Below are 112576 nucleotides of genomic sequence, written 5' to 3'. Positions count from 1 at the left end.
ACGTCGGGCCGCGTTCCGGCTTCGGCCGCCTCGGGGGCCACGGCGTCGGCGGCGGATTCGGCGTCCTTGACCGACCAGCCCAGGTTGACCAGGCCGGAGACCACCTGCGGCCGCCAGGGGGCCGATCCCGCGGCGGGAGCGGCGTCGGCGACCTCGGGGCCGCCCCCGTGCGGCCGGCCGAGCTTGTCCCGCAGCTCCAGCACGATGCGCTGGGCGCCCTTGGGGCCGATGCCGGGCACCCGGGTGAGCGCGGCGGTGTCCTCGCCGGCGACCGCGGCGCGCAGTGCGTCGGGGGTGTGCACGGCGAGCATCGCCAGTGCCAGGCGCGGGCCGACCCCGCCGGCGGTCTGGAGGCGCTCGAAGACGTCGCGCTCGTCGTCGTCGGCGAAGCCGAACAGGGTCAGCGACTCCTCCCGGACGACCAGCGAGGTGGCGACCGTGGCGGTGTCGCCGACGCGCAGACCGGCCAGGGTCGCGGGGGTGCACTGGACGGTCATGCCGACGCCGCCCACCTCGATCACGGCGGTGCCGCCGCCTCGGGCGGCCACCCGGCCGCTGAGGAACGCGATCACGCCTCGGTCACCTCTTCCTGGGGTCGGTGGTGGCGGTGGCGCGGGCCCGCCGGGCGAGTTCGACCTTGCGGGCGAACTCCTGCTGCGCCGCCGCCACGCGCGCCTGCGCCCCGCCGCGCCAGATGTGGCAGATGGCCAGTGCGACGGCGTCGGCGGCGTCGGCCGGCTTGGGGGCGGCGTCCAGGTGCAGCAGCCGGGCGACCATGGTCTGCACCTGCGCCTTCTCGGCCCGGCCGCTGCCGGTGACGGCCGCCTTGACCTCGCTGGGGGTGTGCAGGGCCACGGGCAGCCCGCGCCGCGCCGCGCAGGTGATGGCGATGGCGCTGGCCTGCGCGGTGCCCATGACGGTGCTGACGTTGTGCTGGGCGAAGACGCGTTCGACCGCGACGGCTTCGGGGGCGTGGCTGTCGAGCCACCCCTCGATCCCGCGTTCGATGCCCAGGAGGCGCGCGGCGAGGTCGCCGTCGGACGGGGTGCGGACGACGCCGGCGGCGACGAACGCCAGCGGCCGCCCGATCGCGCCGTCGACCACCCCGACTCCGCAGCGGGTCAGGCCGGGGTCGATCCCCAGAACTCGCACGCGTCTCCTCCGTCGCACCGGGTCGCGCCGGGCCTCGAACGCCCGTTCGCAGTCCCCGAGCCTACCGGTGCGCGGGGACGGCGGGGCGGGCGACATGCGCGCCGGCGCCGCGTCGCGCCCTGCTGTCAGGCGCCGCTGTTGCGGCGCATCGCGGCGATGTCGTCGGAGGTGCGGACCAGCGCGATGGCCAGCTCCAGGCCGACGCGGCCCAGCAGCAGCGAGATACCGCCGCCCGCCAGCGCGCCGAGCAGGCCCAGCAGCGCGGACACGGGGGCGACCGTGATCGACGAGAAGGCGTTCACCACGCCGGTGAAGGTGACGACGCCGACGAGGACCAGCCACAGCAGGTACAGGGTCTTGGCGAAGCGCGGGGTGACGAACCGGGTGAAGTTCAGGTCGAACAGCACGCCGAAGAAGCCTTCCCCCTGCGGCTGCGGGGGCGGCGGGGTCGCGGGGCCCGCGCCCTGCGGGACGCCGGGGTAGGGGGCGCCGGGCTGGTAGGGCTGCTGGGACTGCTGGGGCCAGTCCTGCGGGTGCCCGGGCTGCTGGCCGTACTGCTCGTAGGGGTTGTCGCCGGGGGTGGTCATAGCGGGCTGCTCCAAGGGGGACTGAAGGGCGGGGTGCCCGGCCCAGGGCCGCGGACGTCGGTCGTCCGGCCCGGCGATCATCCGGGCGGCGCCGGTCGTCCGGCCCGGATGTGGTCCGGGCGGCGGGGCCGGGGCCGCGGAGGCGGCCGAGGCCACCCTATCGAGCCCGCGTGCGGCCCCGCCTTGGGGAAACGCCTCGGGCCCCGCTGGAAGAGCGGGGCCCGAGGCGAACGTGCGTGGCCGCGGCGGGCGGCCGGTCAGCCGATCTTCTGGAGGACGTCCTCGGGGATGTCGGCGTTGGTGAAGACGTTCTGGACGTCGTCGGAGTCCTCCAGCGCGTCGACGACGCGCAGGACCTTCTTGGCGTCGTCCTCGCCCACCGGCACCTCCATGCTCGGCAGGAAGGAGCTCTCGGCGGACTCGTAGTCGATGCCGGACTCCTGGAGCGCGGAGCGGACGGCGACGAGGTCGGTGGCCTCGCACACCACCTCGAACGCCTCGCCCAGGTCGTTGACGTCCTCGGCGCCGGCGTCGAGGACCGCCAGGGTGACGTCGTCCTCGTTGGTGCCCTCCTTGGGCACGATCACGACGCCCTTGCGGTTGAAGAGGTAGGACACCGATCCGGCGTCGGCCATGGACCCGCCGTTGCGGGTGACGGCCACGCGCACCTCGGAGGCGGCGCGGTTGCGGTTGTCGGTCAGGCACTCGACCAGCAGCGCCACCCCGCCGGGGGCGTAGCCCTCGTACATGATGGTCTGCCAGTCGGCCCCGCCGGCCTCTTCCCCGGACCCGCGCTTGCGCGCGCGCTCGATGTTGTCCAGCGGCACGGAGTTCTTGCGGGCCTTCTGGATGGCGTCGTACAGGGTGGGATTGCCGTCAGGGTCACCACCACCCGTACGCGCCGCGACCTCGACGTTCTTGATCAGCTTGGCGAAGAGCTTGCCGCGCTTGGCGTCGATGACCGCTTTCTTGTGCTTGGTGGTGGCCCACTTGGAGTGGCCGCTCATACCTTTCCTTTCACCATGTCCACGAAGAGTCGGTGGATACGCGCGTCCCCGGTGAGTTCGGGATGGAATGAGGTGGCCAGCAGCCCCCCCTGTCGTACCGCGACGATCCTATCGGCCCGGTCCCCGTCGGTGAGTTGTCCGAGGACGTGCACGCCGGGGCCGACGTCCTCGACCCAGGGGGCGCGGATGAAGACGGCGTCGACATCGGGGCCGTCCACCCCGTCGATGGCGACCCGGCCCTCGAAGGACTCGGTCTGGCGGCCGAACGCGTTGCGGCGCACGGTCATGTCGATCCCGCCGATGGTCTGCTGGTCGGCGGTGCCGTCGATGATGCGGTCGGCCAGCAGGATCATGCCCGCGCAGGTGCCGTAGGCGGGCATGCCCTCGCGGATGTGCTTGCGCAGGGGCTCCATCAGCTCGTAGCGGGCCGCGAGCTTGGACATGGTGGTCGACTCGCCGCCCGGGATGACGAGGCCGTCGACCCCGTCGAGTTCGGCGGCCCGGAGGACGGGCACGGCCGTGACACCGAGCCCGTCGAGGACGCGCAGGTGCTCCGCGGTGTCGCCCTGGAGGGCGAGCACCCCGATGGTGGGTGTGGCGGTCAACGAAGCGAACCTCGATCCGGGATCGTGGGAGCGGACGGGCGCGGGGGCGGACGGGCGCACCGGTGGTGCGGGCCGCTGTGCGGCCCGCACGGCGCGCCGTCCCCGGCCGCCGGCCGTGCCCGGCGCGGCGCCGGGCGGGCGGTTACCAGCCGCGGCCGGCGTAGCGCTGGGAGTCGGAGAGGTCGTCGAGGTTGATCCCGACCATGGCCTCGCCGAGCCCGCGGGACACCTTGGCGATGACCTCGGGGTCGTTGTAGTGCAGGGTCGCCTGGACGATGGCGTCGGCGCGCTTGGCGGGGTCGCCGGACTTGAAGATGCCCGAGCCGACGAAGACGCTCTCGGCGCCCAGCTGTCGCATCAGCGCGGCGTCGGCGGGCGTGGCGACGCCGCCGGCGGAGAACAGCGGCACGGGCAGCTTGCCCAGGCGCGCGACCTCCTTGACAACCTCGTAGGGGGCGCGGAACTCCTTGGCGGCGCCGAACAGCTCGGCCTCGTCCAGGGTGCCCAGGCGCTTGATCTCGGAGCGGATGGACCGCATGTGCCGGGTGGCCTCGACGACGTTGCCGGTGCCGGCCTCGCCCTTGGAGCGGATCATGGCCGCGCCCTCGCCGATGCGGCGCAGCGCCTCGCCGATGTTGGTGGCGCCGCACACGAACGGGACGGTGAAGGCCCACTTGTCGATGTGGTACGCCTCGTCGGCGGGGGTGAGGACCTCGGACTCGTCGATGAAGTCGACGCCGAGGGACTCCAGGACCTGCGCCTCGACGAAGTGCCCGATGCGCACCTTGGCCATGACCGGGATGGAGACGGCCTCGACGATGCCGTCGATCATGTCGGGGTCGGACATGCGCGCCACGCCGCCGTCCTTGCGGATGTCGGCGGGCACCCGCTCCAGCGCCATGACCGCGACGGCTCCGGCGTCCTCGGCGATCTTGGCCTGCTCGGGGGTGACCACGTCCATGATCACGCCGTTCTTGAGCTGTTCTGCCATGCCTCGCTTGACGCGGGTGGTGCCGACCGTGCTCGCGGTCGGGGTGTCAGCGGTGTTGGTCACGGTGGCGGACTCCTAGTTCTGAGCGGACATGAGGGAGCACCTCGATGCGCGGAGGACGTTCGTCGGGGGCGGGGCTGCGGCGCGCGGGCGCCGGTCGCCTCTGCGCACCAATGGTAGAACACGCCCTCGCGCCCTTTTCAGGACATATCGGCGTATGCTGGTGACTCATCCTTACACTGTGTCGCGGCCCGCGGACGCACCCGAGCGGGAGGCCCACGGCCGCTGCCACTTCGGACAACGCCGCGCGGGTGCCGATTCTTCCGGCGCCGCGGCACCGAGGGCGGCCCGTATCTCAATCACTCGGCCGCGGCGGCTCGTCGTCCATCTCGAAGAACTCCGGCAGGGGCGCGCGGCCGGCCAGGCGCAGGGCGCGCACCAGGCGGTCGGCGCGCGCGGCGCGCGTGGCGGCCACGGCGTCGTTGTAGAAGCGCCGGGCCAGGTAGACGCGCTTGGCCGCGGCCTCCGCCTCAGCAGGCAGCTCGCCGTCGCAGTCGCCGCCCGCGGCCGCCAGTCCGGCGCCGAACCCGGGCTGCTCCATGACGGCGCGCAGGGCCCGCGAGACCGTGCTCTCGGCCAGCTCGCGTTCGCCGGCGTCCCGGGCCCGCCTCAGGCGGACCGCGGCATCGGCGAGCAGCACCGCCGAGGCGGGCTCCAGCCCCGGTGCGGCGGCCAGCTCCAGGACCGCCGCGGCGCGCCGGGCCAGAGCGGCGTCGAGCGCGGCGGTCGCGGTCTCCACCCGCACGTGCAGCCGGTCCAGGCGGGAGGCCCGCCACTGAATGTAGCCGCTGACCAGCACGATCAGGACGACGGCGGCGGCCGCGATCCACGCCCATCCGGCCCCTGCCCACGGCGTCACAGCGGCGGCCACGATTCACGGCGGCCGGCGACGGGGGCGGCAGCGGGGCCGGCGGGCAGGACGGTCTCGTAGACGCGCACCACGTCGGCCGCGACGGTGGGCCAGTCGTAGGCGCGCACGGCCGCGCGCGCCGCCTGCGAGAGCCTCCGGCGGCGGTCGGGGTCGTCCAGCAGCCGGGCGGCGCCGCGCGCGAGGCCGGCGGGGTCACCGCAGGCGAACAGCTCCCCGGCGGCACCGTTGTCGAGCACCCGGCGGAAGGCGGGGATGTCGCTGGCCAGGATCGCCGCGCCGGCCGACATCGCCTCGGCCAGGACGATGCCGAAGCTCTCCCCGCCCAGATTGGGCGCGCAGAAGACGTCCACCGAGTGGTAGGCGCGCACCTTGTCGGCGTCGTCGACCCGGCCCAGTGCCACGACCCGCTCGCGGATCCCAGCGGGCATCCGGTCGCGCAGGTCGCCGGTCTCCCCTGGGCCGGCGATGAGCAGCCGCAGGCCGGGGCGTTCGGCGGCGAGCCGGGTGAACCCCTCCAGCAGCACGGGCAGGCCCTTGCGGGGTTCGTCCAGCCGGCCCAGGAAGCCGATGGCGCCGCCGTCGCCCGGCCACCCGGGCAGCGGTGCGCCGCGGGTGAAGCGCTGGACCGCGACCCCGTTGGGGATGAGGACGGCGTCGCCGCCCAGGTGTTCGACCAGGGTGGTGCGGGCGGCCTCGGAGACGGCGATGCGCCCGTTGATCCTCTCCAGGGCGGTGCGCAGGGCGGCGGCCGAGACCGCCATCGCGCGCGAGCGGGGGTTGGCGGTGTGGAAGGTGGCGACGATGGGCCCCTCGGCCACCCAGCAGGCGAGCAGCGACAGGCTGGGCGCGGCCGGCTCGTGGACGTGCAGCAGGTCGAAGCCGCCCTCGCGGATCCAGCGGCGCACGCGCGCGGCGGCCCGGAAGCCGAACGCCAGCCGGGCCACCGACCCGTTGTAGGGCACGGGTACCGCGCGCCCCGCGGGGACGATGTGCGCCGGCAGCTCGGTCTCGGTGTCGCAGGGGGTCAGCACCGACACCTCGTGGCCGAGGTCCAGCAGGGCCTCGGCGAGGTCGCCGACGTGCTGCTGCACGCCGCCGGGGACATCCCAGGTGTAGGGGCAGACCAGGCCGATGCGCATCGTCACCGGCTGCGCCGGGCGTCCGGCACCGGAGCGGGCGCCGGCGAGGGTCCGGGGGCGGGGGCGGCGCGCGGGTCGAGGTCGGCGGTGAACACGCGCTGGAGCATGTGCCAGTCCTCGGGGTGCTCGGCGATGGCTCCCTCGAACACCGCCGCCAGCTCCTGGGTCATCTCCCGTACCCGCGCGGCGCGGTCCCCCGCGGCCGGCGGCGGGATCTCCTCGTGCACCCGGATGCACCAGCGGTCGCCCTCGTACCACAGCGACACCGGCATCAGGGCGGCGCCGGTGCCCAGCGCGAGCGCCGCGGGGCCGGCCGGGAGCCGCGCGGGCTCCCCGAAGAAGTCGACCTCCACCCCGTGGTCGGTGAGGTCGCGGTCGGCGAGCAGGCACACGAGCCGCCCCTCGCGCAGCCGCCGGGCCAGCCGCCCGGCGGTCCCGGCGCCGTCGCCGGTCAGCGGCAGCACCTCCATGCCCAGTCCTTCGCGGAAGGCGGTGAAGCGGGTGTAGACGCTCTCGGGGCGGAGGCGCTCGGCGACGGTGGTCAGCGGGGTGCCGCGCAGCGCGATCCAGGCGCCGGCGTGGTCCCAATTGCCCATGTGCGGCAGCGCGGCGACGACCCCGCGGCCGGCGCGGATGTGGCCTTCGAGCACGTCGATGCCCGTCGCGTCGGTGCGGCCGAGGACGGTCTCGCGCGGGGTGTGGGCCAGGCGGAACATCTCGTGGAAGTAGCGGAGGTAGGAGCGCATCCCGGCGCGGGAGAGCGCGCGCAGCTGCGCCTGGGTCGCGCCGGGCCCCGCGACGCGGCGCAGGTTGGCCTCCAGTTGCCGGAGCCCGTCGGTGCGCGAGCGCCAGGCGCGGTCGGCGATGCGGTCGAAGGCGCGCCGCCCGGCGCGTTCGGGGACCGTGCCGAGGACCCGCCAGGCCAGCGCGTAGAGCGCGTCCGCTGATCGTCCGCCCACTCCGATGTCGGTGCCCGCGCCGTCCGCCCCGCGTGCGCTCACTGCTCCTCCGGACCGCCGACGCGGCTGCTCGGATCGGTCAGCCGCGCCCGCGTCTCCACGAGCCGCTGGGCGATGGTCAGCGCACACAGCAGGGCGAGGATCCACAGCCCGCCCGTGAGGACGTAGGGCACGTCCAGCCCGCCCAGGCCGACCGAGACCAGGGTGATCAGCAGCCGCTCGGAGCGCTCGGCGATCCCGACGTCGCAGTTGACGCCCAGTCCTTCGGCACGGGCCTTGATGTAGGAGACCCCGAACCCGCCGACGAGGCAGAACAGGACGACTCCGGCCAGGATCGGGTCGTCTCCGCCGGTGACGAACCACAGCAGCAGGCCGCTGAAGACGGCCGCGTCGGAGAGCCGGTCCAGGGTGGAGTCCAGGAACGCCCCCCAGTCGCTGGCGGAGTCCGAGGCCCGGGCAACGGCGCCGTCGAGCATGTCGAACAGGACGAAGAAGGTGATGATGGCGGAGCCGACGTAGAGGTCACCCCGCGGGTAGAAGTACAGCGCGCTGACGACCACGCCGAGGGTGCCGGTGAGCGTGACCATGGTGGGGGTGATGCCGGCGCGGGCGAGCAGTCGGCCGATGGGCAGCGTCACCCGGGAGATCAGGGGGCGAAGGTTACTCAGCATGATTTCTTCAGATGGTAGGGCGGGCGGCGCGCGGAGGCGGTGCGGCACTCCGCCGCGGGAGCGGCGGAGGAGGATTTCACGTGGGTCCACCGACCCGGCAGGCGGGGGTCCCGCCCGGCATGCGGTGCCGGTGGCGCGCCACCCACCGGTAGACGGCGGCGCCCACGGCGCGGCCGGGGGCGCGGCGCAGCGCCCAGCCCGCGGGCGCCCACGCGGGGCTCTCCAGGAGCAGCACGGCGATCGCGTCGACGCCGCCCCAGACGCGGCGGCCATCGGGGTGCAGCAGGAGCACCTCGCGCTGGGCGCGGTCGCGCTCGGCCGGGGCGAGGTCGCTGAACTGCCAGGGCACCGTGGCGATCCCGGGTGCGACGTGCCGTTGCAGGAACTCCACGCTGCTGCTGCAGAAGGCGCAGTCGCCGTCGAAGACGAGGACGGGGCCGCGGCCCTCGGTGGTGGTCATGCGTTCTCCGTTCGCATCCGTCGGGCCGGCTCAGGGTTCCGGCCAGGACGCGGCGAGCGCCTCACGGGTCTGGCGGAGCAGTTCGGGAAGGACCTTGGTCCGTCCGATGACGGGCATGAAGTTGGTATCGCCGCCCCAGCGGGGCACGATGTGCTGGTGCAGGTGGGCGGCGATCCCGGCGCCCGCGGGCGCGCCCAGGTTCATGCCGACGTTGAACCCCTGGGGTGCCGACGCACGGCGCAGCGCGGTGATCCCGGCCTGGGTGAGCGCGGCCACCTCGGCGGTCTCGGCGTCGTCGAGCTCGGTGTAGTCGGCGACGTGCCGGTAGGGGCACACGAGCAGGTGGCCGCTGTTGTAGGGGTAGAGGTTGAGGACCGCGAAGGCGGCTTTTCCGCGTGCCACGACCAGGCCGTCGGCGTCGTCGAGCCGGGGCGCGCGGCAGAAGGGGCAGCCGTCGCCGGGGCCGGCCCCCGCGGGCTTGTTCTCGCCTTTGATGTAGGCCATGCGGTGCGGGGTCCACAGGCGTTCGTAGCCGTCGGGATCGGCACCGGGGGCCGGGAGGTCACCGCCGGCGCCGGGCGCGTGGTCGTGCTCGTCTCGGTCCGTCATGCCAGCCCCTTCCGACTCCGCGGTCCCAGCATAGAAGTCCGCGCCGCCCCGGGTGACACCAGCCGACACCGACGGCGAGCCACGAGCGGGCGGAGGCGGCCTCTCCGGCCGAAGGCCCCCACGCCGGGCCGTCGGAGCCGGGCGAGGGGGCGGACGTGATCGGCGACGCCCGTGGTCAGGAGGCGGCGGCCCCGGAGTCCTCCGTCCCTTCGGCGCGGTCGGAGTAGCGGCTGCTGAGCTGGACCGGCGGGGACTTCTTGCTGCGGCGCCGGAGCAGGTTGAGGACCTCGACGAACAGGGAGAAGCCCATGGCGGTGTAGATGTAGCCCTTGGGGACGTGGAAGCCGAGGCCGTCGGCCACCAGCGTCATGCCGATGAGGAGCAGGAACGCCAGCGCCAGCATCTTGACGGTGGGGTGGGCGTTGACGAAGTTGCTGAGCGGGGTGGCGGACACGAGCATGACGATGACCGCGATCACCACGGCCGCGACCATGACCCAGATGCCGCCGGGCTGGTCGCCGATCATGCCGACGGCGGTGATCACCGAGTCGAGCGAGAACACCACGTCGAGCGCCACGATCTGCACGACGACGGCGCCGAAGGCGGCCCGCACCTTGGACCCGGCGTGGTCTTCCTCGCCTTCGAGGCTCTCGTGGATCTCGTAGGTGGCCTTGGCGATGAGGAAGAGGCCGCCTACCAGCAGGATGAGCGACTGGCCGCTGAAGTCCTGGCCGAAGACGGTGAACAGGGGCGTGGTCAGCCGCATGATCCAGGTGATGCAGGCGAGCAGCAGCAGCCGGCTGACGAGCGCGAGCGCGATGCCGAGCTTGCGGGCCCGTTCTCGCTGGTGCTCGGGGAGTTTCGCCGCGAGGATCGAGATGAAGACGAGGTTGTCGATTCCGAGCACGATCTCCAGAACGGTGAGCGTGAGGAATCCGACGATGAGGTCCGTGGCCATGGGGGTGCGTACTCCGGGGTGGGTTCGGGGCGCGAGCCCTGGAATCTAGAGATACCTGCGTAAGCCAGGTGTAAAGATCGCGCACCGGGCCCGGGGCGGGGGTGTGCGCCCGGCGGGCGCGGGACCGCCCCGGGGCTGGGGCGTCACCGGTGCCCGGCACCTGTGCCGGTAGGACGCTCGCGGGGCGGTCCGGGTTCCCGCCTCCGCCGCGCCGGTGCGCCTCGGCGCGGCGGGGGCGGCCCCGGGCGCGTCAGCCGGTGCCCAGGCCCAGCAGGGTGCGCAGGTGGCGCGGAGCCGGCGAGCCGTGGGCCAGCAGCGCGTCGTGGATCTCGCCGCGCGGGGCCCCGGGCCGCGCCTCGGCGAGGTCGCGGGCGAGGTCGGCGACCTCGCGGTAGCCGACGTAGTAGGTGGACAGCTGGGCGCTGGTGAGCTGGGCGCGCCGCCATTTGCCCGCGGCCTCGCCCTCTTCCTGGTGGCCGCGTTCGATGAGCAGCTCCATGGCCTCGGCCTCGGTCATCCCGCGGGCGTGCGTGCGCACGTCGAGGATGGCGTTGATGATCATCCGCAGCCGCATCTTGAGCTGCACGAGGCGCAGCCGGAGGTCGTCGTCCCCGCCGGCGGCCGACCAGCCCAGGCCGGCCAGGACCTCCTCGGTGTAGACGGCCCAGCCCTCGATGAAGGTGCCGCTCCACAGTGCCTGGCGGATGCGGGTGCCGCCCTCGTAGCCGGCGGCGTGGGCGAGCTGGAGCGCGTGGCCGGGGATCCCCTCGTGGGCCATGAGGTTGCGCAGCATGACCATGTTGTACTCGCGGTAGAAGGAGGCGCGGCGCTCCTCGGACCAGTCGTCGGGCGGCGGGGCCACGGCGATGAGGGTGGGCTCGCCCGCGGCCGGGGCGAGGGGGCCCGGCGGGTCGCAGTAGGCCACGGCCACGCCGCGGCGCGCCTCGGGCATGTCGATGATGCGGACCGGGTGGTCGGGGACGGTCACGAAGCCCAGGTCGCGCATCCGGTCGAGGAGGTGGTCGAACGCCTCCTGGCAGGCGGGGCGGATGGTGTCGGCGGTGGAGGCGTGGTCGGCGGAGAGCCGGTCCAGCACCTCGCGCACCTGGCCGGGGAAGCGGGGGCGGCCGTCGTAGGCGGCGGCGACCTCGGCGATCTCCTCCTCGGTGGCCAGGAGGTCGCTCTCGGCCCGGGTCAGCAGCGCGTCCTCGGTCAGCTCGGAGTCGAGCGTGTACCAGAGCTGGGCGGCGTAGAAGCGCCCGCCCAGGCGGGGGTCGGCGGTGGCGCGCTCCGCCTCCGACTCCAGCCAGCCGGCGAAGTCGCGCACCGCGCCGACTGCCGCGTCGCGCGCGGTCTCCACCTCGCCGCGCAGGGCGGCCGCCTGCTCCAGCAGGGTGTCGACCCCGTCGCCGAGCATCGCGGCCGTGCCGCGCGCCTGGGCGACGGCGGTCTCGACGTGCACCCGCGGCATGCCGGGGCCGCCGCCCAGGCGCTCGCGCGCGGTGGCGAGGTGGCCGGGCACGGCGCGGCAGCGCGCCGCGAGCGCGCGCAGCCGGTCCTCAAGGGGGAGGGTGCCGCGTTCGATGAGCGCGTAGAGGGCGTCGCCCGGCAGGTGGACGAGCGGGTCCCACGTCTGGGGGCGCAGTTCGGTGAGGCGCCACAGGTCGGCGGAGACGCGGTTGCGCAGCATCTCCAGGTCGACCCGGTCGGCGGCGGGCAGCAGGAGGTCGTCGATCTCGTCGAGGGCCCCGAGGGCGTCGGTGAGCATGGCCGCCCGCCGCGCGTCGCCCTCAGCGGAATGGTCGGAGAGGCGGTCGGCGAACCGCTGGTCGCCGAGTTCGCTCGCCCACTCGGGTGCGGCCTCCAGCAGAGCGTCGAGGATGCGGGTCCCGGCGTCCTGGAACCGGTCGGTCATTGCGTTGGCGCCCGGGTCGGACCCGCCGTCGGGTCCGCCCTGCGGTGGATTCGCAGTCATCGCCTGACATCTTGCCCTGTCACGCCGTGACGCGCACTCCCCCCGGCCGCTGGTCTGTGCGGCGGCCGTATGGTAATCAGGCTCCGAGCCGGATCCCGCATCCCCAGCCCGTCCAGGAGCCGCCGTGCGCGTGACGCGAATCGTCGATCTGAGCCGCCCCGTGGGGCCCGGCACCCAGTCCTACCCCGGCGACCGGACTCCGGCGCTCGAACCGTCGGCGCGGCTGGCCGAGGACGGGTACAACTCCTCCGAGCTGCACATGAGCACGCACAACGGGACACACGCCGACGCCCCGTTCCACTTCCTCGCCGACGGCGCCCGGCTGAGCGACCTGCCGCTGGAGCTGTTCACCGGCCCGGCCGTGGTGGCCGACGTCCGCGGCCGCGGCGACCGCTCCCCCATCACCGCGGCCGACCTTGAGCCCTGGCGGCCGAGCTTCGCGCGGGGGACCGTGGTGCTGCTGCACACCGGGTGGTCGGCGCATTACGGGACGGACCGCTACTTCGACCACCCCTACCTCGCCGGCGACGCCGCGCGGATGCTGGTGGCCGCCGGTGTGCGCACGATCGGTATCGACGCCCCCAGCCCTGACGAAACGCCCTTCGCGGGGCACCCCGGCAGCGGGTGGGACGCCCACCTCGCCGTGCTCGGCGCGAATGGCACGATCATCGAGAACCTGTGCGGTCTGGAGCTGCTGGACTTCCCCGACCCGTGGTTCTCGGCGTTCCCTCTGCGGTTGGACAGCGGCGACGGCGCCCCGGTGCGGGCGGTCGCGATGCGCTGGTCGGCCGGCGGCTAGCGCCCGCCTGCGGGCAGCGCAGGTCGTGCCCCGGTTCAGCGGCGCACGGCCGCGGTCTCCGGAGGCACGACCTAGCGCCAGGTGCTCTGGCTCCCGGTGGAGGTCGGCTGGCCGGCCGCGCCTCCGGGGTCGCCCACCGTGATGGCGTGCTCCACCAGCGTGATCAGGGTCGACTTGGTGGAGGCCCGGTCGCGGGCGTCGACCTGCACGATGGGGATCTCAGGGCTGAGCGTGAGGGCGTCGCGCACCTCGGCCGCGGCGTGCGGGTAGTACCCGTCGAACCCGTTGATCGCGACGACGAAGGGCAGCCGTGCCTCTTCGAAGTAGTCGATCGCGGGGAAGCAGTCGGCGAGGCGGCGGGTGTCGACCAGGACGACGGCCCCGATGGCGCCCTTGACGAGGTCGTCCCACATGAACCAGAAGCGGTGCTGGCCGGGCGTGCCGAACAGGTACAGGATGAGGTCGGAGTCCAGGGACACCCGGCCGAAGTCCATCGCCACCGTGGTGGTCTGCTTGTCCGGCGTCTTGGCGAGGTCGTCGACCCCGACACTCGCGCTGGTCATGACCGCTTCGGTCGTGAGGGGCACGATCTCGGAAACGGAGCCCACGAAGGTCGTTTTACCGACACCGAAGCCTCCGGCGACGACGATCTTGACCGACGTCATCGCACTCGCCACAGCACCGCCTTCGTCGGCCGCGCTAGAGCTTGCGAAGTCCACTGAGCACCCTTTCAAGAAGGTTGGCATTGGGCCGGCTCTCGGTGTTGAGCGAGGACCTGATCTGGATCAGGCCCTGCTCCGACATGTCCGCCACGAGCACTCTCGCGACGCCGAGCGGGATCCGCAGCAGCGCGGAGACCTCGGCGACGGAGCGCCATTCGCGACACAGGTCGCTGATGGCCTGGCACTCCGGGGTGAGGTTTCCGGTCTCGCCGCGTGCGGTCGTCGTCGAGGAGATCAGCGCCTCCAGCGGGAGCTGGGACTTCGGCTTGGTCCGGCCCCGTGTGACAGCGTAGGGCCGGACCAGCGAGCTGGGGGCGTTGTTGGCCGCCGGCCTGGGTTGTTGGTCGACTGGTTGCTGGGTGGGTCGTTGAACGTCCGCGCCGCCCGAACCGTCAGCGAGGACCCTGGGGGCCCCCGGAGGCTGAGCGAACCACGACGCGTTCCCGGCATCTCTGCTGTGAGGTGCCACCACTTCCTCCTGTGGGGTGGGGGTCAGTGGATTCCCGAGGTGCGCGCCGCCGGAGTCAGCGCCCTCCCGGCCCGCTCGACGAGCAGGGTCATCTCATACGCGACGAGTCCCAGGTCGCATTCCGCGGCGGCGAGGACGGCCAGGCAGGAGCCGTCGCCGATGGACATGATGAGCAGTAGCCCACGTTCCATCTCGACGACGGTCTGCGCGACCGCTCCGCCCTCGAAGACGCGCGACGCGCCCTGGGTGAGGCTGGACAGACCCGAGGCGATGGCCGCCAACTGGTCGGCCCGGTCGGCTGGGAAACCGGCGGAGGCCGCCAGCGGCAGGCCGTCCGACGAAACGACGATCGCGTGCGCGACATCCGGTACGCGATTCGCGAAGTCAGTGATCAGCCAGTTGAGCTCATTCACCGGTTGATTCATCTGCGCTCCTGTCCATCCCAGCTTTCGCGTCGGCCGCCCACGCAGGGGGCCGCCAGCCGAGTGTTCTTCTGTAGTGACCTTATGGGGTTGAATGTCGCGAGAAGTGCAGATGATGCTAATTCATGCCTCATCCGTGATCTCCGGCTGCCCCCGCGGCACGGCCCTCGGGCCGCGCCGCGGGGTGCCGGGCCGTGCCCGGACGTACCCGCGCTGAACACTAGTTCTCCTCGGAGGGCTGATCGCCGGTTCGGTTGCGCCCTTCGCGGATCCCCTTCTGGAAGCCCGAGAAGCGATTACGCACGCGATCCGCGGAACGCGCCGGAATCTGCTTGACGTTCTCCGGCTGGGGAGCCGTACCGGGGACAAGGTTTGCCTTAGGAACGCGTTTTGGCAACCCCGAACTCGTCAGGCCGCCGGCGATGGGCTCCGAGGCGCTGCGCGCGGCCTTCCAGCCGCGGTCGGCGTCGGAGTGCCACTCGTCCTCGGTCCTCGGCTGCTCGGGAGCGCTGCTCGGGCGCAGCGGCACCTGCTCCGCACCCGCCGCGGGCGGAGCCGCGGGCGGAGCCGCGGGCGGAGCCGGAGGTGTGGGTGCGGGGCGCGAGTGCGGGCGGGGCCTGCGGTAGACGCCCGCTGTGCGGTCGCGGGCGCCCCCCATTCCGGCCGGCGGGGTGGCGGTGTCGGCCGCGGCGTCCGGGGCGGACGCGGCGCCCGTGGCCGCCGCGGTCCGGCCGCCCGGGCCGCCGCCGTTGGCACCGGCGCCGTTGACGCGCGGGATCGGACCGGTCTCGGGCTCGGAGACGGGCCCGCCGGTGCGCCGGCGGAACCAGTTGGACTCGATGGCGTCGAAGATCGGCAGCGCCTCGGCGGCGTGCTCGGGGGAGGGCGGCACGACCGTGTCGCGGCCCGCCGCGCCCCCGCCGTAGCGCCGGGACAGGTAGGCGGTGGATCCGTAGCCCTCGCGGGCCTCGGGGTCGCCCGGCCGGGGGCCGGAGCGGTCCGCGGCCGACCGGTCGCGTGCCGCCGCCCAGACGCCGCCCGCGGACTCCGGCTCGGCGTGCCAGGAGCGTGTCTCCTCGGCCGGGAGGCGCTCCGCCGGCCGCTCCCCCGCACCGGGCGGGTCCAGGGCGTCGCGTCCGCGCGAGGCGGGGCCGGCGCCGTAGGAGGAGTAGGGCTGCACGGGCTCCACGGGCTCGACCCGGGGCTCCTGGGCGCGGGTCCGCTCGGGGAGCGGGGGCTCGCTGCGCAGGGGCTCGGGTGCGGGCGGGGGTTCCGGGGCCGGGGGCGCGGAGGGCGCGTTCCAGCCGGTGCGCCACAGGTCCTCGCCGCTGGGCGGGTGCTCCTCGCGGCGGCCGCCGCCCGCGGGCCCGGAGTCGTCGCCGGGCCGCGGGGCGACGCCGGGGCTGCGCTTGGGCAGGTCGCCGGCGCCGTTGCCGCGCGACGTCGACCACATGTCGTCGGGCTCCGGCGGCGCGGGGCTGGCGGCGAAGGCCGCGGCGGCGTCGGCGTAGGTGTCGGGGGTTCCGGGGGCCGAGCCCGGCGAGAGCGGCGCGGGCTGCTCCACCGGGGTGATCAGCAGGTCGGGCGGGAAGACCGCGGCCGCGATGATGCCGCCGTTGTGGGCCTCCGACAGCCGCACCTGGATGCCGTGGCGGGCGGCCAGGCGGCTGACCACGAACAGGCCCATGCGCCGGGAGACGCCGACGTCGATGACGGGCGGCTCGGCCAGGCGGGTGTTGGTCGAGACGATCTCATCGGGGGCCATGCCGATGCCGCTGTCTGTGACCTCGACCAGGACGCCGCCGCCGTCGAGGACCTGGGCGGTCACCGAGACCTGGGTGTCCTGCGAGGAGAAGGAGGTGGCGTTCTCGACCAGCTCGGCGACCAGGTGGATGACGTCGTTGACCGGCCGGCCCAGCACCGAGATGTGGGAGGGGGCGCGGACGTTGACGCGGTCGTACTGCTCGACCTCGGAGATGGCGCCGCGCAGCACGTCGACCAGCGGGACGGGCTGCGCCCACTTGCGGGTGTTGTCCTGGCCCGAGAGAACGAGGAGGTTCTCGTTGTTGCGGCGCATGCGGGTGGCCAGGTGGTCGAGCGAGAAGAGGTCGGACAGCCGGTCGGAGTCCTGCTCGCTCTGCTCCAGGCCGTCGATCAGCCGGAGCTGGCGCTCGACCAGGGTCTGGCTGCGGCGGGAGAGGTTGACGAACATCGCGTTGACGTTGCTGCGGAGGGCGGCTTCGTCGGAGGCCAGGCGCAGCGCCACCCGGTGGACTTCGTCGAAGGAGCGCGCGACCTCGCCGATCTCGTCGTGCGAGGACACGGCGATGGGCTTGACCTCGACCTCGTCCGGGGCCGTGTTCAGCTCCTGCATCCGGCTGATGGCGCCGGGCAGGTCCTCCTCGGCGATCCGCAGGGCGCCCTCGCGCAGCGCCCGCAGCGGGCGGACCAGCGACCGCACCACCAGGGAGGTGATGATGCCGACCGCGATGATCACGGAGATGACGATCAGGGAGTCCAGCAGCGACCGCATCAGCGCGGCCCCCTGGAGGTCGGACGCCTGGCCCCGCACGGAGCCGGCCAGGGAGTCCTCGACCTCTTCCATGCGCTCCAGCGAGGTGGTGGCCACCCCCAGGTAGGACTGCGCGTTGTCGTCGTCGCTGATCCCGGTGAGCCGCTGGTCGGTCTCGGCGCGCATCATGACCCGCAGCCGGGTGGTGGCCATCTGGCTCACCTCGACGCCGGTGAACGTGGTGTCGAAGACCTGGCGCTGTTCGGGGGTGGCGCTGTTGCTGAAGTTCTGGATCTCGTTGTCATAGCGCGCGCGGGCGCCGTCGACGGCTTCCTGCACACCGCCCGACATCGTGCCGCGCACCAGGGAGTGCAGCATCAGCGCGGCCTCGTAGGACAGCTGCTCGCGCGCCCGGCCCAGAGCGGTCGTGGTGCGGACGCTCTCGCGGAGCTCGGTGTCCTCGGTGGACTCCGCGATGGTCTGGCTGAAGTCGCTCATCGAGGTGATGACCTGCCGGTACTTCGCGACGGTCGGCAGGACGGTGACGCGGGTGCTCTGGACCTCGTCGCGGATGGAGTCGAGCCCCTCGATGGCGGTCACCATGGACGACAGCCGGTCCGAGGCGAGCTCGGTGCCGGGGTCGCCCAGGGCGAGCACCGCCTGGTCGACCCTCTGCTGGGCCTGGAGGCTCAGCTCGACCTCGTCCTCCAGCGCGCCCCGGAGCCCGTCCGAGCGGAGCGCGTAGTTCGGGTTGTCGGCGATGTAGGCCGCGCTGGCGAGCCGCTCGCGGCCGAGCTGGTTGGCCAGCTCCACGACCGCCTCGTGGAGGGCCGCCGTGTTCTCGATGCGCTCGTGGGTGAGCGTGTTGACGACGCCTTCATAGACCCTCAGCCCGGCCAGGGCCAGGGCCACGACCGTCGGGATGACGATGAGAGCGACGAGACGGGAGCGCACGCGCCAGTCGCGCGGCGCCCACCAGCGCACTTTGCGCGTAGAGGTTCCGGATCGCCCGGCAGGCGGCTCCTCATGACGGGAGTCTGCACCATCTTCTGTCGCTCGTGTCGACACGGACCCTCGCAACCTTTCGTGTCACCGCCTCGGGTGATGGACGTTGGCCCCCCATGAGTTGCCGCAGGCTGCCAGGCGGATCCGTGGTGACTCCGGGGCCGGCCGTTCGGCGTGGCCGTGCACGGCGATCGGCGACGGATGGGGTGGGGATCGTCCGCGCCGGGCGCGCCTCAAGAGGGGGAGAGGCGTCGAGCACCATAAACCATGAATGGTGCACGTGAGGTGGATAGCGTACCAATTAGCACAGAGGTATCCGAGACTCCGACGGCACTCAATCCGGAAGATCTTCGCAACCCAGGCTCCCGTAACCGCACGTTTCCGCCCATGACGCGTTGATCAGGGCAGGAACGGGGCCTCCTCACTCTCCTCACCCATCACATTGATAACTTTTTGAACACACCGGTGACGAAAGGTGATGTCACGACAACGCTGTGTCAACGTGACACGTAGCGACGGACGTGGCGTAAGGGCACGAGGGGGACACCGGTGATAGGCAGCCGAGGCGGTGCGGTCCGGCCGGGCCCCGGCACGGCCGCGCTCCGCGCCGCCCTCGCCGCCGTCCTCCTGGCCGGGCTGGTCGCCGCCGGCCGGCCGGACACCCCCGCCGATCCGCCCGGCGCCGACGACATCGAACGCGCCCGCGCCGCCGAACAGGAGCGCGCCGACACCGTGGGCGAGCTGACCGCCCGGCTGGCCGGCGTCCGGGCCGAGCTCGACGGCCTGCACGCGGAGGCCGACCGCGCGATCCTCGCCTACGGCGACGCCGTCGAGCGCCGCGACGACGCCGAGCGGCGCGCGCGCTCGGCCCGGCGCGCCGCCGATGGCGCCGCCACGGCCGGCGACGGTGCCCGCCGCGATGCCGTCGCCTACGCCGTCGCCGCCTACACGGGGGCCGACCTCTCCCCCGCCGTCGCCTGGACCGCGGCCCGCGGCCCCCAGGAGGTCGTCGACCGCGCTTCTTATCTCCGGCTGCTCAGCGGCCACCGCGGCCAGGTCCTCGACCGCGCCGATGCCGCCGGCACCGCCACCGGGACCCTGGCGCGGCGCGCGGCGGAATCCGCCGCGGCGAGCCGCGCCGCGGCCGGCGACGCCGAAGCCGCCAAGCACAAGGCCCTGGACGCCGTTGCCGAGCAGGAGGGGGCGGTCGCGGACATCCTCGCCGAGCAGACCGAACTGGAACTCGCCCTCGCGGCGGCGCACGACCGCACCGACTCCTTGGAGCGCCGGCGCGAGCAGGCCCTCGACCGGGCCGCGGCCGCGGCCCGCGACGACGACCGCGATGAAAGCCGCGGCGAGGACCCGCCGCCCCCCGCCACGGCGACGGCCGTCGGCCGGGCGCCCGGCTGCACATCGGTGCGCACCGCGGGCTACGCCAACGGGCGCATCCCCGATTCGGCGCTGTGCCCGCTGCCGCAGACCGGCGAGCGGCTCCGCGCCGACGCCGCAGCGGCGTTCATCGAACTGGACGGCGCCTTCCGCTCACGCTTCGGCCGCCCGATGTGCGTGGCCGACTCCTACCGGCCGCTGCACGAGCAGGTGCGGCTGTTCCGCGAGATGGCGGCCGGGATGGCCGCGAGTCCCGGCACCAGCACGCACGGCCTGGGCATCGCCGTGGACCTGTGCGGCGGCGTGAACGTCCACGGCTCAGCGGAGTACGTGTGGATGATGGCCCACGGGCCGCGCCACGACTGGCACAACCCCGCCTGGGCCCAGAACGGGTTCGAGCCCTGGCACTGGGAGTACACCGGCTGACCCGGGCGGCCGGCGGTGCGCCCGCGGAGGCGCCGCGCCCGGCGGCGGGCCCCCTACACCCCGGAGCCCACCCGGATCTCGAAGTCGCCCAGGGCGCCGCCGTCGACGAACAGCTCCTCGCCCGGCTCCAGGAGGCGGGTCTCGGCCGGCAGGTACGCCGCCATGCCGCCGTGCCCGGCCGGCACCCAGCCCAGGCCGCCGCCGATCTCGGCGCGGGCCAGCTCGGTGTCGTCCACCGAGGCGGCCACGCTCAGGTCCGAGCCGTCGAACTCGTCACCGGTGACGACCGCCGGGCCCAGGGTGAGCGACACCGGCACCCGCCCGGGGGTACGCCACAGGCAGGCGGGGGCGTAGCCCACGTGGCGGCCCCCGGCGCCGAAGAGCGCGACCGCGCCCACCGCGGCCGACACCGCCTCGGCACCGGGCGGCAGGCCGGCCCCGTCGTCGGTGCCGCGGACCAGGGCGGGGTCGAGGGTCGTCCAGCCCCCGCCGGTGAAGGCGGGGACCGGCGCGGCGGGGCGCACCGGGGCGCACAGCCGGGTCTCGAACTCCACGATGATCTCCACCGGAGCGGCCAGCGCGCGCTGGAAGGCGTCGCCGAGCGCATCGCCGTTCCCGGCCAGCAGCTCGGGGAGGCTCTGCCCGCCCGGGTAGCCGAACACGCAGCCGTCGTCGATGACCCCTGCCCGCTCGCCGCCCCCGCTCGGCGACAGATAGGTGACCCAGCGCATGACGCATCCCCTCCCCCGGCCGGCTGTATCCGGCCGTCCGGCCGCCACCGCCCTAGTGCACGGTATCCCGGGCCGGGAGCCTATGAGGACGGCGCCCGTTGCGGTGCGGGCGGCGCTCGGGGACCGCGCGGACCGATCCCGGGGTGTGCCCGCGCGGGCGGCCCGGAACGTGGGAGCGTTGCCCCATGCACTACCACGGATATGAGTGGCGCGGATCGGACGAGGAGCGCGCCCGGCACCGGGCGGCGGGCCATATCGACAGCCCCGGCTTCCGGTCGTCGGAGGTCCCGCCGATCAAGATCTGCTGGTGGCTGCGGCGCCCGGCGCACGCGGTCCAGGGGACGTGGGACGCGGCCGCCGACGCCGTCGGCTGGATGGCGGAGCGATACGCCGGGATCGAGGCCGCGCTGGAGGATCCCGCTCCGTTCTGGGCCGCGACCGCGGGCCGCCACGGCGCCGCGGAGCGCGATCTGTCGGCCGGCCGCGACGTGTCGTGGGGCTACCGGCTGCGCGACGGCGGGCGGGCCTTCATCGTGGCCGTGTGCTGCTCCCCCAACGGCTGGGAGGACCTGCGCTGCCCCCTGGCGACCGACGCGGGCTGACCGCGGGCTGGCCGCGGCCCGCCGCCGCGAGCGGCCGCTCAGCCGGCGGCGACGTGGTGGTGCGCCTTCCCCGTCCCGGTGCACATCCGGCACTCCTCCTCGACGCGCTTCCAGGAGATCATGCCGTCGCCGTCCTGGACGGGCATCTCCGGCCGCCAGCGGCCCGATCCCGAGCAGTAATGGCACGCCAGGTCGTCCCGGCTGCACCACGGGCAGTCGGTGAGCGCACAGCACTCGCGTGGTCGCGTGTCCATCGGTCCCCTCCAGGAGCGGGGGACGGCGCCCGGGCGGCGGCCCCTCACCATCGCACCGCGAAAGCGTGCACAGCGTCGCACAGTCGGTCACCGGGCGTCCAGGGTTCGCCGCCGGTCCCGGGGCCCGCGTCACGCCGTCTCGCGCACCACCAGGTGGGGGTCGAGGATGAGCCGGTGGGAGGCGCTGGCGCCGGGGATGACGCTGTCGGCCAGCAGCCGCGCCATCTCCCCGCCCATGCGGGTGGTGGGCTGGTGCACGGTGGTCAGAGGGGGGTCGTTGTGCAGGGCGAAGCTGGAGTCGTCGTAGCCGATGACCGCCACGTCCTCGGGGACGCGGCGGCCCGATGCGCGCAGCACCCGCATGGCCCCCAGCGCCATGGGGTCGGAAGCGGCGAAGACGCCGTCGAGGCCGGGCGTCGTCTCCAGCAGCCGGCGCATGGCCGCCTCGCCGCTCTCGAAACTGAAGTCGCCGAAGGCGGTCAGCTCCCCGGGGGCGGGGCGGCCGGCGTCGGCCAGTGCCGACCGGTAGCCGACCAGCCGGTCCTCCCCCGCGCCCATGTCCTGCGGCCCGGCGACGGTGGCGATGCGCTCGCGCCCGGTCCGGATCAGCCGCTCGGTGGCCATCCGCGCGCCGCCGACGTTGTCGATGTCGACGTAGTGGATGGGGTGGCGGGTCTGCCACTGCGGCCGGCCGCCGATGACGAGGGGCACCCCCGCCTCGGCCAGCCGGTCGGGCAGCGGGTCGTGGCGGTGCAGCGACACCAGCAGCACGCCGTCGACGTGGTGGCCGGTGAGGTAGTCGCCCAGCCGGTCGTGTTCGTCCGCGGAGCGCGCGGTGGTGAGCATGAGTTGAAGCTCACGCTCGTTGAGCACCGCGCTGACCCCGCGGACCACGTCGGCGAAGAAGGGCTGGGCGAACAGCCGCTCGTCGGGCTCGGAGACGACGAGGGCGACGGTGTCGGTGCGCCGGGTGACCAGGGTCCGGGCGGCGTGGTTGGGCACATAGCCCAGCTCGGCGATCGCGGCGCGCACCGCCTCGCGCGTCGCCGGGCTGACCTGGTCGGACCCGTTGATGACGCGTGAGACGGTGCCGCGCCCGACCCCCGCGCGCGCGGCCACCATCTCCAGCGTCGGCCGTCGGCCACCGTTCATGACGCACCCTCCGAGTCCCCCGTGCCGCGTCGGGCGCGGTCCCCTCGCGCGCCCCCTTCCACCATTACACCGCTATCCGGGCAGCTCTCCGGACCGCGCGACCTGCGCATACCACCGTCCGCTGTCCTTGATCCGGCGGCGCTGGGTCTCGTAGTCGACGTGGACCAGCCCGAAGCGCTGGCTGTATCCCCAGGCCCATTCGAAGTTGTCAAGCAGTGACCAGGCGAAATACCCCGCCAGCGGCGCACCGGCCTTCATCGCCTCGCGCACGGCCCGCAGGTGGCCGTCCAGGTAGGCGACGCGGTCGGGGTCGTGGACGGCGTCGTCCTCGTCCACCTGGTCGGGGTAGGCCGCACCGTTCTCGATGATGTAGATGGGCACGCCCTGGGCGTCGCCCGCGAGCCGGGTGAGCACGTCGTAGAGGCCGGAGGGGTCGACCTCCCAGCCGATCCCGGTGCGCGGCAGCCCGTGCCACACGAAGGTGAGGTCCTCGCACCCGACGTAGGCGCTGCTGTCGCCGCCGCTGGCGATGTCGGCCGGGTCGATGCCGCGGTCGGAGGCGGCGATCCAGTGGGGGGTGTAGAAGTTGACCCCCACGAGGTCCAACGGGGCGGAGATGATGGACAGGTCGCCGTCCTTGACGAAGGCGAAGTCGCTCACCGGGGCGAGGTCGTCCAGGACGTCCTGGGGGTAGGCCCCCTGGAACAGCGGACCGTGGAAGATCCGGTTGCGCACGCCGTCGGCCCGCCGCACCGCGGTGATGTCCGCGGGGTCGGTGGAGTTGGGCCGCAGGGTGGTGGGGTTGAGCACGAGGCCGACCCGGCGCGCCTGGCCGGTCCCGCCCTGCCCCTCGCGCAGCGCCGCCGCGGCCAGGCCGTGCCCCAGCATCAGGTGGTGCGCCGCCGCGAGGGCCGCGGCGGGTTCGCGGCGGCCCGGCGCGTGGGCGCCGTCGGCGTAGCCGAGGAACGCGGCGCACCACGGCTCGTTCACCGTGGTCCAGGTGGAGACCCGGTCCCCCAGCGCGTCGCGCATGACCTCGGCGAAGTCGGCGAAGCGGTAGGCGGTGTCGCGGGCCGGCCAGCCCCCGGCGTCCTCCAGCGCCTGGGGCAGGTCCCAGTGGTAGAGGGTGGGCCAGGGGTCGATGCCCGCCTCCAGCAGGGCGTCGACCAGCCGGTCGTAGAAGTCCAGCCCGGCCTGGTTGACCTGGCCGCCGCCCTCGGGCAGGACGCGGGGCCAGGCGATGGAGAACCGGTAGGCGCCGAGCCCGAGTTCGCGCATGATCGCGACGTCCTCGGGATAGCGGTTGTAGTGGTCGCCGCCGGGTTCGCCGGTGTCGCCGTCGAGGACGTTGCCCGGGGTCTCGGCGAAGGTGTCCCAGATGCTGCGCCCGCGGCCGTCGGCGGTGGTGCTGCCCTCGACCTGGAAGGCCGAGGTCGAGGCGCCCCAGAGGAAGCCGGCCGGGAACCGCACCGCGGGGGCGGCCCCGGGGGCCGGGACCTGCTGGACGACGGGGGACGTCGGGAGTCGAGTCACGCTTTGATCGCTCCTTCCATGATGCGGCCGACGAGCTGCCGGCCGAGCACGACGAAAATGATCAGCAGGGGCAGGGTGGCGAACGTCGCACCGGTGAACATCAGGGCGAAGTCGCGGGAGTACGCCGACTCGTTGAGCTGGTTGATCGAGAACTGGACGGTGGGGTTGTCCGGGTTGAGGACCGCCAGCGCCCAGATGAACTCGTTCCAGACCTGCATGAAGGTGAGCAGCCCCAGCACGACCATCGCCGGGCGCAGAGCGGGCAGCACGACGCTCCAGTAGATCCGGAAGGTGGAGCAGCCGTCGATCCGCGCGGCCTCGATCAGCTCGTCGGGCACGGTCTGCTGCACGTACTGGCGCATCATGAACACGCCGAACCCGCTGACCAGGAACGGGACGATGACGGCCTGGAGGTCGCCGCGCCAGCCCAGCCAGTCCATCATGATCAGCAGCGGGATGACCCCGACCTGGACCGGCACGGCCATGGTGATGACCACCGCGACGGTGAAGAAGGTGCGGCCGGCGAACTTCAGCTTGGCCAGGGCGAAGCCGGCCAGGGAGCAGAAGAACACCACGGAGACCGACACGGTGGTCGCGGCGATCAGCGAGTTCGTCAGGCCGAGGGTGAAGTTGGCCGTGGTGTTGGCGAACAGGCGCTCCATGTTGGCCAGGAACTGGCCGCCGGGCACGATGGCCGGCGGGAACTGCGACGCCGCTGCGTTGTCGCGGGTGGCGATGACGAACATCCACCACAGCGGGAAGACCGACGTCAGAACGGTGAGCAGCAGCGCGAGGTAGGTGAGCGGGGTGGCCTCCCGCATCCGGCGCACGCGCCCACTGGGCCGCGGGGTGCGCGGCGAGCGCCCGCCCGCGGGCCGGGAGATGGTCGTGGCGGTCATCATGCCCCCTTGATCCGGCTCGTCAGCACGACGTTGATCAGCCCGAGGAGGACGACCAGCAGGAACAGCACCCACGCGATGGCCGACCCGTAGCCGTAGTTGCCGTAGCGGAACGCCTCCTGGAAGACGAGCATCATCACCGTCTGGAACTGGCCCTGGGTGCCGCCCTGCATGGCACCGCCGGTGTCGAAGATCGCGGGCTCGGTGAACAGCTGCATCTGGCCGATCGTGGAGATGATGACGGTGAAGATGATGGTCGGCCGCAGCATGGGGATGGTGATCTGGAAGAACTGGCGGACCCGGGAGGCGCCGTCGAGCGCGGCCGCCTCGTAGACGTCCTTCGGCACGGCCTGCATGGCGGCCAGGTAGATGAGGGCGTTGTAGCCGGTCCACCGCCAGTCGATCATCACCGCGATGGCGGCCCAGGAGAAGTACTTGTCGCCGCGCCAGTTGATCGGGTCGATGCCGAGGTAGCCCAGTGCCTGGTTGATGAGGCCGAACTCCGATCCGAACAGCTGGCTGAAGACGATCGCCAGTGCCGCGATGGAGGTGATGTAGGGCAGGATCAGCACCATGCGGAACATGGACTGGCCCTTGATGCGCCGGTTGAGGACGTCGGCAAGTGCCAGCGCCAGCAGCAGCTGGGGGACCACCGCGACGATGAAGATGCCGAGGGTGTTGTACAGCGCCATCCAGAACTTGGCGTCGCCGGCCAGGCGGACGTAGTTGTCCAGCCCGATGAAGCCCTCGTTGCCGCCGATCAGGCTCCACTCGTGGAAGGACACGTAGACCGTGTAGAGCAGCGGGAACAGCCCGAACACCCCGAAGAGCAGGAAGAACGGGGCGATGAACAGGTACGGGGACCCTTTGAGGTCGAGCCGGGAGAGCATCCCGCCGCCTTTGCCGCCGCGCGCGCGGCGGGCCGCGGGGGGACGCCGTCCCCCGGTGGTGCCCGCGCTCGTCGGCGCGGGCGGTGGGGCGCCGTGCCGGGTCGAGGTCACGTCGCGCTCCTTTCCGTCGGTGGGCCGTGGGGCGTGTCCGGCCGGCCGTGCCGGGCACTCGCCCGCACGGCCGCTCCCGGGCCCGCCCCGGAGTGGCGGCCCGGTTCCGGGCGCGGTGGGGAGTCCGCTGCCGGAGGGAAGGACCGGGCCGCCGGGTGGGTCGGGGTCAGCCTTCGCCGACGGCGCGCTCGGCCTCGGCGATCGCGGTGTCCCAGCCTTCGTCCGCCGTCGCCTGGCCCTGCTCGACCGATTCCAGGGCCGCGCGGAACGCGTCGTCGATGACCTGGGTGTCGGGGCCGTAGTAGACGGGGGACAGCTGCTCGGCCGTCGCGGAGTAGATCTCACCGACGGGGGCGTCGTTGAAGTAGGGCCGGGTGAAGTCGGTGACGTCGGGGCTCTCCAGCGCCTCGGGCGAGGAGGGCAGGATGTTGGCCTCGTTCCAGGCGCCGAGCTGGCCCTCGGGGCCGGTCAGGAACTTCGCCAGCTCCGCCGCCTCCTCCGGGTACTCGCTCTGCGTGGGCACGGCGAGGAAGGAGCCGCCCCAGTTGCCGCCGCCGCCGGGGACCGCGGCGACGTCCCAGCGGCTGTTGCCGGCCTCGCCCGCGGTGCTCTCGATGTGGCCGAGCATCCAGGCCGGGCAGGGCAGCGTCGCGAAGGCGTTGTTCTGGATTCCCGCGTTCCACTCGTCGGACCAGATCGGCAGGTTCGCCGAGAGGCCGGCGTCGGCCATGGCGGTGACGGTGTCGTAGGAGGCGCGGGTGTCGGCGTTGTCCTCGACCACCAGGTTGCCTTCGGCGTCCTGGAACGGCTCCCCGCCCGCCTGCGCGGTGACGGCGCGGAAGTAGGGCTGGATGGTGGAGACGAAGCTGGCCCCGGTGTCGGCCGCCATGAACTCCTCACCGGTGGAGGTGAAGTCCTCCCAGGTGGGCCACAGCTCGCCGACCTCCTCGCGGTCGGTGGGCAGGCCGGCGTCCTCGAACAGCTGGACGTTGTAGCAGACGCCCATGCTGCCGATGTCGGTGCCGAGGCCGATGAGGCGGCCGTCGGGGCTGTGCCCCTGCTCCCACTTCCACTCCAGGAAGTCGCCCTCCATCTCGGCGCCGCCGTGCTCGTTGAGGTCGACGAAGCGGTCGGCCTGGGCGAGGAACTGGGCGATGTTGGCCTCCTCGATGGCGACCACATCACCGGCGCCGCTGTCGGCGGCGATGTTCTGCTGGAGTTGCGGGGTGTAGTCGGCGAGGTCGGTGATGTTGCGCTCCTCCACCGTGACGCCGGGGTTCGCCTCTTCGAACTGGGTGATCAGCTCGTCGAAGCCCGGCACGCCGAAGGTGTCGATCACCAGGTTGACCTCGCCGTCGGCCCCCTCTCCACCTCCACCGCCGCAGGCGGTGCTCAAGAGCAGCGCTCCGCCGCCCAGCACGGCGGCGACCACCCGGGCACCGCGCACACGCTTAGTCATCATGCGACCCCTAAAGATTCGGAGAAGTGCATCTCGATCGCGTCCCCGTAACCCTTCATGGGAGCGCTCCCACAAGAGAACTGGCTCACAGACACGCAGTCAATCCCCACGCCTACTGCCGAGATTCAACCGTTATCCGGCGGGGCCGCCGCCACACAGGGTCACGAACACGGCGGGGCGCCCGCACCGTCGTGCGGGCGCCCCGTCACAGCTGGGCAGCCGGGCCTCCGCGGCCCCGTACGGGGCGCGGGGCACCGGCGCGATCAGGACTCGGCGTCGAGCGGGATGACGACGCCCTGCCACTGCTCCTCGATGAACGTGCGGACCTCGTCGCTGTGCAGCAGCTCGTTGAGGGTCGCGATGTCCTCGCTGCCGGCGTCGTCGGCGCGCACTACCAGGCCGTTGCCGTAGGGGTTGTCCTCGGTGTCCTCCCACGCCAGCGCGTTGGCCGTCTCGGGCAGGTCCGCCTCCAGGGCGTAGTTGCCGTTGACCACCGCGGCATCGACGTCGGCCAGCGATCGGGGCAGCTGCGCCGCCTCCACCGGGACCAGCTCCAGGTCCTTGGGGTTGTCCTGGACGTCGTTCTCGGTGGCGGCGTCGCCGGCCTCGGGGTCGAGCGTGAGGAGCTCCTCGGACTCCAGCAGCTTGAGCGCGCGGTCGAGGTTGGCGGGGTCGTTGGGCACCCCCACCTGTGCGCCGTCGGGCAGGTCGGCGAGGTCCTCGATGTCCTCCGCGTACAGGCCGAACGCCTCGAGGTGGACGTTGGCCACCCAGCTCAGGTCGGCGTCGGGGTTGGCCGCCGCGTACTCGTCCAGGAACGGCACGTTCTGGAAGTAGTTGGCGTCGATCTCGCCTTCGGTGAGCGCGGCGTTGGGCTGGTTGTAGTCGGTGAACTCGACGATCTCGATGTTCAGCCCGGCGTCGGCGGCCAGCTCGTCCTGCACGAACTGGAGGATCTCGGCGTGGGGCACCGGCGACGCGCCCACGCGCAGGGTCGTGCGGTCGCCGCCGCCCTCGTCGTCCTGCGCCTGCTCGCTCGGGCTGCCGCACGCGGCGACGGCCGTGGTGAGCGCCGCGGCTCCGATGATGGCCCAGATCTTACGCACGTGTATGCTCCTTCGTTTCGGTGTGGCCTCCGCCGGCCGGGTGGTCGGGGTGGTCGGGTCCGGGCGCGGCGCGCTTGTGGCGGCCGCGCCCGCGGAGGGCGGGCGGCCCGCGGGTCACCGCCCGCATCAGCGGTGGGACAGCCGCCGGATCAGCAGGTCGCCGATGCTCTGCGCGGCCTGGACGACGATGACGAGCAGGACGACCGTCGCCCACAGGTAGTACTCGTCGAAGCGCTGGTAGCCCTCGCGGATGGCGATGTCGCCGAGCCCCCCGCCGCCGATGGCCCCGGCCATGGCGGAGTAGGAGATGAGCGCGACGACCGTCATGACCAGGCCCGCGATCAGGCCGGGGAGCGCTTCGGGGAGCAGCACCTTGCCCACGATGGTGATCTTGCGCGCGCCCATGGCGTGGGCGGCCTCGATGACGCCGCGGTCGACCTCGCGGAGCGCGGTCTCCACGAGGCGGGCGAAGAAGGGGATCGCGCCGATGCTCAGCGGCACGATGGCCGCCGTGGGCCCCAGGGTGGTGCCGATGAGCAGCCGGGTCAGCGACAGCACGGCCACCATGAGCACGATGAACGGCAGGGAGCGGCCGACGTTGACGATCGCGCCGAGCACCGCCTTCACCGCCGGGGCCGGCGTGAGGCCCCCGCGGTCGGTCGTGACCAGCAGCACGCCCAGGGGCAGGCCCACGAGGGAGCTGATGACCGTCGACCACAGCACCATGTAGAGGGTGTCCATGGTGCCGATCCACAGCACGGGGCCCATCTCGGGCCACCTCGCGATGAGTTCGGTCAGCCAGCTCATCGGCCCGCCACCTCCACCAGCAGCCCCTTGCCGCTGAGATAGTCCAGTGCGGCGTCCCGGTTGGCGCCGCTGATCTGCACGTTGAGCCGGCCCACGGACACCCCGGAGACCTCTTCCACCGCCCCGCCGAGCACGTTGACGTCGACATCGAAGCGGCGCGTGAGCTCCGACATCAGCGGTTCGTCGTAGGCCCGGGTGTAGGTGAGCGCGACGGTGTCGTCCGGCAGGCCGGTACCGGGCAGCGGGAACAGCGAGCGCGCCAGCAGCGACCCGGGGGTGGCGAGCAGGTCGAGCACCCGGCCCGACTCGGTGAAGGCGCCGGACTCCATGATCGCGGCGGAGTCGCAGATCCGCTTGATCACGTCCATCTCGTGGGTGATCAGCAGGATGGTCAGGCCCAGCTCTCGGTTGAGGTCGCGCAGCAGCTCCAGGATGGAGGCGGTGGTCGCCGGGTCCAGCGCCGAGGTGGCCTCGTCGCTGAGCAGCACCTTGGGCCGCGACGCCAGTGCGCGCGCGATGCCCACACGCTGCTTCTGCCCGCCCGACAGCTGGGCCGGGTAGGCGCCGGCCTTGTCGGCCAGCCCGACCAGGTCCAGCAGTTCGCCGACCCGGCGCCGGCGCTCGGCCCGCGCGATCCCGGCGATCTCCAGCGGGAACGCGACGTTGGCCGCAACGGTGCGCGACGACAGCAGCGCGAAGTGCTGGTGCACCATGCCGATCCCGCGCCGCGCGGCGCGCAGCCGCGCGCCCCCCAGGGCGGTCAGCTCCTCGCCGTCAACGGCCACGCTGCCGGCGGTGGGGCGCTCCAGCAGGTTCACGCAGCGCAGCAGGGTGCTCTTGCCGGCGCCGCTCTGTCCCACGACACCGAAGATCTCGCCTTGGCGGACGTGGAGGTCGACACCGTCGAGGGCGAGGACCTCGCGGCGTTTCACCCGGTAGACCTTGCGCAGGCCCACAGCGTCTATCACTGGCTTCCTCAATGCTCGGCTCAGGGTGGAATCCGCACACGCCGGAGGCCCCGGACTGCGCGGGGGTGGAAACGGTCCGGGCCGCCGCCCATGGCAGAGCGTACGGAGCGGAAGGTTCCGATGCGGGGGGCGACGCGCTGGCGGAGGTGCGGCCGAGCGGGCCCCGGGAGACGGGAAGCGGATCAGGGGCGCGCGGGACAGCCGCCGCCCGCGCCGTCCCCCTGGGGACAGCGCCGGAACCCGCCGCACATCGCGGAGCGGGCGGCGGTGACGTTGCCGTGATCACGAGAGTCCACAAAGCCACCTAATCATACCGAAATGATGGAAATAGCGCTGATGTGCGAGAACAGCGCGTTACGTACACCACATTTTCCCGCATCGCGCCGCCCCGATGCCGCGGCGTGGCGGGCGATCCCGCGATCACCCTCCGCGGTCGGATGTGAACCGATCCACCCCTGTTGCCCGTGTTCCCCCTAAACTCGACACGGCGACCTAGGACGGGCACCGGATGGCACTTCGCATGGCGACCGGCGAACGGGACCACAGCGATCGCCCCGCCCGGCCTGACGCCGGCCCGCGCCGTCCGTGAGCCCGGCCGCGCCCCCGCGCGCCACGGCCGCCGAGCATCCAGACAACGTGTCGCGAAGGTGTGCCCCGCCACGGCGGGGTCCCCTCGCGCCAGCCGAGGAGCGACCTGGTGGAGCCCCAACGACCGAACGGTGAGACGGATTTCGCCGACTTCTGGGCGGCCGATCCGCCGTGCCCGCGCGAGTGGCCGGCCATCGGCCCGGCCGCCCGCCGCACAGGCGCGGCGGCCGCAGCCATCGTGCTGGCGGCCACCGCGGCACTCGTGCCCTCCTCCACCGCATGGGCCGCCGCCGGGCCCACGGCCCCGATGGAGCCCGAGGTGAGCCTCGACACCCTCCTGGAGCAGTCCGAGGGGCTGAGCGACGAGTACCAGCGCGAGCTGTTCGACATGGAAGCCGTGATCGAGGACGCCCAGAACGCCGCCGACCGGGCCGACAAGACCCGCGAGGAGGTGGACGACGCACAGGACCAGGTGCGCCGGCTGGCGATCGCCTCCTACACCAACGGCGGGATCGACCCCTCGCTCACCCTGTTCGTCGAGGACGACCCGCAGGACATCATCGACCAGGCGCAGCTGGTCGAACACCTGTCGACCACCAACCAGGACAAGGTCGACCAGCTCGAAGACGCCATCGCCCGCGACGAGAAGGCCCAGGACAACGCCGACGAGAAGGTCGAGGTCGTCAAGGAGGACCTCGAAGAGCTCGACTCTCGGCGCGCCGAGGTCCAGGGCCGCATCGCCGACTTCCCCGCCCAGGAGATGGGCGGGGAGTACAACATCACCCCGCGTACGGAGCAGATGCGCGACCTCGTCATCGAGGAGTTCGGCGAGAACAAGGAGAACGGCGGGGTCGGCTGCTACCGCCCCGACGGAGGGTTCGTGGTGGGCGAACACCCCAAGGGCCGGGCGTGCGACTTCATGATCAACGGCAACGGGCAGATGCCGACCGCCGAGCAGCGCGCGCAGGGCGACGCGATCGCCGAATGGGCCATCGAGAACGGCGACCGCCTGGGCATCTACTACATCATCTGGAGCCAGCGCATCTACAACATCGACGGCGGCGGCTGGCGCGAGATGTCCGACCGCGGCAGCATCACCGAGAACCACTACGACCACGTCCACATCTCGATGCTCTGAGCGGGCGGTTCCTGAGCGGGCGGCCGCCGCCGTGAAGCGCCCCCGCAGACCGAGCGGGAAACACTCGACGAACTCCAGGGGGAGGGGGTCGGCCGGTTCCGGCCGACCCCCTCCCCCCGCCTATTTCGATAGCGCAACGATCCCCGCTGTCCCGGGGGTGTTCTCCGCTCTCCGTGCACGTCGCAGCCGGTCCCGCGGGCCCGGTCGTTCCGGGCCGCGCCCTGGTGGCGGTGGCCGCGCCGGAACATTCACACCACGAAATGGTGACGATCACCGACGTTTCCCCCCGAACAGGCGGCAGGGAGGACACACTCGGAAGTTAAGATTCAATCCCCGACCCTCGGTCCCTGGGGTCGCGGCGTCGCGCGTCGGCGACGTGGCCTACACGGGGGCGCAGCACCGACATCGGTCGTCCGTCCGCGGAATCCCCGCGGCCGCCCCGACACCCCGGTTCCGCTGCGCGAGGCCATGCGGATACCGGTCCGCGGCAAGGGGCCATTGAGTTGGAACCAGAAACGCGCCACTGCGCGTCTCACGATCGACACGCACGCAGCTGGCGCCCAGGGGAGTCATGAGCGACAACGGACCGTACACGCAGCCACCGCAGTATCCGGATGGCGACAATTCCGGAGGGCAGCCGCCGTACGGGGGCGCCGGCCAGTACCAGAGTGGCCCCTACCAGGCCCCTTATGGCGGTGACCCCAACACCGGCGGTCAGCCGGGCTACCCCCCGGGATACGGGCCCGGCCAGCAGCCGGGGCCCGGCGCCCCGCAGTTCCAGCAGCCGCAGGACCAGCAGATGTTCGCCGGGGGCGGCCAGCCGCCCTACGGCCCCGGACCGGGCATCCCCCCCGGCGGAGGCGGCTACCCCCCGCCCAAGAAGAGCAGCGCCGGCATGTGGATCCTCGTCGGCGGTGCCGCCGTCATCGTGGTCCTGGTGATCGCGGTGGTGGTCGTGCTGGTGCGGTCCCCGGGCGACGGCGGCCCCCCGGAGGCCGTGGCGCCCTCGGCCGAAGCACCCGCCGAGGAGGAGCCGGCCCAGGAAGGGGAGACCGCCGCCCCGGCCGAAGGCCAGAGCGGCCCGCCCTACGCCCTGCCCGAGGACCCCTGCAACGCGATCTCCGAGGCCAAGCGCGACGAATACGGCCTCGACGACGGCAGCAAGAGCCTCACCGACAGCTCGTCCAGCTGCAACTGGTACGTCGAGGGCGAAGGCGACGCCTACGGATCGATCACGCTGGACTACGCCACCCCCTACGCCGGGTCCGACTCCGTCGAAGGCGCCACGGAGGACTTCCAGACGAACGTCGACTACAGCACCGACGAGAGCGGCGACTACACCGAGCGTGAGGTGCACGAGGACCAGGAGGTCGCCCTCGGCGACGAGGCCCGCCTGGTGTTCGCCACCGAGGTGATCCTCGACACCAACGACTCCGTCTCCACGATGCTCATCCGCAAGGAGAACATCAACATCGAGATCCGCTACTCGCTGGCCCCCGGCCTGTCGGCGGACGAGGACACCCCCGCCCCGCTGGAGTTCTCCGACGTCGAGGGCATGATGAACGACCTCGGCCAGGAAGCTCTGGCCCCGCTCGGCGGCTGATCCCCCGGACGAGCGAAAAGGGGGGGTGCGGGCACGGCCCGCACCCCCCTTCCGCGTTCCCGGGTGGGGCGGGGGCGTGCGCCCCCGCCCCACCGGCTCACCCGGCCAGGTCGGCGCGCACCCGGCGCGCCGCCTCGACCATGTTGCGCAGCGCGGGCTCGGCCTGCGCGTAGTCGCGGGTCTTCAGCCCGCAGTCGGGGTTCACCCACAGCCGGTGCGGCTCCACCGCGCTCAGGGCGCTGCGCAGGGCCGCTTCGATCTCCGCCACCGACGGCACGCGCGGCGAGTGGATGTCGTAGACGCCCGGCCCGATCCCCCGCCGGTACCCGGCGCCGGCGAGGTCGCCGACCAGCTCCATGTGCGAACGGGCCGCTTCGACGCTGGTGACGTCGGCGCCCAGCGCTTCGATCGCACCGACGATCCGGCCGAACTCCGAGTAGCACATGTGGGTGTGGACGGTCGTGCTGGCGGCGGCGCCGGAGGTGGCGAGCCGGAACGCGGCGATCGCCCAGTCCAGGTAGGCGGCGTGCCGGTCGCCGCGCAGCGGCAGCAGTTCGCGCAGGGCGGCCTCGTCGACCTGGACGTGCCGGATCCCCGCGCGCTCCAGGTCGGCGATCTCGTCGCGCAGCGCGAGCGCCACCTGGCGCGCGGTGTCGCCCAGCGGCTGGTCGTCGCGGACGAAGGACCACGCGAGCATGGTCACGGGGCCGGTGAGCATGCCTTTGACGGGGCGGTCGGTGCGCGACTGCGCGTAGGTGATCCAATCGACGGTCAAGGGCTCGGGCCGGGACACGTCGCCGTAGAGGATCGGCGGGCGCACGCACCGCGAGCCGTAGGACTGCACCCACCCGCCGCGGGTGGTGGCGAAGCCGCTCAGGCGCTCGGCGAAGTACTGCACCATGTCGTTGCGCTCGGGCTCGCCGTGGACGAGGACGTCCAGCCCGATGTCCTCCTGGAGCGCGATGACCCGGTCGATCTCGGCGCGCATGCGCCGCTCGTACTCCCCGGTGGTGATCCGGCCCGCACGGTGGTCGGCGCGCGCCCGCCGGACGTCGGCGGTCTGCGGGAACGAGCCGATGGTGGTCGTCCGCAGGACCTGTCCGTCGCCGGCGTCCCGCCCCACCCGGGCGGGGGTGTCGCCCAGGGCGTCCAGGCGCGCGCGCACGCGCGGATCGCGGAAGGACGCGGGTGCGGGCGCCGCCGCGCGGGCCCGGTCCAGTTCGGCGGCCAGGGCGTCGCCGCCGCCGGAGAGGGCGCGGCCGAGCAGCACCACCTCGTCCACTTTCTGCCGGGCGAACGCCAGCCGCTCCCGCAGCACGGGGTCGAGGCCGGTCTCACCCGCCAGGTCGATGGGCACGTGCAGCAGGGAGCACGACGTGCTGACGGTCACCCGCCCGGCCAGGCCCAGCAGGGCGCCGAGCGAGGACAGGGCGGCGGCGATGTCGCACCGCCACACGTTGCGTCCGTCCACGACTCCGGCGACCAGGGTCTTGTCGCCCAGGCCCGAGACGGCGGCGATGTCGGCGACGGATTCGGGGCCGCTCACCAGGTCGAGTCCGATGCGCTCGACGGGGGTGCGCTTGAGGGCGTCCAGTGCCCCGGGGCCGATCGCGCCGAAGTAGGTGGACACCAGCAGCTCGGGCCGGTCCGCGAGGCCGCCCAGGGCGCTGTAGGCGCGTTCCAGGGCCGCCACCTCGGCGCGGCCGTCGTCGGTGGCCAGGACGGGTTCGTCGAGCTGCACCACAGCCGCTCCGGCCGCCGACAGCTGGGCCAGCAGCTCCGCGTAGCACGGGATCAGCTCGTCCAGCAGGTCGAGCGGGCGCCAGCCCTCGGGCGCCCCTGCCGCGGGCTTGGCCAGGAGCAGGAAGGTCAGCGGGCCCACCAGGACCGGGTGTGTGGGTATCCCCAGCCCCTTGGCCTGGGTGAACTCCGATAGCGGCTTGGTGCCGGCGAGGCGCGGGCGCGTCGTCGGCGACAGTTCGGGGACCAGGTAGTGGTAGTTGGTGTCGAACCACTTGGTCATCTCCAGGGGCGGGGCGTCCCCCGACCCGCGCGCCATGGCGAAATAGGTCCGCAGTTCGGCCTCGCGGCCCTCGGCTCCGCCGGCCGCGCCGGCGAAGCGCTCGGGAACGGCGCCGAACAGGACCGCGGTGTCGAGCATGTGGTCGTAGTAGGAGAACGTGTTCGACGGGATCTCGTCGATCCCCGCGGCGCTCAGTTCCGTCCAGACGCCGCGGCGCAGCCGCGCGGCGACGGCGTCGAGTTCTCCGGCGGGGATCCGCCCCGCCCAGTACCCCTCGCAGGCCCTCTTCAGCTCGCGGTCGGGGCCGATGCGGGGGTAGCCGTGAACGGTGGTCGTCATCGGGCGCCCCCGCGGGTGGCGACCGTGTGCGGTGCTCGCATGGCCTCGTCTCTCCCTCGTCGATCAGCCTGGGGTCCAGGGCTCCGGGGAGGAAGGAGGGCACGCGGCAGCGGGCTCCACCGCCCTCCCGCGGGGCGCACGGACCACCGCGTCCGCATGGGTGCGGCCGCGGGCGATCGGCAGGTATTCGGACTCGCGGGCGCGGTGCGGCGGGGTTCCGCCGCTCCTCCTACCGGCCGTCGCTTCCCAGGCGCACGCGTGCGCCCAGTGCTGTTGACGGCTTTCGTTCCCACTCACCGCTGCGGGGCAGTCCCGGATTCCCACCGGGTTCCCTCTTGCGACCCCCACGGCCAGGCCGTGGGGCGTACCGATCGCGGTTGCCAGTATAGGGAGAGGCGGCCGGATACGGCCCCCTCCCCTCCCCGCCCTGGACGCGTGCCCCGCTCACGGTGGCCGCGCGGCGTGTCGCGGCGTGAGCACATTGCCCCGTTTATTACGCTCGCGGGTCTCCGCCCCTTTCATTCGGAGTTCCGGTCCCGGCGGACCGAGACGAAACCGATACCTGATCTTCCGAACCCGCAGGACCTTCGGGACCGACAAACGGAACAAACGGGCCCCAAGAAACACGAAGACGCGAGAGAACCCTTTCCTTGACGAACGACCCCGAACCCCCGCTCGCACCCACCCCCTCCCCCCCTGCCGACCGCGGCGGCGCCGCTCGAAGACCGCGTGTGGCGGTGATGTCCGCGGCTGCCGCGGCGGCGGTCGCGCTGGGGGTGGCCGCCTGCACCATCACCGACGCGGCGCAGAGCTCGGACTCCGGGGACGACCGCACACCGGCGAGCGGCCCCGCCGACGAGCTGACCGCCGTCGACCCGGACACCATCCCGGGCCTTGAGGAGGACGGGGCCGAGGACGAGGGCGGAGGCGTTTCGGTGACGCTGTCCTACCCGGTGATCCCCAACGCCGACCCGCTGGCGGAGCGGCTGGCGCAGATCGCCGAGCGCGACGCGGCGGACTTCGCCGGCGCCGTCCCGGGCGCCGAGGGCGTCTCCATCGACTGGCAGATCAGCGCCGCGGGCGACGGCGTCATCGCGGTGCGGCTCACGCAGGAGGAGACGGGTTCCGAGGGCGACCGCACGGGCTACTCCACCTACTGGTACGACACCTCCGACGGCCACACCGCCGCCTCCACCGAGCTGCTGGCGGGCGACGCGGAGCTCGCGGACCTCCACGCCCTGGTGCGCGCCGCCCTGGAGGACACCGACGGCGTCGACACCTCCGCGATCCAGCCGATCGCCCGGGTCTACGACTCGATGGGCTTCAACCCCGACGGCGACCTCGTCGTGGAATTCGACGAGGGGCAGGTCGCCCCGCTCGACGCCGGGCGGATCCGGGCCGTGGTGCCCGGCGCCGACGCCGACCCCTTGCTGTCGGAGTTCGGCGAGCGCGCCCAGGAGGCGGCCGTGGGCGTCACCCCCGAGTTCGCCGTGGACGAGCCGCCGACCGTCCCCAAGGACGACCCCTACCCCCCGGCGCCGGGAACGTCCCCGGGCGCCGCCGGCGACGACGTGGACTGCACCGCGGCCGGTTCCAAGTGCGTGGCGCTGACCTTCGACGACGGGCCCGGCGAGCGCACGGGAGAGGTGCTGGACGCCCTGGCCGAACACGACGCCAAGGCCACCTTCTTCGTTACCGGCGGCCCGGTCGGGCAGCACCCCGGCCTCGTCCGCCGGGCGTTCGCGGACGGGCACGAGATCGGCAACCACACCGTCGGCCACCCCGATCTCGCCGGCCTGGGCGCCGGCGGGATCCGCGCGGAGCTCGATCCGGTCACCGACGTCGTGCGGCGCGAGACCGGCTACACCATGGACCTGATGCGCCCGCCCTACGGCTCCACCAACGGCACGGTGGAGGAGGTCACCCGCGACCTGGGCACAGCGCAGATCCTGTGGAGCGTGGACACCAGGGACTGGAAGGACCGCGACGCCGACAAGGTGGCCGACCGCGCGGTCTCCGGAGCCGCACCGGGCGCGATCATCCTGATGCACGACATCCACGACTCCACCGTCGACGCCGTGCCCGACATCGTGGAGAGGCTGGACGAGAAGGGCTACACCATGGTCACGACCTCGCAGCTGCTCGGCGACACCGAGCCCGGGAACGCCTACCTCGACGCCGTTCCCGAGGCCGACGGCGCGGGCGACGGCGAGGGGTGAGGCGGGTGTGGCGCAGATGACGCCGCCCCTGGTACCGGTGCACCCCCGGACCGAGCGTAGTGTGGTTCGCCGTGGGTACGACGCTTCGGTTCCGCTCCCCCGACCCCGCTGCGGCGGGTCCCGCCGGCCGCGCCCGGCGCGTCCTGCCGCCGGGCCGGGCGGTACCCGGAATACGGCGCCCCAACCACGCGGCGGTGTCCTGAAGTGGCCCGCCGGTCGGGGATTCTCCCGGGAACCCGTCGTCCCAACGGGCACGTTCCCCTGGGTGACACCCACCACAGCATGAGCCAGGAAGTCGGAGGGGAAGGGCCGATGGCCGTCGCGTTCGCCCGTGACTACACATGGTTGCGGGAGACTCAGCCGGATCTCGCCGAAGCGTACTGTCTGTCCTATGTCCGGGGCCTCAGCAAGGCCGAGGCGCTAGGCCGCCTCGGCGTCGAGGAGCGCCGCCTTCGCTGCCTGCCGATCGCCGAGGCCGTCGAGGCGGGGCTGTGCTGCGAAGGGCGGCCGCCGCTGACCGTCCACGCCATGTCGGTGAACGGGTGGGCCGTCATCGTCGAGCCCACGGGCTGCCGCGCCACCCGGCCGGAGTCCTACCGTGCGCTGTCCGCCGAGACCGAGCTGGTGTCGGTCCGGGTGCTGATGGAGCACCGCTACGAGTTCCGCTGGGTGATCGACGGCGTCCTCCAGACGTTCTTCGACGCCCGCACCCCCGGCCTGCGCCGGGGCACCCGCCCCGATGCCCTCGGCGACCAGATGCTCTCGGTGGGGCTGTCGGAGGATACCCCCGCGCCCGACCCGGGCGCCGCCGCGCTGGCCCTGGCCGAACGGGTGACGGGCGTGCGCATCCGCTCCTCGCACCTGGCGGGCCCACTGCTGGGCGCCGAACTGGACGCCCCGGTCACTCTGGCCGCGAGCGCCGCGCACCCCCGGATCTGATCCTGGGGCCGCGCCCGCACGCCCGTCCGGTCGCTGGCGGGCGTGCGGGCGGCCCTTACGGCGGTGTGTGCGGCCCGGACCGGCGGTGCCCTCCGGCATGTGCCGTGTCGCGGGACCGCCGCCGTCAGTCGGCCGTGCCCACCGCGACCGTGCCGCCCGCGTGCGCGTCGGCACCGGGCCGGGCCGCATCGGTGCCCACGGCGTCGGCGATGGACGCGTGGCCCGCCGCGCGCGCGAGCCGCGCGAGTCCGGTGTTGATCCGCCGGGGCCACAGCGGACCGCCGTAGATCAGCCCCGTGTAGCCCTGCACCAGGGTCGCGCCGGCGCGGATGCGGTCCCAGGCGTCCTCTGGGGTCTCGATGCCGCCTACCGCCACGAGCACGAGCCGGTCGCCGACCCGGGCGCGCAGCCTCCGCAGGACGCCGAGCGAGCGCTCCTTGAGCGGCGCCCCCGACAACCCGCCGGCACCGGCGCTCTCGACCTCGGCGGTGCCGCTGGCCAGGCCGTCGCGCGCGATGGTGGTGTTGGTGGCGATGATGCCGTCGAGCCGGAGGTCGAGGGCGAGGACGGCCACGGCGTCGATGTCGTCGTCGACGAGGTCGGGGGCGATCTTCACGAGCAGCGCCACGCCCTCGTGCCCGGCGTCGTCGAGCGCCGTGCGCACGGCCGCCAGCAGCGGGCGCAGCCGCTCCACGGCCTGGAGGTCGCGCAGCCCGGGGGTGTTGGGCGAGCTGACGTTGACCACCATGTAGTCGGCGAACTCGGCGAGCCGCCGGGCGCTCGCGGCGTAGTCGGCGACGGCGCCGTCCTCGGGCACGGCCTTGGTCTTGCCGATGTTGACGCCGATGAGCGGGCGGGGGCGCCCGGTGCGGGCGCGGGCGTCCCACCGGGCGCGCCGGCGGCGCAGGCGGTCGGCGACGGCGATCGAGCCCTCGTTGTTGAACCCCATGCGGTTGACGATGGCGCGGTCGGCGGGCAGCCGGAACAGGCGCGGGCGCGGGTTGCCCGGCTGCGGGTGCGCGGTGACCGTGCCGATCTCGACGAAGCCGAAGCCCAGCGCGCTGAGGGAGTCGGGGCCCTCGGCGTTCTTGTCGAACCCCGCCGCGAGCCCGAGGGGCCCGGGGAATTCGCGGCCGAACGCGGTGACGGACAGCACGGGGTCGCGCGGGCCCAGGACGCGGGCCATGGCCCCGGCGGCGCCGGGCACCGCGCCGAGCCGGCGCAGGGCGCCGAAGCTCAGCCGGTGGACGGATTCGGCGTCGGTGTGCCGCAGGACGGCGTGGAACAGGTACCGGTAGAGCACGAGGACCTCATCAACCTTCCGCGCCGCGCTCGCGGTCGGCGAGGTAGCGTTCGAGTTCCGCGCCGAGCTCCTCGGCCGTGGGCAGGGCGGTTTCGTCGCCGGTGAACAGGGATCCGTCGGCGTCGTCGCGGGAATCCGCGTGCGCCGACATGTAGTCGTCGTATTGCCGCTCCAGATTACCGACGACCCTCTGCACTTCCTCGGAGGCCGCGACCTGCTGTTCGATCTCGGTGTCGGTCTCCTGAGCGGACGCGTGCAGCGCCTCGGCGGGCAGCGCCAGTCCGCTGACCCCGCCCAGGTGGTCGATGGCCGCGATGGCGGCGCGGGGGTACTCCGACTGGGACAGGTAGCTGGGCACGTGAACGGCGTAGCCGACGACGTCGTGCCCGGCCTGGCCGAGCCGGAACTCCAGCAGCGAGGCCGCGCTGGCGGGGACGTTGACCCGGCCGATCCAGGCGGTGTGGCCGGCCACCAGCTCCGGCCGGGTGCCGTGGGCGGTGACCGTGGCGGGCCGGGTGTGCGGCACCGCCATGGGGATGCCGTGCACACCGATGGTCAGGGAGACGGAGAACCGCTCGACCAGCTCGCGCACCGCCTCGGCGAAGCCCTCCCATTCGTGGTCGGGCTCCAGCCCGTACAGGAGGAGGAACGGGGTGTCCTCGGCGTCGCGCATCTGGTACAGGCCGAGTTTCGGGGGCTCGTAGTCGGTGTAGGTGTTCTCGACGAACGTCATCACGGGGCGGCGGGAGCGGTAGTCGAGCAGCCGGTCGATGTCGAAGGCGGCCACTTCCTCGGCGGTGAACTCCGCGAACAGGGCGTCGGCGGTCTGGCTGCCGACCGACCCCGCGTCCACGAACCCGTCGAGTACGACCAGCATGACCCTCGCGGTGACGTCGATACCGGGGCGGAGCTCATAGAGGTCTGCGGGATCACGCACCTGGAACTGTCTCCATTCGCACACGGGGTGGATCGGACGCCGGGGCGCGCCGGGCGAGAGGGGGGCGCGGCACGGTGCCGGATTCGTGGTCCAGGATACCGACCTGGGGCGATGCGCCCGTCCAGTGCCTGCTCACCCGGTTCCGAGTACGCGCAGGGTCCGCAGGCGGTTCAGGGCCGCGGCGACCTCGTGGCGCCGCGGCAGCGCGTAGTCGCCGGCGTAGCCGCGTCCCAGGGCAGCCGCGCCGCCGTCGGCCAGCCGGCGGTCGAGCAGGTCCAGGGCCTCGCTCAGCGGGCGGTCGTCGAGCAGGCCGTCCTCGGCGAGCAGCCGCATGGCCAGCCCCACCCCGATGATCTGGCCGGGGTCGACGAGCTGGGAGAGGGCGCGGACGTCGATGTCGGTCTCGCCGAAGGTGAGGACGTCCATGTCGCGGCGCTTGAGGCGGGCCCGCCCGCGCGCGGTGGGGTCGACCGAGGCGGGGTCGACGATGCGCTGGGCGGGCGGGGCGAACGCGGCGTCGCGGCGTTCGGCGGCGAGCTCGCGGGCGCGGTCGGTGACGTCGTAGGGGCGGTAGCCGTCGAGCATGACGACGTGGTCGGCGACGTCGAAGTAGTCGCCGCTGCCGCCCATGACCAGGACGGTGGAGACGCCGTGGTCGCGGTGGAGCGGCCGGACGAGGTCGATGAAGGGGGTGAGGGGCTCGCGGTCGCCGTGCACCAGCGCCTGCATGCGGGAGTCGCGGATCATCAGGTTGGTGGCGGTGGTGTCCTCGTCGACGAGGAGGGTGCGCGCACCGGCTTCGAACGCCTCGGCGATGTTGGCGGCCTGGGACGTGGATCCGGAGGCGTTCTCGGTGGAGAAGTCGGTGGTGTCGGCGCCGGTGGGCAGGTTGCGGACGAACGCGCTGACGTCGGTCCGCTCGACCCGGCGGCCTTCCTCGGCGCGGATCTTGACGGCGTCGGGGCGGGTGGCGACGAGTTCGCGGCCGTCGCCGGGGATGTGGTCGTAGACGCCGCGTTCGAGGGCGTGCAGGAGGGTGGACTTGCCGTGGAAGCCGCCGCCGACGATCAGCGTGATGCCTTCGGGGACGCCCAGCCCGGTGACCCGGCCCGCGTGCGGGAGGTCGACCGCGACCCGCAGGGAGTCGGGGGCCCGGAACGCCACGGCGGCGCCGTCCATGGGCAGGTCGCTGACGCCGCTGCGGCGCGGCAGCACGGCGCCGTCGGCGACGAAGGCGACCAGGCCCAGCCCGGCCAGCCGGTCGCGCAGCGCCACGGTGTCCTCGACGGTGTCGGCGAAGGCGGTGGCGGTGCCGGGGTCGAGTTCGCTCCAGCGCACGGCCTCGACCATCGCGGGCAGGCGGTCGCACAGTTCGCGTTCGGCGGTGCGGGCGTCGATGCGCCGCCCGCGCCCGGGGAGCTCGATGCCCAGGCGCAGGACCATCGCGCCGCTGTCGTCGATGCGGCCGGCGGAGCGCTCGATGACCTCCTGCCCACCGGAGTCGATGCGCAGCCGGGCGCCTTTGAGGCTGCGGTGGGCGAGGCGGACGAGGTGGTCGGCGGTCGCCCGGCGGCGCACGGCCGGGTGCAGCGCGTGCACGGGCAGGCCGGCGACGGGGCCGGGGATGCGCACCGCGATCCGGGAGGGCGGCGCGAAGGGGTCGGACTGGACGCGTTCGACGGTCAGGACGAAGTGGCCGAAATCCCAGTCGCCGGCGAGCGACTTGTAGCGCCCGTAGGAGGCGCCCTCCATGCGGCGCAGCTCCTCGGTGAGCCGGGCGAGGTCGCGGGTCCCGCGGATCGCCGGCGCCGAGCGGTCGGGGCGGCCGGCCCCCGCAGGGCGTCCGCGGCCGTCGGGACGGCCCCCGTAACGGCGTTCCTGGCCGCCGATGCCTCCGGGCATGACGAGACGCTCCCTTTCGATGGCTGGTCGTCGGCGTGGCCCTGATGCCACGACACCCTGGGATCGGATGGTATGCGCCGCCGCCGCGCCGCGAGTCCGTCCATCCACAAGGTGGCCTATCACACTCCGTGTCGGGCCTTCCGGAGCCGGGGCGCGGCGTGCCGGAGAAGCGGGTGGGAAAGCGGGTGGCGGGCGCGCTGGGGGCGGATGCTACCCCGCCCGGACAGGTAATTCGCCAATACCCGTGAAATGGCCGATACCGGCTGCCTCGCTTTCCTTGTCACCGGGGCGCGATAGAGGTTTCTCCATGACCACGGACGCGCTGTTCCCTTCCCCTGCCGCCCGCACCATTTGGGGCAAAACCGGCAAATACAGCAAAACGTACACGGCGACCGACTGGCATCCGCTCCTCGCGCACATGCTCGACACGATGCACATCGCCGACCGCCTCTGGGAGCACTACTTAGCGCGGTCATTGCGCGAACGCTTCTCCGCCGGGCTCACCGGCGGCACCGGTGCCGGCGAATCTGCCGGCCGTGCGGCCTTCCGGTGGCTCGCGGCGCTCCACGACATCGGCAAGGCCACCCCGGGGTTCCAGTCCTTCAGCACCCACCGCTTTCCCGACGTGCTGCGGCTGCTGCCGCTTTCGGTCCACCATGAACCGCAGCGCCACGAGTTGATGTCGGCGCACCTGGTCCGGATCTTCCTCGAAAAGAAGTCGTGGCCGCCCGAGTCGATCGACTGGGTGGCCAATGTGGTCGGCGGGCACCACGGCGTCTTTCCGCCGCCCGGATTCGCCACCACGCGCCGCTCCGCGAGCCAGCTCGGCGGCGGCAACTGGCGCGAGGTGCAGGGGGAGCTCTTCACCCACGCGACCCGGCTCTCGGGGGTGGATTTGTCCTTGCTCTCGGCGAACACTCCCGACATCGGCGCCCAGATGGCGATCTCCGGAGCCGTGATCGTCGCCGATTGGCTGGCAAGCGACGAGACGCTCTTCCCCTATGGCAACAGCTGGCCGTCGGACTACCCCGCCGACTCCGCGCGGATCTCGGCGCGCTTCCGCTCCACCATGCACCTGGGCGACGTGTGGCGGCCCGCTCCGCCGGCCGACGCCCGCACGCTCTACGCACAGCGCTTCGAGATCAACGAGCCGCGGTCCACTCAGGTCCTCGCCCACGACCTCGCCGTCGAAGCCCCGACCCCCGGGCTGATGATCGTCGAGGCGCCCACCGGCGAGGGCAAGACCGAGGCCGCCTTGGCGGCCGCCGAAGTGCTCGCGGCACGGTTCGGCTTCAACGGGCTGTTCTTCGCCCTGCCCACCCAGGCCACCGCCAACAGCGTGTTCGACCGGGTACTCGGCCGCTGGCTGAAAACGCAGCATCCCCGGCCGACGGTGGGGCTGGCCCACGGCAAGGCCCGACGCCACCCGGGTTACGGGAAACTCCTGTCCGGCATCGGCGAGACCCAGGACGACGCCTACGCCGCCTCGACCTGGATGCGCGGCGCCAAGCTCGCGCTCCTGGCCCCCGTGGTGGTCGGCACCATCGACCAGCTGCTCTTCGCCGGGGTATCGGCCCGGCACGTCATGCTCCGCCACATCGGCCTGGCGAACAAGGTCGTGGTCATCGACGAAATACACGCCTACGACGCCTACATGTCGGCGATCCTGTGCAAGGTGCTGCACTGGCTGGGGCGGCACGGCGTGCCGGTGCTCCTGCTCTCGGCGACCCTGCCCGAGGCCCAGCGCCACGAACTGCTTGGTGCCTACACCGGCGCCGCGAAGGTCGAGGTGCAGGGGTCGGGTTACCCCCGGATCACCTGGGCGCCGGTGCCCGACGACGAGCAGCGCGAGGCGTTCGGCGAACCGGCCGACGCGGATGAGGCGGCGCTCCCGTTGCAGGCGTGCTCCCGCCCGGCCACGACCGCCCGCGGCGGTAACCTCACCGTGGAGTTCGCGCCCGAGCCGGCCGACGCCGCGACCCACGTGGCCGATCTGGTGTCGGAGCTGATCTCCGGCGGTACCGATCCCGCCGATCCCACCCGCGCCTCCGACGCCACGGGCCACGGCTGCGTGCTGGTGCTGCGCAACACCGTCAAACGCGCTCAGGCGGCGTTCGACGCGTTGAGCGCCCGGTTCCCCGGCGAGGTCACCCTCACCCACGCCAGGTTCACCGCGGCCGACCGGGCCCGGCTCGACGCCGACCTCACGCGCCGCTTCGGCCCGCCGGAGCGCGCTCCCGGAGGCGAGATCGTCGCGGAGAACCCGCACCGGCCGCGGCGGCACATCGTCGTTGCCACGCAGGTCGCGGAACAGTCACTCGACGTCGACTTCGACGTGCTGGTCACCGACCTCGCACCCGTCGACCTGCTCCTCCAGCGCGCCGGACGCTGCCACCGCCACGACCGCCCCGGACCGCGGCCCGCCGGGCTGGAGGGGCCGCGGATGATCATCACCGGGTACCGCACGGGCGCCCCCGGCGCACCGCCCGCCTTCCCCAACGGGGACGGCTACCCGTACCGCCACCACCTGCTGCTGCGCACGCTGGCCGACCTCCAGGACCGGCCGCGAGCGTCGGCCCCGGAGGGTGTCACGCGCCGGGCGGTAGGTGTCGGTGTGCCGGCGGACGTCCCGGCCCTGATCGCCTCGGTCTACGGAACCTCCGACCTCGGCCCCGATACTTGGCGGGCCGCCATGGCCGCCGCCGAGGCCTCGTCCCGGCGGGACGATGAGAAGCTGCGGGTCCTGGCGGGGTCCGTGCTCATCGCGACCCCCGAACCCGGCCGCTTCGGCCTGGACCAGGTCCAGCAGCACGGCGGCGACCACGACGCCGACGACGAAGAGCAGGTCGCCCGGCGGCTGCCCGTCCGCCCCGGAGCCCCGAGCGTCGAGGTCCTGTTGCTGCGTCGCACCGGCGACTCCACGGCCGAGACCGTCTCGCTCCCGGCCGAGGGGGAGATGCCCCTCGCCGTCCCCCTCAACCGGACACCGACCGACGACGAGAAAGACGCGATCCTGGGCCAGGCGATCCGGCTGTCCGCCGACCGGGTCGACACCGCGACGCTGGCCTCACCGCGCGGCTGGCGGCGGGCGCCGTGGTGCTCGGGTTTGAAGGTACTTTTCCTCAACCCGAAATCCGACGACGCCCAGCAGAAGGGACGCACCTACCGCTACTCCCCCTACACAGGCTGGCAGGAGACCACGTGACGGACCGGTTCTCGTTCAACCTGGCCGACGAGGCGTGGCTGCCCTTCATCGGCACCGACGGCAAACCCGGCACCGCGTCGCTGCGCGACGCGCTGACACAGGCGCACCTCATCCGCGATCTCGTGGTCGACGCGCCCACGCAGTACCCCGCGCTCATCCGCCTCCTGCTGGCCGTCCTCCACCGTTCTCTGGGGAGGTCGAAGGGAACCCAGGTCGGGACCTATCCCCCGAACCAGAAGGGCTGGGCACTCTGGCTCAAAGCGGCGCTACCGCCAGCCGACCTCATCGACGACTACCTCGGCCACTGGCGCGGGCGCTTCGATCTGTTCGATGCACATGAGCCGTTCTTCCAGGCTGCCGGGCTGACGACCGGCAAGGGCACGCCCCAGGGCAGGACTGTCGGCCTCCTCGTGCCCTTCGTGTCCTCGGGTAACAACGCACCGATCTTCTCCTCCGCACGCGACGACGCCCCCGCGCCGCTCACTCCCGGCCAGGCCGCGCGCTGGCTGGTGCACGCCCACGCCTGGGACACAGCGGGGATCAAGACGGGGGCGCGCGGAGACCCCGAGGCCACGGGTGGCAAGGTCTACAGGAACCCCACCGGCCCACTCGGCGCGCTCGGCGTCGTCGTGCTCACCGGTGCCACCCTCTGGGAGACGCTGGCGCTCAACCTGGTGTACCAGGAAGGCTGGCCGGACGCCGATCTTCCGGTGTGGGAGCGCGAACCGCTGACGGCGGCGTGGGAGGAGCGCCCGGCCACCGGGCTGCTCGACCTCTACACATGGCCGGGCCGGCGGATCCGGCTGCTCCCGGACGCCCTCGACGGCGCTACCCGGGTCCGGCGCGTCCTGGTCTGCGCGGGCGACCGGCTCCGGCACGAGCGGCTGCACACCCTCGAACCGCACACCGCATGGCGGGCGAACGCGGCACCGGCCAAGACCGCACGGAAGAAGGAGAAGAAGAAAGAGCAGAAGCCGGCGGACGGCCGCCGCACAGACGATCCGGACGGCGGGGACGCCACCGACCTCTACCGCCCGATCCGGCACCTGCCCGGAGAGCAGCTGTGGCGCGGACTCGGCGGAATCCTCGGCGTCGCCGAGGGCAAGGCGAGCGGGCAACGCGGCATGCTGCCCCCGCGCCAGGTGGCACGGCTCAACGCGGTGCGCGGGCTGCCCCCCGACAAGATCATCCGTGTGCACGCCTCAGGTATCGCCTACGGCAACCAGAATGCGGTCATCGACGAGACCTACGACGACGTCCTCCCCCTGCCGGTCGCGGTCCTGCGGTCGGAGGGCCACCCGGTCCTGGCCGAGACGGCGCTCGACGCCGTCGACCGCACGAAGAACGCCGCGTGGACCCTCGGGCGGCTGGCGTCGGACGTCGCCTTCGTCTCAGGCGCCGACGAGCCCACGCAGAAGTCCCGGGGCACCAAGGCCCACGAACGGCTCTACGCCGCACTCGACCAGCCGTTCCGGGCATGGGTGCAGACCCTCACCGACGACGACCTGGCCGATGAACTGGCGGCGGACTGGCAGCGTAGGGCCGCCAACACAGTGCAGCGGATCGCGGACGAACTCCTCCACCACGCCCCGCCCGGAGCGCACCGGACCCGCTGGCGGCCGGGGAAGAAGCCCTCCACCAAGGACCCGGTGAACGCCGCCCTGGCCGAACGGGAGTTCCGGCGGCGGCTCCGCCGCCATCTTCCTCTGGCGTTCCCCCCGGAGACCGCCCCACCCCCTCACGGAAACGGAGACAGCGCATGACCAAGGCCGACCACGCCTGGAAGGGCCGCATGGAACGCGTGCTCGGCGAGTTGCGCACGGCCCAAGGCGCTGCGGCGCACGACGCCCCCGAGCGGCTGGCACGCTGGCGCCGCGGCCTGGGACGGACACCGGAGGAGACCCCGGTGCTCGCCCCGGAGGTGGCGCGGATCGCCGACCCCGCCGCGTTCCGGGACCCCAAGCGGCTCCGCTCCCACGAGGCGGCCGTCCACCACGCCCTGACGCTCCTCGCGGTCCACCAGCAATCCGCCGACCGGGTGATGCACCAGCGGGGCGGCGGACAGGGTGCCGTCCGGGCGTCGATGGGCCGCGCCTGCCGCGAGCTGTGCGTGCGCAGATCGTCGTCGGGGGGCGGGGAGGGGAGCCCGGCAAGGAAACCGGCGCAGCCGCAGTTCGCCTCGGAGAACGCCGGGATCGTCCGCCGTCTGGAGGCGGCCATCACCGCGCACTCCACCACCGAGCTCGTCGGCCATCTGCGCGGGCTCATCCCCATGCTCCGCAAGGAGGGCATCCCCCTCGACTACGTGCAGCTCGCCGACGACATCGACGCCTGGTCCCGCCCGAAGGGGCGCGGCTACGCGGCGATGCGCTGGGGCCGCGACTTCTACGCCACCGCCCACACCGGATCCCCGTCCGGAACCGACACGACCGACACCCCCGTATCCGATGAGGAATGACATGGCTTTTCTCGACGTCCACGCCCTCCAGGTGGTCCCGCCCGCCAACATCAACCGGGATGACAACGGCAGCCCCAAGACCGCCGTGTACGGCGGTGCGCGGCGGCTGCGCGTCTCGTCCCAGGCGTGGAAGCGGGCGACCCGCAAAGCGCTGGAGTCCGAGGTCGCCGGGGCCGCGGTACCGATCTCGCAGCGCACCAAACGGCTGCCGGAGATCGTGGCCCGCGAACTCGGCGAGCGCGCCCCCGGCCTCGGTGAACACGCGGCCGTCATCGCCGAGGCCGCTGTACGGTCGGTGTTCGAGGTCAAGACGGCCAAGAAGAACGGCCGGACCGCCACCGACTACCTCCTGTTCCTCGGTGTGGACCAGCGCACGCGGCTGGTCGACGCCCTGCTGGGCGCCAAGGACGACCTCCGGGCCGCGGCCGGGAACGCCAAGAACCTGGACAAGCTACTCAAGGACCTCGGCCTCCGGGCCACGATCGCCACCGGGCATCCGCCCGCGGTCGCGATGTTCGGCCGGATGATCGCGACCGAGCCCACCCTCAACGTCGACGCGGCCTGCCAGGTGGCGCACGCGATCTCCACGCACGAGGTGGAATCGGAGTTCGACTACTACACCGCAGTGGACGACGCCGACAACGACGCCGACGAGACCGGCGCCGGGATGATCGGAACCATCGAGTTCAACGCCGCGACCATGTACCGGTACGCGACGGTAGATCTGCGATCGCTCGCCGAGAACCTGGGCGGCGATCTGGGGTACGCGGCCGACATGGCGGTGGCATTCGCCCGCTCGTTCCTGCTCAGCATGCCCACGGGCAAGCGGACGAGCTTCGCGAACAACACCCGGCCCGACTTCGCCCTGGTGTCGGTGCGGCGCGACCAGCCGGTGAGCCTGGCCGCGGCGTTCGAGCACCCCGTGTTCGGAGGCTCCTCCGGGCACCTGGCGGAATCGGTGCGCCGACTGGTCGGTCACCACGCCAACCAGGACGCGGCCTATGGGACGTCGCCCGAGTTCAGTGCGGCCGTCTACCCCGCGTGGCTGGCGGATGGCGAGCGGGTGGGGACGGGGACGGTATCGCCGCTCCCGGCCGCACACCCGCTGCCCGAGGCGCTGACCGAGGCCCGGCGGCAGGTGGCGCGGCTGATCGGCGTGGCCGATGCCTGACGTGCTCGCACTGGTCCTCAGCAGCCCGTTGCAGTCGTGGGGCGTGGCCACCAGGTACAACACGCGGGGCACGCTGTCGCAGCCGACGAAGTCGGGGGTGATCGGCCTGTGCGCGGCGGCCCTCGGCCGCCCGCGCGGCGCCGACCTGTCCGACCTCGCGGCGCTGCGCTTCGGCGTGCGCGTGGACCGGCCGGGGACCCTGCTCGTGGACTACCACACCATGTCCGCGGCGTCCCACGGGCCGCTCGACCCGCAACGGCAACGGTTGCCGACCGCCGACGGGAAGACGCCGCTGAAGCCGGGCGAAGGGAAGGTGTCGCGGCGGCACTACCTCCAGGACGCGGTCTTCGTCGCGGCGTTCGAGGGCGAGGGCCCCAGACAGGCGGCGCTCCTCGCCGCCGTGCGGGACGCCCTTAAGGCGCCCCGATACCCGCTCTCACTCGGTCGCCGCTCCTGCCCGCCCGACCGGCCGGTGCTGGTGGGACTCTTCAGCGGGATCGCCTTGGAGCGCTCCTTGCAGGACATGGACGACGGGATCCCGTGGGAGGGCGCCACCGCATGGCAGAAGTGGGCGGCGGAGCGCGACGGGGTCGAGCCGACACCGCCGGGCCCGCTGCCGGTCACCGTGGACGATCCTGAGGGCGACGACCTCTACCCGGACCTCCCCGCCGGCGGCGAGGCGTTCAACCGGGTCTTCGGGCAGCGACCGGTGCGACATCTGGTCACGACGGACGCCGGACCGCCGAGGTTCGACGGCGACGACGCCATGGACCTGCTGGACGGGGAGGACTGAGGATGTATCTGACCAGGACGTTCATCAACCCGCGGCGCCAAGGCGCCGTGCGCTACCTCGGGAGTCCGCAGCTGGTGCACGCGTCGGTCCTCCAGGCGTTCCCGCGCACCCCGCCGACCGACGCCGCCGCGGGACCGCGCGTGCTGTGGCGGCTGGACACCGACGACTGGCGCCGCCCGGTGCTGTGGATGGTCTCACCGGACAAGCCCGATTTGCACCATGTGGTCGACCCGTACGGCTGGCCGGCCTCGGACGCGCCCTTCGAAAGCCGGGAGTACGCCCCGTTGCTGGACCGGATCGCGGAGGGTCACCGGTACGTGTTCCGGGCGACGGTGAACCCGACCAAGACGCAGCCGGGAAAGCTCAAGGAAGGGCTGGAGGACGAGGGCCGACGGGAGCGCGGCACCGTCGTCCCGCTGGTCGGCGCCGACAGCCAGATCGGCTGGTTCGCCGACCGCGCGCGGGGCTGGGGGTTCGAGCTCCTCCGGAGTTCGGCTCCACTGCCTGTTACGGCCTTGGCGGGCGACGGAGCCGAGCCGGAGATGGCCTACGCGGTCGAGACGAGGGACAGCCGCAAACTCCGATTCTGGAGATCGGCCGCCAAGAGCCGACCGGTCGTCATCCGCACGGTGACGCTGGAAGGCCTCCTCCGCGTCACCGATCCGGAGGCCTTCCGCCGGACACTCACCGGCGGAATCGGCCGGGCGAAGGCCTATGGGTGCGGCCTGGTCACCCTGGCCTCGGCGCACAGGTGAAGGGTGAGGAACGCTTCGTGGGGCTGGGCACCATCGTCCACCGAACGGTATTCGGCCGCCACGAAACCCCAGCTCACTCAGTGTCCGCCCCGCAGACGCGGGGATGAACCGGGCCGCTTACCACGTCCGGAGCGGGAGCGGATGTCCGCCCCGCAGACGCGGGGATGAACCGAACGTCAGAAGCAGCCGGGTATCGGCGGCGTAGTCCGCCCCGCAGACGCGGGGATGAACCGTTCTCGGCGAATCGGTAGGTGCTCATCGTCCGGTTCGCCCCGCAGACGCGGGGATGAACCGGCGTCGCCGAAGCGCAGGAGCTGGCCGGCGAGGTCCGCCCCGCACACGCGGGGGTGAACCGGGCCCGGCGGTGTGGACCGCGCGCGACCTGGGATCCGCCCCGCATGCGCGGGGCGGACGGGGGCGGGGACGACTTCTTCGACTATGGGTTCTCGGCGAGGATCTCCTCGACGAGGCCCGGGCCGGGGTAGTCCGTCATGACCACGCCCGTGCGCGGCAGGTCGGTGTCACGCAGGTAGGCGAGGCCGTAGTCGTTGACGCCCCGGAACCCGAGGCCGCCCGCCGCGACCTGCATGGGGAAGGCGCCGAGCCCGGTCCCGCTGAAGTGGTTGACGTGCAGGACGCCGGCGGGGCCGCTCCGGGTGGCCTCGAAGTGGGAGCGGGCCTTGTCCCACTTGCCCGCGATGTCGAAGAGGGTGGGCACCTGGTACGCGTCCTGGATGGACATCCCCGCGCCCGCCCACGTGGGGCCGTAGACCGTGCCCGCTCCGTCGAAGTTCTGGAGGATGACGATCTTGCCGCGCACCTCGCCCAGGTCGGGGATCCGGGTGGCGGCCTGACCGCCCGACGGCGTCCAGATGTGGTCGCGCGCCAGCCCGGCCGTATCGGGGTTCTCCGTGAGGTACCAGTCGAGCGTCTCCTCGTAGGTGCGCGTGTTCTCCGCCGCGGTGTGCTCGGGCTTGATGCGCATGAGGACGGTCTCAGTGGGGTTCGCGCGCAGGAAGTCGGTGGTCTGCCGGAGCACATCGGTGAAGTTCGCGTTCAGGTAGACCGCGCCGTGGTGGATCGTGAACGCGTCCTTGAAGTGCCGCGTGCGGATGTCGAGCGCGCGCACCCCGGCGTCGAGTTGTTCGGGGAGCGGGCTCTCCTGGGTCTCGGCCAGCGGGGTGACGTCGCGCGCCATGGTGTCGTGGGTGCCGGGGATCGACAGCGCGGCGAGGCTGGTGTCGTCGCTGATCCCGGCCATCCAATCGGGGTTGCTGATGGCGCCGAGGTCGAAGCTGTGGCGGTCGTCGGCCAGCGCCGGCGCGGCGGGCGCCAGCGCGACGAGGACTCCGGCCATCAGCCCCGCGAACGCGGTGCGCGCGGGGCGCACGCGCGGGGGGCCGGATCGCGGGGAGGGTCGGTTCCGGGCGGGCACAGGGGGGACGCTCGTCAAGGACACGCTGCCGCACCTAACGCTGAGTTGTAGGGGGATCTCACTCCGCACAGCAGTATGCGCAACCGCGGCGCCGATCGCACGGGTCCCACCGCCCCACTCGTGTGCCGGATGTGGCCGCAGGGAACAGTGGACGCACCGGATCCGGCGTGTTAGGGCATGCGCCGGTGGGGCGGAAGGGACGGCGTGCGTCCCCCTATGACGGGTGCGGCCCGGTGGGGAGGATGACCCCGCGGGACGGCGTCGGCGACGGCGCAATCGCTCCGCGGCCGGGCCGCGGGCGCCGCGCGCCGGCGGAGCGACCAGGCCCGCCGCGGGCCCGCGGGACGCGCCGCGGACTGGCGGAAAGCCCGCCTGTGGCACAACCGGGCCTGGCAAGCTGGTGCGGCGAGAGACGAGCTAGGGAGCACGCATGGAGTGGCCGCCCAAGGACATGGAACGCAAGATCCTGACGGGTCTGGCCGAGGCACGCATCATCGAGTACCACAGCAGCGAGGAGACCGAGGCCGGGCGGGTGCACCACATCACCACGGTCACCGGTTACGAGATCCCGTTGAAGGACACGGAGGTCGCCCCGTTCGCGCTCGGTGCGTGCGCCGGCGACTACAACCGCAGCCTCGACTACGACGCGACCCCCTGTGATCTGGTGGACGGGCTGATCGCCGAACGGTGGGCGAGACAGGCACGCCACTGACCCCGCCGATCCGACCGCGGTCCCCCCTCGACCGCGCCGGGCACGGCGCACCGGCACCACGCAACGGCCCGCACCGCGCTCGCCGATCCCTCTCGACACCCGCGGCCCCATGGACGAACCCCCAAGGGCACGCGGGCCGCCTCCCGATCCCCCCGGGGCCGCCGCGCCCCGGCGATCCCCGCCGCGGTGCCGGTCCGGCGGCGCCCTCGGCCGCCGACGCGGCTCGCCGGAGCCGCCGCCGCACATGACCGGCCCACCACGGCGAATCCGCTCACGCGGCGAGGCCGCACAGCCGCGAATCGGGCGACTCCATCATCGGATGATCCCGCCCGGACGTCCCCGGAAGACAGCACCCCTCCGGCGGAGCACGGCGCTCCGGCACGCGCCGGTCCCGCCTCCCGCCGCCCGGCGCCCTCTATCCCCGGCTCGGGACCGAATGCCCGCCGGCCGACGTCATCGAGCCGCTCTGCCGCGGAACGGCCGCCGCCCCCTCGGCGGTGTCCAGGGCCTCCAGCGTCTCCAGTGCGGCGGCGACCGCGTCCTCGGTGGGCTGTACCAGCGGCAGGCGCACAGCGGGTGAAGGGATGCGGCCCTTTGCGTGCAGCACGGCCTTGAGGATGGTGGGGCTGGGCTCGCGGAAGAGGCTGCGGGACACGGTCGCCAGGCGGTGGCCCAGGCCGCGCGCGCCCGCGGCGTCGCCCTTGTGCCAGGCTTCGGCGAGGTCGGCGAATCCGGTGGTGTGCAGGTGCGCCGAGGCGAGGATGCCGCCCGCCGCGCCCATGGCCAGCAGCGGGGAGATGAAGATGTCGTCTCCCCCCAGGACAGCGAAGTCCTCGACGGGGCGGCCCAGCAGCTCGACGGTGTCCTTGTCGATGCCGCCGACCGCGTGCTTGACGCCGATGATCCGGTCCATCGCGGCGAGCCGGAGCATCGCCGCCGTACTCACGTGCTGTCCGGTGCGGTACGGGATGTTGTAGACGATCAGCGGCACGGGGCTGTGCGCGGCGACCTGCTCGAAGTGGGCGAGCACCCCCGCCTCGCCAGGGCGGACGTACTGCGGCACCGGGACCAGCAGCGCGGTGATCTCGGGCCGCTTGCGCAGGTCCCACACCTCGGCCACGGTCTTGCGGGTATCGCCGCCGCCCGCGCCGACGATGAGCGTTCTTCCCCGCTCCGCGCAGACCCGCGAGCACACGTCGAGCACGGCGGACTTCTCGTCGGGTTCGAGCATGCCGGATTCGGCGGTCGTCCCCAGCGCCACGATGCCGGCGGCGCGGTCGTCGAGCACCCGATGGGCGAGCGATTCCAGTGCGTCGAGCGCGATGCCGCCGTCGGCGTCGAACGGTGTGATCAGCGGGACGTGGATACCGTGCAGTGACGTGTGATCATTCATGCTTCGAGGCTGCACCAGAGGTCGGGGCAGGTCCAGCTCATCCCGGTGATGTCCTGCGCGATCCCGACGCCTCCCCCGCTGCGTCGATCCCCGGCGGCTGCGCGCGGGTGGCGCGATGCGGTGAAAGCGTCCTGTAGGCGGCAGGAAAGGCGCGGCTGGTTGGCTCGCCGCAAGCAGACCGACTCCGATCACACGGGTCTGATCACAGGGAGGTCCCGATGACGCTTTCCGGCAGGGCGGCCGCACTGGCCGTGATCGCCCCCGCGCTCATCCTCACCGCCGCGCCCGCGTCCGCCGGCGAGTGCGAGGAGGCGGTCGGGCGGACCGACGATGTCAACGAGTGCTTCTACAACGGCATGGCGCCGTCGCCGAGCGGGTGGGACCCCTACAGCTTCGGCCCAGGGGCCTGAGCACCGGATATCGGGCCGGATCCGGGAGGGGGCAGGACAGGGAGGACACGGCGCCGATGGGAGGGACGGTGCGGATGCGAGCGCCGCATTCCGTGCCGCCTCGCCTAACGGGGGCCGAGGCGGCACGGAATGCGGCCGGACGGCCCGACAAAGGCGTCGGGGTATGCGGCCGGAGGGCCGACCGGGCACGGCCGAGGTCGAACGGCGTGCCCGTCCCATGGAGCGTCGCGCCCCTCGCCCGTGTCAGGGCGAGCAGTCGAAGTGGATGGTGTCGGCATCGATGATCTTGGCGCCCGCGGCGCTGAGATCATCCTCGGTACCGGCCTCGATCACGGCGGCGCCGCCGGTCGTCCGGTCGTGGGTGGTGGTGTGGGCGCCGGAAGCGATGACGACATCGAATCCGCGGCGCAGCGCCGCGTGTCCGGTCGCGGCGATCCGGTCCTCGCTGCGCAGGCCCGCGACCACCAACCGGTGCACGCCGAGTTCCTGCAGGATCGAGGCGAGCCGGGTGCCGGAGAAGGCGTCGGGACCGGAGGCGCGGACCACCGGCTCCCAGGGGAGCACGCGGAAGACCGGCCCCCAACCGTGCGGGTGCGGCGCATCGGGTTGACCGGCCGGGTCGTCGTCGTGGACATGGACGGTGGGCGCCCCCGCGGCGCGCGCGTGGTCCAGGAGTGATCTCAGCGCGGGGGCGACGGAGGCGGCCCTGGGGATGGGGGTCTCCCCTTCGAGCATGTTGCGTTGCACATTGATGAGCAGCAGCGCGGTCGTCATGGCGCGATCGTCGCAGAACCCGGGCTACGCGGCGAGGGGCGGTCGAGAGCGGCCACACCACCCGCGCCCCGCCCGGCACCCGCCCGGACGACGGCCACCGCCCCGACGCGGGCCCGGTAGCTGGGCAGTGGTGTGAAAGGGTGTCCGTCAACGACACTGAACGCCGGACGCTCACCGGCGATACCCGCCCCCGGAACACGAGTGGTCGTGCACCGATTTCGCACCGCTCTAGAGAACTTCCGGACTCCGGCTGGTCCTCCCACCCAGGCCACCCCGCGAAAAGGGCCCGCGCACCAGCTCCACCGGAGCCGGACTCAGGGCTTTGTCCCGACCGCGGAGACGCCGACCGAGAGCACCTCGGAGGTAGCGTAATGTCGCCGCTCCAACCACCCACGACCACACACCCGAACGGTATTCGGCCGCCACAAACCCCCAGCTCACTCAGTGTCCGCCCCGCAGGCGCGGGGATGAACCGGAGACTCCCGATGATGCTAACCGCCTCGAAAGGTCCGCCCCGCAGGCGCGGGGATGAACCGCTGCGTGACCCATGCCTGATCTGCCCGTCCGTGTCCGCCCCGCAGGCGCGGGGATGAACCGGCGAAATCCTCCGCGAGGCCGAGATCGAGCTGGTCCGCCCCGCATTTGCGGGGATCCATCCGCGGTTCCGGCTGATCGCATCGCGAGCCGTGGGAGACGCCGTCCGTCACCCGTCTCGGCGGGTCATCAGGTGGGCCAGTTCCACTCGGGAGCGGATGCCGAGTTTGGTGAAGATGTTGCGGAGGTGGTGGTCGACGGTGCGGGGGCTGAGGTAGAGGCGGGCCGCTGCTTCCCTGTTCGTGGCGCCTTCTGCGACGAGGTGGGCGATCTGGAGTTGCTGAGGGCTCAGGGCCTCGTGGACGGCGTGGCCATCGGAACGCGCGGGTTCGCCGGTCGCGCGGAGTTCGGCGCGGGTCTGGCGGGCCCACGGCCGGGCGCCGACGCGCTCGAAGGTCTCCAGGGCCGCGTGCAGGTGGTCGCGGGCTTCCCGGGGGCGGCGGGCACGGCGCAGTGCGTTGCCGAGGAGTAGTTCGGTACGTGCCCGCTCCACATCCCAGTAGCCGCGTCGGTGCAGGCCCATGGCCTCGCCGAAGCGCGCCACCGCTTCCTCGACCCCTCCGCCGCTCCCCTGGTCTTCGATGCTGCTCCGGTCGTCGATGCCGCTCTCGCGGGTATCCAGGCCGCTTTCCCGGTCTCCTCGACACTTTCCTCGGTTTCCTCGGTCGCCGGACACCTGCTCGCCCGCGTCGTTGCCGGTCGTGCCGACGGTGTCCGCGGCCTCTCTTCTCCTCCCCCTTCCCGCCGCTCTCCTCCCTGAGGTCGATCCGCCCGGGTCGGCCTCGGCGAGCAGGCCGAGGCATCGCGCCGCCACCGCGCGGGTGCCCTCGCTCTCCGTCGCGTCGGCCCATGCCTGGAACGAGCGCAGCGACGACCGGGCGCGGGACGGGTCGCCGGTGCGGACGGCGGCTTCGATGTAGTCCGGGGTACTGAGGAGCCGCACGGCGATGTGGCCGCGTCCCGGGCCGGCCGAGGCCAGGGTGCGCAGCCGGATCGCGGCCTCCGCGGTCCGCCCTCCCGCGAGGTCCAGGCGGGCCAGCGCCCACGTCGCCAAGGCCGCCGGAAGCCCGAGGTCGTGGGCTGCGGCGAGGTCCAGCGCCGCAGCGGCGTGCGCGCGGCAGCCCTCCGCGTCGCCGGTCATCGCCGCGACCATCGCCAGGGCGGCCCGGTGGTGGCCCGCGCAGTTGTGCTGCCCGGTCTCCTCGGCCAGCTGCAACCCCTCGCGCGCGGCCTCGTCCACCTGGGCGAGCCGCCCCATCCACAGTTCGGCGTAGCACTGGTACTCCAGCGCCAGCGGGACGACCGAGAGCGCTCCGACCCGCCGCGCCGCCGCCACGGCGCGCGTCGTGAGGGTGTGGGCGCGCACGGGATCGCCCAGGAGCAGGCCGCTGACGCCGCCCCACACCAGCGCGGCCGGATCGCCCAGCCGTTCGGCGCCGGCGATGGCACGCTTCAAGGGGGCGATCGCATCGCGGTGGTCTCCGCGGAGCATGGCGGCCTTGCCCGCCACGAAGTCGAACATGATGCCGGTCTCGGCGGCGGTGTCGCCGGGCCGTCGCAGCGCGGCCATGCGGTCCGCGGTGGCGAAGTAGCGGGCGTGGTCGCCCGCCAGGCAGCTCGCCTCTCCCGCTTGGAGGAGGGCTCGCAAGGCGAGGTCGCGGCGGTGGGGCAGCAGGCGCTCGGCCGCCGCGCTCAGCGCCTCGTGGGCGTCGACGGCGATTCCGGCGCGCAGTTCGATGTCGCCGCGCAGCAGTTCGGCGCGGCCCAGCAGCTCGTCGGACTCACCGGGCCGTCGCGGCCCGCCGCCACCGACTCCCACGTCGTCGGTGTCACCCGGGTCGAGCGCGCGGACCCGGTCGAGGAGGACGCGGGCGCGGCGGGGCCCGCCCGAGAGCCAGGCGTCGCGTGCCGCCTCGGTCAGCCGGGCGGCGCGTGCCCCGGGGGCGGGGGTGAGTTCCCCGGCGCGTTCGAGGAATCGGGAGGAGACCGCGTAGCCGCTGCGGCCGCGCTCGCGCACCGCCACCTGCTCCAGTTCCGCCGCGCTGTCCTCATCGGCGTGCAGGGCGGTGGCGGCGCGGTGCCAGGCGGCGCGGACGGGGCGGCCGTGGGCGTCGAAGACATCGGCGAGCAGGACGTGGGCCGCGCGGCGGCCGGCGAGGCCGCCGCCGTCGTAGGCGGCGGAGCGGACGAGGGGGTGGCGGAAGACCACCGCGTCGTCGTGCACGTGGACGAGCCCGGCGTCCTCCGCGGGCTCCAGCGCCCCGACGTCGATCCCCATGCGCTGCGCGGCCAGCACGAGGAACGCGGGCTCGATCTCGGTGTCCTCCTCGGCCGCCGCCGTGATCAGCAGGAGTCGGCGCGTGTCGGCGGGCAGCCGGGCGATGGCGCCGGCGTGGGTGTGCCACAGCCGGCCGCGGGGCCGGAGGGTCCTCGGCAACGGCGCCTGCCCGGCCAGCTGGGTGGCGGAGAGCGAGGCTGCGAGTTCGACGGCGGCCTGCGGGTTGCCGCCGGCCGCCCCGGCCACGCGCCGCAGGACGGGTTCGCTCACCGTGGGGGCCGCGGCGGTCTCGGCGAGCTCTGCGAGAACGGCGCGTATGTCGTCGTCGCCGAGGCGGCTCAGGCGCAGCAGCGGCACGCCGGCGACCGGGAGGTCGTCGCCGTCGCGGCCGTCGCGCGCGGTGAAGACCAGCGCGGCGGGTTCGGTGTCGGCCCGGCGGGCGGCGAAGGCGAGGGCGTCCAGGGAGGCGGCGTCGAGGTGGTGGGCGTCGTCGACGCAGACGAGCAGCGGTGTCTCCCGGGCGGCCGCGGTGAGCAGCCCGAGCACGGCGACGGAGAGCAGGTAGGCGGTGCCGTGCGCCCCGGCGGTACCGGAGTCCAGGGTGCGGGTGAGGGCGTCGCGCTGCGCGGCGGGCAGTGCGGGGATCAGGTCGGTCAGGGGGCGCAGCAGCCGGTGCAGCCCGGCGTAGGGCAGGGCCGCCTCCGTGGGGACGCCGCGGATGGCCAGCGTGCGGACGTCGTCCGCTGTCGCGCGGAGGTGGTCCAGGAGCGCGGTCCTGCCGATGCCGGGCTCGCCCGTGACGAGCAGCGCGCCGCCGTGTCCGTCGCGCGCGGCGTCGAGGAGGGCTCCGGTGACGCCGAGCTCGCGGTCGCGGCCGAGGAGGCGCACGGGGGATGTGATCGGGGACACATCAGACACATGGGTAAGTTACCCGTCCGTAAAGTAACCGTAAACCCGACTGGCGATTTCACCGATGCGGCGGCCCGGCCGACCGGCTGAGACTGCTCCCGAATCCCCCGTTCGAGGAGCTGACATGCGTCGCATCGCCTCCCTGCTGTGCGGCCTGGCCGCCGCGGCGACCGCCCTGTCCCTCGCCCCCGCCGCGGCGGCCCAGGCGGCGGCGCCGGATCCGGTCGTGTTCGTGCACGGTTTCGCCGGGAAGGGCTCGCAGTGGTCCGCCATGCGGAATGACTTGCAGGACAACGGCTACCCCGCCGACCGGCTGCACGTGTTCACCTACAACTCCGCGCAATCCAACGCCACCACCGCCGGCGAACTCGCGGGCTTCGTCGACGACGTGCGGTCCGCCACCGGGGCCGCCAAGGTCGACATCGTCACCCACTCCATGGGCGGGCTGCCGTCCCGCTGGTACATCCGGTTCCTCGGCGGCACCGACACGGTGGACGACTGGGTCTCCATCGGCGGCCCCAACAACGGCACCAGGGTGGCCGGCCTGTGCTCGATCGCGCTGCCCGCCTGCCGGGAGATGGAGCAGGGGTCCTCGTTCCTGTCGGAGCTCAACGCCGGCGACCCCACGCCCGGCGGCGTCGCCTACACGACCTTCCGCTCCCCGTGCGACATCGTCATCTCGCCGGTGAGCAGCACGGTACTGGACGGAGCGACCAATAACCGGACGGGCTGCCTGGAGCACATCTCGATGATGTCCGATCGGGGCGTGATCGACGGCGTCCGCGCCGCGATCGCCTGATCCGCGCCGCCGAAGAGGACACCGCCCGAGACGATCGCCACCGCCACCGCGGCGGACGCGCCGCCCTCGCAGGCCGGGCCGCCCCTTATCCCCCGGGGGGCGGCCCTTATCGCCGCCTCGGGGCGGTGGCGTGCGCGCGGCCCGTCGCGCGCCCCACCGTCCCACTCCCGCGCGCGGCGGCCCACGGGGACGTATGGCAGGTTTCGGAACGCGGCTCCCTGCGAAGGGGGCCACTACCTATAGCTTGCCCGAGAGGGGATCCGACGCTGTCCGGTCGTAGAGGGAGTGTGCGTTTCGATGCCATCCGCCATGAACGGCGCGGAAGTGGTGCGGGGCCTTCAAGAGAGGGCGGCCCGGGCGCTTCCCGCGGCGCAGGTCGAGGACGCCGACGGATGGTGGCTGCGCCACGCCCCGGGCTGCTCCTGGTGGGTGGGGACGGTGCTGCCGCACGGCGGTGCCGGGCCGCGCGATCTGGCGGAGAGGATCACCAGGGCCGAGGGGTTCTACGCCGGCCGCCGCGCGAAGGCGCGGTTCCAGATCACCCCGACCGTGTGTCCCGACGGGCTCGACACGGTCCTGGCGGATCGCGGCTACCGCCGGGAGCGGACGGTGTCATTGCAGGCGGCACCGGTCGCACGCGTCGCCGCGAACGCGCCGGCGGGCGCCATCGAGATCCGGATCGACGACCATCCGGCGCGCGCGTGGTTCGAGACCGCGCACGCCCTGCACGGCGGCGACCCCTGCGCCGCGTGGCACATGCTCGACCGGGTGGACCGGCCGTGCGCGTTCGCGCGTGCGGTGGTCGGCGACGACGTCGTCGCCGTCGGCCGCGCCGTGGCCGACTCCGGCTGGGCGGGCGTGTTCGGTATGGCCACGGCCCCCGAGGCGCGGGGAAGGGGCGCGGGCCGCGAGGTGCTCACGGCCCTGGCCGGATGGGCCGCCACGCAGGGGGCCGACCGCATGTATCTCCAGGTCGAGCGGGACAACCTCCCGGCCGTCCGGCTGTATGAACGGGCGGGCTTCGGCGAGATCCACCGCTACCACTACCGCACCGCGGGCTGACCCGCCCACGCCGCGCCGAGGGAACGGCCGGCGGCACCGACCGAGCCGGCCGCGTGCCGTGCGGCCGTACCCGATCGGGTACCGGCGTCCACCGGCGCTGCCGCCTTCGCGACGCTCTCCACTCGTCCCCGTTGACCGCGAAACCGGGCTTCGGATCGAGCGGCGCCTCCGGAAGCACGGACGACGGCCGCACCGCGTCCGGCCGCGTCTCTGCGACCGTGACCGGTCGGGTGCCGGCGCCCGCCGGTGCCGCACTCCGTGCGGCACGCCGCTCCCGGAGGATTTTCGGTCTCATTTCCTCCGCTGAATCGGGCCGCCGAATCCAAGGGAACTACACGTCGCCGACTGGGGCGCACGGCCCTGTGGGGTGATGGTGCACGTCACCGGGTCGTGGTGGGCCCGGTGGCCGCTCGCTCTCCTGCGGTGGGGGCGCCCGGGGGCGTGGTGTCGTACTCTGCGAGACGACCGTTGGCCCCGTCCCCGCTCTTCGGTCGGTCCCGCCCCCCACCCTTCCAGGCGCAGCGTTGTCGGTCCTTCCCCAGAACACCGGCGGTCCCGCTCCATCGGCGGACGCCGCCCCGCCCGCCCCGTCCCCCCACCACAGGCCCGAAATCCAGGGGTTGCGGGCCGTCGCCGTGCTGCTCGTTGCCGCGTACCACATCTGGTTCGGCCGGGTCTCGGGCGGCGTCGACGTCTTCCTGCTCCTCACCGGCTTCCTGATCACCGGATCCCTGCTCCGGGGGGTGGAGCGCGACGGGCGGGTCCGCCCGGTCGCGTTCGTGACGCGGATGATCCGGCGGCTGTCCCCCGCCGCCGGCGCGGTGCTGGCGGCGGTGCTGGCGGGCTCGTGGCTGGTCCTGCCGCGGCCGGAATGGCGCGGCACGATCGCCGAGGTGGTGGCCTCGGCGCTCTACTACCAGAACTGGCGGCTGGCCGCGCACTCCGTGGACTACCTGGCGCGGGAGGGCGCGAGCGCCGTCCAGCACTTCTGGTCGCTGGCGGTGCAGGGCCAGTTCTACCTGGTGTGGCCGCTGCTGGTGGGCGCGGCCGCGCTGGCGGCGCGGCGCACCGGGCTCCCCCTGCGCCCCGTCTTGGCCGCCGCCCTGGCCGCGGTGTTCGCCGGGTCGCTGTGGTACTCGGTGTCCGTGACGGCGTCCGACCCGGAGTGGGCGTACTTCGACAGCGGCGCCCGGATGTGGGAGCCCGCCCTGGGCGGGCTCGTCGCGCTGCTGCCGCGCCGCCCGTTCCTGCCGGCCGGCGTGCGCGCGGTGCTGGGCTGGGCGGGCCTGGTGGCGCTCGCCGGCTGCGGGGTGCTGGTCGGCGGTTCCGCGGCGTTCCCCGGGTACGCGGCGCTGTGGCCGACCGGCGCCGCCGTGCTGGTGATCCTCGCGGGGACCACCGGCCTCCCCTGGGGTGCCGACCGCCTGCTCTCCTGGTCCCCGCTGGGCCGGGTGGGCGACCTCGCCTACCCGCTGTACCTGTGGCACTGGCCGCTGCTGGTCTTCCACCTGGAGATGACCGAGCAGGCCACGGCGGGCCCCCTCGGCGGGCTGGTGGTCCTCGGTGCGGCGGCCGCCCTGGCGTGGGCGACCGCGCGCCTGGCCGACGGCGGCGCGCTGCGGCTGGCCCCCGCACGGCCCTCCCCCGGGACCGCGCTCGCGGTCGGCGCGGTCTTCCTGACCCCGGCCCTGGTCCTCGCGGGATGCTGGCTGAGCGACCTCGACCGGCAGCGTGCGGCCGGCGACCGGGTGGCCGACGACCGGGGCCTGTACCCGGGGGCCGGGGCGGTCGCCGACCCCCGGGTGACCGAGACCCTGCCGGACCTGCCCGTCTACCCCGACCTGTCCGACCCCCGGGACATGTGGCTGACCCACGTGAACGGGTGCAACAGCGAGATCGAGGGCAGCGACGTCACCGTCTGCGCCTACGGTCCCGCCTCAGCCGAGCACAGCATCGCGCTGGTGGGCAACTCCCATGTCGGCCAGTGGTTCCCGGCGATGGAGGCCATCGCCGAGGCCAACGGGTGGCGGCTCTTCGTCATGACCAAGAACAGCTGCCGGTTCGGCTCGGGTGTGCAGTACCTGGGCGGCACCGCCTACACCGACTGCGGTGTGTGGAACGACAACGCCATGGCGGAACTCGCCGAGCTGCGCCCCGACGCGGTCTTCACCACCTCCACCACGACCGGGGCCGACGCGCCGGAAGAGGTGCCGGAGGGCTCGGTGGGACGCTGGCGCGAGCTCGCGGACATGGGGATCGACGTCGTGGCGATACGGGACACCCCGCGGCTGAGTTTCGATGCCCCCGAATGCGTGGACCGCCACGGTGCCGCCGGATGCGTGGAGCGGTCGTCCTACTCCATGGCGGCGGAGTCGCCGGTGCGGTCGCTGGAGGGCGCGCCCGGCAATGTGGACTTCATCGACATGACCGGCTACCTGTGCCCGGGCGGCCGCTGTCCGGTCGTGGTCGGCAACGTGCTGGTGATGTCGGACGACAACCACCTCACCGCCACGTACTCCCGAACTCTGGCCCCCCTGCTCAACGCCCAGGTGCGTGCCGCCACCGGCTGGTGAGCCGGGCGGGCGCGCCCGCCGCGGCCGGGGAACGACTCCATGTCCGAATTGCGGAGAGTGCCCGGAAGCTGATTCCATGTGCTCCGGCAGCGGCACCGACCCCCGTGCGGCGCACCGGATCGCAGAAGGAGACGGCACCGTGGACGGCCAGGGCCCCGCACCGGAGGGCGTCGACACCTCCGTTCCCAACGTCGCGCGCATGTACGACTACTACCTCGGCGGCAAGGACAACTTCGCCGTCGACCGCGCGGCGGCGCGCAAGATCGTCTCGATGGTCCCCGAGCTGCCCGCCACGGTGCGCGGCAACCGCGACTTCCTCGGCCGGGCGGTGCGCGACGCCGCCGGTTCCGGCATCCGGCAGTTCATCGACCTCGGCACCGGCCTGCCCACGCGCGACAACGTGCACGAGGTCGCGCTGGAGGCGTCGCCCGGTTCCCGCGTGGTCTACGTCGACTACGACCCCGTGGTGGTCTCCCACGGCGAAGCGCTGCTCGCCACCGCGCCCTCCGTCCGCATCATCGAGGCCGACCTGCGCCGGCCCCGGGAGATCCTGGATCACCCGGTGGTGCGCTCGCTCATCGACCTCGACGAGCCGGTGGCCGTGCTGCTCGCCGCCATCCTGCACTTCGTGCCCGATTCCGAGGACCCGCACGGGCTCGTGGCGCAGCTCCGCGACGCCATGGCACCGGGCAGCCGGCTGATCTTCTCCCACGGCCTGTCCGACCCCGGCCGCCCGGAGGCGACCAAGGGCTCGCGCGACGTCTACGCGAGCTCGTCCTCGCCGGTCAGCGACCGGTCCCGCGACGAGATCCTGCGCTTCCTCGACGGTTTCGAGATCCTGCCGCCGGGACTGGTGCCCGCGGCCGGCTGGCACCCCGGCGGGGTCAGGGAGGACCTGCCGCCCGGGAGCGAGCTCATCGTCGCGGCGGTCGGCCGCAAGCCCTGAGGCCCGTCCGGGCCGCCCGCCGCACACGGCAGGGGCCGCCCGCGGCGCGATGACCGGCACGGACGCCCTGCGGGTCAGCCCCGGGGCACCTGCCGGGAACGGTCGGCGGACACTGGGCGCGCCTGCACCGGCGCCCCCGCCTGCACCGGGCCGGCCCACCGGTAGCGCCGCTCCGGCCGGCCGGCCACGCCGTAGCGCGACCGCACCTCGGCCTCCCCGGCGTCCACGAGGTGCTCCAGATAGCGGCGCGCGCTCACCCGCGACAGCCCCACCAGCCGGCCGCACTCGGCGGCGGACAGCTCGCCGCGCGCGTCGCGCAGCGCGCGCCGCACGATGTCGCGGGTGCCGGCCGTCAGCCCCTTGGGCATGGCCGGCGCGGGCGTGTACCCGCCCGGCGCGCCGGTGAACACGCGGTCGAGCTCCGCCTGCCCGATCTCGGGAGTCGCGGACAGCCGCCGGTCGAGCCGGCGGTAGCGGTCCAGCCGCTCCCACAGCGCCTCATGGGTGAACGGCTTGATCAGGTAGTCGACGATCCCGCCGCGCATCGCGGTGCGGATCGTTCCGACGTCGCGGGCCGCGCTGACCACGATGGCGTCCACCGGCGGCCCGGGCAGCGCGCGCAGCCGCCGCAGCACCTCCAGCCCGCTGATGTCGGGCAGGTAGATGTCGAGCAGCACCAGCTCGGGCCGCAGCTCCTCGGCCATGCGCACGGCGCTCGCGCCGTTGTGCGCCTCGCCGACCACGGTGAAGTCCGCGAACCGCTCGACCAGTTCGCGGTTGACCCTGGCCACCATGAAGTCGTCGTCGACGACCAGCACCCGGATGTCGCCCATCGCCCGTCATCCCTCCCTCGCGCCCGCGGAACCCGCTGCGGCCCCCGCGGCCGTCGCCGGCAGCCGGGCGGTGAACAGCGCCCCGCCGTCGCTGCGGACCGACACCGACCCGCCGCGCCGCCGGCAGATCAGCCGGATGATCGCCAGTCCGAGGCCGCGCGGGTCGCCGTCGGCCGCCTCCTTGGTGGTGACCCCTTGGCGGAAGATGGCGTCGCCGAGACCGTCGGCGATGCCGGGGCCGGTGTCGCCCACGGTGACCCGTGCGCCGCCGCCGTCGCGGCTCACCTCGACGCGGACGGTGCCGCCGCCCTCGGGGCGCAGTGCGTCGAACGCGTTGTCGATGAGGTTGCCGGTCACGGTGACGAGGTCGGCGGAGAGGTCGGGGTCGACCTCGGGGAGGTCGCTGGTGGGCGCGATCTCCAGCAGCACTCCGCGTTCCGACGCCATCGCCGCCTTGGCGATCAGCAGCGCGGCGAGCGACGGGTCGCGCACGTGCTCGGTGATGTCGGTCGTCAGCCGCTCGTGTGCGCGCGCCGTGCGGGTGACGAACTGCTCGACCTCATCGTAGTGTCCCAGGACGACGAGTCCGGCGATCGTGTGCAGGCGGTTGGAGAACTCGTGCGCCTGGGCGCGGAGCGCGTCCGTGGTGTGGCGCGTGACGTCGAGTTCGCGCCGCAGCTCCACCAGTTCGGTGCGGTCGCGCAGGGTGGTGACCGAGCCGATCCGCTCGCCTCGCGAGGTCATGGGCATCCGGTTGAGCGTGAGGACGCGGTCGGCGAGCAGGACGACCTGCTCCGCGCCCTCGCCGCCGCCCGCGAGGACGCCGTAGAGCTCGGCGTCCAGGCCGAGGCCGGCGAGCGGGCGTCCGACGCAGTCCGGCGGCAGCCCGAGCAGGCCGACGGCCTGGTCGTTGGCCAGGGTGACGCGGTCGTCGAGGTCGAGGCCGAGCACGCCCTCCTTGACACCGTGGAGCATGGCCTCGCGCTGCTCGACCGTCGCCGCGATCTGGCGCGGCTCCATGCCCAGCGTCTGGCGCTTGATCCGGGAGGCCAGGAGCAGTGACCCGAGCACGCCCAGCCCGCCGGCGGCGCCGAGGTAGATCAGCAGGTACGGCGCCGCGCTGTCGACCGGCTCCCACCAGCCGGGGCGCCCGTCGCCCACGGTGACCAGGCCGACCAGGCGCCCGCTGTCGTCGAAGACCGGCGCGTGCGCGACCAGCACGGGTTCGGCGTCGGGCTCCGACGGGTGCGGCGGTGCGGCGCCGATCCAGGACCGGCCGGTGAGCGCGGTGCTCTCGCCGATGTCGAGGCGTCGGCCGATGTCGGCGGAGTCGTCCGAGGCCAGGACGACGCCGTTCTCGTCGGCGATGGCGATGTCGGTGAGGCCCGTGATATCGCGGGTGGTCTGCACGGTGCCGGCCAGGGGCGAGGCGAGCATCTGGGCGAGCCCGAGGCGGACAGCGGGCAGCGCGCCGACCTGCTCGGCGATGGCCTGGAACCGGCGGCCCTCGACCTCCTCGAACCGGCCGTGGCTCTGGGCGACCGGGATGGCCGCCACCGCGGCCAGGACGCAGACCATGATGCCGAGCTGGAACACCAGGAACTGCCCTGCGAGCGACCATCGCCGCCGCTGACCTGCCATGACACCTCACCCGGTCCGTGCGCGGGGGTATGCCACGAACGATCACACACCGCCGCGTCCGTGGCGAGTGCTCTCCCGCGATTGTCAACCATGTCGTTATGTACACAACGACCGAAATCATTTTTAACTTCGCAATAGTGACATGGGCCACAGTGATCTTCAGTATCGGCTCCGTATCCCACCTCGTCCGGTGGGCCGCCGCCCGGGCAACGGACTCATCCCTTCCGCCCCGGGGAGCCCCCTCCCACCTCCCTCCCCAACGGGGAGGGGGCGCGTCGGCCCGCCGGATCCCGTGCCTCCGGCACGGAGCACAGTCAGGACGATCACCATGGCGAAGAGGTTCTTCCCGACCGCACTCCCCGCGCTCGTCTCAGCGCTGGCCCTGGCCTCGCTCACCGCGTGCGGCGGCGCCCCGTCCGGCGGCGCCGACGCCCCCTTCTCCGGCCTGCGCATCATGGTCCCCAACGCGCCCGGCGGCGGCTACGACGTCACCGCGCGCACCGCGGCGACGGCCATGGAGGACGCCGGCGCCGCCCGCAACGTGGAGGTGTTCAACCTCCCCGGCGCCGGCGGAACGGTCGGGCTGGCCCGGCTCGTCAGCGAGGAGGGCAACGGCGAGCTGATGATGAGCATGGGGCTGGGCGTGGTCGGCGCCTCCTTCACCAACGACACCGACGCGACCCTCGGCGACACCACCCCCATCGCGCGGCTCACCGAGGAGCCCGACGTCATCGTGGTCGGCGCCGACTCCGAGTACGAGGACTTCGCCGACCTCCTCGCGGCGTGGCGGGACGACCCCGGCGGCGTCACCGTCGGCGGCGGTTCCTCGCCGGGCGGCCCCGACCACCTCGCGCCGATGCTCACCGCCGAGGCCGCCGGGATCACCCCCGCCGACGTCAACTACGTCGCCTACGACGGCGGCGGCGAACTGCTGGCGGCCGTCCTGGGCGGGCAGATCGACTTCGGGGTGTCCGGCGCCGCCGAGTACGCCGACCAGATCGAATCCGGCGACCTGCGCGTCCTCGCCGTCACGAGCGCCGACCCGGTGGAGGGGCTGGACGCCCCCACCCTCCAAGAGGAGGGGCTGGAGGTCGACTTCACCAACTGGCGGGGACTGGTCGCGCCGCCCGGCCTGAGCGACGAGGACGACCAGGCACTGCGCGACCTCGTCGACGAGCTGCAGGCGAGCGATGAGTGGCAGGAGGTCCTGGCGACCAACGGCTGGACCGACGCCTACCTCACCGGCGACGACTTCGGCGCGTTCCTCGCCGAGGAGACCGACCGGGTCGACGGGGTGCTGACCGAACTGGGCCTGGAGTGAGCGCGCGGACCGCGCCCGGCGCCCCCGCGGCGGCCGGGCCCGCCGCCCCCTGGCATCGGGGCAAGGCCGAACTGGGCGTGTGCGTCTTCCTGTACGTGCTGGCGGCGCTGGTCCTCGTCGACGCCGCCGGCCTCGACGCCGGGCCCGCCCAGCGCGGGCCGGTGGGCCCGGCCGCGGTGCCCGTGGGCGTGGGGATACTGCTCCTGGCCGTCGCAACGCTGCTCACCGTGGACGTCCTGCGCGGCGGCCGCGGGAGCGCCGACACCGGCGAGGACGTCGACCCGTCGGCCCGCACCGATTGGCGCACGGTCGTGCTGCTGATCGCGGCGTTCCTGGCCAACGCCGCGCTGATCGACACGGCCGGCTGGATCATCTCCGGCGCCGTCCTGTTCTGGGGGTCGGCGTTCGCGCTGGGCAGCCGGCACTGGGTCCGCGACCCCCTCATCGCCGTGGCGATGTCGCTGGGCAGCCATTTCCTCTTCAGCGCGCTGGGCGTGTGGCTGCCGGCCGGCCCGTTCACGGGGGTGCTCTAGGCGATGGACACCGTCACCAGCCTCATCGAGGGGTTCGGCACCGCGCTCACCCCGGTCAACCTGCTCTACGCCCTGATCGGGGTGGCGCTGGGCACCGCAATCGGCGTGCTCCCCGGCATCGGCCCGGCGATGGCGGTGGCGCTGCTGCTGCCGCTCACCTTCGAGCTCGAACCGATCGGCGCCTTCATCATGTTCGCCGGCATCTACTACGGCGGCATGTACGGCGGCTCGACGACATCGATCCTGATCAACACGCCGGGAGAGGCGGCGTCGGTGATCACCGCGGTCGAGGGCAACCGCATGGCCAAGCGCGGCCGCGCCGCGCAGGCCCTGGCCACGGCCGCCATCGGCTCGTTCATCGCGGGGACCATCGGCACGCTGATGCTGGTGTTCTTCGCGCCCGTGATGGTGGGCCTGGCCCTGACCTTCGGTGCCGACGACTACTTCGCGGTGATGCTGCTCGCCTTCGTCGCCGCCTGCTCGGTCATGGGGGCATCGCGCGTGCGGGGGTTCGCCTCGCTCGGCATCGGCCTGACCATCGGCCTGATCGGCATGGACCCCACCACAGGGCAGTCGCGGCTCGCGTTCGGCATCCCGCAACTGGCCGACGGGATCGACGTGGTCGTCGTCGCCGTCGGCATCTTCGCGGTCGGCGAGGCGCTGTGGGTGGCCTCGCGCCTGCGCCGCACGCCGCCCGAGGTGGTGCCGATCGGGCGGGTCTGGATGGGCAGGGAGGACTGGCGGCGGTCGTGGAAGCCGTGGCTGCGCGGCAGCTTCATCGGGTTCCCGTTCGGCGCGCTGCCGGCCGGCGGGTCGGAGCTGCCCACCTTCCTCTCCTACATGCTGGAGCGGCGGCTGTCGAAGAACCGGGCGGAGTTCGGCAACGGGGCCATCGAGGGCGTGGCCGGGCCCGAGGCCACCAACAACTCCTCGGCGGCTGGCGTGCTCGTGCCGATGCTCACGCTCGGCCTGCCCACCACGGCGGTGTCGGCGGTGATGCTCTCGGCCTTCCAGCAATACGGGCTGCAACCCGGTCCGCTGCTGTTCGAACGCGAGCCCGAGCTCGTATGGGGGCTGATCGCGAGCCTGTTCATCGGCAACACGATGCTGCTGGCGCTGAACCTGCCCCTGGCGCCGTTGTGGGCGCGGCTGCTGCGCATCCCGCGCCCCTACCTCTACGCCGGGATCCTGTTCTTCGCCAGCATCGGCATGTACGCGGTCGGCTCCTCGGCGCTGGACCTGGTCCTGCTGCTGATCCTCGGCCTGCTGGGCTTCGCGATCCGCCGGTTCGGCCTGCCGATCATCCCGCTGATCATCGGGGTGATCCTGGGGCCGATGGCCGAGCTCCAGCTCCGCCGCGCCCTCCAGCTCAGCAACGGCGACCTCGCCGGCCTGGTCACCTCGCCGCTGAGCATCGCGATCTACGCCGCCATCGCGCTGTTCCTGGCCTGGCCGGCGGTCCGGTCCGCGCTGCGGGCGCTGCGCGGCCGCCCCGCCTCCTCCCCGGAGCCCGCCCGCGAGCGCGACGGGGTGTCCTGAGACCGCGCCGCCCGGACCGGGTCAGTCCCCCCGGCCCAGGCGGGGCTCGTCCAGGATGAACATGGTCTGGGTGCTGCGGACCTCGGGGATGCGCTGGAGGCGTTCGAGGACGAAGGTCCGCAGGTCGGCGGCGTCGGCCACGCGCACCAGCAGGAGCAGGTCGACGTCGCCCGAGACCAGGGCGGCGTGGTCGATCTCGGGGATGTCGCGCAGGTGGTCACGGAACCTCTCCCAGGAGTGCTGGAGGATGCGCACCGATACGTAGGCGGCCAGGCCGGTGCCGAACTTCTCGGGGTCGATGACCGCGGTGAACCCGCGGATCACCCCCTGCGCGCGCAACCGGTCCAGCCGCGCGTAGGCGTTGGCGCGGGAGACGTGGGCCTGCTCGGCGACCGCGCGGATCGACATCCGGCCGTCGGCCCGCAGCAGCCCGATGATGCGCCGGTCCACGTCGTCGAGATCGACGGCCACGTGTCTCACCTCACACCGGACGGACGCCGGGCCGGGTGGGCATTCTGCCGACCTCGCGGCGGATACCGGCCATTCGTCCACGGTCCCTCGGATCTTATGGACACTATGGGGTGATCCACCTCATATTCAAGACATGAAGCGCAGCGACGACCGGCCACGACCGGTTCCCGCACTTCCCACCCTGGAACCGATCCGCCTCGTCGACCCCGACGGCACCCGCGTGCCCGACCCCGACCACAGCGCACCGGGCCACGACACCCTCCTGGCGATGCTGCGGGCGATGGTCATCGGGCGGCGCTTCGACCGCCAGGCGAGCGCGCTGACCCGCCAGGGCCGGCTCGCGGTCTACCCCTCCTCCCACGGCCAGGAGGCGTGCCAGGTCGGGGGTGTCCTCGCCCTCGCGGACGACGACTGGCTCTTCCCCACCTACCGCGACTGCGTCGCGCTGGTCACCCGCGGCGTCGACCCGCTCGGCGTCCTCACCCTGCTGCGCGGCGACTGGCACCACGGCTACGACCCCCACCGCCACCGGTGCGCGCCCCAGTGCACCCCGCTGGCGACCAACGCCTCCCACGCCGTCGGCCTCACCTACGCCGCGCGGCGCCGGGGAGAGGACACCGCCGCGCTCGTCCTGATGGGCGACGGCGCCACCAGCGAGGGCGACGCGCACGAGGCCTACAACTTCGCCGCCGTGTGGAACGCGCCCGTGGTCTTCCTCATCCAGAACAACCACTGGGCCATCAGCGTGCCGGTGCACAAGCAGAGCGCCGCCCCGACCCTGGCGCACAAGGCGATCGGGTACGGGATCCGCGGCCACCACGTCGACGGCAACGACGCCGCCGCGGTCCATTCCGTTGTGGCGCGGGCGCTGGCCGAGGCCCGGGCGGGCGGGGGGCCGGCGATCATCGAGGCGCAGACCTACCGGCTCGACCCGCACACCAACTCCGACGCGCCGCAGCGCTACCGCGACGACGCCGAGGTGGAGTCCTGGCGGCGGCGCGACCCCGTCTCCCGGCTCGAAGCGCTGCTGCGCGCCGAAGGCGTCGTCGACGACACCGCGATGGAGCGCATCGGCGCCGACGCCGAACGCCTGGCCGCCGCGGTGCGCGACGGCCTGTCCGGGGAGGACCGCCTCGATCCCGCGGAGCTGTTCGCCCACGTCTACGCCGAACCCACCGAACTGCTCAAGCGCGAACGCGGGGCGCTGCTCGACGAGATCCGGGAGGGGTGAGATGGCCGAGGTCTCCATGGCCCAGGCGCTCAACCGCGCCTTGCGCGACGCGCTCGCCGAGGACCCCACTGTCGTCGTCTACGGCGAGGACGTCGGCCCGCTGGGCGGCGTCTTCCGGGTCACCGACGGCCTCACCGCCGAGTTCGGCGAGGACCGGTGCTTCGACTCCCCGCTCGCGGAGTCGGGGATCGTGGGCACGGCCGTGGGCATGGCGATGAACGGGCTGCGCCCGGTGGTGGAGCTCCAGTTCGACGCCTTCGCCCTGCCGGCGTTCGAGCAGGTCGTCTCGCACGTGGCGAAGATGCGCAACCGCACCCGCGGCCGGGTCTCGCTGCCGATGGTCATCCGCATCCCCTACGGCGGCGGTATCGGGGCGGTGGAGCACCACGGCGACTCCTCCGAGGCGTACTACACGCACACCCCCGGCCTGACCGTCGTCACCCCGGGCACGCCGGCCGACGCCTACTCCCTGCTGCGCGAGGCGGTCTCCTCCCCCGACCCGGTGGTGTTCCTGGAGCCGAAGCGCCGCTACTGGAGCCGGGCCGAGCTGGACCTGCCCGCCCGGACCGCGCCCATGGACCGCGCGGTGGTCCGGCGCGAAGGCTCCGACGCGACCCTGATCGCCTACGGCCCGATGGTCGAGACCGCGCTGGAGGCCGCGGACGCCGCGCACGGGGAGGGCCGTTCGCTGGAGGTGGTGGACCTGCGGTCGCTGTCGCCGTTCGACGACGCCACCGTGTGCGCCTCCGTGCGCCGCACCGGGCGGGCCGTGGTGGTGCACGAGGCCGCCACGTTCGGCGGGTACGGCGGGGAGGTCGCGGCGCGCGTCACCGAGCAGTGCTTCCACTACCTGGAGGCCCCGGTGCTGCGCGTGGGCGGCCTGGACATCCCCTATCCGCCGCCCAAGCTGGAGCACCACCACCTGCCGGGGGTCGACCGCATCCTCGACGCCGTCGACCGCCTCCAGTGGGAGGCGGGCTGGGTGCCCGACACCGTTCCGCCGGGGGTCGCGGGCTCCGCTGCCGGATCCGGGGGGCGGGCGTGAGCGGCGACGGCGCGGTGCGCGGCTTCCTCCTGCCCGACCTCGGCGAAGGGCTCACCGAGGCGGAGATCCTGACCTGGCTGGTGGCCGTGGGAGACACCGTGGCGGTCGACCAGCCCGTGGCCGAGGTCGAGACCGCGAAGGCGGCGGTGGAGGTGCCCTGCCCGTTCGCCGGGACGGTCGCCGCCCTGCACGGCGCACCCGGCGACTCCGTCGCCGTGGGGGCGCCCCTGATCAGCATCGACACCGCCCCGAGCGGGGCCGCGGCCCAGTTCACCGAGCCGGGCGCGGTGGTCCCCGCCGCCCGCCCCGCAACCGGGGCCGAACCCGCGGGGGCCGGCAACGGCCGGTCCGCCGCGCACGGGGCCCGCCAGGGTTCCGGTGCCGTCCTCGTCGGATACGGCACCGGCGAGGGGGCGCGCGGCCGCCAGGGCCGGCGGCGGCGCTCCCGCGCAGCGGAGGGGCCGCGGACAACGGCGTCCGCGGCTCCGTCCGCGCCTCCGGCTCAGGCGCGCGGAGACCTGCGGACACCGGTGGTCTCGCCGCTGGTACGCCGCCTGGCGCGCCAGCACGGGATCGACGTCACGGCGCTGGCGGGCAGCGGCGGGAGCGGGCTCGTGCTGCGCCGCGACGTCGAAGCCGCGGTCGCGGCGGGCCGTGTGCCCGCCCCGGATCCGGCCCCCGCCGGCGCACAGGACGGCGGCGAGCGCATCCCGCTGCGCGGCGCGCGGCGCACCGCCGCCGAGCGGCTGGCACGGTCGCGCCGGGAGATCCCCGAGGCCACGGTCTGGGTCGACGCCGACGCCTCAGGGCTGCTCGACCTGCGCGCGACGCTGAACGCCGCGGACCCCGCTCGGCCGGTGGGGATTCTCGCGCTGATCGCCCGGTTCTGCCTCCTGGGCCTGCGGCGGTACCCGTCGCTGAACGCCCGGGTCGACTCCGGGCGTTCGGAGCTGGTGCGGTTCGCCCACGTGAACCTGGGGTTCGCGGCGCAGACGCCGCGGGGACTGGTGGTGCCGGTGCTGCGCGGCGCGCACGCCCTGACGACCCGCGAGCTGGCCGCGGAGCTGAACCGGGCCACCGCGCGGGCGCGCGAAGGAACGCTGCCCCCCGGGGACCTCACGGGCGGGACGTTCACGGTCAACAACTACGGCGTGTTCGGGGTGGACGGCTCCGCGGCGATCATCAACCACCCCGAGGCCGCGATCGTGGGGGTGGGCCGGATCGTGAAACGGCCGTGGGTGGTCGGGGACCTGGTCGCGGTGCGACCGGTCGTGGAGCTGACGCTCGCGTTCGACCACCGGGTGTGCGACGGCGAGGAGGCGGGCGGCTTCCTGCGGTTCGTCGCCGACTGCGTGGAGCGGCCGGGCATCGCGCTGGGCGACCTCTGATCGGTGGCCGCCGGCACCGGGCCGGCGGCGTTCGGGGCCCGGGGCCCGGGGACCCCCGGGAGACAGCGGCGCCGGAGGGCCCGCCCGATCAACGGACGGAACCCCCCGGCGTCAGTGGTGGAGCGGTGCGGTGACCGCGTCCGGGTGCCTTAGCGCGTGTAGTCGCGCAGGCGGGTCAGGCGCTCACGCACGCTCCCGGCCACGCGGCGGCGGCCTTCGGCGGTGAACAGGGACGCGGCGCGGTGCCGGCCCTCTTCGTCGGAGCCCTTGGCGTAGTCCAGCGCGGGGCGGACCTTGGCGAAGAACAGCGCCACGGCCAGCGCCGGCAGGACGGCGAGGGTCAGCGCACCGGCCGCGATGGGCAGCTCGGCGCCGGCCAGCGAGATCCCGGACAGGTCGTTGGCCGCGGTCTCGGCCTCGACGCCCGTCTGGGTGCCGTCGTCCTCCTGCTGCGCGGCGGCGGTGGCCTCCTCCTCGTCCTCCTGGGCGGAGTCCTCGGCGGCCTGCTCCTCGGCCTGCTGCGCCTGGTCGGCCGACTTCTCCTCCGCCGCGGCCTGCTCTTCCTCGGCCTGCTGGTCGGCGGCGGCCTGCTCGTCGGCCGAGGTGTCCGCGGAGGTGTCCGCCGACGTTTCCTCAGGCAGCGGAGAGACCGCGTCGGTGCACTCCTGGCTGCCGCTCATCGGCTGCGGGGCGCCCGGGGTTCCGTTGCCGTCGCCCCACTTGGTGATGTAGTACTCCAGCTCGATGTGGCCCTCGCCACCGGAGACCGTGAGGGAGGTGTCGTCCCAGGTCTGGCCGGTGAGTTCGGCGAAGGTCTGGCCGTCGAGGTCCAGCAGGACGTTGCAGCCCTCGGCGGGGTCGCCGGGTCCGCGGTCGCCGATGAAGAAGTCGGCCTTCTTGCCGTTGTACTCGACGTAGCCCTCGGTGCCGAGCGGCCAGCTGGGGCTGGCGAAGAGCCCCTTCTGCATGGGCTCGCCGCTTGCGGGGGCGCCGGTGTCGCCGTTGATTCCGGAGCCGTCGTCCCAGAAGTAGGAGGACTTGACGTGGCCGTACTGGATCGGGGTGTCAGAAGAAGACATGAATGGATACCCAGGTCGGGAATGGGGCCGAGCGGACCGGGGACATGGCTGCGCGAAGTCCGGGCATGGCGGTTCAGGGCGGCCGGATGAGCCGGGTTGCCTTTGGGATCGTCATGGCTGGATCGCCAGACGGGCGGGTGGCCATCGATGGGGACGGTGGCCGGAATGGGCGGGCGCTGAGCGCGGCCCGGCCCCGCAATCGTGTGGGGGCCTGATCTCCCCTGGCGTGGCGCCCGGGGCTCGGCATCGGCGTCGACCAGCGGTTTACCGCAGGTCACGAACCGATCAAGAGCGAACCTAACCCACGCAAAAGTAAAATGGGAGGGGTTAAACAGTAAAGTCGCAGGCCAGGGCGTGTGGTATCACCCCGGGTGCACCCGAAACCACCGGCGGGCAGGGCGATCCGAACACGGGGGAAGGCCGGATTAGGGCACGCATCACACCAACGCGCCCTTGCGCTCGGCCGGATTCCGCCCCGTCAGTTGGGGGTGCTCCACGGAGCGCCGTCCACGCCCACCACGGTGCCGAACCGGGCCACCTCCACCCGGCGCTCCCCGCAGGGGCAGCGCAGATAGCGCACGATGCCCTCGGAGGTGTAGTGCGACGACTCCACCTGGGCGGCGGCCCCGGGACCACCGCAGGAAACACAGTCGCTGACAGCCATGACCCCCACTTTGGTGTAATGGCCTTGTGCACTTCAACACTTACGGCGGGACCGGCGCGTTCGTCTCCGCGGCTCTGGTGAACGCCCCCGACCACACCCCCGCGGTCCTGGCGCCGATCCTGCGGGCGCACGAGATCACCGCCCCCGACATCGACGACGCCCAGGCCGCCCGGCTCAGCCCGTGGATCGAGCGGCTGCGCCCGGTCTTCGGGGCCGGCCTGGCGGCCCAGATGGCCACGGTCAACCGGCTCCTGGCCGACGCCGCCACCCAGGTGCAGATCTCCGTGCACGGCGGCTCGGCCCCCCACCTCCACTACGTCAGCCAGGCGCTCGACACGGCCGAGCGCCTGCGCGGGACCACGGCGGGCGGCCTGGCCGTGGCCATCTGCGGCGCAGGAGGCGGACGCCTGGGCCGGTGCGGCCGCACGGGGTGCGGCCTGGCCTTCGTCGACACCTCGCGCAACGGGCGGCGCCGCTTCTGCTCGGTGACCTGCGCGAACCGCGTTAATGTCGCCGCCCACCGCGCCCGCAACGCCGACACCGCACAGCCCCCGGCCGATGTCGCCGCCCACCGCGCCCGCACCCGCTGACCGCCGCGGGCGCGGGCGCGGTGGCCCGCGATGGGATCAGGCGTTGAGGCGGCGCATGGCGCGGATGCCCACGGCCAGCGCCACCGCCGCCAGGACCACCGCGACCGCGAGGCCGACGGGCACCGAGGGGTCGGTGAAGTCGCCGACGAACAGGGCCCGCTCGGCGTCGACGACGTGGCTGATCGGGTTGGCCCGCGACAGGGCGTAGAGCCAGCCCGGAGCCAGGTCCATGGGCAGCAGCACACCCGAGAGCAGGATGAGCGGCATGGTGGCGGTCTGCACCAGCGCCGCGAAGACGTACTCCACCTTCATCGCCAGGGCGCCCAGGTAGGAGAGGGTACCCAGGCCCAGGCCGAGCACCGCCAGCAGCGCGAGGCCCAGCACGACCCCCGGCGCGCCGGGGTCGTCGCGGCGGTCACTGCGCGCTCTCGCGCAGGCTGCGGCCGGTGAGGGTGAGGAAGACGTCGTCGAGGGTGGGCCGCTGCACCTGCACGGTCAGCAGGGCGACGCCGGCGGCGTCCAGTGCGCGCAGCAGCTCGGGCAGGACGGCGTCGCCGTGGCGGACGCGCAGCCGAACGCCGGCGCCGTCGACCTCGACCGACCCCGCCGCGGCGATGCGCTCGGCCGTCCGCGCGCCGAGCCGCGCGGCCTCGGGTGTCTCGGCGGTGAACGCGACGAGGTCGCCGGAGACCTTGCCCTTCAGCTCGTCGGGGGTGCCGTCGGCGATGATGGTCCCGCCGTCGATCACGACCACGCGTTCGGCCGTGGAGTCGGCCTCGTCCAGGTAGTGGGTGGTCAGCACGATCGTGGTGCCGTGCTCCTCGCGCAGCCGCAGCACGTGCTCCCAGAGGTTGGCGCGGCTGTGGGGGTCCAGCCCGGTGGAGGGCTCGTCCAGGAAGAGCAGTTCGGGGCGGTGGATCAGGCCCATGGCGATGTCCAGGCGCCGCTTCTGCCCTCCGGAGAGCTTGGCGGTCTCGCGGCCGGCGGCCGCTCGCAGTTCCAGGATCTCCAGGAGCTCGTCGGCGCGGGAGCGCGCCTCGGCCCGGGTGAGCCCGTAGCAGCGCCCCTGGCCGACCAGCTCGTCGCGGACGCGCTGGTCCGGGCCGCCCCCGTTGCCCTGGCCGACGAAGCCGATGCGGCGGCGCACCCCCGCGGGGTCGGCGACGACATCGCACCCGGCGACCGTCGCACTGCCCGACGTGGGCGGCAGCAGGGTGGTGAGCATGCGCAGGCTCGTGGATTTCCCGGCCCCATTGGGGCCGAGGAAGGCGACGAGTTCGCCCTTTGCGACATCGAGGTCGATCCCGCGGACCGCCTCGACGGTCGTGCCCTTGACGCGGAAGTGGCGGGTGAGTTCTCGGGTGTGGATCACGTCAACCCCAGTAGTCAAGTTTGATTACCGGGCAAGAATGCACCAGGAGCGGACACTAGTCAAAATTGATTACCTACAGGGGTGATCCCGGAGAACAGCATGTGACCAGGGCCGACCGGCGGGCGGGGGCGATCGGACCGGCCCGCCCGTCGCCCGCGGCACGCGGGCGCCGGGGGCTGCGGGAGGGCTCAGTCCTGGTCGGCGGCCGGGACGCCCGCCGCCGGCGGGCCCGCCCCGAACGGCGCCGCGCCCTCGCCGGACATCTCGTAGGCGCCCTCCTCCAGGCGCCGGATCATCCCGCGGGTGAACTCCACCGAGGCGTCGTGCTGGACGTTCCACCACTCCAGCAGCTCCCACACGTGCGGCGGCTTGCCGTTCACGAGGTCGCCGTGCACCGACCTCAGCTGGTGCTGCGTCCCCTCCTGGAGCGCCAGGCGCCGCCGCAGCAGGGTGAGCACCATGCCCCGCGGCAGGGCGGTCATGAACGTGACGCCCGCGCTGAAGAACTCGGGCTTGACGTCGGGGATCGACAGCGCCTTGGTGAGCAGCCGGACGAACTCGGTCGTGCCGTCCTCGGTCAGCTCGAAGAGGGTGCGCTCGGGCCCCTCCCCGCTCTCCTCGACGCCCGCGGTGCGCACCATGCCGCTCTTGAGGAGCTGGCGCAGCGCGTGGTAGATCGACCCGGGTTTGACGCTGGCCCACTCCTCGGCGCCCCAGGCGATCAACTCCCGCCGCACCTGGTATCCGTGCGCCCGGCCCAGCGTGCGGACCACGCCCAGAACCAGCAACCGCGTCGCCGACATGCTCTCCTCGACCCTCCCACTCGCCGTCTCCCCTGGAGCCTACGGCCGCGCGCAGGGTTCCGGGCCGGGACCGCCCCCGCCGGCGCCCGCCGGCGCCCGGCGGCGCGGGGCGGGCGGTGCGGGCGGGGCCGGGCAGGGGCGGGGGTGTCCTCAGCGGACCTTGGCGAAGAAGGCCCGCAGGTCGCGCGCGAGGTCGCCGGGGTGGGCCATGGCCACGAAGTGGTGATCGCCCGGATTGGCATCGGGCCAGTGCAGGACGGTGGTGTCGCGTTCGGCCAGGCGCCGGATCGCCGGCGGACCGCTGTAGACGCCGGTCGGGGCCGCCGCCGACCCCTTCGGCCAGCCGAAGCCCGTGCTGTCGTACATGGGCCAGGAGGAGGACCCGAAGGTCCCGGTGAACCAGTAGAGGCTCACGTTGGTCAGGATGAGGTCGCGGTCGATCACCTGCTCGGGCAGCTTGTCCACGGGGGTGAACTCCTTGAACTTCTGCACCATCCAGGCGAGGGCGGCGACCGGGGAGTCCTGCCAGCCGTAGGCGAAGGTCTGGGGCGCCGCGCGCAGCAGCGCGTGGTGGTCGACCCCGTTCATCCAGTCCTGCTCCGTGACCAGCGCCCAGGCCGCGCGCTCCTCGTCGGTCAGCGTCGGGAGGTCGTCCTCGGCCGGGAAGCCGATGCCGCCGGTGATGTGGACGCCGGCCACGCGGCCCGGTGCCGCCGTCGCCACCTCCGGTGCGACATAGGCGCCGAAGTCCCCGCCGTGGGTGCCGTAGCGGTCGTAGCCCAAGCGGCGCATCAGTTCCGCCCAGATCCGCGCCACGCGGGCGGCGTCCCAGCCGGTCCCGCGCGGCGGCGCGGAGAACCCGAAGCCGGGTACCGACGGCACGACGACGTGGAACGCCTGCTCCCGGTCGCCCCCGTGCGCCGCGGGGTCGGCGAGGGGCCCGATGAGGTCGGCGAACTCCACGAAGGAGTTCGGCCAGCCGTGGGTGAGCAGGAGCGGCAGCGCCCCGGGCTCGGGTGAGCGCACGTGCAGGAAGTGGATGTCCTGCCCCTCGATCCCGGTCATGAACTGCGGAAAGGCGTTCAGCCGCTGCTCGTGCCGGCGCCAGTCGTAGCCGCTGCGCCAGTACCCCGCGAGCTCCTTGAGGTGGGCGACGGGGACGCCGCGGCTCCACCCCTCGCCGGGGAGCTGCGCCGGCCAGGCCGCGCCGGCGAGGCGGTCTCCGAGGTCGTCCAGGTCCGCCTGGGCGATGTCGATGCGGAAGGGGCGGATCTCGGTTCCCATGGTCGTCCTCCGTGGTCGCCGCGCCGGGCTTTCCGGGCGACGGGCGAAACCTAAGCGGGAAATAGGTCGACATCCGTCCCATATCGCGGTGCACCATGGAGCCATGAGCGATACCTCCGCGCGGCTGTTCGCGCTCCTGTCCCTCCTCCAGACCCCCCGCGAGTGGCCCGGCAGCGAGCTGGCCGGGCGCCTGGGCGTCACCCCGCGGACGATCCGCCGCGACATCGACCGGCTCCGCGACCTGGGCTACCCGGTGGAGGCCACGCTGGGGGCCGCGGGCGGCTACCGGCTCGTCGCGGGAGCGGCCATGCCGCCGCTGCTGCTGGACGACGACGAGGCGGTGGCCATCGCCGTGGGCCTGCGCACCGCGGCCCAGTCCCCCGTGGAGGGCGTGGACGAGGCGTCCGTGCGGGCGCTGGCCAAGCTGGAACAGGTCCTGCCGTCCCGGCTGCGCCACCGGGTCGGCTCGCTCGCGGCCGCCATGGCGCACATGCCGATGGGCACCCCCGCGGCCGTGGACCCGCAGCACCTGACGGCGATCGCCGGCGCCATCGTCGGCCGCGAGCGCATCCGGTTCGCCTACCGGGCGGCCGACGGGACGCCGTCGCGGCGCCTGGCCGAGCCCTACCGGCTGGTGGCGGCCGCGCACCGCTGGTACCTGCTGGCCCACGACGACGACCGCGGCGACTGGCGCCTGTTCCGCACCGACCGGATCACCGAGCCGAGGGCGACCGGCGCGCGGTTCACCCACCGCGAGATCCCCGGGGGCGACCCCGCCGCCTTCGTCAAGGACATGCTGTACTCGATGGCGCCCACCTACGAGGTGGTGGCGACCCTGCGGCTGCCCGCCGACCGGGTGGCGCAGCGGATCGGCGGCGCGGGCGAGGTCGAGCCCGTCGACGCTGATAGCTGCCGGCTGCGCGGCCACGCCGACACGGTCGAGTGGCTGGCGTCGCGCCTGCTCCAGCTCGGCTGCGACTTCACGGTGCACGAGCCGCCGGAGCTGCGCGCCCACCTGCGCGACCTCGGTACCCGCGCACTCGGCGCGGCAGCGGGGCCCGACGGGCCCGGCGCCCCCTAAACCGCAGGCCGGGTCATCCGCGTTCGGCGCCGAGCTGGTGGTGGACGATCAGGTCGACACAGACGTCGCCGAGTTCCGTCACGGACATGCCGCCGTCGCCGTCGTACCAGTTGAACGTGGAGTCGAGGGTGTCGAGCACGGCGCCGGACGCCGCCGCGGGGTCGGCCACCCGGAAATCGCCTTCGGCCATGCCGTCGCCGATGAGGTCGCGGATGAAGCCGCGGTAGTCGCGGCGCAGAGCGGACAGCTCGCGGTGGCGGGCCGGGTTGATCGCCCGCAGCGTGGGCTGGAGGGTGCGCCGCAGCTCCTCGGCGGTGCGGTGCTCCCAGCAGTGGGCGACGTGGCGCCGGACGAGCCGGCCCAGCCGGGTCGCCGCGGGATCGATGCCGCCGGAATCGGTGGTCTGCGCGGCCACCAGCGACCGGGTGGCGTCCAGCGCCACCGCGTAGACGAGGTCGAGGCGCGTGGGGTAGGCGCGGCGGAACGCGATGACGTCGCCGCCGGTGCGGCCGGTGATCTCCCGTGCCAGCACGGCCATGGACGGCCCGTGCATCCCGTGGCGGGCGAAGATTTCCGCCGCCGCGGTGAGCGTGCGGTCGGGCGAGCGCGCGTCGTGTGGGGAGAGGTCGGCCGTCATGATCATCTCAGAGGGGGTCCTCCGGGCGCGGCGATGGCGCGACCGGGTGCCGGCTATCGGCGGATCGGCTGCGGATCGGTTCCGAGGATAGCGTCGCGCTGCGGACGATTCGGGGAAAAGCGTGGATCTTGTTCGCCCTATTTGAAAAAGCGACGATTTCCGGGCCGGAAGTGCACCGTTCGACGACCCACGCTGAAATGAATTCAGCTTCGTTTCACCCGCCGTACCGACTCCTGTGCAGGTCGTGGCCCCATTCCGGCGCGGCGGTCCCGTGGGCGGGAACCCGCGGCGCCGCGGACACTCGGGGCTCTCCGGTCAGGCTGGCGAGGTCGCGGATGTTGTCGGTGAGGATCGCATCGACCCCCATGCCGACAAGGCGCACCATTTCCGGAAAATCATTCACCGTCCACGCCGCGACCCGGTAGCCGTGGCGCTGGACCTCGGCGAGGAGTTCGCGGGTGATCGACCGGTGGTCGGTGCTGTAGTAGCGGGGCATGAGCGCCTTCCACAGCTCGCCGGGCGGCAGGGTGGGCTGGTCCCACGTCAGCGCGATGGCCGCGGAGGGGCGCCGCGCGTGCAGCGCCCGCAGCGCGTCGATCGATCCGGTGAAGATCACGTGGTCGGCCATGTCGTGCTCGCCGGCCTGGGCGAGGGCGGCCAGCGCGGTATCGGCGGAGGTGACGTTGAACATGAGCGCCGCCCTGCGGCCCGCGGATTCGGCCAGGACCTCCATGAGCGTGGGGATGCGGTGCTCGACCTGGGCGCCCAGCACCGCGAGGTCGGCCAGGCCGAGGTCGGAGACCGCCCGGGGCGATCCCCACAGCCGGTCCAGGGTGTCGTCGCGTAGCAGGACGACGTGGCCGTCGGCGGTGGTCTTCAGGTCCACCGCCACCACATCGGCCCCCGCCGCAAAGGCGGAGCGAATGGCCGGGAGCGTGTTCTCCCGGTACCGGGTGGTCTCGCCGCGCAGGGCGATCGCCAGCGTCATGAGGCTGTCTCCGTCTACACCGCGGGTTCGACGATCCTGCCGTGGCTGCTAGGAGACAAGAGTGCCAAAGAGCGCTCCCGCCCGTAGGGGACTACGGCAAAATACGGCGGAATCGGCCCGACCCACACGGGTCCGTCCGCGCACGGGTGCGAGCGGTGTCACCCGGCGCACACCACGGTACAGGTCGGCGACCTGGGAAACTTCTTAGGTAGGCCGTGCGTCTGTAACAGTGGTGAACACGCACATCGCATCGACACCGAAGGCGGATGATGATCCCCGACCAGCGTCGCGAGCACATCCTCAAGCTCTTGCAGGAACGGCACGTGCTGAGTATCAACGAGCTCACGTCGATGCTGTCCGTCTCGCACATGACGGTACGGCGGGACATCCAGGCGCTGGAGAACGACGGCAAGGTCCTGTCCGTCACCGGCGGCGTGCGGCTCGCCGCGCGGTTGAAGAGCGAGCCGTCCTACCTGGCCAAGGCCCAGCTCGAAGTGCCGGCCAAGCGGGCGATCACGCGCGCCGCGGCGGAGCTGGTGCGCGAGAACTTCACCATCTTCCTCGACGCCGGCACGACCTCGCTGCAAATGGTGCCCATGCTCACCGACAAGGTCGGGCTGACCGTGGTGACCAACGACTTCAACGTGGTCGGGCACCTGATGGAGTACCCCAACATCGAGCTGATCCACACCGGCGGAGTCGTGTCCCACGCCGACCACTCCTCCGTCGGGCAGTTCACCGCCGACTTCCTGAGCCGGGTCAACGTGGACCTGGCGTTCATCGCCAGCAGCTCGTGGGACGTTGAACGGGGCTCGACCACGCCGTCGGAGGCCAAGGTCGTGGCCAAGCAGCAGCTGCTGCGGATCGCCTCGAAGAGCGTGCTGACGGTCGACAGCACCAAGTATGGCAAGTTCGGGACGTTCCGCGTGGCGCGGCTGGAGGAGTTCGACCTGATCATCAGCGATGACCGGCTTCCGCAGTCGGCGGTCGACGAGATGCGCGAGGCGGACGTCCGCCTCCAGCTGGTGGCGCCCGAGTGAACCGCGCGGGCCGCCCCGGCGGGCCGTCCCGCCGGGCGGCCGCGCCGCCCGGTCGCCGGGTCGCTCAGTCCTCGCCGGTGTCGGGATCGGCGGGGCAGAACAGTTCGAGCTGGATGCCGTCGGGGTCGGCGAACGTCAGCGACGAGCCCTGGGGCGTGTGCACGACCGGCGAGTGGTCGATGTCGAGGTCGGTGAGCCGCTCTTCCCAGAGCTCCAGCTCGCCGACGCCGGCCACCCGCAGCGACAGGTGGTCCATGCCGATGTGGCGCGGGTCGAAGGTCGCCTTGAAGTGCTCGCGGTGCTGGGTGAATCCGAGGACCAGGCCGGAGGGGTGGCGGCACTCGGTGTGCAGCCACTGCTTGCCGTCGCGGGTCAGGACCTCTTTGAAGCCCAGGACCACGCGGTAGAACTCGATGCTGGCGTCGCGGTCGCGCACCGACAGGTTGACGTGCGCGAGACCGGTCACACGGGGCACGGATACCTCTCTTCGGCGGGCCTGCTTCCGCGGGCTGCGCGGAGGGAAGATCGTGAGCACACCGGCGAGCCTAATCGCCGGATCGGGCCACGCGAGGGCCGTTAACGCATGATTAACGCGTCCTGCGCATGCGACGGCCGACACACCACACTATTCGCGACACGATAAATACGGTCGCTGACGTTCGGAAAGAATACGCAGGTCGTAGGGCCATAGGCCGAGGCTTCAGTGGCCCAGTCGGCTCCGCCACGCGGTGAGGAGGTGGTCGGCGGCGATGTTGGACGCCCCGACACCGTAGGCGACGGTCTCGCGGGCCTCGGCCGGCACCTGTCTGCGAGCCGGCCCTGCCGCCGGTCGAGGCCGGCCGGGCACCCGGGCCGGGAACCGGTCGCACCAGGGGGCAGTGGTGTAAGCGTTTCTGACATTGCCATACAGAATATTTAAGTAGTCCTTTTCCGTTGCGCCTGGCACAGTTGGGCCATGAGCGACACGACCACCTCACTCGACATCGTCACCGTCTTCCTCGGCGACGGCGACACCGGCGGCAACGAACTCGGCGTCTTCCTCGACTCCCCCGGGCTGCCGAGCGACACCCGCCAGGCGATCGCCGCGGACCTCGGCTTCTCCGAGACGGTGTTCCTGGAGGACCGCGCCACCGGGCGGCTGCACATCCACACCCCGGCGATCGAGCTCCCCCTGGCGGGCCACCCGCTGGTGGGGACCTCGTGGCTGCTGCGCGACCGCGGCACCCCGCTGGACACCCTCAACCCGCCGGCTGGCGCCATTCCCACCTGGACCGAGGGCGAGTCCGTCTGGATCCGCGCCGATCCCGACCTCGCCCCGGTGTTCGACAGCCGCCGGCTCGCGGACCCGGCGGCCGTCGACGCCGTTGCCGGCGGCGAGCCTGGGGTCGACCTGCACGTCTGGGCGTGGGAGGACGAAGCGGCCGGGCGGGTGCGCGTGCGCGTGTTCCCCGACGGCATGGGGATCGCCGAGGACGAGGCCACCGGCGCAGCGGCGCTGCGGCTCGGCCAGAAGCTGGGCCGGCCGCTGACGATCCGCCAGGGCGTGGGCTCCCGCATCGACGTCCGCCCGGGTCGCGACGGCACCGTCGAAGTCGGCGGCCGCACCGCGCACGTGGCGACCCGCCCCTACTCCCTCCCGTAGCGCCCCGCCGCGCCGGCCCCGCGGCCGGGCGGTGCCCCGGGGAGCGCCGCGCAACGGCCGGCGGCCTCCGCCCCCTCTCCCGTCCCCCGGATCCGAGACGACCTCCGGGTGCCCCGCTCCCCTCGCCGGGACGCCCGCCCTCCCCGCGAACGAGCGCCGGCGCGCCGGGTCGCGGGGAAGGACGGTCCCCGCGGCCCCGGCGCGCGCGTCAGCGGGCCGCACGCCCGGCGGTGCCCGCCGGGGCGGCGGCGGGACCGCCGGTCCCGTCATCGGGGCCGACCGCCCTCGCGGCCGGCCGGGCCGGGCGCAGGACCCCGCCGGCCAGCCGCCACACGACATCGGCCGTGCGCAGGCGCTCGGGGCGGTGGGTGACCACGATGACCGTTCCGGGGAATCCGGCGATCACGCGGTCCACCACATCGGCGGCTCCGGCATCGAGGTGGGCGTCGGCCTCGTCGAGCAGCAGCAGGCGGGGCCCCGTCAGCAGGGCGCGCGCGAGCGCGACCCGCTGCTGCTGGCCCGCCGACAGCCCGCCGCCGTCCTCCCCGACCGGCGTGCGCAGGCCGTGGGGCAGGTCCGCCAGCAGCCGGTCCAGGCCGCCGGCGCGGATGGCGTCGTTCAGCCGCCGCCCGTCCGCCTTCGGATCGGCATAGCGGACGTTGTCGGAGATGGTCCCGCGCAGCAGCGGCAGGTGGGGGCCCGCCAGCCCGATCGCCGCGCGCACCGAGGCCGCCCGCACCCGCGAGATGTCGGCGCCGTCCAGCAGCACCCGGCCGGCGTCGGGGGCGACCAGGCCGGCGATGACCGAGAGCAGGGTGGACTTGCCCGTGCCATTGGCCCCGGTGACGGCCACGACCGAGCCGGCGGGGGCGTGCGCGGTGATCGGCGAGAACACCCCCTCGACCCGGACCCCCTCAAGGCGCAGGTCGCCCCCGCCCTCGGGGAGGGCCGGCGCCGAGCGGCCCGGGCGGGAGCGGCGCGGCCGGGCCAGCTCGGCGCCGACCTGGCGGAGGGCGACCGTGCGCTCCGACCGGTACTCGCTGACACGGGTCAGCTCGCGCAAAGGGGTGACCATGATGCCGACGACGGCGATCGCCGCCGTGGCCGACGCCGCCCCCGCCCCCGACGCCGCGGCGGTGACCACCACCACGGCGGTCGTCAGCAGGGTGGTGGCCTCGCCGATCCCGCGGGCCGCCCCCACCGCGCGGGCGCGGCGCACCTGGGCCTCGGCGAGCCGGCGCGACCGGCGGGCCACGGTCAGCCGCTCGGACCTCTCCCGCCCGAACGCCTGCACCACGAGTCTCTTGCCCACGCGCTCCACGACGTGCGACGCGACCCGCGCCTGGCGGCGGCGCGCCGCGCGGTGCGACGCCCTCAGCCACGGCGACAGCGCCATGGACGCCCCCAGCCCGCAGGCGGTGACGGCGAACGCGCCGGCGGCCACCACGGGGGAGATCATCGCGAACGCCAGCAGGCACCCGCACATCAGGGGCAGGGCGACCGCGAGTTTCGCCAGCCCCAGGCCCGCCCAGCGGCGCAGCGCGCTGAGGTTGCCCATCATCCGCAGGGACGTGCCCCCGGTGGAGCGTCCGCGCCCCTGCCCGCGGGCGGGCGCCGCGGTGACACCGCGGAACAGGGCGGTACGGACGTCGGTCACCCACGACTGGCCGAGCCGCTCGGCCAGGACCCGTTCGGCGAAGAGCAGCACGGCCGATGTCAGCACGAGCAGGCCGAGCCAGGGCAGCAGCGCCGGGAGGGCCGCCCCCGCAGCGGTCCCCCCTTCGGCCGGTCCGGCGAGCCTGCGCACCAGCAGCGCCCAGCCGATCGCGGCGGCGGCCTGCCCGGCGCCCACCACGACCAGTGCCGTGAACGTCCAGCGGCGGCGTCCGGCGAGCAGCCGGGGGACGCGGCGCGCCTGCTCCGGCGGCGCCGCATCGGGCGCGCCGCCGCGGCGGCCCGGTGGGCGGGCGCCGGGACCGCGGGCGCTCATGCCGTCCGCTCCCCCACCGCGCCCACGAGCGGGCGCGCGACGAGCGACGCGGCCAGCCGCGGGTCGCACAGCTCCGCCGCCCCGTAGACCGGGACGTCCAGCCGTTCGGCGGCCTCGCGGGCGGCCAGCGGCGACGACGTGATCCGTCCGCTCACCGCGGCCACCGGGAGCCCGGCCGCCCGCAGCCGCTCGCGGCCGTAGACCGCTCCGGCGGCGTCGCCGGCGGCGAACACCCAGGTGTCGACCATGGCCCCCAGGCCGTCGCGGTGGAGCAGGGCGGCGGTCTCGGGCTGGAGGATGCCGTCGGCCACCTCCAGGACGACGATGTCGGCGCCGCCGACGACGAGCCGGTCGTGCAGCGTGCGCGCGGCGGCGGTGATCCGGTCCAAGGGGGCGCGGTAGGTCGTGGCCAGGCCGGCGTCGGTGAAGTCCAGGGCCGCCACGGCTCCGGCATCGTGGAACATCCACCGGTCGCCGCCTGCCCCGGTCCCGGTGACCTTCGCCGCCCCCACCCTGTGGCCCGCTGCGGTGAGCCCGCGCACGAGCATGGCGCCGGTGGTGGTCTTGCCCGCGTTCATCGAGGTCCCGGTGACCGCGATGGTCGGCACCCCGTGCAGCGGGCGGGGCGCCTCCGGACCGGCGAGGTCGGCGATGTTCACCACCGAGCCCGCTGCGTCGGCCACCAGGCCCACCGGCGCCAGGCGCGTGGGCGCGGCCACGTCGCTGCGGGCGCTGAGCACCTGAGCGGCGATGCCCCCGGCCGCGACCAGGTCGCAGGGGCGCAGGTCGGCGGGCGGCTCCGCCTCGAACTGGTCGGGGGCGTAGCGGGCGGCGTAGGCGACGACCACCTCGTCGCCGGGGTAGAGGTGCACGCGCCGGCCGGCGGGGGACTCCAGCCGGGTGTGCCGGCCGATCTCGGTGACGGCGGCGACCACCAGGTCCCCGTGGCGCGGCCGGACCTCGGGCCCCGTGAGCAGGTGGCGCGGACGGGCACCGTCGAGGGCACGGGCGGTGTAGGAGACCTTGAGCGCGGCGCGGCGCGCGGGGGAGAGGTCGACCAGGGCGGTGGCGTGCATGCGGACTCCCGTGTTCCATGCGGGCGGCGGTGGGCCCGCCGCGAACATGGGCAAGCCTTTCCGCCGGGGATGAGCGTCCACTGAGCGGGAAATGAAGAACTCTTCATCACCCGGACCGTGCCGGGCCTGGCGGCGGCCCGGCACGATCGGGCGGTCCGCCGGCTCCCTGACCGTCGCCGGTCCGGGAGCCGGTGGACGGCGGCCCTCGCGGGGCGCTCGGCGCGGGCGGCGCGGCCGAGCATGCCGCACGCGAGGGGCCGCGCCCCCCGATGCGGGGGACGGGGCCGGCCGGTCAGCCCGCCAGCCGGTAGCCCATCCCGCGCACCGTCTCGATGTAGCGTCCGCCGATCTTCTTGCGCAGCGTGCGGATGTAGACGTCCACGACGTTGGAGCCGGGGTCGTAGTCGTAGCCCCACACCTGCGACAGGATCTGCTGGCGGGACAGCACCTGGTCGTGGTGGCGCAGGAACATCTCCAGCAGCGCGAATTCACGGGCGGTGAGGTCGATGGTGCCCGCCCCGGTGGAGGCCCGCCGGGTGCGCAGGTCCAGGGCGAGGCCGCCGGCGCGCAGCACGGTGGTGTCGCCCCCGCGGTCGGAGCGCAGCCGCAGCCGGATGCGCGCCAGCAGCTCCTCGAAGCGGAACGGCTTGGTCATGTAGTCGTCGGCGCCGATCTCCAGCCCGGTCACGGTGTCGCGCACCCCGTCGCGGGCGGTGAGGATGACGACCGGCAGGTCGGCGCCCATCTCGCGCATCCGGCGCAGCACGCTGAACCCGTCCTCGTCGGGGAGCCCCAGGTCGAGCACCATGAGGTCGAACCCGCCGGTGAGGGCGTAGTCGACGGCGTCGCGGCCCGAGGTGACCACGGTGGTGGCGAAGCCGTTGGCGGTCAGCCCCTTGCGCACGAACGAGGCGATGCGGTCCTCGTCCTCGACGATCAGGATGCTGGTCACTGTTGCGCGCTCCTCGCATCGGTGGGGAAGGTCAGCACGAATTCGGCCCCCTCGCCCGGGGCCGAGCGCACGGAGACGGTGCCGTGGTGGGCGTCGGTGATGGCGCGCACGATGGCCAGTCCCAGCCCGGCGCCGGCCCGGTCGCCGGGCCCGCCGGCGCCGGAGCCGCGGGAGAACCGCTCGAAGATCCGCTCGCGGTCCTCGGGAGCGATACCCGGACCGGAGTCGGCGACCCAGAAGGAGGCCGTGTGCCCGTCGGCGGCCATCCCCGAGCCGATGGCGATGACGTCGCCCGGGGCGGTGTGGCGCACCGCGTTGGAGGCGAGCTGGACCATGGCCTGGGTGACGCGCTGGGGGTCGACGTGGACGTCGCCCTCGCCGATGGCGTCGAGCCGCCAGGCGCGGTCGCCGAGCGCGCGGACCTTGGCGTCGACGTCGCTGGTCAGCTCGGCGAGCGGGACGCGCTCGGGGCGCAGGAAGTCGGGTCGCTGCGCCTTGGCCAGCAGCAGCAGGTCCTCGACGATGCGGGCCATGCGGTCCAGTTCGTCGGTGACGAGGCGGACCACCTCGCGCCGCTCCTCGGGGTCGTCGCCCATGAGCTCCAGGTGGCCGCGCACGATGGTGATGGGGGTGCGCAGTTCGTGGCTGGCGTCGTCGACGAACCTGCGCTGCGCGGAGAAGGCGTCCTCCAGGCGGTCCAGCATGAGGTTGAACTGCTCGGCCAGCGCCGCGACGTCGTCGTTGCCCGGGACGTCGATGCGGCGGGTGAGGTCCTCCTCGGTGATCTGCGCGGCGGTCTGGCGGACGAGGCGGATGGGCGCCAGGATGCGGCCGGCCACCCACCACGCGGCGCCCCCGGTCAGGGCGAGCCCGGCGAGGCTGACCAGGACGAGCGTGCGCACGGTGTCGTTGACCTCGTCGACGTCGGCATCGACGAAGTAGCCGATGACGAACCAGCCGCCGGGGTTGGCGGAGCCCTCGGGCGGGTCCACCCGCAGCTTCTCCCAGCGCAGCGGCCCCCGCGGGGTGTCGGCCTCGCCGCGCGCCTGGGGTGAGTCCAGGATGGCGGCGCGGACGCCGGGGTCGGCGGAGGCGTCGAACAGCGGCTCCTGGCCCTGGCGGACGCGGCCGGTGGGCACGTCGGCGCCGGGGGCGCTGTCGACGTGGCCGAAGAGGATCTCGCTGCGATCGGGGTGCTGGCCGCTCAGGTGGGCCCGGAGGAGGCCGTCGACGTCGGTGAAGGCGCGGCGGGTGGCGGGGTCGATGCCGATGGCGGCGAAGTCGCGGGCCTCGCCGACCTCCTGGGTGAGCGCGCGGTCGATGCGGGTGTCGACGTCGGTGCGCAGGGCCTGCCAGGTGACGATGTTCACGAGTGCGAGGACGCCGGCCATCAGCAGGACGACCCACACCATGATCCGCACGCGCGCGGGGACGCGCCCGCGGACCGCGGGCTCGGGGGCGTCCCCGGCCGGTCGGTCGTCGGGGGCGGGGCCGTCCCCGGGTTCGGGGGCGGAGGCGGGGTCGGGGTCGGTGGCCGGGTCGAGCGGGACGGTGTCGCGGCCCGGCCGGGTGAGGGGCACCGTGATGTCGTGGGGGCCGGGCGGGCCCGTGCCCGGGTCCCGGGGGTGGGCGCCGTCAGTCATCGTCGTCGTCCCCGTCGTCGTCATCATCATCGTCGTCGTCATCGCCGACGGCGGGCGGAGGCGCGACGACGTCGTCGTCATCGTCGTCCGCGGAGGGAGAGGGGGCGGCCGACGGATCGGGGCCGGCGCCGTCCGAGGGCGCGGGCGAAGGCGTGCCGGGCGCGGGGGATTCGCCCACGACGACCCGGTCGGGCGGGCGCGGCGGCGTGGTGTCGCGCCCCGCCGCCCAGGCGAGGACGGCCGCGGCCAGCACGGCGACCACGACGGCGCCGAGCAGGGCGATGCGGTGGAGCGGTCTCATACCCCGAGGATCCACGACGGACCCGTGACCGGGCATGAAACGAAGATGAGAGCTTCTTCATCTACGCAGGTGGCGCGGGAGCACCGCCCGGTCTGCGCATGGGGGGATCGCGCCGGTATCGTGCGATGACTCCGGCCCCAGCCGGAGGATCCCGCCTAATCACGAGGAAGCGTGACATCTTGGCCGAGACCACCGAGTACGCGGCGACATTCAACCTGGTCGACACCGACGGCGACGGGCGCATCTCAGCGACCGAGCTCGTCGCACTGATGAAGGCCCTGGGCGACGAGGTCACCGATGAGCAGGCCGCCGAAGCCGTCGCGCGGCTGGACAGCAGCGGCGACGGCCTCATCTCCCTGGAGGAGTTCGCCGCCTACCTGAGCACCGACCGGGCGGGCGGCGCCGGCTGACCCGCGCGGAATACGCATGCGGGCGCCGCCGCCCCATTGGGGCGGCGGCGCCCCGGAAGGACGGGCGCGGGCGGAGTGGTGCCCCTCAGGACGCGCCGGGGATGGCGAACGTCGCCCAGACCACCTTGCCCTGCCCGTCGAGGACGTCCCAGCCCCAGTTCGCGCTGTAGCACTCGATGAGGCGGAGTCCGCGTCCTCCCTCGTGGAGGTCGCCGGGGTCGCCCATGACCGGGGCCCGCCTGCTGGGGTCGAACACCATGCAGGTCACCGACGACGCCGCGCGGGTCAGGCCGAACTGGATCGACCAGTCGGCCAGCATCCCCGCGACCGAGGGCGCCGCGTGCCGGCAGGCGTTGGTCACCAGTTCCGACGCCACCAGCCGGATGTCGGAGGAGAGCCCGAGCAGGCCCCAGCCGCCGAGGACCGTGGCGGCGAAGTCGCGGGCGTCCTTGACCGAGGCCGGGTGGAACCCCAGGCCGCGGACCGCGCTGGCCGAGCGGATGAAGTGGCCGCCCACCGGTAACGGCGCCACGGGCAGCCCGCGCCAGCCGCGCGTCTCGTCCCCGCGGCCGGGCCGCAGAGACGTCCGGAGGCCATTCGCCTGGAGGAACGGGCCGTCGGCTCTGAAGTAGGCAGAGTGCGCAGTCATCGTGTTCCTTGCACTGTTGGGCTACTTGCACCGTTTGGGGTCACTTGCACCCTTTTCTCTCGTTACTTACAGACGTAAGCACGAATGCATGTGCAAAACGCAGTCTAGTGAGTACTGGGGCTCCTGTCCTCCTCCGGCCTCTTTGTTATGAAAACTTAAGCCAACCGGCCAGCGCCGTACGGCGTCGCACTCGATCCCGCGCCCACATTCGACCACGTCACCCCGGTGCTTAAGGACGACCGGACCCCAGCGCGGCCGACCGCGGCCGACCCCCGCGCCGATCACCACTCGATCCCCAGAGTCCTATCGACCAACTCGTGCACCAACGTCCTACTTGTCCGAAGATCACACACTTGGCAGCTTTCATGGTGGATCACGTATTTTACAAACGCAAGGACCGATGCAAACACAGATGCACGTGCATCCTGTAGTCTGCGGCCAGTCGCGGATGATCTTGCGTCCCGGCTCGATAGCCCGATAGGAGGACAGATGCAGCACGCCTACAACGGCATCCCCGCGAGCACTCTGCGGGGAGCGGTGTGGCGCAAGAGCACGCTCAGCAACCCCAGTGGCAACTGCGTCGAGGTGGCCAGGCTCGCCGACGGCGCGATCGCGCTGCGCAACTCACGGCATCCGAACGGCCCCGCCCTGATCTACACCCCCGCTGAGATCACGGCCTTCGTCCAGGGCGCGAAGCGCGGCGAGTTCGACAACCTCGTCGACGCCGAATAGCAGAACCGCCGTTCACCCGCAGGGCCCGTGGTGCCACCTCGCCACTGCGGGCCGACCGATCCGCCGGGCCCCGCATCATCCGCATCCGACCCCCACACGGATGGCGGATGTCCGAGATACTTCCGGAGACCCTGTGAGACACTGCGGCGGGGTCCGGCGCCGAAGGCGGGCCCGCGAGCCACACGGCGGCACTCGCCTCCGCACGGAGCGGAGGAGGCCGGTCGCAGACGGTGCGCAACCGCGCCGAACGGCCGGGGCACCCACCGCACCGGAACGCACGTGAAAAGGCGCGACCAGCGGTAACACCCCATATACGCGGAAAATGCGCGTGCAGGAGCAATTGCAGCAAACCGTGTTGTTCTGATTCACTGGCCACGATTCGGATGCCTGGGGAGGGCACATGGAGATTGCGCGGCCGGACGGCGACTCGCCACCCGCGAACTTACTCGCCCAATCACGGGGCGGCCCGACAGTGCTGCGCATTCTGCTGGGCACCCAGCTGCGCCGGCTGCGCACGGGCAAGGGCATTTCCCGTGAGGACGCGGGATATGAGATCCGCGCGTCGCACGCGAAGATCAGCCGGCTGGAATTGGGGCAGGTCAGCTTCAAGGAACGCGACGTCGCCGACCTGCTGACCCTGTACGGGGTCACCGACCCCGACGACCGCCACACCCTGCTCACACTGGCCCGCCAGGCCAACACTCCGGGCTGGTGGCACAAGTACAGCGATGTGCTGCCCTCATGGTTCGAGGTCTACGTCGGCCTGGAGGAGGCCGCCGCGATCATCCGGACCTATGAGATCCAGTTCATCCCCGGACTCCTCCAGTCCGAGGAGTACGCCCGCGCCGTCATCATGCTCGCGCACGGCAAGGCCCCGGCCGAGGAGGTCGACCGCCGGGTCAACCTGCGGATGACCCGGCAGCAGCGGCTGACCGGCCCCGAAGCGCCGCGGGTGTGGGCGGTCGTCGACGAGGCCGCGCTGCGCCGGCCGCTGGGCGGCGTGAGCGCCATGCGGGCGCAGATCGAGCACCTGATCGAGATGGCGACACTGCCCAACGTCACCCTGCAGATCGTCCCCTTCAACAAGGGCGGGCACGCCGCGGCGGGCGGGCCGTTCAGCATCCTCCGCTTCACCGGCGCCGACCTGCCCGACGTCGTCTACCTGGAACAGCTGACGAGCTCGCTGTACTTCGACAAGCCCGAGGAGACCGACGACTACATGGCGGTCATGGACCGGCTCTGCCTTGAGGCGGCGCCGGCGTCGGAGACCCCGCGCTACCTGCACCGGATCCTCGACGACCTGAGCTGATCGGCCCGTTCGGGCCCGCCGCCGCGCCGGACCTCCCCGCTGTCCGGCGCCCTTGCGCGGTACCCGGCCGGTCCCGCCCCGATGCCCGGGGCGGGACCGGCCGCGGTCGTGTCCGGGCAGGCCCGGGCCGGCGCGGCCCGGGCCACCCCGGCTCACAACGGCGTGATCGGGCCGGTGACGCGCCAGTGGACGGGCACGTCCTGGCGGTCGCCGCCCACCTCCGCCGGGCACACCTCCGGAGGGGTGTCGTCGAGGGCGCGCTCCAGCAGGACCTCGACCGCGTAGCCGTCTCCGTCGTCCACCCGGACACCGACCCCCAGGACACGGGGGTCGGCTCCGTACTGCTCGCGCACCCGGCGCTTGGCCTCCTGCGCGTACCGGTAATCGCTCATGCCTCGGATTCCACCAGCTGGGCACCGAACGCGTCGAGCACCCGCTGAATCGGGTTGGCGAAGGTCAGCCCGGTCCCGTCGGGGCCGCCCGAGGAGCTGCCCGCGAAGAGCAGGCCCACGGCGAGCCGGCCCTCCGTCGTCCAGATCAGCGAGCCGGAGTCGCCGCCGTCGCTGAACGCGCCGCCGGAGCCGGAGATCTCGACCTGGTCGTCGAAGGTGAGCACGCGCCCGCCGAAGTCGACCTGGAGGCCGTCGACCTCGAACGCGGTGATCCGGCCGCTGGTGTGGGCGGTGGTGCGGCCGACCTTGCTCACATCGGTCTCGGTCGGCGGCCACGGCGTGACGCCGGCGATGGGGCCGTCGGGGTAGGCCGCGGGGTCGTCGCCGATCCCGTCGTCGAGCCGGGCGATCGCCGCGTCGACCACATTGGGCTGGTCGTCGGACAGCGGCGCCATGGCGGTGAGGCGGGCGACCGCGTCGCCGGGGTCGGCGCCGCCGTCGGCACTCCCCGGCTGGAGCGCGGCGTCGCCGACCTGCGCGGCACCGCTGTCGCCCAGGACGTGGTTGTTGGACAGGATGTGCACCGCGCCGTCGACGACGGCGAACGCGCCGAGGGTGCCGGCGGTGATAGCGGGGTGGCCGACCGAGACGCCCGGGACCAGCGGGCGGTGCCGGCCCTGGAGGTCCTCCGGGGTGGGCGAACTGAGGGCGCGGATGTGGCCGACCTCGACGATGTCGACCTCGTCGCGGGCCTCGGCGGTGATCCTGCTCAGCACGGCGGCGGCCGGGCCGGCCTCGGCGACCCGCACGGCCAGGGAGTACTCCCCCGACGGGGTGAGGGTGATCCCGAGTCCCAGCCACGGGATGTCGACGGCGGCGGTGAGCGGGGTGGGGCTGTCGAAGAGGGTTCGCTTGAGTTCCCGGCATGACTCCAAGTGCATACAGGTGTCCTCTCGCGGGGGGAGCTGCACCGGACGGTGTTCTCGCATCGTAGATCGCGTTCTACGGCCATAGCCCCTGGTCGGAGCCTGTGACCGGCGCGACGTCCGGGGTTTGGGAACCGCCTCGGCCGGGCACTCGACCGGCCCTTGAGCGCGCTCCGAGCGGAGGGAAGGGCAGCCGCCCCCGGTCGAGATCGGCGAGCAGGGCGGCGGCCGCGCCGCGGGCCGCGGCGTTCAGCCCCAGCGTCGACGTGTGCATCAGCGGTTCGACCTGCGGCGGAGCAAGGACGTGGGTGGTCAGCGCGGCCTCGCACGCGGGGAGCAGCCAGGGTGCGAGCGGCACGAAGTAGCCGCCCAGGATCACCGCCCGGGGGTCGAGCAGGTTGGCGAGGACGGCCGCGCCGCGGCCGAGCCAGTCCCCCGCGTCGGCCAGGACCGTGAGCACTTCCGCATCACCGGCACCAGCGCGGTCGGCGGTCTCCCGGACCGCGCGGGCGATCGCCGCCCCGCCCGGGGAACCGCCCGGGAGCAGGCCGGGGGCCGTGCGGCGGAGGATCGCGGCGATCCCGGCCAGCGCCTCCAGGCAGCCGCGGCGCCCGCAGCCGCACAGCGGACCGCCGCGGGTGAGCGGCATGTGCCCGATCTCGCCGCCGTAGCCGCGGGTGCCGCGCAGCGGGCGTCCGTCGACCAGGACGCCCGCGCCGATCCCCACCTCCCCCGTGATGTACACCAGGCCGGGGGTTCCGGCGAGGTGGCCGCCGCGGTACTCGGCGACCACGGCGAGGTTGGCGTCGTTGTCGACCGCGACCGGCACCCCGGTCCGGCCGCGCCGGTCCAGCTCGGCGGCGAGCAGCCCGCGCAGCGGCAGGTCGCGCCAGCGCAGGTTGGGCGCGCGGGTGACGGTCCCGGATGCCGCGTCGACCAGGCCCGGGACCGCGATGCCCGCCCCCACGACAACGCGCCCGGCGAGCAGCGGGTCGGCGCAGGCCGAGGCGATGAGGTCCGCCAGGCGGCGCACGCCCGTCTCGGGGCCGGCGCCCGCGGCGTCGAAGTCGGCATGGCGGGCGAACAGCTCGCGTTCGACGAGGTCGACGGCGACGACGGTCAGGTAGTCGACGTTGACCTCCAGGCCGATGGCGGCGACGGACCGCGGGTCGACCTCCAGCATCACCCCCGGGCGGCCGACCCGGCGCTCGCCGGAGGCGGCACCGGTCTCGCGGAGCAGGCCGCGCTCGATCAGCTCGCCCACGATGCTGGAGACCGTGGACTTGGTCAGGCCGGTGGCCGCGGCGACGTCGGCGCGTGAGCAGGGTGCCGACCTGCGCACGCGGCGCAGGATCAGGGCGAGGTTGCCGTTGCGCACCGCGCGCTGGCCGGACTTGGCGTCGTCCCCGGTGTCCATCGCGCCCCGCCTCCTCCGGCCGTCCGGCCAGGGCGCCCAGCCTATTGACTTTTAGTTCGTACGAAAACCAAACTAATCCCGTCCGCGCCGCCGCCCTCGTTGCTCCGAGCCGCACCCGTGGCAACGGCCCTCCCCATCGCCGGGCACGGCGGCCGGCCCCGCGGGTACCGCCGACCGACGAGCAGAATGAGCGAGCCAGTCATGAGCGACTACCAGCCCGTCCCCGAGGACAAGTTCAGCTTCGGCCTGTGGACGGTGGGCTGGCGCGGCGTCAACACCTTCGGCGCCGCCGTCCGCCCCCCGCTCGACGGCGCCGAAGCCGTCCGCCGCCTCGCCGACCTGGGCGCCTACGGCATCACGTTCCACGACGACGACCTCATCGCGCCCGGCAGCTCCGCCGCCGAACGCGCCGCGGTGCTGAAGCGGTTCCGCTCCGCGCTGGACGACACCGGGCTCATCGTCCCCATGGTCACCACCAACCTCTTCAGTCACCCGGTGTTCCGCGACGGCGGGTTCACCTCCAACAGCCGCGACGTGCGGCGCTACGCCATCCGCAAGGTCCTGCGCAACATCGACCTGGCGGCCGAGATGGGGGCGCGCACGTTCGTCTGCTGGGGCGGGCAGGACGGCGCGGAGACCGAGGCGGGCAAGGACGAACGCGCCGCGCTCGACCGGCTGCGCGAGGCGTTCGACCTGCTGTGCGGCTACGTCCGCGACCGCGGCTACGACCTCCGCTTCGCCTTGGAGCCCAAGCCCAACGAGCCGCGCGGCGACGTGCTGCTGCCCACCGTCGGGCACGCGCTGGCCTTCATCAACGAACTGGAGCACCCCGAGATGGTGGGGGTGAACCCCGAGGTCGGGCACGAGCAGATGGCCGGGCTGAACTTCGCCCACGGGGTCGCGCAGGCGCTGTGGCACGGCAAGCTGTTCCACATCGACCTCAACGGCCAGCGCGGCGTCAAGTACGACCAGGACCTGCGGTTCGGCGCGGGCGACGTCAAGGAGGCGTTCTTCCTCGTCGACCTGCTGGAGACCGCGGGGTACGAGGGGCCGCGCCACTTCGACTTCAAGCCGCCGCGGACCGAGGACATGAACGGGGTGTGGGAGTCCGCGGCCGGCTGCATGCGCAACTACCTGATCCTCAAGGAGAAGGCCGCCGCCTTCCGCGCCGACCCCGACGTGGCCGCCGCGCTGGAGGCGTCCCGGGTCCCCGAGCTCGCCCGGCCCACCCTGGCCCCCGGGGAGTCGCTGGCGGACCTGCTGGCCGAGCGGATGGACCTCGACGCGGTGGGCGAACGCGCCTACCACTTCGAACGCCTGGACCAGCTGGCCACCGACCACCTCTTCGGCGTCCGCTGACCCCGGCGGGACGGCGCGCTCCGCGGCCGCGACCGCCGGCGGAGCGGCGGCGTGCCCGCCGCCGGCCCCGTGCCCGCCGCGCGGCGGGCACGGGGCCGGCGGACCGCGGTCAGGCGGCGAGGTCGGGCGGGACCAGGACGCCGAGGTCGATGGACTCGGCCGCCGCGCGCAGCCCGGCGTCACCGGGGTGCAGGTGGTCGCCGGAGTCGTAGGCGGGCAGCAGCCGCGCGGGGTCGGCGGGATCGCGCAGGACGGCGTCGAAGTCCAGCACCGCGTCGAACACCCCGCCCTCTCCGCCGTTGGCCCGGATGAAGGCGTTGACCCCCTGCCGCCGCTCCTCCACCGCCGGGGTGCAGTCGCGCCAGCCCATGCACGGCGCGACGGTGGCGGCGATGACGCGCAGCCCCTGCGCCCGCGCGCGCGTGGCGATGTCGGTGAGGGCCGCGTTGACCTCATCGGCGCCGGTACCGTGCCGGACGTCGTTGATCCCCTCGAAGACGACCACGGTGCGCGCGCCCGTCTGCGCGAGCACGTCGCGGTCGAGCCGGGCCTGCGCGCTGACGCCGCCGGTGGCGGTGCTGACGCCGTCGCCCGAGTAGTGGTGGGTCACGATGCGGTTGGCGGAGATCCCCTGGTTGAGGACGCCGTACCGGGGCACCTCGTCCTGGTCGCGCAGCCGCGCGGCGAGCACATCGGGCCAGCGCACGTTGGCGTCGGGGGTGGAGCCGACACCGTCGGTGATGGAGTCGCCGAGGGCGACGACCGACCCCGTGGTCCCCTGGACGTCGACTCCGGTGAGGAAGGGCCAAGTGGCGATGGTGCCGGTGAACGCGCCCGCGCCGGAATCGCCGGTGGCGTCGCCCGCGCCCGGGTCGGTGATGTAGTTGGTGCCGGTGGCGGCCGTGTGCACCGGCGCGGCCTCGACGGGCCCCGGCAGGTGCAGGCTGATCAGCAGGTCGGCCCCTTCGGGGATGCGCAGGCGGGCGCTGTCGCTGACGATCTGGCCGCCGGCGGGGATCCGCGCCGACCCATCGCCGCCGAAGGTCAGGGGAACGGGGCGGCCCGCGGTGGCGGCGCCGTTCGCGCGCAGCGCGATGGTCGCCCGCCCGATGTCCACGGGCGCGGCGGCGAAGGTGTTGTCCAGCCGGACCCGGGCGGCCGGGCCGCCGGCGCTGCCGTGCACGGCCAGGCGCACGGTCTGGTCCTGCCACGGTCCGACGCGCGCGTAGCCGGACGTGCTCGCCGACCAGCTTCCGGTCCAGTCGCCGGCGGGTTCGCGCAGTGCCAGCGCGAAGACGTGGATGCGCGCCGCGCCCGACGCGCGCGGCAGGGCCACATACGCGACCTCGCGGTCCGCGTCGATCGGGGCGGTGACCGTGTAGAGCCGGACGGGCGACGCCGTCTCGCCCTGCGGCGTGCTGCTGACCGGAAGCTGCACGGCCTTGGCCGGGTGGGGCCCGGTGGACCAGTCGGGGACGGCCAGGGCGAGCGGGGCGGTGCCGCCGTCCGCGTAGTGGACGGTCCCGGATCCGGTGGCGTCGCCCCCGGTGGCGGTGGCGATGAGGGTCAGCGCGTCCCCGCTGCCCTCCACGAGCACCCGCTGGCCGTCGGCGACGACATTGTCGGGTTCGCCGGGTCCGGAATCGGGCCAGGTCAGCCGGGTTCCGTTCAGGGTGATGGGCTGCCCGGGCCCCCAGCCGGCCGCCGCGAGCGACCCGGCGGTCAGGCCGCGCCCGCTGCCGTCGAGGTCGGCGGCCGAGGGGTCGTCGGCGGGGGCGATCCCGGTGTTGTCCATGAGGTCGGCCAGCGGAAGCGCCTCCTCGGGGGCGTAGCCGTCGCCCGAGGTGCCCGCGTAGCCGTCGGCCGCGGCCCCGGGGCGCGCCGCACCGGGGCCTCCGGGGTCGGTGGCGGACGCGGCGGCGGCGCCGGGCGCCACGGCGGCGGCCGCGAGCAGCGTTCCCAGAGTGAGCGCGATGAGCCGCGACGCCGGGAGCGGTGCGCCCCTCCTGCGCCTGTCACCTGTTCCGGTGGATCCGACGGCTCCGGCGGTTCTGCACGCGACCATGCGCACCCTGCCTCTCCATGGGGAAAGCACCATAGGCACACCCGACATCACCGGAGCAAGGAGAACCCCGCACGTCCCGGGAACAACCTTCCGGGGAACGTCCGACGACCACCGGATCCCTTGCGCAGCAGGCATTCCGAAGGGGTCAAACCCCTCTAAGCGACACCACAAGGGGACGCCACCCCAAGCGCCGGCCCGGCCGCGGTGACGCGGGGGCATCGTCCCGGAAAGGGCCGTTCGGGCCGCCATCGCCCATGTGGTGGCGGATGGTGGCCAAGGCTCCCGAAGGATGTCGGCTTGGAGTGTCGGAGAATTTGTTCCCTTATGACCGATTCAACGGCGGTGCGGGATCCCGGCCTTCGCCAAAAAAGGACCGGCGGCGCACCAAGCCGGCGGCGGGATCGCCCGGGCCGCTCCCGGTTCGCCGACGCCTCGGCGGGCGCACCGGCGGCAGGAGCGGGGGCCGGTCAGGACGCGCCGAGGGCCGCCGACTCCTCCGCTTCCACCCTGCTGTTCCATTCCGCCTTGGACGACTGCCAGCCGTCCTCGTCGGTACCCGTGCGCCAATAGCCCGAGATGGAGAGGTTCTCCCGCGGCACCTGGCGCTCGATGCGCAGGAAGCGGCGCAGGTCCTTGACGAAGTGGGCCTCGCCGTGGACGAACGCGTGGACGGCGCCCTCCGGCGCCTCCAGGCCGCGCACGCGCTCGACCAGTGCCTCCCCCACGCGCCGGCCGCCGCGGTGGACCCAGTGCACCGTGACGCCGTCGTGCGCGGCCAGCTTCTGCTCCTCAGCGGCGTCGGCGACCTCGACGACCACATGGGCGGGCGCCCCCGCCGGGAGCCGCTCCACCGATGCGGCGATGGCGGGCAGCGCGCTCTCGTCGCCGACCAGGAGGTGCCAATGGGCGTCGGCGGCCGGGGCGTAACCGCCGCCGGGCCCCAGGAACAGGATCTCGTCGCCGGGGCGGGCGCCGGCCGCCCACGGGCCGGCCAGGCCGCGGTCGCCGTGGTGCACGAAATCGATGGTCAGCTCGCGGCTGTCGGGGTCCCAGGCGCGGACGGTGTAGGTGCGCGTGCGCGGCCACTGGTCGCGCGGGAGCTCGCGCCGGATCGCCTCCATGTCGAAGGGCTCGGGGTAGGCGACCCCGGGGACCGGGAAGAGGAGCTTGACGTAGTGGTCGGTGTACTCGCCCGCCTGGAACCCCGTCAGCCCGTCGCCGCCGAGGACGACCCTGATCATGTGCGGGGTCACGGACGACGCGTGCAGCACCCGCCCGCGGTGGACCCGTCGTTTCGCGCGTGCCGGCTGCTCGGCCATGCGTCCCGCCTTCTTCGCTCGTCGGTTCCGGTTGCCCGATCCGGTTAGGCAAGCCTAACCGATCGACGACGTGTCCGCCGACCGTGCGGGCGCCTACTCCAGGCGGCCGACGTGGGCCAGTGCCTGGCGCAGGAGTGCGCCCTGGCCGCCGGTCATCTCCTGCTGCACGTCGGGGCCCGCCGCCTCCTCCGGAGTGAACCACACCAGGTCCAGGGCGTCTTGGCGCGGCTGGCAGTCGCCTGAGACCGGCACGATGTAGGCCAGCGACACCGCGTGCTGGCGCGGGTCGTGGAACGGGGTCACCCCGGGCGTGGGGAAGTACTCCGCGACGGTGAAGGGCTGAGGGGAGGCCGGAATGCGCGGCAGCGCCACCGGCCCCAGGTCCTTTTCGAGGTGGCGCAGCAGCGCGTCGCGGACGCGCTCGTGGTAGAGCACGCGCCCCGCGACCAGCGCCCTGCTGATCGACCCGTCCGGCCCGACGCGCAGGAGCAGGCCGACACTCGTCACGGTGCCGGATTCGTCCACTCGCACCGGGACGGCGTTGATGTAGAGGATCGGCATCCGGCCGCGGGCGGCCTCCAGCTCCCCGTCGGAGAGCCAGCCGGGCATGGTGTCGGTCGTTTCGGTCATGACTGACGTTCTACCCCATCGGCTCGGGCGCCCGCCCCCTGACCCGCGTGTTCTCCGGCCCGTACGGAGGTGGCGGAGCGTCCCGGCGCCGACGCGCGATCGGGCCCGGCCACCCGGTGCCCTGGGGCGGGGCGGCTCACTCTCCGGTGGCCGCCCCCCGGGACGGGTCCGGGCCGCCCGGCGCGGGCGCGGCCGGGTAGCCGAGGGACGCGAGGAGGGACTGGAGGAGGGCCTCCTTGCGCCGTGCGATCCGGGCCCGGTCGGGCCACGGCGGGACGGTGAAGAGCATGTAGCAGTTGCGCTCGACGGTCCACATGAAGACCGTGAGGACCTCCTCCAGATCGCTTTGGTGGGCGGCGGGGCTGTACCGGGGGTCGGCGCGCGCGACCCGTGCCATCGGCGGGACCCACGACTCCATGTACCGCCTCCATTCGGCGAGGTACCGGGGATCGGCCACGATGAGGTCGACCCCCGCCTGCACGATGCGCGGCTGCGTGGCCCACTGCGCCAGCAGTGCGTCGAAGTGGCGCTCGAAGAAGGCGGCGAAGTCCTCCCCCTCCTGCGGCTCCTGCGCCTCGGCGAGCAGGTTGCGGATGTTCATCAGTTCGGCGATGAGCTCGTACTTGTCGCCGAAGTAGTAGTAGAGGCTCGCCTGGTGCACCCCGACCTCGCGGGCGATCCCGGTGAGGGTCAGATCGGCCAGCGATCCGCCGCCCTCCAGGAATTCCTCCGCGGCGCGCAGGATCTTCTCCCGCGTGGCCGGTTTGCGCCGTTCCCGTGGCCGACGGTCCCAGGATCTGGCAATGTCGTTTCCACCCGTGTCCCCCTGCACGCCTTCGGCCCCCATATCCGGCCCGGCCCCGCCCGCACGCGTCGTGATCGGAAAGCGGCGGGCGAGATATTTCAATACGTATTGAAAAACATTCTTCCATGCTGGAGAATGCCTCGCACAGCCAGGGACATCGGAGACGACCGGAACACTCCCGTCCGCTGCCGCAGAGGAGCACTAGTATGACGCGTCGGGTGGCGCGCCGCCCACGAGGCGACGTGGCGGCCGGATCCCCTCCCCACCCGGCACTTGGGCGCGCGGCCGCGCGCCCCCTGCCCGCCCCGCCCCTCCGCACCGGCGGGCGGCCGCAGTGGACGATCTGATCGAACGCCTGCTGCGGGGGCACGAGGACCCCTGGCCGCTCTACGAACGCCTGCGGGAGTCCGGGACCGGCGTGCACTTCTTCGATGGCATCGGCACCCGCGGCGCCTACCTGTGCTTCCGGCACGCCGACATCACCCGCATCCACCACTCCCCCGAGACCTTCGGTGCCGCGGACTTCCGGTCGACCTCCGCCGCCGTGCACGACCCCGCCGATCCCGAACAGCGCCGGTTCGTCGACATCTGGTCGCGCCAGGCCGTCTTCCGCGACGGCGCGGAGCACAAGCGGCTGCGGCGGGCGCTCAAGACGGCCTTCGCCGGCCCGGCCGCCGAGCGCGTCCACGGGTGCGTACGGCACGCGTCCGACGACGTCATCGCACGGATCTTCCTGCGCGGCCACACCGAGATCGAGTTCATGCGCGAGGTCGCCGCCGAGGTGCCCATAGCGGTGAGCGCGCGGATCCTCGGAATCGACCCCGCCGACCGCGACCGCTTCCGTTCCTGGTGCCAGGCGCTGCTGTCCGCATCCGCCACGCCGCCCTGCCCGGTGTCGGGACGGCCCAGCCCGCCCGAGGTCGCGCCCGCGAACGAGCTCGTCGACTACCTGCGCGCCGCACTGCGCGCACGGCGGCGCGTCCCGGGGACGGACCTGATCTCCGCGCTCGCGCGCAGTCCGGAGTTCGCCCCCGCCCACGCCGATGGCGACCCCGATGTCCTGGCCCAGCTCGTCCTGATCCTGACGGCCGGCAACGACGCGACCTCGAACCTGCTGGGCAACGCCGTCAACCTGCTGCTGGACCTGCCCGACGTGCGGACCCGGCTGGCCGATGAGCCCGGGCGCCTCGGCGCCGCGGTCGAGGAGGTCCTGCGCTTCGCGCCCCCGCTGCACATGACCTGCCGGGTCGCGCTCCGCGATGTCGAACTGGGCGGGCACGACGTGCCCCGGGGGACCCCGGTCGTCCAGGCCATCCCCGCGGCCAACCGCGATCCGCGGGTGTTCACCGAGCCCGACGTCTTCCGGATCGACCGGTTCACCCGCGGCGACGCGCCCGCCCATGTGTCGTTCGCGCCCGGGCAGCACCACTGCATCGGCGACCAGCTGGCCCGGCTGGAGGCGCAGGTCATGCTCGCCCGGTTCCTGGCCCACTTCCCGGGGATCACGCGGGGATCGCTGCCCGCTCTCCCCCAGGTCGATCGCACGCACGCGCGCGGCTGGAAGACCCTCCCCGTGCGGCTGCGTCCCTGAAACCCGGGGCCCGGGTGGTGGACGGCCGCCGGGGGCCCGCCCCGTCCGGCCGCCGGCGACGGCGGCGGCCGTGTCCGCCGCCCCTATCGGTGCCCGCCACCGCCGCGCCCGCCGGGGCGGGCCGCGAGCCGGGCACCGATAGGGGCGCGGGGGTCACCAGGCGCCGGGCGGGAGGTCGGCGCCGGCCGCCTTGAGGGCGTCGGCCCGCTTGATCCTGCGCCAGGCGGTCGCCCAGCGCTGGTAGTCGTCCTCGGTCCCGCCGCAGGCGACCACCAGGGCGTTGACCAGGACGAGCTTGGGCAGCCGGGTGTCGTCGCGCAGCGCCTTCCAGAAGGTGCTGTAGGCGCAGACACCGCCGCAGAACCGCTCAAGGTCGCGGTAGGAGAGATCGGCCCACGCCTGGAGTTCCCGCATGGCCCCCACATAGGCGCCGATGGTCGTCGCCTGCATGGGATCGGGGCGCTGGTCGTGGCCTTCGATGTCGCGCACGGCGGGGGGCCGGGGCCGGGGCGGCTGGCCCCCGCCGTCGCGAACGCCGTGCCGCGGGTCCGCGGATTCGGCGGTCTCGGCGACCAGGCGCACCTCGCCGTAGTAGTGGCCGTCGCGGCCCCGTCGGACATTGCGCGGCTGGGCATCGCGCGCCACCCGGTAGACGGTGGGCCGCAAAGACCGCCGCATCGACTCGTTGGGGCCGGTCGGGTCCAATAAGTCCGCAGCGTTCATCGCGCCTCCATCCGGGCGGAACAGGCGGCGGACCGGGCGGGACCGGCGCCGGAGGTGGTTTCGGGGAACACGATGTCCTCGTTCTCAGGGAATCGGATGTCGAGTGGAATGGGATCGCGTATTCTCGCGCGGCCGGGCAATGGAGAGAGAACCCGGCCGATGTGCGACCCGCTGGCCAGACGGTACCTGATCGCTCCGGGTGCGCAATAGGAGCCGGTGGGTCAGCGCCCGAAGTCGTCTGTTTTATCAGGTGGCGCGCGTTTCTTCCGGTTCACGTCCGCTCTGCGGTGTTCTCCGTTGAACGTCGTTTACGCCCGTCCAGGGCCGTCGAAAATCGATGACGTGCGTTTATTCGCGTTCATAAGTTGTGGTCTTCGTCCCGCACGATAGATTGTCCACGTCAGAGGGGCGGAGAATTCCGCCTGTTTCGGGTTTCCACTCCGATGGATTACGGATCTCCTGAACAGGTGCCGTTTGCCGTTCCGGCTGTCGAGCGGAACCGTGCGGCGTGCCGCGGGAGAGGAGAGACTCCGGCGGCACTGCTCTGCCCGCACGAGAGGTGCGCCGCCCCGAAGGGGGCGGCGTGCGTTCACACCGCCCGTTCCGCGGGGTCCCGGGGTCAGGCCGGCGGGCCGCCTTCCGGGACGTCGGCCCGCGCCACCCTGTCGAGCCACTCGGCGAGCAGCCGGTGTTCGGCGGGGGTCAGTGCCGGTCCCACCTCAGGCAGGACCGCCTTCATGGCGACGGCCCGCGCGGCCGTCCGGCGCTCCCCGGTGTCCGTCGCCCCGGGGCCGGTGGCGATGGCCATCAGGACGGCTTCACGGGTGAGCCGGGAGAGCGCGGGGCCGCCCTCGGCGGGCCCGGCGGCGATCAGGCTCAGCGTGACCCCGCTGCACGCGGCGTGGATCATCCCGGCCGCCGCCTCGACCTCCACGCGCAGCCGCCCCTCCCGCGCCGCGGCCTCCACCAGGCGGCGCAGGATCCGGGCGGCCTCACGGGCGGCGGGCCGCTGCGCGCCGAAGCGGGGTTCGCCGTACATCAGGGCGTAGAACGCCGGATTGCGCAGGCCGAAGTCGACGTGCGCGTCCCAGCCGCGCCGCAGGTCCTCCACGGGGTCGTCCGCCGGCTCCCGCGAGGTCTTGGCCTCCAGGTAGGCCGTGAAGGCGTGGTCGGCGACCGCGTCGAGCAGGCCCTGCTTGTCGCCGAAGAGGCGGTAGATGGCGGGTGCCTGCACCCCGGCGGCGCTGCTCACCGCGCGGGTGGACACCGCGTCGCGCCCGCCCTCGGCGAGCAGCGCCGCCGCGGCCTCCACGATCCGCTGCCGGGTACGTGATCGCCGCTCGTCCATGAATCAACGATAACAGGTGAATGTTATCTGGATCACACGGATGGGCCGGGCGGCCGCACGCCGCAGCGGCACACTCAGGACAGGGTCAGGGAGGCCAGAGCGGCGCCCTGCACGAGCGTTCCGAGGCCGACGCTGAGCATGAGGGCCGACAGCAGGATCTCGCGGGTGCGGCGGCCGGTCCAGAAGAGGACGCCCTCGAGGGCGGCGTGCGCCCCGGCGGCGATCATCGCGAAGCCGATCCACTGCTCAGGGGCGTAGGCGCCGAGGAGGGTCATTCCGGCGCCGAACCACAGGGCGAAGACGACCCCGAGGAAGGCGCACGCCAGGCCCCACACGATGTGCAGGCGGTTCACCATGCCGGTGATCGAGCGCCCCCACCGGGCCGTCCCGGTCCGCCCGGTCAGGCCGGAGCGGCCGAACCGGTCGATCCCCATCCCGGCCACGGCCACCCCGGTCACGATCAGGTAGGCGGGCCACCCGTAGTCCATCGCGCCGTAGAGGAGCAGCAGACCCGACGTCACCGACGACGCGCCGCCGACCGCCAGGATCCAGCCCGAGGCCACCGCGAGGGGCGGGCGCGCGGCGTACAGCCGCGTCCCCACGGCGAGCAGGGCCAGCCCGATCGTCAAGGGGAACCACGCCCACCACGGCCCCGGCGTGTGGCCGGTGCCCAGGAGCGTGAGGAGGACCCCGGCCAGAGCGGCCAGCGTCAACAGCGCTCCGGGGCGCACCACCGGCCCGCGGACGAGGTCGGGGGCGTCCGGCGCGGACGACAGGGGGGCGCCGGGCGAACCGGGCGCGGGGACGGTTCCGTGCGCGTTCATCTGGCGCCTCCTAGCGGCCCTCGTGGCCGTGGCGGGTGGTGGCGGTGAGCGGAGACCGCCGGGGCATACGACGATTCTGTCCACGCGAGCCGGTCCGGTCAGGAGCACGCGTTCCCCAATAGGGGTGGTGCGCGCACCACCCCGCCGCCCCCTTACCCGCCCCTCACCCGCAGCGGACCGGCGCGGGAGGCGGGCCCCCCGGGGGGGTGGGTGCCGGGGGTCCCGGGGCGCGGGGCCACAGGGCGCCGCCGTCTGCGGGCCGGCCCCGCACCCGCGCGCGCCCCGCGCTCTCGTTCTCGACGAGGCCGCGGTCGCGGTCGCGGTCGCACGGCATCCGAAAAGCGCTCGCCATCGACCAGGGTGCGGGGGTTCCAGGGCGCCACCGGGCGCGGTGCGCCGGGGCCCGGTGAGGGGCCCGGCGCTACGATCGCGGTGGCCCGCGTCCGTCCGCCGGGCGCGGGCGCGGGCGCGGACCCGACCGAGCCATCCCCGACCCCCTCCGTGCACGGCGGGGCTCCGCCCTCGCGGGCGTGATCCCGCCGCTTCACGGCCCGCATCCCCGAACCGACGGCATAGGACGGAGTGGCGCCCAGTGGCCTCACCCACGCCCCGCAGACCCCGCTTCCCGCCCGCACGGCGGACCGCCGGACCGGCGCGGCCGATACCGGCGGGCCACGGCCGGCAGGCCGCACGGCGATAGTCAAGGACGCGTTCCTCCTCCCCGGCCGAGACCGGGGATTCCCACGCAAGGAGCTTCAGATGACCGATGCCTGGGTGGACCTGCCCGGCCACCGCGCATGGCTGCACCGCGAGGAGCTGCGGCTGACCGACTTCGGGATGGCCGCGGCCCTCCCCGGCGGCGGGTTCGGCTGGCTGGACGCCGACGGGCGGCGCAGCGCCGATCCGGCCGTGCACACCTGGATCACCGCCCGGATGACCCACGTCTACTCGCTCGCGCACCTGCGCGGTATCCCGGGTGCGGGTCCCCTGGCCGACAACGGACTGGCCGCCCTCACCGGCCGGCTGCGCGACAGCGAGCACGGCGGCTGGTTCTCCAGCACCGACGCCGCCGGCGCCGCACCCGCCGCCACCGGCAAGAGCGCCTACGACCACGCGTTCGTCGTCCTGGCCGCCGCGTCGGCGACGGTGGCGGGCCGGCCCGGTGCCGCGCCGCTGCTGGAGGAGGCGCTGGGCGTCGTGGAGCAGCACTTCTTCGACACCGCCACCGGGCTGAGCGTGGAGGGCTACGACCGCGACTGGAGCGTGTGCGAGGACTACCGGGGCGCCAACAGCAACATGCACCTGGTGGAGGCGTTCCTCGCCGCCGCCGACGCCACCGGCGACACGGTGTGGCGGGACCGGGCACTGGGCATCGCCGAGCGGCTGATCCACCGGATCACGGCCGCCAACGGGTGGCGGCTGCCCGAGCACTTCACCGCCGGCTGGGAGCCGGTGCTCGACTACAACCGCGATCAGCCCGCCCACCCGTTCCGGCCGTTCGGCTCCACCGTGGGCCACTGGCTGGAGTGGGCGCGGCTGCTCGTCGCGCTCGACGCGTCGCTGGGCGAGGCGGCCCCGGGCTGGCTGGTCGAGGACGCCGAGCGGCTGTTCGATCTCTCTCTCACGCACGGCTGGGACGTCGACGGCGCCGCGGGGTTCGTCTACACACTGGACTGGGACGACCGCCCGGTGGTGCGCGAGCGCATGCACTGGGTCCCGGCGGAGGCCCTGATGACCGCCGCCGCCCTGCGCCGCCGCACCGGCGAGGAGCGCTACGAGGAGGCGTACCGCACCCTGTGGGACTATGTGCGCCGGTACCTCGTGGACACCGCGCGCGGAAGCTGGCACCACGAACTGGCCCCGGACAACACGCCCTCCGCCACGGTGTGGGCGGGCAAGCCGGACCTGTACCACGCCTACCAGGCGGTGCTGCTGCCGCTGCTGCCCGCCGCCCCGTCCGCGGCGACCGCCCTCCGCGCCAACGGGGCCGCCCTGTGAGCGCCCCGGTCCGGACCGCCCTTCGTGCCGACGGAGCCGCCCTATGAGCACCCCGAACCCGACCGCGCCGCGGCTGGCCGTCCTCGGCGAGAACGTCGTGGACTTCCTGCCCCTGGGCGACGACGCGTTCCGCGCGGTGGCCGGGGGCGGGCCCGCCAACATCGCCGTCGCGGCGGTACGGCTGGGGCTGCCGACGGCGCTGATGGCGCGCACCGGCGGCGGCCCGATGGGCGAGCTGGTACTGCGCCGGCTGCGCACCGAGGGCGTCGACGAGCGGCACCTGGTGCGCACGGCGGAGTCGACGGCGCTGGCGATCGCGGCGGTGGGCGCCGACGGCGGGGCGTCCTACGACTTCCGCTTGGGCGACGCCGCCGATTGGAACTGGACGGAAGGCGACCTCCCCGAACGGCTCGACCCCGCCATCACGGCGCTGCACACCGGGTCCATCGCGGCCCTGCGCGCGCCGGGCGCCGACACGGTCGAGGCGCTGCTGCGCCGCGAGCGCGAGCGCGGCGGGGTGACCATCGGCTTCGACCCCAACATGCGGCCCGCGGTCATCGACCCGCTGGAGCGGAGCCGGGCGCGGACCGAGCGGCTGGCGGGACTGTCCCACCTGGTCAAGGTGAGCGATGAGGACCTGGGCCACCTGTACCCGGGCACCGATACGGAGGAGGCCGCGCGGTCCCTGCTCGACCTGGGTCCGGGGCTGGTCGTGGTGACCAAGGGCGGTGACGGCGCGGTCGCACTCACCCGGGCCGAGCGGGTGGCGGTCGCGGCGCCGGAGGTGGAGGTGGCCGACACGGTCGGCGCGGGCGACACCTTCATGGGGGCGCTGCTGTGGCGGCTGGACGCCGCGGACCTGCTCGGCGGCGCCGACCTGGGCGCCCTGGACGCCGACGTCCTGGCGGAGCTGCTGTCCTACGCCGCCGCGGCGGCGGCCTGCGTCGTCACCCGCCCCGGCGCCGACCCCCCGACCGCCGAGGAGGTCGAGTCCATGCGCCTCCGGGTCTGAGGGGCATACGGGAAGGCCACCACACCGTCGGGGTGGTGGCCTTTGCTGTGGGGGCTAGATGTACTGATCACAGAGGTTAGGTACAGCCCGGCGGCGATTTGACAGCAAGAGAGGGCCTCCGACATAGGTGTGGATTGTCGAAGATCAACACCTGTAGAAGGTCAGGAGGCCCTCCGTGGCTCACACTACCCACGCCAACGCCCGCCTCACACCCGCCGGGCGCCTGGCCTTGGCCCGATGCGTGGTCGATGACGGCTGGCCGCTCCGACGCGCCGCCGACCGCTTCCAGACCAGCGTGAGCACCGCCAGGCGCTGGGCAGGCCGCTACCGCGCACACGGACAGGCGGGCATGCGCGACCGCTCCA

Annotated in this window: 101 protein-coding genes and 1 riboswitch (1 of these 102 cut by a window edge); of the genes, 37 read left to right on the top strand and 64 right to left on the bottom strand. The window is 73.5% G+C overall.

Annotated elements, in window-relative coordinates; translation table 11 throughout:
* The 14 genes from ruvA to ACFO4E_RS12055 all read right to left on the bottom strand — a co-directional run.
* Positions 1-572: the 5' portion of a Holliday junction branch migration protein RuvA gene (gene ruvA, locus ACFO4E_RS12120; RefSeq protein ID WP_378573945.1), read on the bottom strand. Its footprint begins 46 nt before the window's first position; 572 of the gene's 618 nt are visible here — the first part of the coding sequence; it begins with the start codon at positions 570-572; its stop codon lies beyond the left edge, outside the window.
* Positions 573-579: 7 nt separating this feature from the next.
* The gene (gene ruvC, locus ACFO4E_RS12115; protein ID WP_378573943.1) at positions 580-1152 is read right to left on the bottom strand and encodes a crossover junction endodeoxyribonuclease RuvC; all 573 of its coding nucleotides are present in this window, start codon (positions 1150-1152) and stop codon (positions 580-582) included.
* A 125-nt stretch (positions 1153-1277) separates the two neighbouring features.
* A complete protein-coding gene (locus ACFO4E_RS12110; RefSeq protein WP_378573941.1) occupies positions 1278-1739 on the bottom strand; it encodes a DUF4282 domain-containing protein in 462 nt (153 codons plus the stop codon).
* Between the two features lie 257 nt (positions 1740-1996).
* Positions 1997-2746 carry a YebC/PmpR family DNA-binding transcriptional regulator gene (locus ACFO4E_RS12105; RefSeq protein WP_378573939.1) on the bottom strand — a complete coding sequence of 250 codons (750 nt, stop codon included), beginning with the start codon at positions 2744-2746 and terminating at the stop codon, positions 1997-1999.
* Positions 2743-3351, bottom strand: a complete 609-nt coding sequence (gene pdxT / locus ACFO4E_RS12100) for a pyridoxal 5'-phosphate synthase glutaminase subunit PdxT (protein ID WP_378573937.1) — start codon at positions 3349-3351, stop codon at positions 2743-2745. Before pdxT ends, ACFO4E_RS12105 begins: the two co-directional genes overlap by 4 nt.
* A 142-nt stretch (positions 3352-3493) precedes the next feature.
* Positions 3494-4405 carry a pyridoxal 5'-phosphate synthase lyase subunit PdxS gene (gene pdxS, locus ACFO4E_RS12095; protein WP_378573936.1) on the bottom strand — a complete coding sequence of 304 codons (912 nt, stop codon included), beginning with the start codon at positions 4403-4405 and terminating at the stop codon, positions 3494-3496.
* A 292-nt stretch (positions 4406-4697) separates the two neighbouring features.
* The gene (locus tag ACFO4E_RS12090) at positions 4698-5261 is read right to left on the bottom strand and encodes a hypothetical protein (protein ID WP_378573934.1); all 564 of its coding nucleotides are present in this window, start codon (positions 5259-5261) and stop codon (positions 4698-4700) included.
* Positions 5258-6412 carry a glycosyltransferase family 4 protein gene (locus ACFO4E_RS12085; protein ID WP_378574033.1) on the bottom strand — a complete coding sequence of 385 codons (1155 nt, stop codon included), beginning with the start codon at positions 6410-6412 and terminating at the stop codon, positions 5258-5260. Before ACFO4E_RS12085 ends, ACFO4E_RS12090 begins: the two co-directional genes overlap by 4 nt.
* A 2-nt stretch (positions 6413-6414) precedes the next feature.
* Positions 6415-7371: a phosphatidylinositol mannoside acyltransferase gene (locus tag ACFO4E_RS12080; RefSeq protein ID WP_378574032.1), complete on the bottom strand. Its 957-nt coding sequence runs from the start codon at positions 7369-7371 to the stop codon at positions 6415-6417.
* A gap of 38 nt (positions 7372-7409) precedes the next feature.
* Entirely contained in the window at positions 7410-8021 is a 612-nt protein-coding gene (gene pgsA, locus ACFO4E_RS12075; protein WP_378574030.1) for a phosphatidylinositol phosphate synthase, read from the bottom strand.
* Positions 8022-8118: 97 nt separating this feature from the next.
* Entirely contained in the window at positions 8119-8502 is a 384-nt protein-coding gene (locus ACFO4E_RS12070; protein ID WP_378573932.1) for a thiol-disulfide oxidoreductase DCC family protein, read from the bottom strand.
* Positions 8503-8532: 30 nt separating this feature from the next.
* Positions 8533-9111 (bottom strand): HIT family protein, encoded by a 579-nt coding sequence (locus tag ACFO4E_RS12065; RefSeq protein WP_378573930.1) that lies wholly within the window; start codon positions 9109-9111, stop codon positions 8533-8535.
* Positions 9112-9286: 175 nt separating this feature from the next.
* Complete coding sequence (locus tag ACFO4E_RS12060; protein WP_378573929.1) at positions 9287-10069, bottom strand: TerC family protein; 783 nt, start codon at positions 10067-10069, stop codon at positions 9287-9289.
* A 250-nt stretch (positions 10070-10319) separates the two neighbouring features.
* A complete protein-coding gene (locus tag ACFO4E_RS12055; RefSeq protein WP_378574029.1) occupies positions 10320-11984 on the bottom strand; it encodes a DUF885 domain-containing protein in 1665 nt (554 codons plus the stop codon).
* 184 nt (positions 11985-12168) lie between these two features.
* Here ACFO4E_RS12055 and ACFO4E_RS12050 point away from each other — a divergent pair, with 184 nt between their 5' ends.
* A complete protein-coding gene (locus ACFO4E_RS12050; RefSeq protein WP_378573927.1) occupies positions 12169-12843 on the top strand; it encodes a cyclase family protein in 675 nt (224 codons plus the stop codon).
* Between the two features lie 71 nt (positions 12844-12914).
* Here ACFO4E_RS12050 and ACFO4E_RS12045 read toward each other — a convergent pair whose 3' ends face one another.
* The 4 genes from ACFO4E_RS12045 to ACFO4E_RS12030 all read right to left on the bottom strand — a co-directional run bounded on the left by ACFO4E_RS12045 (position 12915) and on the right by ACFO4E_RS12030 (position 17952).
* On the bottom strand, positions 12915-13508 hold the full coding sequence (locus ACFO4E_RS12045; protein WP_378574027.1) for a GTP-binding protein: 594 nt from the start codon (positions 13506-13508) through the stop codon (positions 12915-12917).
* A 34-nt stretch (positions 13509-13542) separates the two neighbouring features.
* Positions 13543-14037 carry a DUF742 domain-containing protein gene (locus ACFO4E_RS12040; RefSeq protein WP_378573926.1) on the bottom strand — a complete coding sequence of 165 codons (495 nt, stop codon included), beginning with the start codon at positions 14035-14037 and terminating at the stop codon, positions 13543-13545.
* Between the two features lie 20 nt (positions 14038-14057).
* Positions 14058-14459, bottom strand: coding sequence for a roadblock/LC7 domain-containing protein (locus ACFO4E_RS12035; protein ID WP_378531087.1), 402 nt, complete (start codon positions 14457-14459; stop codon positions 14058-14060).
* A gap of 217 nt (positions 14460-14676) precedes the next feature.
* On the bottom strand, positions 14677-17952 hold the full coding sequence (locus ACFO4E_RS12030) for a sensor histidine kinase (protein ID WP_378573924.1): 3276 nt from the start codon (positions 17950-17952) through the stop codon (positions 14677-14679).
* 570 nt (positions 17953-18522) lie between these two features.
* Between ACFO4E_RS12030 and ACFO4E_RS12025 the strand changes: the two genes are divergently transcribed.
* Entirely contained in the window at positions 18523-19788 is a 1266-nt protein-coding gene (locus ACFO4E_RS12025) for a D-alanyl-D-alanine carboxypeptidase family protein (protein ID WP_378573922.1), read from the top strand.
* A gap of 53 nt (positions 19789-19841) precedes the next feature.
* Here the strand turns inward: ACFO4E_RS12025 and ACFO4E_RS12020 are convergent, their stop codons facing one another.
* On the bottom strand, positions 19842-20519 hold the full coding sequence (locus tag ACFO4E_RS12020; RefSeq protein WP_378573920.1) for a hypothetical protein: 678 nt from the start codon (positions 20517-20519) through the stop codon (positions 19842-19844).
* Between the two features lie 185 nt (positions 20520-20704).
* On the opposite strand from ACFO4E_RS12020, the gene ACFO4E_RS12015 reads away from it, so the two are divergent.
* Positions 20705-21121, top strand: coding sequence for a hypothetical protein (locus tag ACFO4E_RS12015; protein WP_378573919.1), 417 nt, complete (start codon positions 20705-20707; stop codon positions 21119-21121).
* Between the two features lie 38 nt (positions 21122-21159).
* On the opposite strand, the gene ACFO4E_RS12010 is transcribed toward ACFO4E_RS12015, so the two are convergent.
* The 9 genes from ACFO4E_RS12010 to ACFO4E_RS11970 all read right to left on the bottom strand — a co-directional run bounded on the left by ACFO4E_RS12010 (position 21160) and on the right by ACFO4E_RS11970 (position 30288).
* Complete coding sequence (locus ACFO4E_RS12010) at positions 21160-21375, bottom strand: hypothetical protein (protein WP_378573917.1); 216 nt, start codon at positions 21373-21375, stop codon at positions 21160-21162.
* A gap of 129 nt (positions 21376-21504) precedes the next feature.
* Positions 21505-22527: a LacI family DNA-binding transcriptional regulator gene (locus ACFO4E_RS12005; protein WP_378573915.1), complete on the bottom strand. Its 1023-nt coding sequence runs from the start codon at positions 22525-22527 to the stop codon at positions 21505-21507.
* A gap of 72 nt (positions 22528-22599) precedes the next feature.
* On the bottom strand, positions 22600-23997 hold the full coding sequence (locus tag ACFO4E_RS12000; RefSeq protein WP_378574025.1) for a GH1 family beta-glucosidase: 1398 nt from the start codon (positions 23995-23997) through the stop codon (positions 22600-22602).
* Positions 23998-24056: 59 nt separating this feature from the next.
* A complete protein-coding gene (locus tag ACFO4E_RS11995; protein WP_378573913.1) occupies positions 24057-24962 on the bottom strand; it encodes a carbohydrate ABC transporter permease in 906 nt (301 codons plus the stop codon).
* Entirely contained in the window at positions 24959-25849 is an 891-nt protein-coding gene (locus ACFO4E_RS11990; RefSeq protein WP_378574024.1) for a carbohydrate ABC transporter permease, read from the bottom strand. Before ACFO4E_RS11990 ends, ACFO4E_RS11995 begins: the two co-directional genes overlap by 4 nt.
* 277 nt (positions 25850-26126) lie before the next feature.
* The gene (locus ACFO4E_RS11985; RefSeq protein ID WP_378573912.1) at positions 26127-27422 is read right to left on the bottom strand and encodes an extracellular solute-binding protein; all 1296 of its coding nucleotides are present in this window, start codon (positions 27420-27422) and stop codon (positions 26127-26129) included.
* A 260-nt stretch (positions 27423-27682) separates the two neighbouring features.
* Positions 27683-28525 carry a MetQ/NlpA family ABC transporter substrate-binding protein gene (locus tag ACFO4E_RS11980; protein ID WP_378573910.1) on the bottom strand — a complete coding sequence of 281 codons (843 nt, stop codon included), beginning with the start codon at positions 28523-28525 and terminating at the stop codon, positions 27683-27685.
* A gap of 126 nt (positions 28526-28651) precedes the next feature.
* Positions 28652-29332 (bottom strand): methionine ABC transporter permease, encoded by a 681-nt coding sequence (locus ACFO4E_RS11975; protein WP_378573907.1) that lies wholly within the window; start codon positions 29330-29332, stop codon positions 28652-28654.
* Positions 29329-30288 (bottom strand): methionine ABC transporter ATP-binding protein, encoded by a 960-nt coding sequence (locus ACFO4E_RS11970; RefSeq protein WP_378574022.1) that lies wholly within the window; start codon positions 30286-30288, stop codon positions 29329-29331. The genes ACFO4E_RS11975 and ACFO4E_RS11970 overlap by 4 nt, the downstream gene beginning before the upstream one ends.
* A 709-nt stretch (positions 30289-30997) precedes the next feature.
* Between ACFO4E_RS11970 and ACFO4E_RS11965 the strand changes: the two genes are divergently transcribed.
* Both ACFO4E_RS11965 and ACFO4E_RS11960 read left to right on the top strand, forming a co-directional pair.
* Entirely contained in the window at positions 30998-32026 is a 1029-nt protein-coding gene (locus ACFO4E_RS11965) for a coiled-coil domain-containing protein (protein ID WP_378573905.1), read from the top strand.
* A 571-nt stretch (positions 32027-32597) separates the two neighbouring features.
* Positions 32598-33629, top strand: coding sequence for a DUF3558 domain-containing protein (locus ACFO4E_RS11960; protein WP_378573903.1), 1032 nt, complete (start codon positions 32598-32600; stop codon positions 33627-33629).
* Between the two features lie 97 nt (positions 33630-33726).
* Here ACFO4E_RS11960 and metE read toward each other — a convergent pair whose 3' ends face one another.
* Entirely contained in the window at positions 33727-35991 is a 2265-nt protein-coding gene (gene metE / locus ACFO4E_RS11955) for a 5-methyltetrahydropteroyltriglutamate--homocysteine S-methyltransferase (RefSeq protein ID WP_378573901.1), read from the bottom strand.
* 161 nt (positions 35992-36152) lie between these two features.
* Positions 36153-36378: riboswitch (cobalamin riboswitch) on the bottom strand.
* Positions 36379-36731: 353 nt separating this feature from the next.
* Here metE and ACFO4E_RS11950 point away from each other — a divergent pair.
* Both ACFO4E_RS11950 and ACFO4E_RS11945 read left to right on the top strand, forming a co-directional pair.
* Positions 36732-38210 (top strand): polysaccharide deacetylase family protein, encoded by a 1479-nt coding sequence (locus ACFO4E_RS11950; RefSeq protein WP_378573899.1) that lies wholly within the window; start codon positions 36732-36734, stop codon positions 38208-38210.
* A 282-nt stretch (positions 38211-38492) separates the two neighbouring features.
* Positions 38493-39149, top strand: a complete 657-nt coding sequence (locus ACFO4E_RS11945; protein WP_378573897.1) for a DUF6461 domain-containing protein — start codon at positions 38493-38495, stop codon at positions 39147-39149.
* A 124-nt stretch (positions 39150-39273) separates the two neighbouring features.
* Here the strand turns inward: ACFO4E_RS11945 and ACFO4E_RS11940 are convergent, their stop codons facing one another.
* From ACFO4E_RS11940 to ACFO4E_RS11930, 3 genes are all read right to left on the bottom strand, one after another.
* Positions 39274-40452 (bottom strand): quinone-dependent dihydroorotate dehydrogenase, encoded by a 1179-nt coding sequence (locus ACFO4E_RS11940; protein WP_378573896.1) that lies wholly within the window; start codon positions 40450-40452, stop codon positions 39274-39276.
* Positions 40453-40462: 10 nt separating this feature from the next.
* Positions 40463-41389, bottom strand: a complete 927-nt coding sequence (locus ACFO4E_RS11935; protein ID WP_378573894.1) for a proteasome assembly chaperone family protein — start codon at positions 41387-41389, stop codon at positions 40463-40465.
* 132 nt (positions 41390-41521) lie between these two features.
* A complete protein-coding gene (locus ACFO4E_RS11930; RefSeq protein ID WP_378573893.1) occupies positions 41522-43291 on the bottom strand; it encodes an ABC-ATPase domain-containing protein in 1770 nt (589 codons plus the stop codon).
* Between the two features lie 307 nt (positions 43292-43598).
* Here ACFO4E_RS11930 and ACFO4E_RS11925 point away from each other — a divergent pair, with 307 nt between their 5' ends.
* Genes ACFO4E_RS11925 through cas6e form a run of 6 tightly spaced genes read left to right on the top strand, consistent with a single transcriptional unit; the run spans position 43599 to position 51673 of the window.
* Entirely contained in the window at positions 43599-46496 is a 2898-nt protein-coding gene (locus ACFO4E_RS11925) for a CRISPR-associated endonuclease Cas3'' (protein WP_378573891.1), read from the top strand.
* On the top strand, positions 46493-48259 hold the full coding sequence (casA, locus tag ACFO4E_RS11920; RefSeq protein ID WP_378573889.1) for a type I-E CRISPR-associated protein Cse1/CasA: 1767 nt from the start codon (positions 46493-46495) through the stop codon (positions 48257-48259). Before ACFO4E_RS11925 ends, casA begins: the two co-directional genes overlap by 4 nt.
* Positions 48256-48954 carry a type I-E CRISPR-associated protein Cse2/CasB gene (gene casB / locus ACFO4E_RS11915; protein ID WP_378573888.1) on the top strand — a complete coding sequence of 233 codons (699 nt, stop codon included), beginning with the start codon at positions 48256-48258 and terminating at the stop codon, positions 48952-48954. Before casA ends, casB begins: the two co-directional genes overlap by 4 nt.
* Before the next feature lies 1 nt (position 48955).
* Entirely contained in the window at positions 48956-50125 is a 1170-nt protein-coding gene (gene cas7e / locus ACFO4E_RS11910; protein WP_378573886.1) for a type I-E CRISPR-associated protein Cas7/Cse4/CasC, read from the top strand.
* Positions 50118-50918 carry a type I-E CRISPR-associated protein Cas5/CasD gene (gene cas5e / locus ACFO4E_RS11905; RefSeq protein ID WP_378573884.1) on the top strand — a complete coding sequence of 267 codons (801 nt, stop codon included), beginning with the start codon at positions 50118-50120 and terminating at the stop codon, positions 50916-50918. The genes cas7e and cas5e overlap by 8 nt, the downstream gene beginning before the upstream one ends.
* Positions 50919-50920: 2 nt before the next feature.
* Complete coding sequence (gene cas6e / locus ACFO4E_RS11900) at positions 50921-51673, top strand: type I-E CRISPR-associated protein Cas6/Cse3/CasE (protein WP_378573882.1); 753 nt, start codon at positions 50921-50923, stop codon at positions 51671-51673.
* A gap of 436 nt (positions 51674-52109) precedes the next feature.
* Here cas6e and ACFO4E_RS11895 read toward each other — a convergent pair whose 3' ends face one another.
* The gene (locus tag ACFO4E_RS11895; RefSeq protein WP_378573880.1) at positions 52110-53030 is read right to left on the bottom strand and encodes a phosphatidylinositol-specific phospholipase C; all 921 of its coding nucleotides are present in this window, start codon (positions 53028-53030) and stop codon (positions 52110-52112) included.
* A gap of 508 nt (positions 53031-53538) precedes the next feature.
* Between ACFO4E_RS11895 and ACFO4E_RS11890 the strand changes: the two genes are divergently transcribed.
* Positions 53539-53820 (top strand): hypothetical protein, encoded by a 282-nt coding sequence (locus ACFO4E_RS11890; protein ID WP_378573879.1) that lies wholly within the window; start codon positions 53539-53541, stop codon positions 53818-53820.
* A 415-nt stretch (positions 53821-54235) separates the two neighbouring features.
* Here the strand turns inward: ACFO4E_RS11890 and ACFO4E_RS11885 are convergent, their stop codons facing one another.
* Positions 54236-55213, bottom strand: a complete 978-nt coding sequence (locus tag ACFO4E_RS11885; protein ID WP_378573878.1) for a dihydrodipicolinate synthase family protein — start codon at positions 55211-55213, stop codon at positions 54236-54238.
* A 218-nt stretch (positions 55214-55431) separates the two neighbouring features.
* Here ACFO4E_RS11885 and ACFO4E_RS11880 point away from each other — a divergent pair, with 218 nt between their 5' ends.
* Positions 55432-55623: a hypothetical protein gene (locus ACFO4E_RS11880; RefSeq protein WP_378573876.1), complete on the top strand. Its 192-nt coding sequence runs from the start codon at positions 55432-55434 to the stop codon at positions 55621-55623.
* Between the two features lie 243 nt (positions 55624-55866).
* Here the strand turns inward: ACFO4E_RS11880 and ACFO4E_RS11875 are convergent, their stop codons facing one another.
* Together ACFO4E_RS11875 and ACFO4E_RS11870 are read right to left on the bottom strand one after the other, a co-directional pair.
* Entirely contained in the window at positions 55867-56397 is a 531-nt protein-coding gene (locus ACFO4E_RS11875; protein ID WP_378573875.1) for an isochorismatase family protein, read from the bottom strand.
* Between the two features lie 703 nt (positions 56398-57100).
* Positions 57101-60187, bottom strand: a complete 3087-nt coding sequence (locus ACFO4E_RS11870) for a helix-turn-helix transcriptional regulator (protein WP_378573873.1) — start codon at positions 60185-60187, stop codon at positions 57101-57103.
* 115 nt (positions 60188-60302) lie between these two features.
* Here ACFO4E_RS11870 and ACFO4E_RS11865 point away from each other — a divergent pair, with 115 nt between their 5' ends.
* The 4 genes from ACFO4E_RS11865 to ACFO4E_RS11850 all read left to right on the top strand — a co-directional run bounded on the left by ACFO4E_RS11865 (position 60303) and on the right by ACFO4E_RS11850 (position 65558).
* Entirely contained in the window at positions 60303-60977 is a 675-nt protein-coding gene (locus ACFO4E_RS11865) for an esterase/lipase family protein (RefSeq protein WP_378573872.1), read from the top strand.
* Positions 60978-61274: 297 nt separating this feature from the next.
* Positions 61275-62039, top strand: coding sequence for a GNAT family N-acetyltransferase (locus tag ACFO4E_RS11860; protein ID WP_378573870.1), 765 nt, complete (start codon positions 61275-61277; stop codon positions 62037-62039).
* A gap of 620 nt (positions 62040-62659) precedes the next feature.
* Complete coding sequence (locus ACFO4E_RS11855; RefSeq protein ID WP_378573868.1) at positions 62660-64612, top strand: acyltransferase family protein; 1953 nt, start codon at positions 62660-62662, stop codon at positions 64610-64612.
* Between the two features lie 76 nt (positions 64613-64688).
* A complete protein-coding gene (locus tag ACFO4E_RS11850; protein WP_378573867.1) occupies positions 64689-65558 on the top strand; it encodes an SAM-dependent methyltransferase in 870 nt (289 codons plus the stop codon).
* Between the two features lie 74 nt (positions 65559-65632).
* Here the strand turns inward: ACFO4E_RS11850 and ACFO4E_RS11845 are convergent, their stop codons facing one another.
* Positions 65633-66391, bottom strand: coding sequence for a response regulator (locus tag ACFO4E_RS11845; protein WP_378573865.1), 759 nt, complete (start codon positions 66389-66391; stop codon positions 65633-65635).
* Positions 66392-66397: 6 nt separating this feature from the next.
* Positions 66398-68032, bottom strand: a complete 1635-nt coding sequence (locus tag ACFO4E_RS11840) for a sensor histidine kinase (protein WP_378573864.1) — start codon at positions 68030-68032, stop codon at positions 66398-66400.
* 328 nt (positions 68033-68360) lie between these two features.
* Between ACFO4E_RS11840 and ACFO4E_RS11835 the strand changes: the two genes are divergently transcribed.
* From ACFO4E_RS11835 to ACFO4E_RS11825, 3 genes are read left to right on the top strand one after another with little or no spacing between them, the layout of a single operon-like run.
* Entirely contained in the window at positions 68361-69353 is a 993-nt protein-coding gene (locus ACFO4E_RS11835) for a Bug family tripartite tricarboxylate transporter substrate binding protein (RefSeq protein ID WP_378573862.1), read from the top strand.
* Complete coding sequence (locus ACFO4E_RS11830) at positions 69350-69886, top strand: tripartite tricarboxylate transporter TctB family protein (RefSeq protein ID WP_378573860.1); 537 nt, start codon at positions 69350-69352, stop codon at positions 69884-69886. Before ACFO4E_RS11835 ends, ACFO4E_RS11830 begins: the two co-directional genes overlap by 4 nt.
* A 3-nt stretch (positions 69887-69889) precedes the next feature.
* Positions 69890-71425, top strand: a complete 1536-nt coding sequence (locus ACFO4E_RS11825; protein ID WP_378573859.1) for a tripartite tricarboxylate transporter permease — start codon at positions 69890-69892, stop codon at positions 71423-71425.
* A 21-nt stretch (positions 71426-71446) separates the two neighbouring features.
* On the opposite strand, the gene ACFO4E_RS11820 is transcribed toward ACFO4E_RS11825, so the two are convergent.
* On the bottom strand, positions 71447-71896 hold the full coding sequence (locus ACFO4E_RS11820; protein ID WP_378573857.1) for an Lrp/AsnC family transcriptional regulator: 450 nt from the start codon (positions 71894-71896) through the stop codon (positions 71447-71449).
* Between the two features lie 133 nt (positions 71897-72029).
* Here ACFO4E_RS11820 and ACFO4E_RS11815 point away from each other — a divergent pair, with 133 nt between their 5' ends.
* The 3 genes from ACFO4E_RS11815 to ACFO4E_RS11805 are packed head-to-tail and all read left to right on the top strand — an operon-like array spanning position 72030 to position 75560.
* On the top strand, positions 72030-73127 hold the full coding sequence (locus tag ACFO4E_RS11815) for a thiamine pyrophosphate-dependent enzyme (protein ID WP_378573856.1): 1098 nt from the start codon (positions 72030-72032) through the stop codon (positions 73125-73127).
* A 1-nt stretch (position 73128) separates the two neighbouring features.
* On the top strand, positions 73129-74172 hold the full coding sequence (locus tag ACFO4E_RS11810; RefSeq protein WP_378573854.1) for an alpha-ketoacid dehydrogenase subunit beta: 1044 nt from the start codon (positions 73129-73131) through the stop codon (positions 74170-74172).
* Complete coding sequence (locus tag ACFO4E_RS11805) at positions 74169-75560, top strand: dihydrolipoamide acetyltransferase family protein (protein WP_378573852.1); 1392 nt, start codon at positions 74169-74171, stop codon at positions 75558-75560. The genes ACFO4E_RS11810 and ACFO4E_RS11805 overlap by 4 nt, the downstream gene beginning before the upstream one ends.
* A gap of 149 nt (positions 75561-75709) precedes the next feature.
* Here the strand turns inward: ACFO4E_RS11805 and ACFO4E_RS11800 are convergent, their stop codons facing one another.
* The gene (locus ACFO4E_RS11800; protein WP_378573851.1) at positions 75710-76639 is read right to left on the bottom strand and encodes a hypothetical protein; all 930 of its coding nucleotides are present in this window, start codon (positions 76637-76639) and stop codon (positions 75710-75712) included.
* Between the two features lie 478 nt (positions 76640-77117).
* On the bottom strand, positions 77118-77303 hold the full coding sequence (locus ACFO4E_RS11795; RefSeq protein WP_378573849.1) for a hypothetical protein: 186 nt from the start codon (positions 77301-77303) through the stop codon (positions 77118-77120).
* A gap of 26 nt (positions 77304-77329) precedes the next feature.
* Here ACFO4E_RS11795 and ACFO4E_RS11790 point away from each other — a divergent pair, with 26 nt between their 5' ends.
* Positions 77330-77893, top strand: a complete 564-nt coding sequence (locus ACFO4E_RS11790) for a CGNR zinc finger domain-containing protein (protein WP_378573848.1) — start codon at positions 77330-77332, stop codon at positions 77891-77893.
* A gap of 36 nt (positions 77894-77929) precedes the next feature.
* Here the strand turns inward: ACFO4E_RS11790 and ACFO4E_RS11785 are convergent, their stop codons facing one another.
* The 4 genes from ACFO4E_RS11785 to ACFO4E_RS11770 all read right to left on the bottom strand — a co-directional run bounded on the left by ACFO4E_RS11785 (position 77930) and on the right by ACFO4E_RS11770 (position 81352).
* Positions 77930-78277, bottom strand: a complete 348-nt coding sequence (locus ACFO4E_RS11785; RefSeq protein ID WP_378573846.1) for an ABC transporter permease — start codon at positions 78275-78277, stop codon at positions 77930-77932.
* Between the two features lie 31 nt (positions 78278-78308).
* Positions 78309-79265, bottom strand: a complete 957-nt coding sequence (locus ACFO4E_RS11780; RefSeq protein ID WP_378573845.1) for an ATP-binding cassette domain-containing protein — start codon at positions 79263-79265, stop codon at positions 78309-78311.
* Between the two features lie 188 nt (positions 79266-79453).
* A complete protein-coding gene (locus ACFO4E_RS11775; protein WP_378573843.1) occupies positions 79454-80068 on the bottom strand; it encodes a PadR family transcriptional regulator in 615 nt (204 codons plus the stop codon).
* 150 nt (positions 80069-80218) lie between these two features.
* Positions 80219-81352 (bottom strand): epoxide hydrolase family protein, encoded by a 1134-nt coding sequence (locus ACFO4E_RS11770; protein ID WP_378573841.1) that lies wholly within the window; start codon positions 81350-81352, stop codon positions 80219-80221.
* A gap of 103 nt (positions 81353-81455) precedes the next feature.
* Between ACFO4E_RS11770 and ACFO4E_RS11765 the strand changes: the two genes are divergently transcribed.
* Complete coding sequence (locus ACFO4E_RS11765) at positions 81456-82433, top strand: helix-turn-helix transcriptional regulator (RefSeq protein WP_378573840.1); 978 nt, start codon at positions 81456-81458, stop codon at positions 82431-82433.
* Positions 82434-82446: 13 nt separating this feature from the next.
* Here the strand turns inward: ACFO4E_RS11765 and ACFO4E_RS11760 are convergent, their stop codons facing one another.
* Together ACFO4E_RS11760 and ACFO4E_RS11755 are read right to left on the bottom strand one after the other, a co-directional pair.
* Complete coding sequence (locus tag ACFO4E_RS11760; RefSeq protein ID WP_378573838.1) at positions 82447-83076, bottom strand: TetR/AcrR family transcriptional regulator; 630 nt, start codon at positions 83074-83076, stop codon at positions 82447-82449.
* 208 nt (positions 83077-83284) lie between these two features.
* Positions 83285-84058: a glycerophosphodiester phosphodiesterase gene (locus ACFO4E_RS11755; RefSeq protein ID WP_378573837.1), complete on the bottom strand. Its 774-nt coding sequence runs from the start codon at positions 84056-84058 to the stop codon at positions 83285-83287.
* Between the two features lie 269 nt (positions 84059-84327).
* On the opposite strand from ACFO4E_RS11755, the gene ACFO4E_RS11750 reads away from it, so the two are divergent.
* Positions 84328-85098: a DeoR/GlpR family DNA-binding transcription regulator gene (locus tag ACFO4E_RS11750; RefSeq protein WP_378574020.1), complete on the top strand. Its 771-nt coding sequence runs from the start codon at positions 84328-84330 to the stop codon at positions 85096-85098.
* A 64-nt stretch (positions 85099-85162) separates the two neighbouring features.
* Here ACFO4E_RS11750 and ACFO4E_RS11745 read toward each other — a convergent pair whose 3' ends face one another.
* Entirely contained in the window at positions 85163-85573 is a 411-nt protein-coding gene (locus ACFO4E_RS11745) for a VOC family protein (RefSeq protein ID WP_378573835.1), read from the bottom strand.
* Between the two features lie 480 nt (positions 85574-86053).
* Here ACFO4E_RS11745 and ACFO4E_RS11740 point away from each other — a divergent pair, with 480 nt between their 5' ends.
* Positions 86054-86740, top strand: coding sequence for a PhzF family phenazine biosynthesis protein (locus tag ACFO4E_RS11740; RefSeq protein WP_378573833.1), 687 nt, complete (start codon positions 86054-86056; stop codon positions 86738-86740).
* Between the two features lie 208 nt (positions 86741-86948).
* Here ACFO4E_RS11740 and ACFO4E_RS11735 read toward each other — a convergent pair whose 3' ends face one another.
* The 5 genes from ACFO4E_RS11735 to ACFO4E_RS11715 form a co-directional block, all read right to left on the bottom strand.
* A complete protein-coding gene (locus tag ACFO4E_RS11735) occupies positions 86949-88730 on the bottom strand; it encodes an ATP-binding cassette domain-containing protein (RefSeq protein ID WP_378573831.1) in 1782 nt (593 codons plus the stop codon).
* Positions 88727-89806 carry a DUF1611 domain-containing protein gene (locus ACFO4E_RS11730; RefSeq protein ID WP_378573830.1) on the bottom strand — a complete coding sequence of 360 codons (1080 nt, stop codon included), beginning with the start codon at positions 89804-89806 and terminating at the stop codon, positions 88727-88729. The genes ACFO4E_RS11735 and ACFO4E_RS11730 overlap by 4 nt, the downstream gene beginning before the upstream one ends.
* 292 nt (positions 89807-90098) lie before the next feature.
* Entirely contained in the window at positions 90099-90758 is a 660-nt protein-coding gene (locus ACFO4E_RS11725) for a response regulator transcription factor (RefSeq protein WP_378573828.1), read from the bottom strand.
* Positions 90755-92401, bottom strand: a complete 1647-nt coding sequence (locus tag ACFO4E_RS11720; protein WP_378573827.1) for a sensor histidine kinase — start codon at positions 92399-92401, stop codon at positions 90755-90757. The genes ACFO4E_RS11725 and ACFO4E_RS11720 overlap by 4 nt, the downstream gene beginning before the upstream one ends.
* Positions 92394-92702 carry a hypothetical protein gene (locus ACFO4E_RS11715; RefSeq protein WP_378573825.1) on the bottom strand — a complete coding sequence of 103 codons (309 nt, stop codon included), beginning with the start codon at positions 92700-92702 and terminating at the stop codon, positions 92394-92396. Before ACFO4E_RS11715 ends, ACFO4E_RS11720 begins: the two co-directional genes overlap by 8 nt.
* 179 nt (positions 92703-92881) lie before the next feature.
* Between ACFO4E_RS11715 and ACFO4E_RS11710 the strand changes: the two genes are divergently transcribed.
* Complete coding sequence (locus ACFO4E_RS11710) at positions 92882-93112, top strand: EF-hand domain-containing protein (RefSeq protein ID WP_378573823.1); 231 nt, start codon at positions 92882-92884, stop codon at positions 93110-93112.
* Positions 93113-93197: 85 nt separating this feature from the next.
* Here ACFO4E_RS11710 and ACFO4E_RS11705 read toward each other — a convergent pair whose 3' ends face one another.
* Positions 93198-93761: an ATP-binding protein gene (locus ACFO4E_RS11705; protein WP_378573822.1), complete on the bottom strand. Its 564-nt coding sequence runs from the start codon at positions 93759-93761 to the stop codon at positions 93198-93200.
* A gap of 489 nt (positions 93762-94250) precedes the next feature.
* Here ACFO4E_RS11705 and ACFO4E_RS11700 point away from each other — a divergent pair, with 489 nt between their 5' ends.
* Both ACFO4E_RS11700 and ACFO4E_RS11695 read left to right on the top strand, forming a co-directional pair.
* Entirely contained in the window at positions 94251-94493 is a 243-nt protein-coding gene (locus ACFO4E_RS11700) for a DUF397 domain-containing protein (RefSeq protein WP_378573820.1), read from the top strand.
* 400 nt (positions 94494-94893) lie between these two features.
* The gene (locus tag ACFO4E_RS11695) at positions 94894-95802 is read left to right on the top strand and encodes a helix-turn-helix domain-containing protein (RefSeq protein WP_378573818.1); all 909 of its coding nucleotides are present in this window, start codon (positions 94894-94896) and stop codon (positions 95800-95802) included.
* A 152-nt stretch (positions 95803-95954) separates the two neighbouring features.
* On the opposite strand, the gene ACFO4E_RS11690 is transcribed toward ACFO4E_RS11695, so the two are convergent.
* The 3 genes from ACFO4E_RS11690 to ACFO4E_RS11680 all read right to left on the bottom strand — a co-directional run bounded on the left by ACFO4E_RS11690 (position 95955) and on the right by ACFO4E_RS11680 (position 98537).
* Positions 95955-96194, bottom strand: coding sequence for a hypothetical protein (locus ACFO4E_RS11690; RefSeq protein WP_378573817.1), 240 nt, complete (start codon positions 96192-96194; stop codon positions 95955-95957).
* The gene (locus ACFO4E_RS11685; protein WP_378573815.1) at positions 96191-97135 is read right to left on the bottom strand and encodes a chymotrypsin family serine protease; all 945 of its coding nucleotides are present in this window, start codon (positions 97133-97135) and stop codon (positions 96191-96193) included. Before ACFO4E_RS11685 ends, ACFO4E_RS11690 begins: the two co-directional genes overlap by 4 nt.
* A 61-nt stretch (positions 97136-97196) precedes the next feature.
* Complete coding sequence (locus ACFO4E_RS11680) at positions 97197-98537, bottom strand: ROK family protein (RefSeq protein ID WP_378573814.1); 1341 nt, start codon at positions 98535-98537, stop codon at positions 97197-97199.
* Positions 98538-98738: 201 nt separating this feature from the next.
* Between ACFO4E_RS11680 and xylA the strand changes: the two genes are divergently transcribed.
* Positions 98739-99896 (top strand): xylose isomerase, encoded by a 1158-nt coding sequence (gene xylA, locus ACFO4E_RS11675; RefSeq protein ID WP_378573813.1) that lies wholly within the window; start codon positions 98739-98741, stop codon positions 99894-99896.
* Positions 99897-100005: 109 nt separating this feature from the next.
* Here the strand turns inward: xylA and ACFO4E_RS11670 are convergent, their stop codons facing one another.
* The 4 genes from ACFO4E_RS11670 to ACFO4E_RS11655 form a co-directional block, all read right to left on the bottom strand.
* A complete protein-coding gene (locus ACFO4E_RS11670; RefSeq protein ID WP_378573812.1) occupies positions 100006-101961 on the bottom strand; it encodes an SGNH/GDSL hydrolase family protein in 1956 nt (651 codons plus the stop codon).
* A gap of 467 nt (positions 101962-102428) precedes the next feature.
* Positions 102429-103280, bottom strand: a complete 852-nt coding sequence (locus ACFO4E_RS11665; protein ID WP_378573810.1) for a siderophore-interacting protein — start codon at positions 103278-103280, stop codon at positions 102429-102431.
* A gap of 93 nt (positions 103281-103373) precedes the next feature.
* Complete coding sequence (locus ACFO4E_RS11660) at positions 103374-103910, bottom strand: NUDIX hydrolase family protein (RefSeq protein ID WP_378573809.1); 537 nt, start codon at positions 103908-103910, stop codon at positions 103374-103376.
* A 136-nt stretch (positions 103911-104046) separates the two neighbouring features.
* Positions 104047-104742, bottom strand: a complete 696-nt coding sequence (locus ACFO4E_RS11655) for a TetR/AcrR family transcriptional regulator (RefSeq protein ID WP_378573807.1) — start codon at positions 104740-104742, stop codon at positions 104047-104049.
* Positions 104743-105049: 307 nt separating this feature from the next.
* Between ACFO4E_RS11655 and ACFO4E_RS11650 the strand changes: the two genes are divergently transcribed.
* The gene (locus tag ACFO4E_RS11650; RefSeq protein WP_378573805.1) at positions 105050-106306 is read left to right on the top strand and encodes a cytochrome P450; all 1257 of its coding nucleotides are present in this window, start codon (positions 105050-105052) and stop codon (positions 106304-106306) included.
* Between the two features lie 153 nt (positions 106307-106459).
* On the opposite strand, the gene ACFO4E_RS11645 is transcribed toward ACFO4E_RS11650, so the two are convergent.
* From ACFO4E_RS11645 to ACFO4E_RS11635, 3 genes are all read right to left on the bottom strand, one after another.
* Complete coding sequence (locus ACFO4E_RS11645; RefSeq protein WP_378573803.1) at positions 106460-107029, bottom strand: hypothetical protein; 570 nt, start codon at positions 107027-107029, stop codon at positions 106460-106462.
* Between the two features lie 619 nt (positions 107030-107648).
* Positions 107649-108377, bottom strand: a complete 729-nt coding sequence (locus tag ACFO4E_RS11640) for a TetR/AcrR family transcriptional regulator (RefSeq protein ID WP_378573802.1) — start codon at positions 108375-108377, stop codon at positions 107649-107651.
* A gap of 74 nt (positions 108378-108451) precedes the next feature.
* A complete protein-coding gene (locus ACFO4E_RS11635) occupies positions 108452-109201 on the bottom strand; it encodes a hypothetical protein (RefSeq protein ID WP_378573800.1) in 750 nt (249 codons plus the stop codon).
* Positions 109202-109960: 759 nt separating this feature from the next.
* On the opposite strand from ACFO4E_RS11635, the gene ACFO4E_RS11630 reads away from it, so the two are divergent.
* From ACFO4E_RS11630 to ACFO4E_RS11620, 3 genes are all read left to right on the top strand, one after another.
* Complete coding sequence (locus ACFO4E_RS11630) at positions 109961-111199, top strand: AGE family epimerase/isomerase (protein WP_378573798.1); 1239 nt, start codon at positions 109961-109963, stop codon at positions 111197-111199.
* 43 nt (positions 111200-111242) lie between these two features.
* Entirely contained in the window at positions 111243-112211 is a 969-nt protein-coding gene (locus ACFO4E_RS11625; RefSeq protein ID WP_378573796.1) for a carbohydrate kinase family protein, read from the top strand.
* 175 nt (positions 112212-112386) lie between these two features.
* Positions 112387-112576, top strand: a 190-nt coding sequence (locus ACFO4E_RS11620) for a helix-turn-helix domain-containing protein (protein WP_378573794.1), incomplete at its 3' end; no start/stop codon positions are given.

Origin of the sequence: Nocardiopsis mangrovi (assembly GCF_042653925.1) — a bacterium.
Classification (GTDB): domain Bacteria; phylum Actinomycetota; class Actinomycetes; order Streptosporangiales; family Streptosporangiaceae; genus Nocardiopsis_B; species Nocardiopsis_B mangrovi.
This window is presented reverse-complemented; position numbering and strand designations above follow the sequence as displayed.

Coding starts and splice junctions, on each gene's coding strand:
- ACFO4E_RS12110 (WP_378573941.1), bottom strand. CDS start 1,739: ATGACCACCCCCGGCGACAACCCCTACGAGCAGTACGGCCAGCAGCCC.
- ACFO4E_RS12105 (WP_378573939.1), bottom strand. CDS start 2,746: ATGAGCGGCCACTCCAAGTGGGCCACCACCAAGCACAAGAAAGCGGTC.
- ACFO4E_RS12085 (WP_378574033.1), bottom strand. CDS start 6,412: ATGCGCATCGGCCTGGTCTGCCCCTACACCTGGGATGTCCCCGGCGGC.
- ACFO4E_RS12070 (WP_378573932.1), bottom strand. CDS start 8,502: ATGACCACCACCGAGGGCCGCGGCCCCGTCCTCGTCTTCGACGGCGAC.
- ACFO4E_RS12065 (WP_378573930.1), bottom strand. CDS start 9,111: ATGACGGACCGAGACGAGCACGACCACGCGCCCGGCGCCGGCGGTGAC.
- ACFO4E_RS12060 (WP_378573929.1), bottom strand. CDS start 10,069: ATGGCCACGGACCTCATCGTCGGATTCCTCACGCTCACCGTTCTGGAG.
- ACFO4E_RS12055 (WP_378574029.1), bottom strand. CDS start 11,984: ATGACCGACCGGTTCCAGGACGCCGGGACCCGCATCCTCGACGCTCTG.
- ACFO4E_RS12045 (WP_378574027.1), bottom strand. CDS start 13,508: ATGACGTCGGTCAAGATCGTCGTCGCCGGAGGCTTCGGTGTCGGTAAA.
- ACFO4E_RS12035 (WP_378531087.1), bottom strand. CDS start 14,459: ATGAATCAACCGGTGAATGAGCTCAACTGGCTGATCACTGACTTCGCG.
- ACFO4E_RS12020 (WP_378573920.1), bottom strand. CDS start 20,519: ATGCGCTGGGTCACCTATCTGTCGCCGAGCGGGGGCGGCGAGCGGGCA.
- ACFO4E_RS12015 (WP_378573919.1), top strand. CDS start 20,705: ATGCACTACCACGGATATGAGTGGCGCGGATCGGACGAGGAGCGCGCC.
- ACFO4E_RS12010 (WP_378573917.1), bottom strand. CDS start 21,375: ATGGACACGCGACCACGCGAGTGCTGTGCGCTCACCGACTGCCCGTGG.
- ACFO4E_RS12005 (WP_378573915.1), bottom strand. CDS start 22,527: ATGAACGGTGGCCGACGGCCGACGCTGGAGATGGTGGCCGCGCGCGCG.
- ACFO4E_RS11995 (WP_378573913.1), bottom strand. CDS start 24,962: ATGATGACCGCCACGACCATCTCCCGGCCCGCGGGCGGGCGCTCGCCG.
- ACFO4E_RS11990 (WP_378574024.1), bottom strand. CDS start 25,849: ATGCTCTCCCGGCTCGACCTCAAAGGGTCCCCGTACCTGTTCATCGCC.
- ACFO4E_RS11985 (WP_378573912.1), bottom strand. CDS start 27,422: ATGATGACTAAGCGTGTGCGCGGTGCCCGGGTGGTCGCCGCCGTGCTG.
- ACFO4E_RS11975 (WP_378573907.1), bottom strand. CDS start 29,332: ATGAGCTGGCTGACCGAACTCATCGCGAGGTGGCCCGAGATGGGCCCC.
- ACFO4E_RS11960 (WP_378573903.1), top strand. CDS start 32,598: ATGAGCGACAACGGACCGTACACGCAGCCACCGCAGTATCCGGATGGC.
- metE (WP_378573901.1), bottom strand. CDS start 35,991: ATGACGACCACCGTTCACGGCTACCCCCGCATCGGCCCCGACCGCGAG.
- ACFO4E_RS11950 (WP_378573899.1), top strand. CDS start 36,732: ATGTCCGCGGCTGCCGCGGCGGCGGTCGCGCTGGGGGTGGCCGCCTGC.
- ACFO4E_RS11945 (WP_378573897.1), top strand. CDS start 38,493: ATGAGCCAGGAAGTCGGAGGGGAAGGGCCGATGGCCGTCGCGTTCGCC.
- ACFO4E_RS11930 (WP_378573893.1), bottom strand. CDS start 43,291: ATGCCCGGAGGCATCGGCGGCCAGGAACGCCGTTACGGGGGCCGTCCC.
- ACFO4E_RS11925 (WP_378573891.1), top strand. CDS start 43,599: ATGACCACGGACGCGCTGTTCCCTTCCCCTGCCGCCCGCACCATTTGG.
- casB (WP_378573888.1), top strand. CDS start 48,256: ATGACCAAGGCCGACCACGCCTGGAAGGGCCGCATGGAACGCGTGCTC.
- cas7e (WP_378573886.1), top strand. CDS start 48,956: ATGGCTTTTCTCGACGTCCACGCCCTCCAGGTGGTCCCGCCCGCCAAC.
- cas5e (WP_378573884.1), top strand. CDS start 50,118: ATGCCTGACGTGCTCGCACTGGTCCTCAGCAGCCCGTTGCAGTCGTGG.
- cas6e (WP_378573882.1), top strand. CDS start 50,921: ATGTATCTGACCAGGACGTTCATCAACCCGCGGCGCCAAGGCGCCGTG.
- ACFO4E_RS11895 (WP_378573880.1), bottom strand. CDS start 53,030: ATGGCCGGAGTCCTCGTCGCGCTGGCGCCCGCCGCGCCGGCGCTGGCC.
- ACFO4E_RS11890 (WP_378573879.1), top strand. CDS start 53,539: ATGGAGTGGCCGCCCAAGGACATGGAACGCAAGATCCTGACGGGTCTG.
- ACFO4E_RS11885 (WP_378573878.1), bottom strand. CDS start 55,213: ATGAATGATCACACGTCACTGCACGGTATCCACGTCCCGCTGATCACA.
- ACFO4E_RS11880 (WP_378573876.1), top strand. CDS start 55,432: ATGACGCTTTCCGGCAGGGCGGCCGCACTGGCCGTGATCGCCCCCGCG.
- ACFO4E_RS11875 (WP_378573875.1), bottom strand. CDS start 56,397: ATGACGACCGCGCTGCTGCTCATCAATGTGCAACGCAACATGCTCGAA.
- ACFO4E_RS11865 (WP_378573872.1), top strand. CDS start 60,303: ATGCGTCGCATCGCCTCCCTGCTGTGCGGCCTGGCCGCCGCGGCGACC.
- ACFO4E_RS11860 (WP_378573870.1), top strand. CDS start 61,275: ATGCCATCCGCCATGAACGGCGCGGAAGTGGTGCGGGGCCTTCAAGAG.
- ACFO4E_RS11850 (WP_378573867.1), top strand. CDS start 64,689: ATGTGCTCCGGCAGCGGCACCGACCCCCGTGCGGCGCACCGGATCGCA.
- ACFO4E_RS11845 (WP_378573865.1), bottom strand. CDS start 66,391: ATGGGCGACATCCGGGTGCTGGTCGTCGACGACGACTTCATGGTGGCC.
- ACFO4E_RS11840 (WP_378573864.1), bottom strand. CDS start 68,032: ATGGCAGGTCAGCGGCGGCGATGGTCGCTCGCAGGGCAGTTCCTGGTG.
- ACFO4E_RS11835 (WP_378573862.1), top strand. CDS start 68,361: ATGGCGAAGAGGTTCTTCCCGACCGCACTCCCCGCGCTCGTCTCAGCG.
- ACFO4E_RS11825 (WP_378573859.1), top strand. CDS start 69,890: ATGGACACCGTCACCAGCCTCATCGAGGGGTTCGGCACCGCGCTCACC.
- ACFO4E_RS11815 (WP_378573856.1), top strand. CDS start 72,030: ATGAAGCGCAGCGACGACCGGCCACGACCGGTTCCCGCACTTCCCACC.
- ACFO4E_RS11810 (WP_378573854.1), top strand. CDS start 73,129: ATGGCCGAGGTCTCCATGGCCCAGGCGCTCAACCGCGCCTTGCGCGAC.
- ACFO4E_RS11800 (WP_378573851.1), bottom strand. CDS start 76,639: ATGTCTTCTTCTGACACCCCGATCCAGTACGGCCACGTCAAGTCCTCC.
- ACFO4E_RS11795 (WP_378573849.1), bottom strand. CDS start 77,303: ATGGCTGTCAGCGACTGTGTTTCCTGCGGTGGTCCCGGGGCCGCCGCC.
- ACFO4E_RS11775 (WP_378573843.1), bottom strand. CDS start 80,068: ATGTCGGCGACGCGGTTGCTGGTTCTGGGCGTGGTCCGCACGCTGGGC.
- ACFO4E_RS11770 (WP_378573841.1), bottom strand. CDS start 81,352: ATGGGAACCGAGATCCGCCCCTTCCGCATCGACATCGCCCAGGCGGAC.
- ACFO4E_RS11765 (WP_378573840.1), top strand. CDS start 81,456: ATGAGCGATACCTCCGCGCGGCTGTTCGCGCTCCTGTCCCTCCTCCAG.
- ACFO4E_RS11760 (WP_378573838.1), bottom strand. CDS start 83,076: ATGATCATGACGGCCGACCTCTCCCCACACGACGCGCGCTCGCCCGAC.
- ACFO4E_RS11755 (WP_378573837.1), bottom strand. CDS start 84,058: ATGACGCTGGCGATCGCCCTGCGCGGCGAGACCACCCGGTACCGGGAG.
- ACFO4E_RS11750 (WP_378574020.1), top strand. CDS start 84,328: ATGATCCCCGACCAGCGTCGCGAGCACATCCTCAAGCTCTTGCAGGAA.
- ACFO4E_RS11740 (WP_378573833.1), top strand. CDS start 86,054: ATGAGCGACACGACCACCTCACTCGACATCGTCACCGTCTTCCTCGGC.
- ACFO4E_RS11735 (WP_378573831.1), bottom strand. CDS start 88,730: ATGAGCGCCCGCGGTCCCGGCGCCCGCCCACCGGGCCGCCGCGGCGGC.
- ACFO4E_RS11730 (WP_378573830.1), bottom strand. CDS start 89,806: ATGCACGCCACCGCCCTGGTCGACCTCTCCCCCGCGCGCCGCGCCGCG.
- ACFO4E_RS11720 (WP_378573827.1), bottom strand. CDS start 92,401: ATGACTGACGGCGCCCACCCCCGGGACCCGGGCACGGGCCCGCCCGGC.
- ACFO4E_RS11715 (WP_378573825.1), bottom strand. CDS start 92,702: ATGAGACCGCTCCACCGCATCGCCCTGCTCGGCGCCGTCGTGGTCGCC.
- ACFO4E_RS11705 (WP_378573822.1), bottom strand. CDS start 93,761: ATGACTGCGCACTCTGCCTACTTCAGAGCCGACGGCCCGTTCCTCCAG.
- ACFO4E_RS11700 (WP_378573820.1), top strand. CDS start 94,251: ATGCAGCACGCCTACAACGGCATCCCCGCGAGCACTCTGCGGGGAGCG.
- ACFO4E_RS11695 (WP_378573818.1), top strand. CDS start 94,894: ATGGAGATTGCGCGGCCGGACGGCGACTCGCCACCCGCGAACTTACTC.
- ACFO4E_RS11690 (WP_378573817.1), bottom strand. CDS start 96,194: ATGAGCGATTACCGGTACGCGCAGGAGGCCAAGCGCCGGGTGCGCGAG.
- ACFO4E_RS11685 (WP_378573815.1), bottom strand. CDS start 97,135: ATGCACTTGGAGTCATGCCGGGAACTCAAGCGAACCCTCTTCGACAGC.
- ACFO4E_RS11680 (WP_378573814.1), bottom strand. CDS start 98,537: ATGGACACCGGGGACGACGCCAAGTCCGGCCAGCGCGCGGTGCGCAAC.
- xylA (WP_378573813.1), top strand. CDS start 98,739: ATGAGCGACTACCAGCCCGTCCCCGAGGACAAGTTCAGCTTCGGCCTG.
- ACFO4E_RS11670 (WP_378573812.1), bottom strand. CDS start 101,961: ATGGTCGCGTGCAGAACCGCCGGAGCCGTCGGATCCACCGGAACAGGT.
- ACFO4E_RS11665 (WP_378573810.1), bottom strand. CDS start 103,280: ATGGCCGAGCAGCCGGCACGCGCGAAACGACGGGTCCACCGCGGGCGG.
- ACFO4E_RS11660 (WP_378573809.1), bottom strand. CDS start 103,910: ATGACCGAAACGACCGACACCATGCCCGGCTGGCTCTCCGACGGGGAG.
- ACFO4E_RS11645 (WP_378573803.1), bottom strand. CDS start 107,029: ATGAACGCTGCGGACTTATTGGACCCGACCGGCCCCAACGAGTCGATG.
- ACFO4E_RS11640 (WP_378573802.1), bottom strand. CDS start 108,377: ATGGACGAGCGGCGATCACGTACCCGGCAGCGGATCGTGGAGGCCGCG.
- ACFO4E_RS11635 (WP_378573800.1), bottom strand. CDS start 109,201: ATGAACGCGCACGGAACCGTCCCCGCGCCCGGTTCGCCCGGCGCCCCC.
- ACFO4E_RS11630 (WP_378573798.1), top strand. CDS start 109,961: ATGACCGATGCCTGGGTGGACCTGCCCGGCCACCGCGCATGGCTGCAC.
- ACFO4E_RS11625 (WP_378573796.1), top strand. CDS start 111,243: ATGAGCACCCCGAACCCGACCGCGCCGCGGCTGGCCGTCCTCGGCGAG.